This window comes from Rhizobium sp. Root1220 (genome assembly GCF_001426265.1).
In the GTDB taxonomy this organism is placed as follows: Bacteria; Pseudomonadota; Alphaproteobacteria; order Rhizobiales; family Rhizobiaceae; genus Rhizobium.
This window is the reverse complement of the sequence record NZ_LMDG01000012.1, coordinates 285,317-399,296: the sequence shown is the minus strand read 5'-3', so window position 1 is coordinate 399,296 and position 113,980 is coordinate 285,317. Positions and strand designations below refer to the sequence as shown.

At 59.9% G+C, this 113,980-nt stretch carries 106 protein-coding genes, 1 tRNA gene and 2 riboswitches (1 of these 109 only partly in view); of the genes, 54 read left to right on the top strand and 53 right to left on the bottom strand.

The window, feature by feature from the left end; all coding sequences use genetic code 11:
- Window positions 1-137: 137 nt before the first annotated feature.
- The 3 genes from ASC90_RS11240 to ASC90_RS11230 all read right to left on the bottom strand — a co-directional run bounded on the left by ASC90_RS11240 (window position 138) and on the right by ASC90_RS11230 (window position 3,259).
- On the bottom strand, window positions 138-1,217 hold the full coding sequence (locus ASC90_RS11240) for a TIGR01620 family protein (RefSeq protein ID WP_056539728.1): 1,080 nt from the start codon (window positions 1,215-1,217) through the stop codon (window positions 138-140).
- Complete coding sequence (locus tag ASC90_RS11235) at window positions 1,214-2,689, bottom strand: YcjX family protein (RefSeq protein WP_056539725.1); 1,476 nt, start codon at window positions 2,687-2,689, stop codon at window positions 1,214-1,216. The genes ASC90_RS11240 and ASC90_RS11235 overlap by 4 nt, the downstream gene beginning before the upstream one ends.
- A gap of 75 nt (window positions 2,690-2,764) precedes the next feature.
- Window positions 2,765-3,259, bottom strand: a complete 495-nt coding sequence (locus ASC90_RS11230) for a histidine phosphatase family protein (protein ID WP_056539722.1) — start codon at window positions 3,257-3,259, stop codon at window positions 2,765-2,767.
- 273 nt (window positions 3,260-3,532) lie between these two features.
- On the opposite strand from ASC90_RS11230, the gene dksA reads away from it, so the two are divergent.
- Complete coding sequence (dksA, locus tag ASC90_RS11225; RefSeq protein WP_056539714.1) at window positions 3,533-3,952, top strand: RNA polymerase-binding protein DksA; 420 nt, start codon at window positions 3,533-3,535, stop codon at window positions 3,950-3,952.
- Between the two features lie 68 nt (window positions 3,953-4,020).
- Here dksA and ASC90_RS11220 read toward each other — a convergent pair whose 3' ends face one another.
- Entirely contained in the window at window positions 4,021-4,989 is a 969-nt protein-coding gene (locus ASC90_RS11220) for a flagellar biosynthetic protein FliO (protein ID WP_056539709.1), read from the bottom strand.
- Window positions 4,990-5,274: 285 nt separating this feature from the next.
- Between ASC90_RS11220 and ASC90_RS11215 the strand changes: the two genes are divergently transcribed.
- On the top strand, window positions 5,275-7,875 hold the full coding sequence (locus ASC90_RS11215; RefSeq protein WP_056539708.1) for a PAS domain-containing sensor histidine kinase: 2,601 nt from the start codon (window positions 5,275-5,277) through the stop codon (window positions 7,873-7,875).
- A gap of 30 nt (window positions 7,876-7,905) precedes the next feature.
- On the opposite strand, the gene ASC90_RS11210 is transcribed toward ASC90_RS11215, so the two are convergent.
- Window positions 7,906-8,832, bottom strand: coding sequence for a pseudouridine-5'-phosphate glycosidase (locus ASC90_RS11210; RefSeq protein WP_056540255.1), 927 nt, complete (start codon window positions 8,830-8,832; stop codon window positions 7,906-7,908).
- Window positions 8,833-8,861: 29 nt separating this feature from the next.
- Window positions 8,862-9,806, bottom strand: a complete 945-nt coding sequence (locus ASC90_RS11205) for a carbohydrate kinase family protein (protein WP_056539707.1) — start codon at window positions 9,804-9,806, stop codon at window positions 8,862-8,864.
- Window positions 9,807-10,046: 240 nt separating this feature from the next.
- Here ASC90_RS11205 and recA point away from each other — a divergent pair, with 240 nt between their 5' ends.
- Both recA and alaS read left to right on the top strand, forming a co-directional pair.
- Window positions 10,047-11,123 (top strand): recombinase RecA, encoded by a 1,077-nt coding sequence (gene recA / locus ASC90_RS11200; RefSeq protein ID WP_056539706.1) that lies wholly within the window; start codon window positions 10,047-10,049, stop codon window positions 11,121-11,123.
- Window positions 11,124-11,279: 156 nt separating this feature from the next.
- Entirely contained in the window at window positions 11,280-13,940 is a 2,661-nt protein-coding gene (alaS, locus tag ASC90_RS11195; RefSeq protein ID WP_056539705.1) for an alanine--tRNA ligase, read from the top strand.
- 158 nt (window positions 13,941-14,098) lie between these two features.
- Here the strand turns inward: alaS and ASC90_RS11190 are convergent, their stop codons facing one another.
- From ASC90_RS11190 to ASC90_RS11180, 3 genes are all read right to left on the bottom strand, one after another.
- Window positions 14,099-14,725 carry a glutathione S-transferase family protein gene (locus ASC90_RS11190; RefSeq protein WP_056539703.1) on the bottom strand — a complete coding sequence of 209 codons (627 nt, stop codon included), beginning with the start codon at window positions 14,723-14,725 and terminating at the stop codon, window positions 14,099-14,101.
- A gap of 75 nt (window positions 14,726-14,800) precedes the next feature.
- Window positions 14,801-15,241 (bottom strand): GNAT family N-acetyltransferase, encoded by a 441-nt coding sequence (locus tag ASC90_RS11185; RefSeq protein WP_056540253.1) that lies wholly within the window; start codon window positions 15,239-15,241, stop codon window positions 14,801-14,803.
- A gap of 85 nt (window positions 15,242-15,326) precedes the next feature.
- Window positions 15,327-16,538 carry an NADP-dependent isocitrate dehydrogenase gene (locus tag ASC90_RS11180; RefSeq protein WP_056539701.1) on the bottom strand — a complete coding sequence of 404 codons (1,212 nt, stop codon included), beginning with the start codon at window positions 16,536-16,538 and terminating at the stop codon, window positions 15,327-15,329.
- Between the two features lie 188 nt (window positions 16,539-16,726).
- Between ASC90_RS11180 and ASC90_RS11175 the strand changes: the two genes are divergently transcribed.
- The 11 genes from ASC90_RS11175 to ASC90_RS11125 all read left to right on the top strand — a co-directional run bounded on the left by ASC90_RS11175 (window position 16,727) and on the right by ASC90_RS11125 (window position 29,171).
- Window positions 16,727-17,257 carry a hypothetical protein gene (locus tag ASC90_RS11175; protein ID WP_056539698.1) on the top strand — a complete coding sequence of 177 codons (531 nt, stop codon included), beginning with the start codon at window positions 16,727-16,729 and terminating at the stop codon, window positions 17,255-17,257.
- Between the two features lie 85 nt (window positions 17,258-17,342).
- Window positions 17,343-19,310, top strand: a complete 1,968-nt coding sequence (locus ASC90_RS11170) for an FUSC family protein (protein ID WP_056540251.1) — start codon at window positions 17,343-17,345, stop codon at window positions 19,308-19,310.
- A 59-nt stretch (window positions 19,311-19,369) separates the two neighbouring features.
- The gene (locus tag ASC90_RS11165; RefSeq protein WP_056539695.1) at window positions 19,370-20,200 is read left to right on the top strand and encodes an RNA methyltransferase; all 831 of its coding nucleotides are present in this window, start codon (window positions 19,370-19,372) and stop codon (window positions 20,198-20,200) included.
- The gene (gene murI / locus ASC90_RS11160) at window positions 20,181-20,984 is read left to right on the top strand and encodes a glutamate racemase (RefSeq protein WP_056539693.1); all 804 of its coding nucleotides are present in this window, start codon (window positions 20,181-20,183) and stop codon (window positions 20,982-20,984) included. The genes ASC90_RS11165 and murI overlap by 20 nt, the downstream gene beginning before the upstream one ends.
- Window positions 20,985-21,108: 124 nt before the next feature.
- On the top strand, window positions 21,109-22,284 hold the full coding sequence (locus tag ASC90_RS11155) for an MFS transporter (protein ID WP_056539691.1): 1,176 nt from the start codon (window positions 21,109-21,111) through the stop codon (window positions 22,282-22,284).
- Between the two features lie 100 nt (window positions 22,285-22,384).
- A complete protein-coding gene (locus ASC90_RS11150; RefSeq protein ID WP_056539688.1) occupies window positions 22,385-23,899 on the top strand; it encodes an ATP-binding protein in 1,515 nt (504 codons plus the stop codon).
- A gap of 144 nt (window positions 23,900-24,043) precedes the next feature.
- The gene (phoA, locus tag ASC90_RS11145) at window positions 24,044-25,501 is read left to right on the top strand and encodes an alkaline phosphatase (protein WP_056539685.1); all 1,458 of its coding nucleotides are present in this window, start codon (window positions 24,044-24,046) and stop codon (window positions 25,499-25,501) included.
- Window positions 25,502-25,757: 256 nt separating this feature from the next.
- Window positions 25,758-26,375: a 30S ribosomal protein S4 gene (gene rpsD, locus ASC90_RS11140; protein WP_056539683.1), complete on the top strand. Its 618-nt coding sequence runs from the start codon at window positions 25,758-25,760 to the stop codon at window positions 26,373-26,375.
- 70 nt (window positions 26,376-26,445) lie between these two features.
- A complete protein-coding gene (locus ASC90_RS11135; RefSeq protein ID WP_056539682.1) occupies window positions 26,446-27,375 on the top strand; it encodes a glutaminase in 930 nt (309 codons plus the stop codon).
- A gap of 58 nt (window positions 27,376-27,433) precedes the next feature.
- Window positions 27,434-28,318 carry a tRNA 2-thiocytidine(32) synthetase TtcA gene (ttcA, locus tag ASC90_RS11130; protein ID WP_056539680.1) on the top strand — a complete coding sequence of 295 codons (885 nt, stop codon included), beginning with the start codon at window positions 27,434-27,436 and terminating at the stop codon, window positions 28,316-28,318.
- 28 nt (window positions 28,319-28,346) lie between these two features.
- A complete protein-coding gene (locus tag ASC90_RS11125; protein ID WP_056539677.1) occupies window positions 28,347-29,171 on the top strand; it encodes an inositol monophosphatase family protein in 825 nt (274 codons plus the stop codon).
- A 33-nt stretch (window positions 29,172-29,204) separates the two neighbouring features.
- On the opposite strand, the gene ASC90_RS11120 is transcribed toward ASC90_RS11125, so the two are convergent.
- The 3 genes from ASC90_RS11120 to grxD all read right to left on the bottom strand — a co-directional run bounded on the left by ASC90_RS11120 (window position 29,205) and on the right by grxD (window position 32,199).
- Window positions 29,205-30,485 carry a multidrug effflux MFS transporter gene (locus ASC90_RS11120; RefSeq protein ID WP_056539673.1) on the bottom strand — a complete coding sequence of 427 codons (1,281 nt, stop codon included), beginning with the start codon at window positions 30,483-30,485 and terminating at the stop codon, window positions 29,205-29,207.
- Between the two features lie 36 nt (window positions 30,486-30,521).
- The gene (locus ASC90_RS11115; protein ID WP_056539666.1) at window positions 30,522-31,727 is read right to left on the bottom strand and encodes a multidrug effflux MFS transporter; all 1,206 of its coding nucleotides are present in this window, start codon (window positions 31,725-31,727) and stop codon (window positions 30,522-30,524) included.
- Between the two features lie 136 nt (window positions 31,728-31,863).
- Window positions 31,864-32,199, bottom strand: a complete 336-nt coding sequence (gene grxD, locus ASC90_RS11110; protein WP_056539662.1) for a Grx4 family monothiol glutaredoxin — start codon at window positions 32,197-32,199, stop codon at window positions 31,864-31,866.
- Between the two features lie 306 nt (window positions 32,200-32,505).
- Here grxD and ASC90_RS11105 point away from each other — a divergent pair, with 306 nt between their 5' ends.
- A complete protein-coding gene (locus tag ASC90_RS11105) occupies window positions 32,506-33,666 on the top strand; it encodes a hypothetical protein (protein WP_056539659.1) in 1,161 nt (386 codons plus the stop codon).
- A gap of 350 nt (window positions 33,667-34,016) precedes the next feature.
- On the opposite strand, the gene ASC90_RS11100 is transcribed toward ASC90_RS11105, so the two are convergent.
- The 3 genes from ASC90_RS11100 to ASC90_RS11090 all read right to left on the bottom strand — a co-directional run bounded on the left by ASC90_RS11100 (window position 34,017) and on the right by ASC90_RS11090 (window position 38,135).
- Window positions 34,017-34,250, bottom strand: coding sequence for a BolA family transcriptional regulator (locus ASC90_RS11100; protein ID WP_004676237.1), 234 nt, complete (start codon window positions 34,248-34,250; stop codon window positions 34,017-34,019).
- 20 nt (window positions 34,251-34,270) lie between these two features.
- The gene (purL, locus tag ASC90_RS11095) at window positions 34,271-36,505 is read right to left on the bottom strand and encodes a phosphoribosylformylglycinamidine synthase subunit PurL (protein WP_056539654.1); all 2,235 of its coding nucleotides are present in this window, start codon (window positions 36,503-36,505) and stop codon (window positions 34,271-34,273) included.
- A 211-nt stretch (window positions 36,506-36,716) separates the two neighbouring features.
- Entirely contained in the window at window positions 36,717-38,135 is a 1,419-nt protein-coding gene (locus ASC90_RS11090) for a PLP-dependent aminotransferase family protein (protein ID WP_056540248.1), read from the bottom strand.
- Window positions 38,136-38,215: 80 nt separating this feature from the next.
- Here ASC90_RS11090 and ASC90_RS11085 point away from each other — a divergent pair, with 80 nt between their 5' ends.
- Window positions 38,216-38,479, top strand: a complete 264-nt coding sequence (locus ASC90_RS11085; RefSeq protein WP_056539651.1) for a DUF1127 domain-containing protein — start codon at window positions 38,216-38,218, stop codon at window positions 38,477-38,479.
- Here the strand turns inward: ASC90_RS11085 and ASC90_RS11080 are convergent.
- The 6 genes from ASC90_RS11080 to ASC90_RS11055 all read right to left on the bottom strand — a co-directional run bounded on the left by ASC90_RS11080 (window position 38,476) and on the right by ASC90_RS11055 (window position 44,194).
- Window positions 38,476-38,874, bottom strand: a complete 399-nt coding sequence (locus ASC90_RS11080) for a hypothetical protein (RefSeq protein WP_056539649.1) — start codon at window positions 38,872-38,874, stop codon at window positions 38,476-38,478. The genes ASC90_RS11085 and ASC90_RS11080 overlap by 4 nt on opposite strands.
- Window positions 38,875-38,922: 48 nt before the next feature.
- Window positions 38,923-39,594 (bottom strand): phosphoribosylformylglycinamidine synthase subunit PurQ, encoded by a 672-nt coding sequence (gene purQ / locus ASC90_RS11075; RefSeq protein ID WP_056539646.1) that lies wholly within the window; start codon window positions 39,592-39,594, stop codon window positions 38,923-38,925.
- 62 nt (window positions 39,595-39,656) lie between these two features.
- The gene (gene purS, locus ASC90_RS11070) at window positions 39,657-39,899 is read right to left on the bottom strand and encodes a phosphoribosylformylglycinamidine synthase subunit PurS (protein ID WP_056539643.1); all 243 of its coding nucleotides are present in this window, start codon (window positions 39,897-39,899) and stop codon (window positions 39,657-39,659) included.
- Window positions 39,900-39,930: 31 nt separating this feature from the next.
- Window positions 39,931-40,695 (bottom strand): phosphoribosylaminoimidazolesuccinocarboxamide synthase, encoded by a 765-nt coding sequence (gene purC / locus ASC90_RS11065; RefSeq protein WP_056540235.1) that lies wholly within the window; start codon window positions 40,693-40,695, stop codon window positions 39,931-39,933.
- Window positions 40,696-40,907: 212 nt separating this feature from the next.
- Entirely contained in the window at window positions 40,908-43,202 is a 2,295-nt protein-coding gene (locus ASC90_RS11060; RefSeq protein ID WP_200950883.1) for a bifunctional diguanylate cyclase/phosphodiesterase, read from the bottom strand.
- Between the two features lie 440 nt (window positions 43,203-43,642).
- On the bottom strand, window positions 43,643-44,194 hold the full coding sequence (locus tag ASC90_RS11055; RefSeq protein ID WP_056540231.1) for an alpha/beta hydrolase: 552 nt from the start codon (window positions 44,192-44,194) through the stop codon (window positions 43,643-43,645).
- Window positions 44,195-44,353: 159 nt separating this feature from the next.
- Between ASC90_RS11055 and ASC90_RS11050 the strand changes: the two genes are divergently transcribed.
- Window positions 44,354-45,157, top strand: coding sequence for a DUF2189 domain-containing protein (locus ASC90_RS11050; protein ID WP_056539640.1), 804 nt, complete (start codon window positions 44,354-44,356; stop codon window positions 45,155-45,157).
- 84 nt (window positions 45,158-45,241) lie between these two features.
- Window positions 45,242-45,739, top strand: coding sequence for a low affinity iron permease family protein (locus ASC90_RS11045; RefSeq protein ID WP_056539639.1), 498 nt, complete (start codon window positions 45,242-45,244; stop codon window positions 45,737-45,739).
- Between the two features lie 9 nt (window positions 45,740-45,748).
- Here ASC90_RS11045 and purB read toward each other — a convergent pair whose 3' ends face one another.
- The 4 genes from purB to ASC90_RS11025 form a co-directional block, all read right to left on the bottom strand.
- A complete protein-coding gene (purB, locus tag ASC90_RS11040) occupies window positions 45,749-47,056 on the bottom strand; it encodes an adenylosuccinate lyase (RefSeq protein ID WP_056539633.1) in 1,308 nt (435 codons plus the stop codon).
- Between the two features lie 63 nt (window positions 47,057-47,119).
- Entirely contained in the window at window positions 47,120-47,611 is a 492-nt protein-coding gene (locus ASC90_RS11035; protein WP_056539625.1) for a hypothetical protein, read from the bottom strand.
- A 19-nt stretch (window positions 47,612-47,630) separates the two neighbouring features.
- On the bottom strand, window positions 47,631-48,308 hold the full coding sequence (rpe, locus tag ASC90_RS11030) for a ribulose-phosphate 3-epimerase (RefSeq protein WP_056539623.1): 678 nt from the start codon (window positions 48,306-48,308) through the stop codon (window positions 47,631-47,633).
- A 34-nt stretch (window positions 48,309-48,342) separates the two neighbouring features.
- Window positions 48,343-49,425: a branched-chain amino acid ABC transporter substrate-binding protein gene (locus ASC90_RS11025; protein ID WP_056539620.1), complete on the bottom strand. Its 1,083-nt coding sequence runs from the start codon at window positions 49,423-49,425 to the stop codon at window positions 48,343-48,345.
- A gap of 170 nt (window positions 49,426-49,595) precedes the next feature.
- On the opposite strand from ASC90_RS11025, the gene ASC90_RS11020 reads away from it, so the two are divergent.
- The 7 genes from ASC90_RS11020 to ASC90_RS10990 are packed head-to-tail and all read left to right on the top strand — an operon-like array spanning window position 49,596 to window position 55,288.
- Window positions 49,596-50,090, top strand: coding sequence for a flavin reductase (locus ASC90_RS11020; protein ID WP_056539617.1), 495 nt, complete (start codon window positions 49,596-49,598; stop codon window positions 50,088-50,090).
- 18 nt (window positions 50,091-50,108) lie between these two features.
- On the top strand, window positions 50,109-51,038 hold the full coding sequence (locus ASC90_RS11015) for a MoxR family ATPase (RefSeq protein WP_056539616.1): 930 nt from the start codon (window positions 50,109-50,111) through the stop codon (window positions 51,036-51,038).
- Between the two features lies 1 nt (window position 51,039).
- Window positions 51,040-52,302 (top strand): VWA domain-containing protein, encoded by a 1,263-nt coding sequence (locus tag ASC90_RS11010; protein ID WP_056539615.1) that lies wholly within the window; start codon window positions 51,040-51,042, stop codon window positions 52,300-52,302.
- Complete coding sequence (locus ASC90_RS11005; protein WP_056539614.1) at window positions 52,299-52,628, top strand: XdhC family protein; 330 nt, start codon at window positions 52,299-52,301, stop codon at window positions 52,626-52,628. The genes ASC90_RS11010 and ASC90_RS11005 overlap by 4 nt, the downstream gene beginning before the upstream one ends.
- A complete protein-coding gene (locus ASC90_RS11000; RefSeq protein ID WP_056539611.1) occupies window positions 52,628-53,335 on the top strand; it encodes an XdhC family protein in 708 nt (235 codons plus the stop codon). Before ASC90_RS11005 ends, ASC90_RS11000 begins: the two co-directional genes overlap by 1 nt.
- Window positions 53,332-54,966, top strand: coding sequence for a molybdopterin-binding/glycosyltransferase family 2 protein (locus tag ASC90_RS10995; RefSeq protein WP_056539606.1), 1,635 nt, complete (start codon window positions 53,332-53,334; stop codon window positions 54,964-54,966). The genes ASC90_RS11000 and ASC90_RS10995 overlap by 4 nt, the downstream gene beginning before the upstream one ends.
- Window positions 54,967-54,970: 4 nt before the next feature.
- Window positions 54,971-55,288, top strand: coding sequence for a TfoX/Sxy family protein (locus ASC90_RS10990; protein ID WP_056539601.1), 318 nt, complete (start codon window positions 54,971-54,973; stop codon window positions 55,286-55,288).
- A gap of 1 nt (window position 55,289) precedes the next feature.
- On the opposite strand, the gene ASC90_RS10985 is transcribed toward ASC90_RS10990, so the two are convergent.
- From ASC90_RS10985 to ASC90_RS10970, 4 genes are all read right to left on the bottom strand, one after another.
- Complete coding sequence (locus ASC90_RS10985; RefSeq protein WP_056539596.1) at window positions 55,290-55,712, bottom strand: NUDIX domain-containing protein; 423 nt, start codon at window positions 55,710-55,712, stop codon at window positions 55,290-55,292.
- 5 nt (window positions 55,713-55,717) lie between these two features.
- Window positions 55,718-57,217 carry a DEAD/DEAH box helicase gene (locus ASC90_RS10980; RefSeq protein ID WP_056539594.1) on the bottom strand — a complete coding sequence of 500 codons (1,500 nt, stop codon included), beginning with the start codon at window positions 57,215-57,217 and terminating at the stop codon, window positions 55,718-55,720.
- A gap of 157 nt (window positions 57,218-57,374) precedes the next feature.
- Complete coding sequence (locus tag ASC90_RS10975) at window positions 57,375-58,676, bottom strand: M23 family metallopeptidase (protein WP_056539590.1); 1,302 nt, start codon at window positions 58,674-58,676, stop codon at window positions 57,375-57,377.
- A gap of 158 nt (window positions 58,677-58,834) precedes the next feature.
- Window positions 58,835-59,308, bottom strand: coding sequence for a peroxiredoxin (locus ASC90_RS10970; RefSeq protein WP_056539587.1), 474 nt, complete (start codon window positions 59,306-59,308; stop codon window positions 58,835-58,837).
- 119 nt (window positions 59,309-59,427) lie between these two features.
- On the opposite strand from ASC90_RS10970, the gene ASC90_RS10965 reads away from it, so the two are divergent.
- Window positions 59,428-62,814 carry a DUF3971 domain-containing protein gene (locus ASC90_RS10965; protein ID WP_056539584.1) on the top strand — a complete coding sequence of 1,129 codons (3,387 nt, stop codon included), beginning with the start codon at window positions 59,428-59,430 and terminating at the stop codon, window positions 62,812-62,814.
- Between the two features lie 53 nt (window positions 62,815-62,867).
- Here the strand turns inward: ASC90_RS10965 and tyrS are convergent, their stop codons facing one another.
- On the bottom strand, window positions 62,868-64,124 hold the full coding sequence (gene tyrS, locus ASC90_RS10960) for a tyrosine--tRNA ligase (protein ID WP_056539580.1): 1,257 nt from the start codon (window positions 64,122-64,124) through the stop codon (window positions 62,868-62,870).
- Between the two features lie 115 nt (window positions 64,125-64,239).
- Between tyrS and ASC90_RS10955 the strand changes: the two genes are divergently transcribed.
- Window positions 64,240-65,361, top strand: coding sequence for an anhydro-N-acetylmuramic acid kinase (locus ASC90_RS10955; protein WP_056539578.1), 1,122 nt, complete (start codon window positions 64,240-64,242; stop codon window positions 65,359-65,361).
- Window positions 65,362-65,507: 146 nt separating this feature from the next.
- On the opposite strand, the gene ASC90_RS10950 is transcribed toward ASC90_RS10955, so the two are convergent.
- Window positions 65,508-66,185 carry an alpha/beta hydrolase gene (locus ASC90_RS10950; protein ID WP_056539575.1) on the bottom strand — a complete coding sequence of 226 codons (678 nt, stop codon included), beginning with the start codon at window positions 66,183-66,185 and terminating at the stop codon, window positions 65,508-65,510.
- Between the two features lie 203 nt (window positions 66,186-66,388).
- Here ASC90_RS10950 and ASC90_RS10945 point away from each other — a divergent pair, with 203 nt between their 5' ends.
- The 8 genes from ASC90_RS10945 to ASC90_RS10910 all read left to right on the top strand — a co-directional run bounded on the left by ASC90_RS10945 (window position 66,389) and on the right by ASC90_RS10910 (window position 74,155).
- Window positions 66,389-67,555: a cysteine desulfurase family protein gene (locus ASC90_RS10945; protein ID WP_056539572.1), complete on the top strand. Its 1,167-nt coding sequence runs from the start codon at window positions 66,389-66,391 to the stop codon at window positions 67,553-67,555.
- 139 nt (window positions 67,556-67,694) lie between these two features.
- A complete protein-coding gene (gene sufB / locus ASC90_RS10940) occupies window positions 67,695-69,164 on the top strand; it encodes a Fe-S cluster assembly protein SufB (RefSeq protein WP_056539569.1) in 1,470 nt (489 codons plus the stop codon).
- A gap of 65 nt (window positions 69,165-69,229) precedes the next feature.
- A complete protein-coding gene (gene sufC / locus ASC90_RS10935; RefSeq protein ID WP_056539565.1) occupies window positions 69,230-69,985 on the top strand; it encodes a Fe-S cluster assembly ATPase SufC in 756 nt (251 codons plus the stop codon).
- A 23-nt stretch (window positions 69,986-70,008) separates the two neighbouring features.
- Window positions 70,009-71,283, top strand: coding sequence for a Fe-S cluster assembly protein SufD (gene sufD, locus ASC90_RS10930; RefSeq protein ID WP_056539563.1), 1,275 nt, complete (start codon window positions 70,009-70,011; stop codon window positions 71,281-71,283).
- A 14-nt stretch (window positions 71,284-71,297) separates the two neighbouring features.
- Window positions 71,298-72,539, top strand: coding sequence for a cysteine desulfurase (locus ASC90_RS10925; protein ID WP_056539558.1), 1,242 nt, complete (start codon window positions 71,298-71,300; stop codon window positions 72,537-72,539).
- Between the two features lie 11 nt (window positions 72,540-72,550).
- Window positions 72,551-72,931: an SUF system Fe-S cluster assembly protein gene (locus tag ASC90_RS10920; protein WP_056539555.1), complete on the top strand. Its 381-nt coding sequence runs from the start codon at window positions 72,551-72,553 to the stop codon at window positions 72,929-72,931.
- 77 nt (window positions 72,932-73,008) lie between these two features.
- Window positions 73,009-73,401 (top strand): Fe-S cluster assembly scaffold SufA, encoded by a 393-nt coding sequence (sufA, locus tag ASC90_RS10915; RefSeq protein WP_056539551.1) that lies wholly within the window; start codon window positions 73,009-73,011, stop codon window positions 73,399-73,401.
- A 133-nt stretch (window positions 73,402-73,534) separates the two neighbouring features.
- A complete protein-coding gene (locus ASC90_RS10910) occupies window positions 73,535-74,155 on the top strand; it encodes a LysE family transporter (protein ID WP_056539548.1) in 621 nt (206 codons plus the stop codon).
- Between the two features lie 142 nt (window positions 74,156-74,297).
- Here ASC90_RS10910 and ASC90_RS10905 read toward each other — a convergent pair whose 3' ends face one another.
- From ASC90_RS10905 to ASC90_RS10880, 6 genes are all read right to left on the bottom strand, one after another.
- Window positions 74,298-75,044 (bottom strand): phosphoglycerate mutase family protein, encoded by a 747-nt coding sequence (locus tag ASC90_RS10905; protein ID WP_056540228.1) that lies wholly within the window; start codon window positions 75,042-75,044, stop codon window positions 74,298-74,300.
- Window positions 75,045-75,262: 218 nt separating this feature from the next.
- Entirely contained in the window at window positions 75,263-75,532 is a 270-nt protein-coding gene (locus ASC90_RS10900) for a DUF982 domain-containing protein (RefSeq protein ID WP_056539545.1), read from the bottom strand.
- A 252-nt stretch (window positions 75,533-75,784) separates the two neighbouring features.
- Window positions 75,785-78,649 carry an aminomethyl-transferring glycine dehydrogenase gene (gene gcvP / locus ASC90_RS10895; protein ID WP_056539542.1) on the bottom strand — a complete coding sequence of 955 codons (2,865 nt, stop codon included), beginning with the start codon at window positions 78,647-78,649 and terminating at the stop codon, window positions 75,785-75,787.
- Entirely contained in the window at window positions 78,649-79,011 is a 363-nt protein-coding gene (gene gcvH, locus ASC90_RS10890) for a glycine cleavage system protein GcvH (RefSeq protein WP_056539539.1), read from the bottom strand. The genes gcvP and gcvH overlap by 1 nt, the downstream gene beginning before the upstream one ends.
- Window positions 79,012-79,035: 24 nt before the next feature.
- Window positions 79,036-80,172 carry a glycine cleavage system aminomethyltransferase GcvT gene (gene gcvT / locus ASC90_RS10885; protein ID WP_056539536.1) on the bottom strand — a complete coding sequence of 379 codons (1,137 nt, stop codon included), beginning with the start codon at window positions 80,170-80,172 and terminating at the stop codon, window positions 79,036-79,038.
- 73 nt (window positions 80,173-80,245) lie between these two features.
- Window positions 80,246-80,326: riboswitch (glycine riboswitch) on the bottom strand.
- Between the two features lie 3 nt (window positions 80,327-80,329).
- Window positions 80,330-80,417: riboswitch (glycine riboswitch) on the bottom strand.
- 98 nt (window positions 80,418-80,515) lie between these two features.
- Entirely contained in the window at window positions 80,516-80,785 is a 270-nt protein-coding gene (locus ASC90_RS10880; protein WP_056539533.1) for a hypothetical protein, read from the bottom strand.
- Between the two features lie 122 nt (window positions 80,786-80,907).
- Between ASC90_RS10880 and crcB the strand changes: the two genes are divergently transcribed.
- From crcB to ASC90_RS10845, 7 genes are all read left to right on the top strand, one after another.
- Window positions 80,908-81,285 carry a fluoride efflux transporter CrcB gene (crcB, locus tag ASC90_RS10875; protein WP_056539532.1) on the top strand — a complete coding sequence of 126 codons (378 nt, stop codon included), beginning with the start codon at window positions 80,908-80,910 and terminating at the stop codon, window positions 81,283-81,285.
- Between the two features lie 89 nt (window positions 81,286-81,374).
- Window positions 81,375-82,370: an RluA family pseudouridine synthase gene (locus tag ASC90_RS10870; protein ID WP_056539529.1), complete on the top strand. Its 996-nt coding sequence runs from the start codon at window positions 81,375-81,377 to the stop codon at window positions 82,368-82,370.
- A complete protein-coding gene (locus tag ASC90_RS10865; RefSeq protein WP_056539527.1) occupies window positions 82,367-83,020 on the top strand; it encodes an HAD-IA family hydrolase in 654 nt (217 codons plus the stop codon). Before ASC90_RS10870 ends, ASC90_RS10865 begins: the two co-directional genes overlap by 4 nt.
- A 9-nt stretch (window positions 83,021-83,029) precedes the next feature.
- Window positions 83,030-83,815, top strand: a complete 786-nt coding sequence (locus ASC90_RS10860; RefSeq protein WP_056539524.1) for an ATP12 family chaperone protein — start codon at window positions 83,030-83,032, stop codon at window positions 83,813-83,815.
- A 70-nt stretch (window positions 83,816-83,885) separates the two neighbouring features.
- Window positions 83,886-84,344 carry a hypothetical protein gene (locus ASC90_RS10855; RefSeq protein ID WP_056540226.1) on the top strand — a complete coding sequence of 153 codons (459 nt, stop codon included), beginning with the start codon at window positions 83,886-83,888 and terminating at the stop codon, window positions 84,342-84,344.
- A 30-nt stretch (window positions 84,345-84,374) separates the two neighbouring features.
- Entirely contained in the window at window positions 84,375-85,907 is a 1,533-nt protein-coding gene (locus ASC90_RS10850) for an acyl-CoA carboxylase subunit beta (protein ID WP_056539521.1), read from the top strand.
- A gap of 126 nt (window positions 85,908-86,033) precedes the next feature.
- A complete protein-coding gene (locus tag ASC90_RS10845) occupies window positions 86,034-86,426 on the top strand; it encodes a DoxX family protein (protein WP_056539519.1) in 393 nt (130 codons plus the stop codon).
- An 82-nt stretch (window positions 86,427-86,508) separates the two neighbouring features.
- Here the strand turns inward: ASC90_RS10845 and fghA are convergent, their stop codons facing one another.
- The 8 genes from fghA to ASC90_RS10805 all read right to left on the bottom strand — a co-directional run bounded on the left by fghA (window position 86,509) and on the right by ASC90_RS10805 (window position 95,058).
- The gene (fghA, locus tag ASC90_RS10840; protein ID WP_056539516.1) at window positions 86,509-87,342 is read right to left on the bottom strand and encodes an S-formylglutathione hydrolase; all 834 of its coding nucleotides are present in this window, start codon (window positions 87,340-87,342) and stop codon (window positions 86,509-86,511) included.
- Window positions 87,339-87,806: a YaiI/YqxD family protein gene (locus tag ASC90_RS10835; RefSeq protein WP_056539513.1), complete on the bottom strand. Its 468-nt coding sequence runs from the start codon at window positions 87,804-87,806 to the stop codon at window positions 87,339-87,341. The genes fghA and ASC90_RS10835 overlap by 4 nt, the downstream gene beginning before the upstream one ends.
- Before the next feature lie 101 nt (window positions 87,807-87,907).
- Window positions 87,908-88,486 (bottom strand): S-(hydroxymethyl)glutathione synthase, encoded by a 579-nt coding sequence (gfa, locus tag ASC90_RS10830; RefSeq protein WP_056539510.1) that lies wholly within the window; start codon window positions 88,484-88,486, stop codon window positions 87,908-87,910.
- A 103-nt stretch (window positions 88,487-88,589) separates the two neighbouring features.
- A complete protein-coding gene (locus ASC90_RS10825; RefSeq protein WP_056539508.1) occupies window positions 88,590-89,717 on the bottom strand; it encodes an S-(hydroxymethyl)glutathione dehydrogenase/class III alcohol dehydrogenase in 1,128 nt (375 codons plus the stop codon).
- 139 nt (window positions 89,718-89,856) lie between these two features.
- Window positions 89,857-91,125 carry a hypothetical protein gene (locus tag ASC90_RS10820; protein WP_056539504.1) on the bottom strand — a complete coding sequence of 423 codons (1,269 nt, stop codon included), beginning with the start codon at window positions 91,123-91,125 and terminating at the stop codon, window positions 89,857-89,859.
- 100 nt (window positions 91,126-91,225) lie between these two features.
- Window positions 91,226-93,235, bottom strand: coding sequence for an acetyl/propionyl/methylcrotonyl-CoA carboxylase subunit alpha (locus tag ASC90_RS10815; RefSeq protein WP_056540223.1), 2,010 nt, complete (start codon window positions 93,233-93,235; stop codon window positions 91,226-91,228).
- 88 nt (window positions 93,236-93,323) lie between these two features.
- Entirely contained in the window at window positions 93,324-94,034 is a 711-nt protein-coding gene (locus ASC90_RS10810) for a hypothetical protein (protein WP_056539501.1), read from the bottom strand.
- Window positions 94,035-94,119: 85 nt separating this feature from the next.
- Window positions 94,120-95,058 carry a DMT family transporter gene (locus tag ASC90_RS10805; RefSeq protein WP_056539498.1) on the bottom strand — a complete coding sequence of 313 codons (939 nt, stop codon included), beginning with the start codon at window positions 95,056-95,058 and terminating at the stop codon, window positions 94,120-94,122.
- 289 nt (window positions 95,059-95,347) lie between these two features.
- On the opposite strand from ASC90_RS10805, the gene ASC90_RS10800 reads away from it, so the two are divergent.
- The 6 genes from ASC90_RS10800 to ASC90_RS10775 all read left to right on the top strand — a co-directional run bounded on the left by ASC90_RS10800 (window position 95,348) and on the right by ASC90_RS10775 (window position 102,893).
- Complete coding sequence (locus ASC90_RS10800) at window positions 95,348-97,177, top strand: sensor histidine kinase (protein WP_056539494.1); 1,830 nt, start codon at window positions 95,348-95,350, stop codon at window positions 97,175-97,177.
- Window positions 97,174-98,523, top strand: a complete 1,350-nt coding sequence (locus ASC90_RS10795; RefSeq protein ID WP_056539491.1) for a sigma-54 dependent transcriptional regulator — start codon at window positions 97,174-97,176, stop codon at window positions 98,521-98,523. The genes ASC90_RS10800 and ASC90_RS10795 overlap by 4 nt, the downstream gene beginning before the upstream one ends.
- A gap of 203 nt (window positions 98,524-98,726) precedes the next feature.
- On the top strand, window positions 98,727-99,710 hold the full coding sequence (locus ASC90_RS10790) for a tripartite tricarboxylate transporter substrate binding protein BugD (RefSeq protein ID WP_056539488.1): 984 nt from the start codon (window positions 98,727-98,729) through the stop codon (window positions 99,708-99,710).
- Window positions 99,711-99,892: 182 nt separating this feature from the next.
- Window positions 99,893-100,354 (top strand): tripartite tricarboxylate transporter TctB family protein, encoded by a 462-nt coding sequence (locus ASC90_RS10785; RefSeq protein WP_056539484.1) that lies wholly within the window; start codon window positions 99,893-99,895, stop codon window positions 100,352-100,354.
- 9 nt (window positions 100,355-100,363) lie between these two features.
- On the top strand, window positions 100,364-101,869 hold the full coding sequence (locus ASC90_RS10780; protein ID WP_056539482.1) for a tripartite tricarboxylate transporter permease: 1,506 nt from the start codon (window positions 100,364-100,366) through the stop codon (window positions 101,867-101,869).
- A 34-nt stretch (window positions 101,870-101,903) separates the two neighbouring features.
- Window positions 101,904-102,893 carry a tripartite tricarboxylate transporter substrate binding protein gene (locus tag ASC90_RS10775; protein ID WP_056539478.1) on the top strand — a complete coding sequence of 330 codons (990 nt, stop codon included), beginning with the start codon at window positions 101,904-101,906 and terminating at the stop codon, window positions 102,891-102,893.
- 243 nt (window positions 102,894-103,136) lie between these two features.
- Here ASC90_RS10775 and ASC90_RS10770 read toward each other — a convergent pair.
- Window positions 103,137-103,221 (bottom strand) — tRNA-Leu (locus ASC90_RS10770).
- Window positions 103,222-103,404: 183 nt separating this feature from the next.
- Here ASC90_RS10770 and lipB point away from each other — a divergent pair.
- Window positions 103,405-104,118 (top strand): lipoyl(octanoyl) transferase LipB, encoded by a 714-nt coding sequence (gene lipB, locus ASC90_RS10765; protein WP_056539475.1) that lies wholly within the window; start codon window positions 103,405-103,407, stop codon window positions 104,116-104,118.
- A gap of 61 nt (window positions 104,119-104,179) precedes the next feature.
- Here lipB and ASC90_RS10760 read toward each other — a convergent pair whose 3' ends face one another.
- Together ASC90_RS10760 and ASC90_RS10755 are read right to left on the bottom strand one after the other, a co-directional pair.
- The gene (locus tag ASC90_RS10760) at window positions 104,180-104,551 is read right to left on the bottom strand and encodes a hypothetical protein (RefSeq protein ID WP_056539470.1); all 372 of its coding nucleotides are present in this window, start codon (window positions 104,549-104,551) and stop codon (window positions 104,180-104,182) included.
- 330 nt (window positions 104,552-104,881) lie between these two features.
- Entirely contained in the window at window positions 104,882-105,376 is a 495-nt protein-coding gene (locus ASC90_RS10755; protein WP_056539467.1) for a peptide deformylase, read from the bottom strand.
- Window positions 105,377-105,545: 169 nt separating this feature from the next.
- Here ASC90_RS10755 and mgtE point away from each other — a divergent pair, with 169 nt between their 5' ends.
- Together mgtE and ASC90_RS10745 are read left to right on the top strand one after the other, a co-directional pair.
- Window positions 105,546-106,958: a magnesium transporter gene (gene mgtE / locus ASC90_RS10750; protein ID WP_056539464.1), complete on the top strand. Its 1,413-nt coding sequence runs from the start codon at window positions 105,546-105,548 to the stop codon at window positions 106,956-106,958.
- A 76-nt stretch (window positions 106,959-107,034) separates the two neighbouring features.
- Entirely contained in the window at window positions 107,035-107,427 is a 393-nt protein-coding gene (locus ASC90_RS10745; RefSeq protein WP_056539463.1) for a MerR family DNA-binding transcriptional regulator, read from the top strand.
- Window position 107,428: 1 nt separating this feature from the next.
- Here the strand turns inward: ASC90_RS10745 and ASC90_RS10740 are convergent, their stop codons facing one another.
- Window positions 107,429-108,418 carry a heparan-alpha-glucosaminide N-acetyltransferase gene (locus tag ASC90_RS10740; protein WP_056539460.1) on the bottom strand — a complete coding sequence of 330 codons (990 nt, stop codon included), beginning with the start codon at window positions 108,416-108,418 and terminating at the stop codon, window positions 107,429-107,431.
- Complete coding sequence (locus ASC90_RS10735) at window positions 108,419-109,183, bottom strand: DUF599 domain-containing protein (RefSeq protein WP_056540220.1); 765 nt, start codon at window positions 109,181-109,183, stop codon at window positions 108,419-108,421.
- Window positions 109,184-109,371: 188 nt separating this feature from the next.
- Here ASC90_RS10735 and ASC90_RS10730 point away from each other — a divergent pair, with 188 nt between their 5' ends.
- Both ASC90_RS10730 and ASC90_RS10725 read left to right on the top strand, forming a co-directional pair.
- The gene (locus tag ASC90_RS10730; protein WP_056539457.1) at window positions 109,372-110,778 is read left to right on the top strand and encodes an L-serine ammonia-lyase; all 1,407 of its coding nucleotides are present in this window, start codon (window positions 109,372-109,374) and stop codon (window positions 110,776-110,778) included.
- Window positions 110,779-110,892: 114 nt separating this feature from the next.
- Complete coding sequence (locus ASC90_RS10725; RefSeq protein WP_056540218.1) at window positions 110,893-111,330, top strand: DUF1489 family protein; 438 nt, start codon at window positions 110,893-110,895, stop codon at window positions 111,328-111,330.
- Here the strand turns inward: ASC90_RS10725 and ASC90_RS10720 are convergent, their stop codons facing one another.
- The 3 genes from ASC90_RS10720 to ASC90_RS10710 all read right to left on the bottom strand — a co-directional run.
- The gene (locus ASC90_RS10720; protein WP_056539454.1) at window positions 111,331-111,609 is read right to left on the bottom strand and encodes a hypothetical protein; all 279 of its coding nucleotides are present in this window, start codon (window positions 111,607-111,609) and stop codon (window positions 111,331-111,333) included.
- 113 nt (window positions 111,610-111,722) lie between these two features.
- Complete coding sequence (locus ASC90_RS10715) at window positions 111,723-113,186, bottom strand: serine hydrolase (protein WP_200950874.1); 1,464 nt, start codon at window positions 113,184-113,186, stop codon at window positions 111,723-111,725.
- A 137-nt stretch (window positions 113,187-113,323) separates the two neighbouring features.
- Window positions 113,324-113,980: the 3' portion of a hypothetical protein gene (locus tag ASC90_RS10710; RefSeq protein WP_056539452.1), read on the bottom strand. 93 nt of this gene lie beyond the right edge of the window; 657 of the gene's 750 nt are visible here — the last part of the coding sequence; its start codon lies off the right edge, out of view; its stop codon occupies window positions 113,324-113,326.

Genomic DNA, 113,980 nt, shown 5'->3' with positions numbered 1-113,980 from the left:
TGGCCCGGCTTAATCGGCCGCAATTCGGGGGAAGGAGATCGGTCGCGACCTCGGGCAATCGAGCCTAGTCCCTTGAATTCGCGTCAAGTATTTTCGTTTTGTTGCGAGGCTGGTCTTGGCTTTGAAATCGCTCCAAGTCAGGCGTTCTTGTCGCGCTGCGTCATCGACGGTGTCAGGTCGCCGATGAAATCACCGATTCCCGGGCGCTTCAGCGCGCGGAATGCGAGCGGGCGGCAAAGGTCCATCGCTGCGATTCCTATCCGCGCGGTCATCAGGCCGTTGATAACGCCTTCGCCGAGCCTGGCCGAAAGCTTCGAAGCCAGACCATGGCCAAGAACCTGCTGGACAACGCTATCGCCAACCGCGATCGAGCCGGTAACGGCGAGGTGGGCAAGAACGTCGCGCATGAGGCGCATCATCCCGAGCGTGCCAGGTCGACCGCCATAGAGGTCCGCCATCGCGCGGATAAGGCGGGCAGATTCATAGAGCACATAGAGCAGATCCACGATTGCCCGCGGGCTGACAGCTGTGACGATGGAGACCCGCTTCGAAGCGTTGACGATCAGGCCACGTGCCTGCCGATCGAGCGGCCCTAACAACTCGCGTTCGGCGAGTGCAACGAGGTGCGGCGCGTCGATGATATCGTTCTCGGCGGCCTTGAGCGTCGCGCGGCCCTTGGCCGTATCCGGTTTAGCCGAGAGCAGCGTTTCGAGGTGCTTGACGAGCGCGCGGGCTTTCGCTGGCCTGGTCTCCAGAATGGCCGCCTCCGCTTCGGCCTTGATAGTCTGCACGGCCGCAAGTCGCATCATGCCAGCCGTTTCCCGCACGGCGATTGCGATCACCGCGAGAACTCCGATCGCCAGCGCCGCAAGGGCGGAATAACCCAGCCAGTCCGCCCGGGAGAAGAGATTGCGTATGAGGCTGTCGGTCCAGAGGCCGAACGCCAGCGAGAAGAGTACACCGAATGCGCCGAACGCAATTTTTGCGAAGGATGTGCCACGTTTTCGCGGAATGGCGACCGGAATTGACGGAATGTCCTTCTCCGGATTGATAAACGGATCATCCTCGTCGGCAGTCAGGACAATGTCATTGCCGAAGCTGCCGGGCTTGCGCGGCGATTTGCTGTCCGTGCCGGTCTGTGGTGCTTCATCCTCGTAGGCAAAGGCGACGGGAGCGCGGCGTGAGGACGGCGGATCTTCAGAGGGAGGCTTGATCATGCGAGACGGTCTCCGAACAGGAACTGCATGGCGCGGTCGAGCCGGATATGGGGTACGGATAGCTTGATGCCGCCACCGGTTTCTTCAAGCTGTGGCGGGCGGAAGCGCACCACGCTCACATCCGGCAGCGAGACTTCGTGACTGCCCGACTCGATGCTTTCGAAGAGCGTTTCGGGGTCCAGCGGCAGGTCGCCCGGGAATACCGCTGTCTTCCTGATGCCATCAAACCGCTCGCCGGCAATGGTTTCGCCCTCCATCGGTGTGCCGACGATAACGGGCAACTCCTGGCCATCGCGCTTGACCGTCGCCTCCCGCGTCGCACGCACGGAAGCCAGCGCCATCACGTCAATGCCCGCGCCGGCCATGCCGATCCGCTGTATGGCACGGTCGACGAGACGGCGCGTGAGCGTGTCGAGCCGATCGTGACTTTCGTGATGCAGATGGTCGGCCTTGGTGGCCGCCACAAGGACGCGATCGATCCGCCGACCGAGAAGGGAAGACAGCAGCGAGTTCGTTCCCGGCCGGAAGCAGGCCAGCACGTCGGTCAGCGCGCGCTCGAGATCCTGCACGGCTTCCGGGCCGCGATTGATGGCCTGCAGTGCGTCGACTAGGACGATTTGCCGGTCGATGCGGGAGAAATGTTCGCGGAAGAACGGCTTCACGACGACGGACTTGTAGGCCTCATAGCGGCGCTCCATCATCGCCCAGAGCGAGCCTTTGTGCGATCTGCCTTCGAGCGACAGGGAAAGAGGCGCGAAGGTCAGGGCAGGCGAGCCTTCAAGATCTCCGGGGAGCAGAAAGCGACCGGGCGGCAGGGTCGACAGCGACCGATCATCGGCCTTGCACGCCTTCAGGTATTCGGCAAAGGCGGTGGCAAGTTCGCGAGCGCGCATTTCGTCGGCAGGAGCCTCAACGTCAATGGAGTTGGTGAGAGATAACCACTGCCGGGAAAGTTCCGCGCGAATGCCGGTTCGGGCAAGCGCGAGCGTCTCTTCGCTGAAGGTGCGGAAATCCTTGCCGAGAAGCGGCAGGTCGAGCAGCCATTCGCCCGGATAGTCAACAATGTCGATCGACAGCCGTCCGGGCGAGAATAAGCGGTTCCAGCCGCTGGCGCTCTGGTAGTCGAGGGTAATGCGCAACTCGGAAATGGCGCGCGTCGATTCAGGCCATATGCGATGCTTCACAAGGTCGCGAATATGATCCTCGTACTGGAAGCGTGGCACGGCATCGTCGGGCTGCTGTTCCAGCCGCACAGCGGAAACGCGGCCTGACTGCATGGGTTCGAATAAGGGCAAGCGGCCGCCGTGCAACAGATTGTGCACCAGCGATGAGATAAACACCGTCTTGCCCGAACGGGACAGGCCGGTGACGCCCAGCCGTATCGTCGGGTTGACGAGGCCGGAAGCCCTATCCGCAAGATTGTCCAGGGCGATGCGCGCGTCATCGGTAAGGGATGTCAAACTGGGCGGCAAGGCAAGATTCCGGTTGGGTTATGAGAGCCATATAGGAACCGGGAGGCGAGGCGAAAAGACTTTCCGCAAAAGAGCTTAGTCGATCAAGAAATCGACGAGCCGCCAGCCCCTTGCAGGGCCGTCAAAATCGATGATCGCAAGGCCGGCGGTCGGGAAGCCGTTCGGCAGTGCGCGTGAGACTGCCTCATGCCCGATAAGCGCTTCCAGGGTCTGTTCCATGGTCGGATTATGGCCAACAAGCATGACCGAACCGACATCCTGCGAATCGATGATTTCAAGGTAGGTGTCGGGTGACGCGTTGTAGAGTTCGTCAACGAAGCGCATATCGACGGTCTCGCCCATGGCGCGACGAACGGCGTTTGCGGTGTCGCGGCAGCGCACCGCGGTCGAGCTCAGCACCAGATCAGGCCGGTAGCCCTTGTCCGCTGCGCTGTCGGCGATGATTTCTGCATCGTCGTAGCCCTTCTGATTCAAGGGGCGGTCAAAGTCTCGCTGTCCGGGGCCGGCCCAGGCGGCGTCCGCGTGCCGCAGGAGATAGATCCGGGAAGGCGGAGGCGAGATTGCGGCCATCGAAAAATCCGTGATCGAAAGGACCTTTCAGTAACGGGTGGGTAGGCCCGGCGTCAACCGTGACGACCGACAATGCCCTCAAATCCGACACCCACGGCCTGCCCCGTAACATGGGCGCAATACGCCATGAATCGAATAGTGATTAGAAACTAGTCTGTTAGCTCAAAAATATGACAGATTTAAAAAACTGTTTACCTAGCGTATTTGGCTTGAATCTCCTGTGGTGCTCGCGATATACAGCCGCCAGATGAGATGTTCTTCAGGAGAATCGCGTTGAGTGAGAAGATCGATCTTAGCAACTATGTACCCTCGGAAGAGGAAGACTTCATGAACGGCAACCAGCGGGCCTACTTCAGGTCCAAGCTGGTCGCCTGGCGGAACGACATCCTCAGAGAGGCGCGCGAGACCCTCGAGCATCTTGCTGAGGAAAGCGCAAACCATCCGGACCTCGCAGACAGGGCATCGTCCGAGACCGACCGCGCGATCGAACTGCGTGCACGTGACCGCCAGAGAAAGTTGATTTCCAAGATCGACGCAGCACTGCAACGTATCGAGGACGGCACTTACGGTTATTGCGAAGAAACAGGCGAACCGATCGGTCTGAAGCGTCTCGACGCCCGACCGATTGCAACGCTCTCGATCGAAGCGCAGGAACGACATGAGCGCCGGGAGAAGGTTTACCGAGACGAATAGGCTCGGTAGTATCGGAAAATTTCGAGGCACCGCGGCGATCGCGGTGCCTTTTTTGTTGGCGCTCCGGATTACTTGTCGCGGTTGACGCTCATCTCGCCGAAAATTCGAGCGACTTCGTTTTGGAGCGCTGCGTCTGCACCGGTTATGGGCGCCATTTCCGGATCTCGACGTGGCGGGTTGCCAGGCGTCGGAACCGGACGTGGCGCGGCGGGGTTTGGTGCCGGAACAACCCGATGCGCGGCCAGCGTGCTTGTCATTTCCTCTTCGAGTATGCGCTGAAAATCGCTCGGATGAGAGGCCGGCACAGCTGGCTGGGCAGCGATTTCGGCGGGTGCCGGCGCGATGGGTGGCACCATCGGCGGTGTTCGAGAGGCGGCCATCTGCGGTTCGACGCGCGGTTGCAGGACACGCTGGCGAGCTGATTCCAGAATATCGGCCGCCATCATTGGTTCGACGGACGCGGGTGTCGTTTGTGGCTGCGGGCGCGGCTCGACGGCGGGGGCAGGGCGGTTTGCCCGCTCGCGCTCCGGCATGACCGGCGCGGGCGCGACCGATGGTTCGGGCCGTACCTCGATGGTTGCTGGTTCGGGCGTGTAAATTTCCACCGGAGCAGGGCTGCGCGCCATCAAGACTGCCTTGGGGGCCGGTTCCGGGGTGGGCTCGGTCTCTGCGACCATCACCGTTGCTTCGCTGACCGGGACCACCGGTTCGCTTGCTGATGTGTGGGCTGTTTCTGGAGCGGTTTCATTCACTTGGGAGATGCGGCTCTCGATCACGATATCGGTCGGTCCGCCGATCATGATCAGGTGCTCGACATCGTCCCGTCGCACGAGTACCAGCCGTCTGCGGGCATCTACCGCGGCCGCATCAAGCACCTGAAGGCGCGGCTGGCGATTGCGTCCGCCGCGAACGAACGGCGAGGGTGCGCGGTTGCGCATGAGCCAGAATGCGATGACGAGAAGCAGCAGTCCAATGCCGACGCCACCCGCGGCAATAAGAAAGCGGCTGCCATAGGCTCCCATGATGTCTTGTAACATATTCAAGCACTCCTTCGCGGTCTTGGAACCACATGACGACTTTTCCGCTTCGTAAACAAGGGTCGATAGCCTTGTCCAGTCAAGCAAACCCGAAGTGGAACTAGCGCCTCATCCCCGGCAGTTCGTTTTGCGGACGAAACTGGCGCTGTTCCTTGTGAATTCAATCACTCTTCTTCGCGACCAGTGTTTTTGCCGGGGCAGCAAGTTGCTAAGAAGGAAAAGGTGCCTGATTCCTGCTTTGTCTCTCTGTACGAGTGAAGGCTGGCGGGCCATGCGAGGAAATACATGACAAAACCGCGTGAGGCCGACGACTACAGCGAACCTCTGGTGGACCGCGGGGGGCGCACAGGGACGGCTTTGCGGATCATTCTGCTGGCGTTGGTTCTGATCGGCGCCGCGGCCGCCTTTGTCGTTTTCAAGAGATCGCTCGACAACGAGATGGTTCTTGGCGTTCTCGGCGTTCTTGCCATGGTCGGGATATTCTTTCTGGTTTCGTCGGTGATCGGCTTCATCGAGGTCATGCCGCAGCGGCAATCCGACAGCCTGGCGCGCGCCTTCCTGAATAACCATCCGGATGGGTCGTTGATCACCGACGAGAAGGGCCGGATTGTCTATGCCAACGCTGCCTACGGCGCGCTGACCGGCGCGAGAAAGTCAACGGAGGTCCAGACACTGGAGGCGCTTCTTTCGCGCTACCGAGAATCGAACGAAGCGCTGTATCGTATCTCGAACGGACTTCGTGAAGGCCGGGAAGGCCGGGAGGAATTCCGGCTGCTGCGGGCGCTAGGCCCATCGCAGAACGGTTCCGGCGCGCATTGGTATCGCCTGAAGGCACGTATACTGCAAAGTGAAGTGAGTGGTGGGAAGCCATTGCGGATCTGGCAGATTACCGACATCACCTCGGAACGCGATGATCAGGAGCGATTTTTCAAGGAATTGCAGAATGCAATCGATTACCTGGATCACGCCCCCGCAGGTTTCTTTTCCGCCGGTCGCAAAGGCGAGATATTTTACCTCAACGCAACGCTGGCGGAATGGCTGGGCCTCGATCTCACAAAATTCATTCCGGGCTCGGTCAACATCGGAGATCTGGTCGCGGGCGAGGGGCTGGCGCTGATCCAATCCGTTCAAGCCGATCCGGGCTTGAAAAAGACGGTGACGCTGGACCTCGACCTGAAGAAATCGAATGGGCAGAGCCTGCCGGTCCAGATCGTTCACAGCGTCACGTCCATGCGCGACGGCGCCCCGGGTGAGAGCCGCACAATCGTGATCACCCGCCAGAAGGGTGGCGAAAGCGATCAGTCTGCCTCGGTCGCGGCCATGCGGTTCACCCGATTTTTCAACAACACGCCGATGGCGATCGCCTCCGTGGATGGCGACGGACGCATACTGCGCACGAATGCACCATTCCTGAAGCTCTTCTCTGGCATCGTCTCCCGTGACGATGTGGAGAATGGCGCTCTTCTCGAAATCATCGTGCAAGACAGCGACAAGACGCGGCTGCAGCAGGCGCTGGTGGCCGCCAAGGATCGACAAGGCGATATCCCGCCGATCGATTCCCGCACGCCGAACGATGAGGCGCGGCATTTCCGATTCTACGTCAATGCCGTGATCGACCAGAGCGACGAGGCTCCGGAAGAAGCCGCAATCGTCTATGCCGTCGAGGTGACTGAGCAGAAGGCACTCGAGGCCCAGATGGCCCAGACCCAAAAGATGAATGCTGTCGGCACGCTTGCCGGTGGCATTGCCCATGACTTTAACAACGTCCTGACGGCAATTCTGCTGTCGTCCGACCATCTGTTGCTGCAGGCGCGACCGGCAGATCCCGGCTTTGCGGACCTGATGGAAATCAAGCGCAACGCCAATCGCGCCGCCGTGCTGGTCCGACAACTGCTGGCCTTCTCGCGCAAGCAGACGATGCGGCCAAGCGTACTCAATCTAACGGATGTTGTCGGCGACCTCAGAATGCTGGTGGACCGGCTGCTTTCCGGCACCAATGTAAAGCTGGACGTCGAATATGGCCGGGACCTGTGGCCGGTGAAGACGGACCTGTCGCAGTTCGAGCAGGTCCTGATCAATCTTTGCGTCAACGCTCGCGATGCGATGCCACAGGGCGGAAAACTGACGGTCCGCACCAAGAATGCCACGGCCGCCGACGTTGCGGCGTTCAACTATTCCTACATGCCGCATGAAGACATGGTTCTTATCGAGGTTTCGGACAACGGTACCGGTATAGCGCCAGAGATCATGGACAAGATCTTCGAGCCGTTCTTCACGACGAAGGAAGTCGGCAAGGGCACCGGTCTCGGTCTCGCCATGGTCTATGGCATCGTCAAGCAGTCGGGCGGCTATATCCAGCCGGAATCAGAGCTGGGCAAGGGCACGACCTTCCGTGTCTTCCTACCGCGCCACATTATCGAGCCAGCGATCGCGGCGGAGGCCGAAGCGGTGACGCCCGCAACCGACGTGCGCGCGACACCGGCGCCCGCTACCGCGGAGCAGCCCGAAGACCTGACCGGATCGGCCGTCATTCTGCTGGTGGAAGACGAAGAGGCGGTGCGTCGCGGCGGCAAGCGAATGCTTGAGACGCGCGGCTATACTGTGCATGAAGCCGGTTCGGGCGTCGAAGCGCTCGAGATCATGGCGGAACTTGACGGCAAGGTTGATATCGTCGTTTCGGACGTTGTCATGCCGGAAATGGATGGACCGTCGTTGTTGCGTGAATTGCGCAAGACATATCCGGACCTGAAGTTCATCTTCGTGTCGGGCTATGCGGAGGATGCCTTTGCCCGCAACCTGCCGCCGGAATCGAAATTCGGGTTCCTGCCGAAGCCGTTTTCGCTGAAGCAGCTCGCCGTCGTCGTCAAGGAGACGCTGGACAGCTGAGGGAGGCGCGGCAACGCCTCCCCGGATTGATCACTCGCCAAGGGCGACCGCGATTTCGGCCGCCAGGCGGGCGTTGTTTTCGACAAGTGCGATATTGGTTTTGAGGCTCTGTCCGTCGGTCAGGTCGAAGATGGTGCTGAGGAGGTACGGCGTCACCTCCTTGCCACTGATTTCGTCGCGCTCGGCGCTGTCGAGCGCACGCTCGATGTAGATCTCCATTTCCTCGCGCGGAATTTCGTCCGCCTCCGGCACGGGGTTGGCAACGAGCATGCCGCCGTCGATGCCGAGTTGCTCGCGAACCGTCTGGAAATTGGCGATTGCGGCCGGGCTGTTCAGCGTCAACGGGCTGCGCAATCCAGAGGCACGCGACCAGAAGGCAGGAAATTCCTCGCTTTCATAGGTGACCACCGGGACGCCCGCCGTTTCCAGTACTTCGAGCGTTTTCGGAATGTCCAGGATCGCCTTGGCACCGGCGCAGACGACGATGACACAGGTACGCCCCAGCTCCTCGAGGTCAGCGGAAATGTCGAAGCTATCTTCGGCGCCGCGATGGACGCCGCCGATACCACCGGTGGCAAAGACCTTGATGCCGGCGCCGGCGGCGGCGATCATCGTCGCCGCAACCGTGGTGGCGCCATGGCGGCGCTCGGCGATCGCGAAGGCGAGATCGGCCCGCGAAACCTTCAGCACGTCCTTCGCCTGCGCCAATTGCTCCAGCTCTGCGGCTTCGAGCCCGACATGCAGCGTGCCGTGGATAACTGCGATGGTCGCAGGAACCGCGCCTTGGTCACGGATGATCGACTCGACGCTGCGCGCCATTTCGATGTTGCCGGGGTAGGGCATGCCATGGGTGATGATCGTCGATTCAAGGGCCACGATCGGCGCACCGCGCTGCTTGGCACTCGCAACTTCCTTCGAATAGGCGATCGGCAGGAGGGGGGAGAATGGCTTCGTCATCGTCTTTTCCACTTCGTCGGTATTGCGGTTCAATGCACAATTCTCGTCTGCGGAACAAGGGCCAGCGCTTGTTGGAGCATATCGGCGGACAGGTTCTCGTTGACCGCGTGAGGCGACTGAACGGTCAGGGCGGCTGCGGCAGCACCTTCGCGCACGGCGTCTTCAAGCCGTAGTCCTCTCATCACCGCGGAGATGACGCCAGCTGCCAGCGAGTCGCCCGCACCGGTAACGTCGGCGACGTCCTCGACGCCCGCGGGTTGTAGCGCCACCACCCGGCCGCCGGCAAAGCCAATCAGCTCGCGTTGTCCACGCGTCACGACGCCGCCTCGGACGCCGATGTCACCTAGGAGTGATGGCCAATGCGACGGATCATTGGGGCGCTCGCCGGTCAGCGCCGCCGCCTCGGCTTCGTTCAGGAACAGATAGTCAATTCCCGCGACACAGGGCCTCAACTTGACCGCCTTGGCCGGCGAGATGGCAATCGCTCCGACCGGCTTTTCCAGTGCCTTGGCGCGCGAGACGATGGAGGCAAGCGTTTCTTCCGGCAGGTTGGCGTCGAAAAGAATGAAATCAGTTGCCGCGAATGCGTCGCGCACGGCACGTATCGACAGCCGCCGCGGCACGAACATGCGATAGAGATCCATATCCGCCAGGGCGATCACCAGATTGCCGTCACGCTCGATGATCGCCGTATAGCTTGGCGTCTTGCGATCCAGGAAGACAAAGGGGCGGTAATTGACGCCGGCAAAATCGGCTGCCTCACTGACCATTTCACCGGTGGGATCGCCACCGCGGGGTGAAATCATGGTCACGTCGAACCCGAGGCGCGCGAGGTTGCGTGCTGCGTTGAAGCCGCCGCCGCCGGGTTCTTCGAACCACGCTCCGGGATTACTGGCGCCGACTGCGGTGGTACCGGAGATGCGACCACGGCGATCAATGTGAGCGCCGCCGAGAACCAGGATCTTCTGGCTCATCTCAGCGCTCCACCGCTGTGGATGACACGAATCGCCGCGCTGAAACGGCGGGCTGGTCGCCAACCAACTTCGGCATAAGCCGTTGCTTTCCGCCGATAAAACAAATGTAGAACACAGGCAGGTTTACCTTTTTCTTTCAATTATTTGAGCGACACTTGCGCAATGAGAACAAATCCGGTACAAAATCCACATCGGCGGCGACATTGCTTGAGCGGCTTCAATAACCTAAAGGTGGATCGAATGTCACAGAATACATTGCGGCTCGTAGAGGACAAATCGGTGGACAAAAGCAAGGCACTTGAAGCGGCACTCTCACAGATAGAGCGGTCGTTCGGCAAGGGCTCTATCATGAAGCTGGGCTCGAACGAGAGCGTGGTCGAGATCGAGACGGTTTCGACGGGCTCGCTCGGGCTCGATATCGCGCTTGGTATCGGCGGACTTCCCAAGGGCCGCATCGTCGAGATTTACGGACCGGAAAGCTCGGGCAAGACGACGCTGGCGCTGCAGACCATCGCAGAAGCCCAGAAGAAGGGCGGCATCTGCGCTTTCGTCGATGCCGAACACGCGCTTGATCCGGTCTATGCCCGCAAGCTGGGCGTCGATCTGCACAATCTTCTGATCTCCCAGCCTGATACTGGTGAGCAGGCGCTCGAAATCACCGATACGCTGGTCCGATCCGGTGCGGTTGACGTGCTTGTGGTGGACTCGGTTGCTGCATTGACGCCGCGTGCTGAAATCGAAGGCGAAATGGGCGACAGCCTGCCTGGTCTTCAGGCACGATTGATGAGCCAGGCGCTTCGCAAACTGACGGCTTCGATCTCGAAATCGAAGACCATGGTGATCTTCATCAACCAGATCCGCATGAAGATCGGCGTCATGTTCGGCTCCCCCGAAACGACGACGGGTGGTAACGCGCTGAAGTTCTATGCATCGGTTCGCCTCGACATTCGCCGTATCGGTGCGGTCAAGGAACGAGAAGAGGTGATCGGCAACCAGACGCGCGTCAAGGTCGTCAAGAACAAGATGGCCCCTCCGTTCAAGCAGGTCGAATTCGACATCATGTATGGCGAAGGCGTCTCGAAGACCGGCGAACTGGTCGACCTCGGCGTCAAGGCCGGGATCGTCGAGAAGTCGGGTGCCTGGTTCTCCTACAACAGCCAGCGGCTCGGGCAGGGTCGCGAGAACGCCAAGATCTTCTTGCGCGACAATCCCGAGGTGATGCGCGAGATCGAGACGTCGATCCGCCAGAATGCCGGCCTGCTCGCCGAGAAGCTGCAGAATGGCGGTCCTGATGCCAATGATGCGGACGGCGAATAAGCCTTCAACTGTCGCTGAATAGTTCAGAACCGGCTGCATTCCTTGACCAGAATGCGGCCGGTTTTGTTTGTCTGCTGGACAGTGGTTAACGCGGGCGATAAAAGCCACTGAATTTTCAAGATTTGACCTGCCTTGGGCAGCACTGAAGGGCATAGCATGAGCGGTGTGAACGAAATCCGGTCGACCTTCCTCGACTACTTCAAGAAGAACGGCCACGAGATCGTTTCGTCCAGCCCGCTCGTGCCGCGCAATGACCCAACGCTGATGTTTACCAATGCCGGCATGGTGCAGTTCAAGAACGTGTTCACCGGTCTGGAGCAGCGTCCCTACAAAACAGCATCGACGGCGCAAAAGTGCGTGCGCGCCGGTGGCAAGCATAACGACCTCGACAATGTCGGCTACACCGCCCGTCACCATACCTTCTTCGAAATGCTAGGTAATTTCTCCTTTGGTGATTATTTCAAGGAGCAGGCGATCGAGCATGCCTGGACCCTGATCACCAAGGAGTTCGGCATCGATGCCAAGCGCCTGCTGGTCACCGTCTATCACACGGATGACGAAGCCTTCGGTCTCTGGAAGAAGATCGCCGGCCTGACCGACGACAGGATCATCCGCATCCCGACCAGCGACAACTTCTGGGCGATGGGCGATACCGGTCCCTGCGGTCCCTGTTCCGAGATATTCTACGATCACGGCGATCACATATGGGGCGGACCTCCCGGCTCGCCTGAGGAAGATGGCGACCGTTTCATCGAGATCTGGAACCTCGTCTTCATGCAGTACGAGCAGATCACCAAGGAAGAGCGTGTCGACCTGCCGCGGCCGTCGATCGATACCGGCATGGGTCTCGAGCGTGTGGCCGCGCTGCTGCAGGGCCAGCATGACAACTACGACATCGACCTGTTCCGGGCGCTGATTGCGGCGTCCGAAGAAGCCACCGGCGTCAAGGCCGAAGGCGAGCAGCGTGCCAGCCACCGGGTCATCGCCGACCATCTGCGTTCGTCGGCCTTCCTAATTGCCGACGGCGTACTGCCGTCCGCCGAAGGTCGCGGTTACGTTCTGCGCCGCATCATGCGCCGCGCCATGCGCCACGCCGAGTTGCTCGGCGCCCGTGAGCCGCTAATGTGGAAGCTGCTGCCGGCGCTGATCCAGCAGATGGGCCGTGCCTATCCGGAACTGGTGCGGGCCGAGGCGCTGATCACCGAGACGCTGAAGCTCGAGGAAACCAAGTTCCGCACGACGCTGAAGCGCGGCCTGTCGTTGCTGTCGGATGCGACGACGACGTTGGGCAAGGGCGACATGCTCGACGGCGAGACCGCCTTCAAGCTCTACGACACCTATGGCTTCCCGCTCGACCTGACGCAGGACGCCCTGCGCGCCCGCGAAATCAATGTCGATCTCAGTGGCTTCACCGATGCAATGGAACGGCAGAAGGCCGAGGCCCGTTCGCATTGGGCCGGCTCCGGCGACAAGGCGACCGAAACCATCTGGTTCGAGCTGCGCGACAAGCATGGTGCGACGGAATTCCTCGGCTACGACACCGAAACCGCCGAAGGCGTGGTACAGGCGATTGTCAAGGACGGCGCATCGGTTGAAAGCGCTGCCAGCGGAGACAAGGTCCAGATCGTCGTCACCCAGACGCCGTTCTATGGCGAATCCGGTGGCCAGATGGGCGATGCCGGGATCGTTTCGTCGGACAGTGGCAAGGTCGAGGTCACAGACACGCAGAAGCGTGGCGAAGGACTGTTCGTGCATATCGGCACCGTCGTCGAGGGCACGATCAAGGCTGGCGACGCCGTGGCGATGACCGTCGATCACGCCCGCCGCTCGCATATCCGCGCCAACCACTCGGCAACGCATCTTCTGCATGAAGCGCTGCGCGAGGTGCTGGGCCACCATGTCGCCCAGAAGGGCTCGCTGGTGACGCCGGATCGCCTGCGCTTCGACGTTTCGCACCCGAAGCCGATGTCGGCGGAAGAACTCAAGGTGGTCGAGGATATGGCCAACGAGATCATCCTGCAGAACTCGCCGGTGACAACACGTCTGATGAGCGTCGACGACGCCCGCGCCGAAGGCGCCATGGCGCTGTTCGGTGAGAAGTATGGCGATGAAGTGCGTGTCGTGGCCATGGGCCAGGGCCTGCACGGTGCCAAGACTGGTAAGCCGTATTCGATCGAACTCTGCGGTGGCACACACGTGTCTGCGACCGGTGACATTGGCCTGGTGCGTATTCTCGGCGACAGCGCCGTCAGCTCCGGCGTGCGCCGCATCGAGGCGGTGACCGGCGAGGCGGCGCGTGCCTATCTCGCCGAGCAGGACGAGCGGGTGAAGGCTCTGGCCGGCGCGCTGAAGGTGCAGCCGGGAGAAGTGCTGTCGCGCGTCGAAGCGCTGATGGACGACCGCCGCAAGCTGGAAAAAGAGCTGGCCGATGCCAAGCGCAAGCTTGCCATGGGCGGCGGGCAGGGCGGCTCTGAAGATGCTGTTCGCGAGGTCGGCGGCGTCAAGTTCCTCGGCAAGGCGATTTCGGGCGTCGATCCGAAGGACCTGAAGGGTCTTGCCGATGACGGCAAGGCCAGCCTCGGTTCGGGCGTCGTGGCATTGATCGGTGTGTCCGATGACGGCAAGGCGAGCGCGGTGGTTGCCGTGACGCCGGATCTGATCGGTCGTTTCAGCGCCGTAGATCTGGTGCGGGTTGCGTCTGCCGCTCTCGGTGGCAAGGGCGGCGGCGGTCGCCCTGATATGGCGCAGGCCGGTGGCCCGGATGGCTCGAAGGCGGACGATGCGATCGAGGCTGTCGCCGTCGCCATGGCGAGCTGAGTAGCCGATCAAGCGGGAAGTCGGCGCTGGTCTCCGGCTTTCTCTTTACAGGTTGGCAAATTCAGTCGGATTTTTCAGAGGGGCTTTGGCCTCGTGCAACGGATCGTATTTGCATGAGGTGCCGACTGCCCTTGCCCTGGTCTGGCCTGACTGGCCGCTTATGCAGCCTGCATGGCCTTGCCGGCCTCGTCGTCGAGTTCGTTCGCCCTCCTGTAAGCGTCGCGCTGGCTGATGCGGTCGTGATAGTCGACGAAGGCCTGGCGCTTTTCGATGCTGCCGAAGCCGAGGCCCCAGCCGATATGCGCGCCGACATAGACGTCCGCGGCCGTGAAGCGGTCGCCCGCAATATAGGGAGCGCGCGACACCGCCTTTTCGAGGGTGCCCATGACGTCGCCGAAGCTTCCGCAGCCGGCCATGCGCAGGCGATCCCTCGGGATCTCGAAACCCAGCGCCTTGAGCGTGACGCTTGCCTCCAGTGGCCCGGCGGCAAAGAACATCCAGCGGTAATAGTCGCCGCGCTCGCTCGGCGTCGGGGCAAGTCCAGATTCCGGAAACGTTTCGGCGAGATAGGCACAGATCGCGGCACATTCGGTGACAATCGTGTCGCGATGTCGGATTGCCGGAACCTTGCCCATCGGATTGACCGACAGGTAATCCGGCTCCTTCATGGTTTCGCCGAAGGTCAGGAGTTCGGTGCGGTATGGCACGCCGGTTTCCTCGAGCATCCAGCGGGCTATGCGGCCACGCGACATGGGGTTTGTATAAAATACCAGGTCTTCCGCCATCATCTCCTCCCGTGATTTCAGGGAGAAGTAGAGCGGGAACGTTACTCGGCCAGAGTGTATGTCGGCGGCACCAGCCTATAGAGGCTTGCGGTATTGAATGAAGCCGGAGCGTGAGGCGATCCTATCGTAGAGTTTTCGCGCAGTGGCGTTGGTCTCGTGCGTCATCCAGTAAAGACGCCCAGCACCATTCTCGCGGGCAAGATCGGCGACCGCTTCGATCAAAGCAGCACCGGTTCCCAGCCCGCGCTGGCTGTCGTCGACGTAGAGATCCTGCAGATAGCACGTCCATTTCGCCAACCACGTGGAGCGATGGAAGATGGCGTGAACAATTCCGACCAGGTGGCCGGTGTCATCGAATGCGCCGAGCGCGTGCATGTCTTCGGTCGGCTCGTTAAAGCGGCTCCATGTGAGATCCGTGGTCTCCGGCGGAATGACGGTCTCGTAGAAGCGCTGATAGCCCTGCCAGAGCGGTTCCCAGGCGGCACGGTCGGACGGCTGCAGCGGGCGGATCGTCATCATTGTTCTTGCTCCCCTTATGGTGTCCCCAGAAACGAAAACGGCGGGGAAATCCCCGCCGTATGGTTCGCATATATGAGACGACTTATGCCATCGCCTTCTGCAGGTTCTCGTCGATCTTGTCGAGGAAAGCAGTGGTCGACAGCCAAGGCTGGTCGGGGCCGATCAGCAGCGCCAGATCCTTGGTCATGAAGCCGGCTTCAACCGTATCGACGCAGACCTTTTCGAGGGTAGTTGCGAAGTTCGCCAGTTCGGTGTTGTCGTCCAGCTTTGCGCGGTGCGCGAGGCCGCGCGTCCAGGCAAAGATCGAAGCGATCGAGTTCGTAGAGGTTTCCTGGCCCTTCTGGTGCTGGCGGTAGTGGCGGGTAACCGTACCGTGAGCCGCTTCGGCTTCGACCGTGCGGCCGTCCGGCGACAGCAGGACCGAGGTCATCAGGCCGAGCGAGCCAAAGCCTTGGGCAACGGTGTCGGACTGGACGTCGCCGTCGTAGTTCTTGCAGGCCCAGACGTAGCCACCGGACCACTTCAACGCCGAGGCGACCATGTCGTCGATCAGGCGATGTTCGTAGGTGATGCCGACTTCGGCGAACTTTTCCTTGAACTCGGTCTGGTAGATCTCTTCGAAGATATCCTTGAAGCGGCCGTCATAGGCCTTGAGGATGGTGTTCTTGGTCGAGAGGTAGACCGGCCACTTGCGCATCAGGCCGTACATCATAGAGGCGCGAGCGAATTCGCGGATCGATTCGTCGAGGTTGTACATGGCCATGGCAACGCCGGCGCCGGGGGCGTCGAAGACGTCCTTCTCGATCACCTGGCCGTCTTCGCCGACGAACTTGATCGACAGCTTGCCCTTGCCCGGGAATTTGAAATCGGTTGCCTTGTACTGGTCGCCGAAAGCATGACGGCCGACAACGATCGGCTTGGTCCAGCCGGGAACCAGACGCGGAACGTTCTGGCAGATGATCGGCTCGCGGAAGATGACGCCGCCGAGGATGTTGCGGATCGTGCCGTTCGGGCTCTTCCACATCTGCTTCAGGTTGAATTCCTTGACACGGTCTTCATCGGGCGTGATCGTCGCGCACTTGATACCGACGCCGTGCTTCTTGATGGCGTGGGCGGCGTCGATCGTTACCTGATCGTTGGTGGCGTCGCGGTTTTCGACGGAGAGGTCGAAGTAATCGATATCGAGGTCGAGATACGGATGGATCAGCTTATCCTTGATGAGCTGCCAGATGATGCGTGTCATTTCATCGCCGTCGAGATCGGCGACGGGGTTGGCGACCTTGATCTTCTTCATGTATCTGCCTCGTGAAGCTTTGGAGGGACGGGCGTCCCGCGTGGGTGACATCAAATCCCGTGCGCTATAGCATTGTGTGCCGGGAGTGCAAAGTCGGAAGCAGGGCAGAACGGTCTGTTTTTGCGGGCATTGCCAAGCGAACGAAAATGGCTAGTCTCCGCCCAAAACCATGGCCCCGGACATTGATCATGAGAAATATTTCGTTCGTTTTTCCGTTTTTGCTTGGCTTGACCGTTTCAGCATTTGCCGCCGATACGACAGCGCCGGTCAAGGAAATCATGGATGCCACGATCAAGAACTGGTCGGGCACGGACGCCGATTGGGTCGACATTTTCGACGAGAGCAGGCTTGCGCGGATCTACAGCACGGACTTCGTCACGAAGTATCGGGCAGCGGTGCAAAATCCCGCTGCCGACGAGGATGGAATCTCGCCTTTCGACTATGATGTCATCGTCAACGGTCAGGACGCCTGCCCGCTGGAGGACCTTACTTACACTCCGAAGCCTGGCGCCGACGGCGTGACCGAGGTTGTCGTGACGTTCAAGAAGTCGACCTGCATGGACGACGGTTCGGACAAGCAGGCGGTATCAACAGTGCGCTTCGAGGTGATCGATGAGGGCGGTAAGCCGGTCATCGATGACTTCTTAACCGAAGGCGATCCGGGCCAGCCGCCGAACTCGCTCAAGACCACCATGGTGCAGATCGCCAAGGGCGAGTGAAGCCGGCGTTTGATTTTGAGGCGGGTGACGGTATCTGAGCGGGAAGGGTAGAACGCATTTACTCTGCTTGAGAGGCCAGAACGGCTTGTTTTTCGGTTTTGATTTCCGAGATTGGCTGCTCGCGAACGATCCGGCGCTATCACGCCTGCGGGTCGCTTCGCGCGTGACATTGACGATCGCGTTGTCGTTTGTAGTGCTGGTCGCAATCGACCACTTCCTGGTTCCGCTTCCTGCGGTCTCCTACGGGCTCGGAATTGTGCTATCGATCGAAAGCGGCGTTGCCGTGCGTGACAAAGGCGGCGCGCAGCAGTTGGTGACGCGCCTGCTTGGTTGTGCAGCAAGCATTGTCGTCGTCGGCATCGCGGCCGGTCTCGAGGCACACCGCTTTGCTTCCGATTGTGCCTTCCTTCTGATCATCTTTCTGGCCGCCTCGGCGCGCATTTTCGGCCCGAGAGGCCATGCGATCGGAATGTTCGCCTTCATATCGTACTTCATGGGGGCGTACTTTCGGCCACCGTTAGCCGAGCTTCCGCTTGTCGCGATCGGTCCCGTTGTTTCAGCACTGATCGGGCAGGCGGCACGTTCCCTGGTGCTTGCCGACGACTGGCGGCGAGACCTGCTTCGGTCTCTCGAGAGCGTGCGCGGACGCATCAATCAGATACTCTTCAAGATCGCGACGCTGGCAGTCGAAGGGCGGGTCTCGGAACGTGACCGGCAGGAGTTGAACCGGCTGGAAGAGCGTATGAAAGAGGTCGTGCTGATGGCGGAAAGCTTTATTCCACGTCCGTCTGATGGCGTGCTGGATGCCGCAACCGAGCCCGCGGGTGAGCTGGTGGTCCGCCTATTCGATGCACATCTTGCCGCCGACAGCGCTATCATGCTCAGTTCCCAGACGCTGCCGTCATTCGGGCTGGTTCATGCGATCATCGAGGGAGAGATGATTTCGACGCCGGCATTGAACAGTGATGAACCACTGGCGGAATCGTCGCTGGCACTTATCCGTCTCGGGCAAGCCCGGGGTTTGCTTGCAGCCTCGATAACGCAGGGTTACGCGACAGGTTTCGCCGAGCTTGCCGCCGTCACCGAAACGTCGGGCCTGGTGAAAAAGTTAGATTTTTCCCTGGGAAATCCTTTGGTCCGTGCGGCTCTGCAAATCACGCTTGCGTCGGCAATTGCGATGGCGCTCGGGCTGGCGCTTTCCCGCGAGCGGTGGTTCTGGGCGGTGCTCGCCTCGTTTCTGGTGTTCACCAATACGAACTCGCGCGGCGACACGGCAATGAAGGCGCTGCAGCGCTCGGTTGGCACGCTATTCGGTATCGCAATCGGGCTTGGACTGGCGACTGTCCTCAACGGTCACATGGTCGTGGCGACAGCGCTAACCACTTTAGCCATCTTCCTGGCTTTCTATTTCCTGCAGACGTCCTACGCGACGATGACATTCTTTGTGTCGATCAGCCTGTGTCTGGTCTACGGCCTGATCGGGTCGTTGACCATCGGCGTGCTGCTGCTGCGTGTAGAGGAAACTGCGCTGGGTGCCGCCGTCGGGACCTTTGTCGCCTTTGTGGTCTTTCCAGCCCGCACGCGTGGCGCGCTTGACGCGGTACTTGGCAAATGGTTTGGAGCACTTGAGGAACTGTTGACCGCAGTCTCGGCAGGCGCGCCGACCTACAAATTGATTGCGCTGTCGCAGAAGCTGGATGAGGCGTATCGCAATCTTGCTGCGTCAGCACGCCCGCTGGGCTCTGCATGGTCTGTTGTCACCAGGCCGGGACACATCCGCCAGACGCTTGCGATCTTTCTTGCTGCAACCTACTGGGCGCGGCTGGTAGCGAAGAACCACGATGCTTCGGTTGCGGATGACGATACGCAGCGTCTCGTCGCAGCAGACCTTGTTCAGGTCGCGTCGTTGTCGAAGCGGAAGTCGGATTGCTTCTCTGTTGATCGTAATGGCGTTGGTGTGCCACAGCGGCACCTGTCGCTGTCCGGGCCCGGTTCGCGACTTGGCCTGGAAATGATTGGCGCGACGCTCGGCCGGCTTTACCCGGATGCTTAAGTCTTGCCGTTTCGGCCAGCGTTGGCTATTCCCGCGCATAGCAAAAGGATCGAGACTTCATGGCAGGCACGAACAGCGAGCGCTTACTTCTGACCGAAGGTCCCGTTATCATTCTGGTCGAGCCGCAAATGGGCGAGAACATCGGGATGGTGGCACGCGCCATGGCCAATTTCGGTCTTTCGGAACTCAGGCTCGTTAATCCCCGCGACGGATGGCCGAACGAGAAGGCACAGGCGGCGGCTTCCAAGGCTGACCACGTCATCGAGGGCACAAAGGTTTTTGAGACGCTGGAGCAGGCTGTTGCCGACCTCAACTTCGTCTACGCGACGACGGCGCGTGAACGCGACGGCTTCAAACCGGTGCGTTCTCCCGTGGTTGCCGCAGAGACGTTGCGCTCCAGGTTCAGGGCGGGTGAAGGCACCGGCATTCTGTTTGGCCGGGAACGCTGGGGACTGACCAACGAGGAAGTGGCGATTGCCGACGAGATCGTAACCTTTCCAGTCAATCCAGCCTTTGCATCGCTGAACATCGCGCAAGCGGTGCTACTGATGTCCTACGAGTGGATGAAATCCGGAATGGAGGATACCGGTGAGGTACCCTTCCAGGCGATGTCCCAGACGCAGTCGACCAAGGAGCAGTTCCTCGGTCTCCGCGACCAACTGGAAGAGGCGCTCGACGCGCGCAATTATTTCCATCCGCCCGCGAAAAAGCCCAAAATGATCGACAATCTCCGGGCCGTACTTTCGCGCCGCGCCTTCACCGAGCAGGAAATCAGCGTGTTGCGCGGCGTGATATCCTCCCTCGACCGTTTCTCGCGACAGTATCCGCGCGGTAGCCGGGCTCCCGCAGACACCAAGGAACAGCCGAAAGATGATAGCGCCGGCGAATGAGCTGAAACCCGTCCTGGTCTTCGATTCCGGCATTGGCGGGCTTACCGTGTTGCGTGAGGCTCGGGTCCTGATGCCGGAGCGGGGCTTCGTTTACATCGCAGACGACGCCGGCTTTCCCTATGGCGGCTGGGAGGAACAAGCGCTCAGGGAGCGGGTGATCGGCCTGTTTGCCAAGCTGCTCCGGGAGCATGATCCGGAGGTCTGTATCATCGCATGCAATACCGCGTTTACGCTCGTTGGCGCGGATCTGCGCGCGGCCTTTCCACAGATGACGTTCGTCGGCACGGTGCCTGCCATCAAGCCGGCTGCGGAACGCACGCGGTCGGGGCTGGTGTCGGTGCTGGCCACGCCCGGGACAGTCAAGCGCGCCTATACACGCGACCTGATCCAGTCCTTCGCGCAGCAATGCCATGTCCGTCTGGTCGGCTCGGAGAATTTGGCGCGGATGGCGGAATCCTATATCAGGGGTGATGTCGTCTCCGACGAGGCGGTGCTTGCCGAGATCGAACAATGCTTCGTGGAGAAAGACGGTCGCAAGACCGACATCGTCGTGCTCGCCTGTACGCATTATCCCTTCATGGCCAATATCTTCCGACGTCTTGCGCCGTGGCCGGTGGACTGGCTCGACCCGGCGGAAGCCATCGCCCGGCGGGCGCGTACTCTCGTTCCCGAGATCGCGGATGCGGTTCATCCCGACAGTTTTGATTTTGCCGTCTTCACCTCCGGCAATCCGGATTTCCCGACAAGAAGGCTCATGCAGGGGTTCGGTCTTACGACCCGCTAGGTTTGGACTGAAGTTGGTATCATTTTCAGGCGCGCAAGCTTTCATTCCGGTGGCCGATCGCGCAAGCTGGCAGACGGGGAATCGCTGACGGGTTTGGCTTCTTCAATGGTGCAGGGGAAGATCGATGCCGTTTCAAAGACTTGTGATGCTGATTTTCTTTTTGCAGCCGATCGCCTTCGGCAGCTGGTTACCGCGCATCCCGGATATTCAGTCGAGGCTCGGGATGGGCCCCGCCGATCTCGCCATTGCGTTGTTGGGGTTGCCTGTCGGGACCTTGGCGGCTCTCCCCTTTGCCGGTCGGCTGGTGTCGCGGATCGGTGGTCGCGCAACCATCATATACGGGTTCGTTGTTTTTCTGGCTGTGGTGTCGCTGCCGGCCTTCACCGATAGCATCGCAATGCTGTTCGTCAGCTTGCTGGTCGTGGGGCTGGCCTTGTCGACGCTCGAACTCGGCCTGAACGTCGAGGCCGATCGGGCCGAGAAGACGACAGGACTGGTGATCATGAGCCGTTGTCACGGGTTCTGGAGTCTGGGCATCATGGTGGGAAGCTTGCTGGGTGTCGGTGCGGCTGCGCTGCATCTGCCGGCCAATTGGTCGATCGCGGTGACGGCGCTGCTGGTGCTGCCGCTGGCGCTGGCGACAAGCGTCCGCCTGCCGCGTGGCGATAGCGTGGCCAGCGCGACATCCCACGCGCCGACTGCACCATTCAAACTGCCGAGCGCTGCCCTTCTTGGCATTTGCGCCTTTACCTTTGGCATCACGATGACCGAAGGCGCGATTGCCGACTGGTCGGCGGTCTATCTCAAGGACGTGCTTCTTGCGAGCGGCGCCACCACCGGGCTTGGCTATTCGGTCTTTGCTTGCCTCGTGGCGACCGGACGGTTCGGCGGAGACTACATGAAAAGCCGGTTCGGAGCTGTTGCCATTGCGCGCGGCTGCGGTTGCGCATCGCTAGCCGGGTTGCTGATCGTACTCTTGGCACCGAACACCGCCGTTGCGCTTTTCGGCTTCGCAGCCATAGGTATCGGCGTTTCGGTCGGCTTCCCACTCGCCGTGACGGCATCGGCAAGCCTGACGGACCGGCCAGCGGCGGCGAGCGTTGCCATTCTCACGTTCATAGCGCTGGGAGGGTTCCTTGTCGGGCCACCACTGATTGGCTTCGTGGGCGAGGTGTGGGGGTTGCGCATCGGATTGGCAATTCTGCTCGTTCCCCTGACCGCCAGCCTGCTGTTTACGAGAATGCTGACGCCAAGGATTCTGGAAGACCGGGCCGAGCCGGATGCGGAAAAGGCAGCCTGATCCGGCTGCGCGCGATTGGCTGTGGGTTTCGTCGGTGAAGCCGAGCATCGCTTGGCGAATCTGCTAGAGAGTGGCGTTGCTTTTGTAAGGGGAATTGGACTTGCAGGTTGGTATCGATATGGGAATGGCGTCCGGGGGCAATCCGGCCACGCTCGATATCGAGGAGCTTCTGGCCACACGCCTTCTGGTTCAGGGCAATTCCGGCTCCGGAAAATCGCATCTGCTTCGTCGCCTGCTGGAGCAATCAGCGCAGTGGGTGCAGCAGGTCATCATTGATCCGGAAGGCGACTTCGTTACGCTCAGCGATAAGTTCGGCCATGTCGTGGTCGATGGCGAGCGGACGGAAGCCGAGCTTTCCGGCATTGCCAACCGTATCCGCCAGCACCGCGTTTCGTGCGTTCTGACGCTTGAAGGGCTTGACGTCGAGCAACAGATGCGCGCCGCGGCCGCCTTTCTCAACGGCATGTTCGATGCCGATCGCGAATACTGGTATCCGGTTCTCGTCGTGGTCGATGAGGCGCAGATGTTTGCGCCATCCGTCGGCGGCGATGTTTCGGAGGACGCACGCAAGATGTCGCTCGGTGCGATGACGAACCTGATGTGCCGCGGCCGCAAGCGCGGTCTGGCGGGCGTGATAGCAACGCAGCGCCTTGCCAAGCTTGCCAAGAACGTCGCGGCCGAAGCCTCTAACTTTCTGATGGGCCGCACTTTCCTCGACATCGACATGGCGCGTGCCGCCGATCTTCTCGGCATGGACCGCCGCCAGGCCGAAATGTTCCGCGATCTGAAGCGTGGTAATTTCGTCGCCCTCGGCCCGGCATTGTCGCGTCGCCCGCTGCCCATCCAGATCGGCATGGTCGAGACGTCGGCGCGCTCTTCGAGCCCGAAGCTGATGCCGCTGCCGGATTCGCCCCAGGATGTCGAGGATCTGATCTTTACGCCGGATCCAGAAGAGTTCCAGCGGCCGCTGATGCGCCGAGCAGCACCGGCGCCACGGCCGACGACGGATATTCTGGCCGAGCTTTCACGCTCGACGCCGGCCGCCGCTCCGCAGCCCACCGAAACGCGGCCCAGCCAGCCGGAAATGTCTCCCGAGGACCGCGAAGCGCGTCTTGCGGCCGTGCTTGGCGAAATCCTCGACGACCCGGGCTCCGGTTTCCGTACCGACTCGGTGCTCTATCAGGAGTTTCTCGTCCGGTTGCGCATGCGCCGCGTGTCGGGATCGCCGATGTCGCTGCCGGAGTTTCGACGCAGAGTGGCCATTTCCCGTTCCGGCGTCGATGCGGCGACGGCCGAGACCGATGCCTGGGCGACTGCTCTGTCGCTTTCGAACGGTGTTACGGACGATTTGCAGGGCGTGTTCCTGATGCTCGCAAAGGCAGCGGTCTGCGGCGAGCCGTGCCCGTCCGACGCCCGGATCGCCCGTGCCTACGGAACGCATTCGGCCCGTCGTGCCAGGCGCCTCCTTGGTTATTTCGAGGAGCATGGGACCGTCGTCGTGCACACAGATTTCTCGGGCAAGCGCGTCGTCGCTTTCCCCGACATGAACTGCCAGACGGCGCCAGGCGACGCCAATGCGCCTGACATTGACGATCTCAGGTCCGCGGCAGAATAGTTCTCGTCGTTCCCTTTCTGGCAGAAGCGCTCATCTTCTCCCAGGGGGCTTAGGCGTCCTGCTTTGTCACACGCATTTCATCGCGGCGGAGGATAAAAACGCGCGGCCGTGGGGGGCCGTATGCGTTAATAAGGGAGATTCGTCATGCGGAAGAGAATTCATCGCAATGTGTCACAGGCCCTCGCTGCCGCTTTGCTCGCGACTGTCGCGATTCAGCCGGGCTATGCCGAGGATGCGAGCGGCAAGCTTCTCGATCGCGGTGCAAGCGCCGACCTCAGCGTGCCCGGCGGGGCTCGTCGGCTCTCCGGGGATATCACGGCAGCCTACCGTGCGGCGATCGTCGATGGCCGGCCGAAGAACGTGATTCTGCTCATCGGCGACGGCATGGGCGATTCGGAAATCACCATCGCGCGGAACTATGCTGTCGGCGCCGGGCAATATTTTCCCGGCATTGATGCCCTGCCGGTGACCGGCCAGTACACACACTACTCGCTGGACAAGAAGACGGGCAAGCCGACCTACGTGACCGATTCGGCGGCATCAGGCACAGCCTGGGCAACGGGCGTGAAGAGCTACAACGGCGCGATCGGCGTCGATATCCACGAGGCCGCGCATGAGACATTGCTCGAGAAGGCAAAGGCAGCTGGTCTTGGCACCGGCAACGTTTCGACTGCCGAACTTCAGGATGCGACGCCGGCGGTACAGATCGCACATGTCACGCAGCGCAAGTGTTATGGCCCGGAGGCTACCTCCGAGAAGTGCGCTAGCAACGCGCTTGAAAACGGCGGCAAGGGATCCATCACCGAGCAGCTGCTGAATGCACGCGCTGACGTGACGCTCGGTGGCGGCGCCAAGAGTTTCGGCGAAACCGCGAAGGCCGGCGAATGGAAGGACAAGACCCTGCACCAGCAGGCCGAAGAGCGTGGCTACAAGCTCGTCTCCAACCTCGACGAATTGCAGGCCGTGAAGCAGGCTAACAACGACGCGCCGGTGCTCGGTCTCTTCGCGGATGGCAACATGCCGGTCCGCTGGGAGGGCCCGAAGGCGAGCCACTACGGCAACATCGAGAAGGAACCTGTCGTCTGCAAGCCGAACGAGAAGCGTACGGCCGCTACACCGACTCTGGCGCAGATGACGTCCAAGGCGATCGAACTGCTGCGCACCAATGAAAAGGGCTTCTTCCTTCAGGTTGAAGGCGCATCGATCGACAAGCAGGACCACGCAGCCAACCCGTGCGGGCAGATCGGCGAGACGGTCGATCTCGACGAAGCCGTGCAGGAAGCGCTCAAGTTCGCACAGGAAGCCGGTGATACACTTGTCATCGTTACGGCAGACCACGCCCATGCCAGCCAGATCGTCGACGCGGACACCAAGGCACCGGGCCTGACGGAAGCGTTGATGACCAAGGATGGCGCGGTCATGGCCGTCAGCTACGGCAACTCGGATGACGAGAACGACCAGGGCCACACAGGCGCCCAGCTGCGTATCGCCGCCTACGGCCCGCGTGCTGCCAATGTCAGCGGTCTTACGGACCAGACGGATCTTTTCTATACGATCAGCGACGCGCTCGGTCTGAAGATCGAAACGGTCGGCATGAAGTAGGGTCGTGCGGACTCGAAAATCGAGCGGCTTTGATCGGTTGGCGCGGAATGTGTTTGACATTCCAGCGGCTTCCTCCTAAAGACCGCGCCAGCACGGGGCAGCAATGTCCCGTGTTTCATTTGACATGTCCCGTGGATCTTTCCAGTTCGCGAAACCGGAAAATCCTGTCGGGCCTCCCAAAAAGGGGCCAAAGGAGGGCGTGTTTCCTTCGAGCTGTTTGGTAACAAACAGCCGTAACATTCTGAAAGGAAATACGATGAGCAAGCGCGAATCGTCCAAGTACAAAATTGACCGCCGTATGGGCGAAAACATCTGGGGTCGTCCTAAGTCCCCGGTGAACCGTCGCGAATACGGCCCGGGCCAGCACGGCCAGCGTCGCAAGGGCAAGCTTTCGGACTTCGGTGTGCAGCTGCGCGCCAAGCAGAAGCTGAAGGGTTACTACGGTGACCTGCGCGAGAAGCAGTTCCGCGCGATCTTCGCTGAAGCCGACCGCCGCAAGGGCGACACTTCGGAAAACCTCATCGGTCTTCTGGAATCCCGCCTGGACGCGATCGTCTACCGCGCCAAGTTCGTTCCGACCGTTTTCGCTGCACGCCAGTTCGTAAACCACGGCCACGTGACTGTGAACGGCGTCCGCGTCAACATCGGTTCTTACCGTTGCAAGGCCGGCGACGTCATCGAAGTGCGTCAGAAGTCCAAGCAGCTCGTTTCGGTTCTTGAATCGGTTGGCCTGGCTGAACGCGACGTTCCCGAGTACATCGAAGTCGACCACAACAAGATGGTTGCTACTTTCGCTCGTGTACCGGCTCTCGCTGACGTGCCTTATGCCGTCATCATGGAACCGCATCTGGTGGTCGAATTCTATTCGCGTTAATCGCGAGGCGTTTTCGCATACGGAAAGGCCGCCTCTCGGGGCGGCTTTTTTGTTATCTGGAGAGATGATAATGACGGATTTGCAGGCAGTCCTCGACGGCATCTACGCGGAGCTCGCGCCGAGGATCGGCGAGGGCAAGGTGGCGGATTACATACCGGAGCTTGCCAAGGTCGATCCAAAGCAGTTCGGGTTGACGGTCACGACGGTCGACGGCGGAGTCTACAGTGTCGGCGATACGGCCGTACCGTTCTCCATCCAGAGCATATCCAAGGTTTTCATGCTGACGCTGGCGCTGGGCAAGGTCGGCGAGCAATTATGGAAGCGGGTCGGGCGTGAGCCTTCCGGGTCTGCCTTCAATTCGATCGTGCAGCTCGAACAGGAAGCCGGTATCCCGCGCAACCCCTTCATCAACGCCGGCGCGATCGCCGTCAGCGACGTCGTCATGTCGGGGCACGCGCCACGCGAAGCGATTGGAGAGTTGCTGCGGTTCGTGCGCTATCTCGCGGACGACGATTCCGTCACGATCGACGGCAAGGTCGCAAAGTCCGAAACTCGGACGGGTTTTCGCAACTTCGCGCTTGCGAATTTCATGAGGTCCTACGGCAACCTCGACCATCCGGTCGAGCATGTGCTCGGCGTGTACTTCCACCAATGTGCGCTGTCGATGACATGCCAACAGCTTGCAAAAGCAGGATTGTTTCTGGCGGCGCGGGGCAGCAATCCGGTGGCGGGCTTGTCGGTCGTTTCGCCGAAGCGGGCGCGGCGCATAAACGCGCTGATGCTCACTTGCGGTCACTACGATGGATCCGGCGACTTTGCCTATCACGTCGGTCTTCCTGGGAAGAGCGGTGTCGGCGGCGGGATTTTTGCCGTTGCGCCCGGGATTGCGTCAATGGCGGTCTGGTCGCCTGGGCTGAACAAGGTTGGAAACTCGCAACTCGGCGCCGTCGCACTGGAGATGCTGGCAGCGCGCACGGGATGGTCGGTTTTCGGCGATTGATGCTGTGTTGCGCTGCGCCTTTCTGCTAGAGCAGATCAGACTCTGATTGGACAAAAAAATGAACATCGCAGCGAACATTGCCGATGAACTGGAGACGGTGGAAACCGAGGGTGGCATCGCGCATGCGCTTTTTGCGGATGCGCCAGGCTCCGTCTCGTTCAACAAGTTGCGGAAGCGCCTGCTGCGCCAGATGAGGCAGGCGTTCGATGATTTCGGCATGCTCAACGGCCAGAAGCGCTGGCTGATCGGCGTCTCGGGCGGCAAGGATTCCTACGGGCTGCTGGCGCTGCTGCTGGACCTGCAGTGGCGCGGCTTGCTGCCCGTAGAGCTGATCGCCTGCAATCTCGATCAGGGGCAGCCAAACTTTCCGAAGCATATTCTGCCAGAATACCTCACGCGGATCGGCGTAAAGCACCGTATCGAGTATCGAGACACCTATTCGATCGTGAAGGAGAAGGTGCCTGCGGGCGGAACATACTGCTCGCTCTGTTCGCGCCTGCGTCGGGGCAATCTCTATCGGATCGCCCGGGAAGAGGGTTGTGACGCACTGGTGCTCGGCCATCACCGCGAGGATATTCTCGAAACCTTCTTTATGAACTTCTTCCATGGCGGGCGTCTTGCCTCAATGCCGGCGAAGCTCCTGAATGACGAAGGCAATCTCATGGTCCTTCGGCCGCTCGCCTATTGCGCCGAAGACGATATGGCGAAATTCGCGGCTGCCATGCAATTCCCGATCATTCCCTGTGATCTTTGCGGATCCCAGGATGGGCTGCAGCGCAATGCGATGAAGGACATGCTTGCCGACATCGAGCGGCGCATGCCGGGGCGCAAGGATACGATGCTGCGCGCCCTGTCGCACGTGAACCCTTCCCACCTGCTCGATCCCAAGCTTTTCAATTTCGCAGGCCTGATGGCCGGTAAGGCTACGCCGAGAAGTGAGTAACCGGCGCTAGGCGCAAAAAGGACATGCCATGGCTTCCAAGATAGATGTAACGACGCTTGCCGATCTGCTGCGGCGCGCGGCGAAGGCGGAGATACTGCCACGATTCCGGCGGCTCGGCAGTAACGACGTGCGTGCCAAGAGCGAGGCGACCGATCTGGTGACGGAGGCGGACCTGCAGGCCGAGCGTATGATCAAGGCCGAGGTGGCTGCGCTGTGGCCAGAGGCATTGTTCATTGGCGAAGAGTCCGTTGCGGACGATTCCGCACTTCTCGGGCGGCTTGCAGGCAGCGAGCTTGCGATCGTTGTTGATCCTGTCGACGGCACGTTCAACTTCGCATCTGGTATTCCTGCCTTCGGCGTCATGGCGTCGGTCGTGGCCAATGGCGAGACGGTTGCCGGTATCATCTACGATCCGATGGGCGACGACTGGGTTCTGGCCGAAAAGGGCGGCGGCGCGTGGCTCAGACGCCCGGACGGCGAAGCGGAGCGGCTTTCGGTGGCCAAGCCGGTCGTGCTCGACCAGATGGTCGGCATGGCCTCGACCGGTTTCCTGCCGAGGGGAAAACGCGATGAGGTGCTCGCCAATCTCGCCAAGGTGCGATTCCTCGCAAACTATCGCTGTGCGGCCCACGAATATCGCGCCTTCGCGGGTGGGCATGTTCACTACCTGATGTACAACAAGCTGATGCCATGGGATCATCTTGCTGGCACGCTGATCTCGCAGGAGGCGGGCGCCCATGCTGCGCGGTTCGATGGCTCCCCTTATCTTCCGCATCACGTCGACGGCGGGCTGCTGATCGCGCCCGACAGGGAAAGCTGGGACCTCCTGCGGCGCGAGGTGTTTACCGTCTAAATATGAAAAGGCCCGGCATGCCGGGCCTTTTCATCAGAAGTGTCCGCCGCCCGGATCCAGTTTCGGATCGTCGCCGGGATGCGTGAAAAGTTTGCCCCCTTCGGCCCAGAGCGTTGACACGATGCTGATTGCGCCAAACAGGGCGAAGCCGCCGAACAGAGGCTGAACGGTGCCGTTGAAAAGCTGACCGACCGTGCCGCCAAGAATGGCGCCGAAGGTGGTCGAAACGAAACCGGTGACCGAGGTCGCGGTGCCGGCGAGGTTGCCCATCGGCTCAAGGCTGATGGCGGTAAAGTTGGTGGCGATGACCGCAAACATCATCAGCAGGATCGTGAACAGCGCGTAGGCAAAGGCGAAATCGGGTTTTCCGCCCAGTGCCTTGAAATAGCCGATGGCCGAAATGATCGTGAAGAGGATCATTGCAACATGCGAGATGCGACGCATGCCGAACTTTCGCACGAAGAAACCGTTGGCGAAGTTGGCGATGGCAATGCCGCCGGCAGTGGCGGCGAACGCGATCGGCAACCAATCGCCTAGTCCGTAGACTTCGCCGAAGACCTGCTGCACTGAGATGACATAGGCGCTGATGACGGCCGTGAACATCGTAAGCCCGATCATATAGCCGCAGGTGATCTTGTTGGTGAGAACCGTCTTGAAACCGTCCACCACATTGCCCACGGAAAGCGGTATGCGCTCTTCCTGGGGCAACGATTCCTTGAGCCGCATCAGCCCCCAGACGAAAAGGATCGCACCGACGATGCCGAGAAGGATGAAGATCCAGTGCCAGTTGGCGTAGGCGATAATGAGCTGTCCAACGGACGGGGCGACGATTGGCACGATCATGAACACGATCATGACGTAGGACATGACGCGGGCCATCTCACGTCCGCCGAAGCAGTCGCGAACGATCGCCATGGTTGTGATGCGCACGGCGGCGCCACCAAGGCCCTGAACGAAGCGCATGATCAGCAGCATCTCGAAGCTGCCTGTTGCTGCCGCAGCAAACATCGCGAGCACGTAGACCGCGAGACCGCCGAGCAGGATGTTTCGTCGACCGAAGGTGTCCGACAGGCTGCCGAAGATGATCTGTGATACGCCGAAGCCAAGGAAGAAGACGCCGATGACCAGCTGGGCGTCATTGGCATTCGCGACACCTAGTGAATGGCCTATGGCGGGCAAGGCAGGCAGCATGCTGTCGATCGCCATCGCCACGCTCGCCGTCATGATAGCGATGGTGATGACAAACTCGACGAAGCCCATGCCGATGCGGCGGGACCCCTGATTCTCGGTGTGCGGCTTATGAGGCGGCGTCATTATGCGTATCCTGAAAAGTGAAGTCGTTTCAAAGAATCAGACAGCCGGGTTGTGCGGCTGAAAGAGGCGGCCTTTCTCGGCTATCAACACGAATACGAGGCCGATGATCGATACAGTGAAATAACCTGCGACCATCGGGAGTGCGGTTCCGTTGAATGCCTGGCCGATGCCGGCACCGATCAACGCCCCGCCAACTGTGCTCATGAAGCCGAGCACGGACGATGCCGTTCCGGCCACATGGCCCAGTGGCTCCATTGCCAGGGAGTTGAAGTTCGAGCCGATCCAGCCGAACTGAAACATCGCAAGGCCGAAGAAGCCTATGAAGAAGGGGAAGGGCATGGGGTGCGGACCGATCAGAAGAACGAACAGCCAGATCGTGTTGATTGTGATGAAACCGAGCAATGCTCCATGTGATAGACGCCGCATTCCGAGCTTGCCGACCAGGCGCGAGTTGAGGAAGGACGACATCGACATGAAGATCGCGACGCCCGCGAAGGCGACAGGAAAATAGGCGCCAAGGTCGTAGATCCCGACATAGATCTGCTGCGCTGAATTGATGAAACCGAACAGTGAGCCGAAGATGAAGGTGGTGGCGATCGTGTAGCAGAGCGCGATGCGGTTGGTCAGGACGAGCTTGAAGGCGCCGAGAACCGAGCGGGCGGTGAAGGGGCGGATGTTTGCCGGGTTCAAGGTCTCGGGAAGACGCACATAGGCCCAGCCGGAGATCAAAGCTGCCATCACCGCGATGAACACGAAGATCAGGTGCCAGCTGCCGAAAAACATGATGATCTGGCCGCTGCCAGGAGCGATGACTGGAACGATCATGAATACCATCATGATCAATGACATGACTTCCGCCATCTGCCTGCCGCCGTAGATGTCACGCACGATCGAGATCGTGATAACCCGGGTGGCGGCCGAACCAATGCCCTGGACGAAGCGAAGCGCCAGCAACCCGGCGAACGACGGCACCAGTGCAATACCGAGTGCGGAACAGATATAAATTCCGAGGCCAATGAGGAGCGGTGTACGGCGGCCGAAGCGATCTGAAAGCGGACCGTAGAACAACTGTGCGAGGCCGAACCCAAGCAGATAGGATGAGACAACAAACTGTCGGTGGTTTTCGCTTTCGACACCCAGGCTCGCTCCGATCTGTTGAAGTGCCGGAAGCATGATGTCGATGGCCAAGGAATTGATCGCCATCAGGAAGGCAGCAAGCGCGATGAATTCACCTTTGCCCATGGGCCTTCGGCCCGCGTGCACGGTTTGTGATGAATCTGCCACAATGAAATTCCCAAAAACAGGCCAAGGCGCTGTTCAGCACAGCGCCTCGGACAAAAATACAGGTTTGGAAACCGGGCGGACGCCCGGTGACCGATCAGGCGGCGCCGCGAACGGTAATGCCGTTTTCCTGGAAGTGCTGCTGCAATTCACCCGCCTGGAACATTTCCCGGACGATGTCGCAGCCACCGATGAATTCGCCCTTGACGTAGAGCTGTGGGATCGTCGGCCAGTTCGAGTAGTCCTTGATGCCCTGGCGGATTTCCGAATCGGCGAGCACATTGATGCCCTTGTAGTCGACACCGATGTGATCGAGAATCTGGACGATCTGGCCGGAGAAACCACATTGTGGAAACTGCGGTGTGCCCTTCATGAAGAGGACGACGTCGTTCGTCTTGATCTCGTTGTCGATGAATTCGTTGATACCGCTCATTGGACACCTAATCCTTTCAACAGGCAGGTTAAAGGCCCGCCGTTTCAATCGTTAAGCTTAGATAGCATGTGATAGGCGGATTTCCAGCAGGCGGAACCAAAAAAAGACCGCCTAGTGGTGCTTCAAAAAAAGATTGTTGCACTAACGATACGTCGGCAGGCTGCATGCGTCGGCATGTTTCATCGCATCCGAGCGAAACCGGTGAAATCCGTCGAGCAACGGGCGCACGCTACCGGGATTTAGCCACAATTTTCTCCGAAGCAGCCTGCCAGGCTTTTGCCGCCTTGGGCGGCCGAGAAAGAAAATATGCAAGCCAATTCAAAAAGGGTGGTGCTTCACTTCCCTGGGTTCGAACCGCTTGATGGCGCTGCCCACAGGGCGCGCTATGCGCGATCAGCAAAGCAAAGCGCTGCTGTCTGGAATTTCGACGTCTCGGTAGGCGATGCGGCGGAAGGGTCTTATCCGCTGTCCTTCGCTGTGGCGGCGAGTGGCGATGGCTGGGACATGCGCAGTCGGTTCCACATGTTCGATCATGACGTGCTGCTTCGGCGTCTTCGATCGAAAAGCGTATCCGGCCAGATCATCGCGGGCTTTCTCAGCGCAGCCCGTATCATCGCCGATGGCGGCATGCTGGGCTACTTCCGTTATGCATGGCGGTTCGGGCTCTTCTTCCTTTTCCCGTTCCTGATGATGATGCTCGGCTTTTCACTGAGTGCCACCATTGCCGTCATTCCGCTCGACTTGGAACTTGCGCCGCTGCATTTGTTGTGGAGCCTTGCGCTGGCGCTGGGGTTCTTCGTTTTTGCCTTCCTGCCTGCTGCCGAGCGGTTCTACACGCTGCACCTTTTCGCCGACTGGGAGATGGCCGTCGCGATGGGCAGGATGGATCGTGCGGACTTCAACGAGTGGCTCGATGAGTGTGCAGCGGCAGCCCGGACCGCGCTTGGGGAGGCGGCGGACGAGTACGTGATCTCGTCCCACAGTATGGGGTCGAATGTTGCCGCGCACGTCATCGGCATGCTGCTGGAAAGGGACCCTGGCATATTCGACGGCAAGCGCGTGATCTTTGCGACCCTCGGCTCGGCTATCCTCCAGTGCGCGCTGCTGCGACCGGCGCACCAGCTGCGCTCGCGGGTGGGGCTGATCGCCCGGTGCCCGAACATCGAGTGGCGGGACATACACTGCCTGACGGATGCAATCCATTTCTACAAGGTGCGCGTCGTGGAGGCTTGCGGACATCCCGACGCGCCGCAGCCGGAGATAGTCTTTATCCGGGTCAAGCAGATGCTGACATCCGAGCACTACAAGAAGATCAAGAAGGACTTGCTGCGCGTTCACCGGCAGTACGTTCTCGGTCCTGATATCAGGGCGCCGTTCGACTTCACGTTGCTGACGGCGGGGCCATTGCGGCGTGTACCGGCAGACTGCTACCGACCGGAAATCGAGAAAACAATGGAATTATCGTGATCGCCTGGCGATTGATGCGATAAGCCGTCCTCGAAACCGTCGTGGTCCGTGACAACTGCATCAAAGCATTCAATGAAGGCCTAGGACCACGACCGCGGTGCGCTATATCAGCCATTGCCGCCGATCCTCTTCATCTAGATGCGCACGCGGCCTACGGTTCAGCGAGGCTTACCATGTCAAGCGAATGGCCAATGTATCTGATGCAATGCATTGTGGTCTTCGGACTGGTCGGCGCATTCTTTATCGCGCACCACGGTGACTGACGGCATGGGTTGGTGGGCATGTGCGGCCCAAAGTGCGCCGCCATTAAAGGAAGGCCCGGCTTTGACCGGGCATTCCTATTCGTGGGCTTAATCTGGCGCTGAGGTTTGAAGCGCCAGAGCATGTAGCACGCCGCCCATGTTTCCTTTCAGCGCCTCGTAGACCATCTGGTGTTGCTGAACGCGGCTCTTGCCGCGAAACGCTTCTGCGACAACCTCGGCCGCGTAGTGATCGCCATCGCCCGCAAGATCGCGGATGGTCACCTTGGCGCCGGGAATGCCAGCCTTGATCATGTCTTCGATGTCACCGGGTTTCATAGCCATGATCGATTACTCCTTGCGCATTATTCCGTGGCAGCGAGTGTGCCGCGGCCTTCCATATAGTCAGGGAACCATGATTCATGCGCGTCGCGCAATTGCTGAATCGGCAGCGAGAGCAGATCGTCGACGATCAGATTCTCGCCTTCGACGGTTCCGAGACGACGGAAGGGCACGCCGGCACCTTCCGCATTCGCACAGACGAAGTTGGCGACGTCAGCCGGTACAGTGATCACGTAGCGGGCCTGATCCTCGCCGAAGAGCAGAGCATGCGGTGCGCCCTTGCCTTCGTTGAGACTGATCTTGAGACCCTTGCCCGATGCCATCACCATTTCGGCAAGTGCAAGCGCGAGACCGCCCGAGGAAATGTCGTGGCAAGCCGTTGCCTGCCCGTTGCGGATCACCGAACGAACGAAGTCGCCATTGCGGCGTTCGGCGAAGAGATCGACTTCCGGCGCGGGGCCATCGATGCTGTCCAGCACGTCGCGCAGGTAGATCGATGAGCCGAGATGGCTGCCGTCGGTTCCGATCATGATTGCCTTGTCACCGTTGGCGGCGCTGCCGATACGGGCCATCTTGTTCCAGTCCGGCAAAAGGCCTACGCCGGCGATCGTCGGAGTCGGCAGGATAGCGACGCCGTTTGTCTCGTTGTAGAGCGATACATTGCCCGAGACGATCGGGAAATCGAGGGCGCGGCATGCTTCACCGATGCCCTTCACAGCGAGGACGAACTGACCCATGATTTCGGGCTTTTCGGGATTGCCGAAATTGAGATTGTCGGTAGCGGCAAGCGGCTCGGCCCCGGTTGCAGTGATGTTGCGCCAGCACTCGGCCACGGCCTGCTTGCCGCCTTCAAACGGGTCGGCCTCGACATAGCGCGGCGTCACGTCGGATGAGAAGGCGAGGGCCTTCGTCGGATGGTTTTCGACGCGAACCACACCGGCGTCGCCGCCGGGAAGTTGAAGCGAGTTGCCCTGGATCAACGTGTCATACTGCTCGTAGACCCAGCGGCGGCTTGACTGGTTGGGTGAGGCGACGAGCTGAAGGAGTGTCTTGCCGTAGTCTGCGGGAGCAGCGACGAGATTGGCCGGGAGAGGCGCGCGCTTGTCCGCGTCGCGCCATGGGCGATCGTATTCCGGAGCCTGGTCGCCGAGGTCCTTGATCGGAAGGTTCGCTACCTCGTCACCCTGATGAACCACGCGGAAGCGCAGGTCGTCTGTGGTCTTGCCGACGATCGCGAAATCGAGGCCCCACTTCACGAAGATCGCCTTGGCGACTGCTTCCTTTTCGGGTTCGAGAACCATGAGCATGCGCTCCTGGCTTTCGGACAGCATCATCTCGTAAGCCGTCATCTGCTCTTCGCGAACAGGAACGGTGTCCAGATCGAGCAGGATTCCGAGGTCCCCCTTGGCGCCCATCTCAACAGCGGAGCAAGTGAGGCCGGCCGCACCCATGTCCTGAATGGCGATAACGGCGCCAGTCTTCATGAGCTCAAGGCAGGCCTCGAGCAGGCACTTCTCGGTGAAAGGGTCGCCAACCTGCACCGTTGGGCGCTTCTCTTCAATGGATTCGTCGAACTCCGCCGATGCCATTGTCGCGCCGCCGACACCGTCACGGCCGGTCTTTGCGCCGAGGTAGACGACAGGAAGGCCGACGCCCTTGGCTTCGGAAAGGAAGATCGCATTCGACTTCGCAAGGCCGGCAGCGAAGGCGTTCACCAGGATGTTGCCGTTATAGCGGGCATCGAATTCGACCTCGCCGCCGACTGTCGGCACGCCGAAGGAGTTGCCGTAGCCGCCGACGCCGGAGACGACGCCCGACACAAGGTGCCGGGTCTTCGGATGATCTGGATCGCCGAAGCGCAATGCGTTCATCGCAGCAATCGGCCGCGCACCCATGGTGAATACGTCACGCAGAATGCCGCCAACGCCGGTTGCCGCACCCTGATAGGGCTCGATGTAGGACGGGTGGTTGTGGCTTTCCATCTTGAAGACAACGCAGTCGCCATCGTCGATATCCACCACACCGGCATTCTCACCGGGCCCCTGGATGACGCGTGGGCCCTTGGTGGGTAGCGTGCGCAACCACTTCTTCGACGACTTGTAGGAGCAGTGCTCGTTCCACATCGCGGAGAAGATGCCGAGTTCGGTGAAGCTTGGCTCGCGGCCGATCAGATCCAGTATCCGCTGGTATTCGTCCGGCTTCAGACCGTGGGCGGCGATCAGTTCGGGGGTGATCGGGCGGGTATTGGAAATGGTCATGAGCTCTGCGAAGTCCCTGCCGTTGCGCGATTTCGCAGTCTTTAGCCTAAGTGAATGAAACGCGCGACAGGAAAATGCCCGCTGTTAACAGAGAGCGGGAAACGCCCGCATGCAACCTCAACCCTGGCCCGCACCATCGCGTCCTCGGGGCCATCGCACAGGTCGGGACGGGAGCATGCGGAACCAAGGCAATGAAACTTCGGTCGTTGATCTATATCTCTCCATCGTATCCGGCGCCGCCGCTTTCGAGCAGGCGTCGCAAGATCATCAAACCAGCAGCCAGATCTTCACTGTTCTTCGGAGATGAGAAGCCGACGCGCACTCGGTGATACACCTTATCGCTGCGCGCGGCCCTGAACTCATCTTCGTCGTCGATCAATACACCATCCCTGTACGCGGCGTTCTTGAATGTTCCGGAGAGCCACGGATCTGGTAGCTTTAGCCAGAGAAAAGGAACATGCGGATGCGAGGTAAAGTCGAAGCCCTGGAATTGCTGGCGGGCGAGGCGCTCCCGCACTGATAATTCCTCGACACTGGCGCGACGTATCGCATGAGCCTCGCCACTTTCGACCAGACGGGCGCAGGCTTCCGCAAGAATGAAAGGCAGGCCGCCGGTGATCATCTTGTGCGTCACCTTTATACGCTGGGCGAAATGCGGCGGGCAAGCAACCCAACCGCCACGCACGCCGGCTGCAACGGCCTTGGAAAGGCCACTGATCAGGAATGTTCGGTCGGGCGCCAGTGATGCGAGGAGGGGGGTCTCGTCGCCGGTCATGCCGCCGTAGAGATCATCCTCGATCAGCCAAACACCGTGCCGCTTTGCGATTTCGGCAATCCTTGCGCGACGTTCTAGAGGCATTGTCGCCAGCGTCGGATTGTGCGCAGTCGGCATCAGGAAGGCAAGTTTTGGATGTTGCTGGAGACAGAGCCTCTCGAAGTCGTCGGGAAGTACGCCATCGTCGTCGGAATCGACCGTGATTGTACGGCGGCCGAGGATGCGGGCGCTGCGGCTAACCTGGGTATAGCTCAGGTTTTCGAAGACGATCTTGTCGCCGGGTGAAGAAACGGCGGCGATTACGGAGATGGCTGCCGCATGTGCGCCGAGCGTCGGAACAATGTTCTCTGTTTTCGGCATCCAATCGTTTCGGGCGAGCCACTGACGGCCGGCCTCGTACCAGTTCTGCGGAAACACGCGCGAGTAGGACGAGATCTCGGAAAGTTTCTGCTCGCCGATCTCGGCGAGCACACGACCAATGATCTTGCCCTGTCCCAGATCAGGAGCGGCTGTGGTGTCAAAGCGAATCTTGTTTGCAGGAGCATCGATGGCGCGGGTGCCGCCGAGGGCAACCGTGAGAGGATCCGGCTGGTTGTTCAACGTCGCCGCCACCCGGTCCAGCACATAAGTGCCGCGCCCAACTTCCCCAGCCACGAGCCCCCGCTCATGAACCAGCGCGTAGGCGCGCCCGATTGTGCCGATTGTCACACCGATGTCGTAGGCGAGATTGCGCTGCGGGGGTAACTTACTCCCCGCGGCTAGCGCGCCACTCGCAATCGCTGTCTCGATGCTGTCTGCGAGACGCAGGTAAACCGGACCAGAGCCGCGTGAAAGATCAGGGAGCCAATTTGTCATCATGACAATTCACTATATTGTCACCGTCTCTCCGTCAAGCTTATTGGAATAATCGATACAATGATCGACTGGAGAGAAGAATGTCTGCCGTTCCCGATTTTGAAAGGCCGATTGCATTACTGGTGACGGAGGTGCAATCAGTGCATTTTCATTCGAATATTGCTACTCGCACCGTCCGGAAAAAGGGCTTCCTTTCAGCTGTGTTGCAACGCATGGCATCCCGGCGCGAGAAGCGCGCAAGCCGGAGCGTTCTCAGGCATTTGACGGATGCAGAACTGGCGGATATCGGCGTTACACGGGCTGAAGCGCGCGAGGAGGTAAGCAAGTCATTCTTTTGGGATTAGCCGCAGGCCTTGTTTCCGGATGCCCAGCGGGTAACGTCCTTGGCGATCCGTGGCGCGACGGGCAAACCCATCATCGGGCCGAAGGCATCGAGCTTGGAGGGGTTGCCCTCGGCCTGGACGACTAGAAGAGGGCGGCTTTCCGGGCTACCCTTATGCACGATGAGAATGCGTGGGCGACCGGAGAAGGAGTTTAGCTCGGGCGCCAGCTTGTAGGCAGTGAATGCCGCATCCCCCGATTTGAACCAGCAGGAGTTGGCGCCCAAGGCCACACGTTCCATCGTCGAAAGTGCGCTGCGGTCCGCAACGCTTGCGGGCGCCTTTGACTGGCAGGAGGCGACCAGTGCGGCAGTCGCAGCGATGGCGAGAACATGCGTGGTGGCGAGGCGAGGGCGCATCAATCTTGCTCCAATGGACCGGATGAATGGCCTCTTAAGCGCTTAAGGTTAAGCAGCTATTACATCGAGAGCCGAAGCAAACAGACCCCGACCGTCCGAGCCGCCATGTGCTGCTTCGATGAGGTTTTCGGGATGCGGCATCAGTCCGAGAACATTGCCTTTTTCGTTGATAACGGCAGCAATGTCGTTGATCGACCCATTCGGGTTTGTCCCTTCCGCGTAACGGAAAACGACCTGGCCGTTTCCCTCGACCTTTGCCAGCGTTTCAGCGTCGGCAAAATAGTTGCCGTCGTGATGCGCAACGGGGCAACGGATTACCTGGCCCTTGGCATAGGCGCGCGTGAAGTCGGTTTCGGCGTTTGCCACTTCCAGCTTGATCTCCCGGCAAACGAACTTCAGCGAGGCGTTTCGCATCAGGGCGCCGGGCAGGAGGCCGGCCTCGACGAGGATCTGGAAGCCGTTGCAGACGCCGAGGACTTTGACACCCTTGCTGGCCTTCTCAATGATTGCCTGCATGACCGGCATCCGCGCTGCGATCGCGCCGCACCGCAGGTAGTCGCCGTATGAGAAGCCACCCGGGATGACGATCAGATCGACATCGGGGATATCGGTCTCCGTCTGCCAGATCGTCACCGGCGCGTGACCGGAGACCTTGGTGAGGGCTGCGATCATATCGCGATCGCGGTTGAGACCGGGGAGTTGAACGACGGCGGACTTCATGGGTGCGGTTCAAACCTTGCTTGTACGATTGCCAGTTCTCGAAGCGTCGAGACGCTCGGCAATCAGTCGAGGGAAATGCTGTAGTTCTCGATAACGGTATTGGCGAGAAGCTTCTCGCACATAGCCTTGAGGTCACTTTCGGCCTTGGCCCTGTCGGCACCCTCTAGTTCGACATCAAAAACCTTGCCCTGGCGGACATGGCCGACGCCGTCGAACGAAAGGGCGGCAAGCGCACCTTCGATTGCCTTGCCCTGCGGATCGAGAACGCCGTTCTTCAGCGTGACGGTTACACGAGCCTTAATCACTTTTTCTTCCCTGTCTTCTTGACCAGATGTTTTACTTCACGAGCACGGGGCCGGTGCCGCGTACCGGTTCGTTCTCATTGATGATTCCGAGACGGCGGGCGACCTCGGAATAGGCTTCGAGGAGGCCGCCAAGGTCGCGCCGGAAGCGATCCTTGTCCATCTTCTCTTGGGTGTCGATGTCCCAGAGACGGCAGGAGTCGGGTGAAATCTCGTCCGCCAGGATGATGCGCATCATGTCGCCCTCGTAAAGGCGGCCGCATTCGATCTTGAAGTCGACAAGTTGGATGCCGACACCGAGGAAGAGGCCGGTCATGAAATCGTTGACGCGAATGGCAAGCGCCATGATGTCGTCGAGTTCGGCCGGGTTCGCCCAGCCAAAGGCCGTGATGTGCTCTTCTGAAACCATCGGGTCATCGAGGGCGTCGGACTTGTAATAGAACTCGATGATCGAGCGCGGCAACACCACGCCTTCCTCGATGCCGAGGCGCTTGGACAGCGAGCCGGCGGCGACGTTGCGCACGACGATTTCGAGCGGGATCATTTCGACTTCGCGGATCAACTGCTCGCGCATGTTGAGCCGACGGATGAAATGCGTCGGAATGCCGATCTTGTTCAGATGATTGAAGATGAATTCGCAGATGCGGTTGTTCAGGACACCCTTGCCATCGATGACTTCATGCTTCTTCTTGTTGAAGGCGGTGGCGTCATCCTTGAAGAACTGGATCAGAGTGCCTGGCTCTGGGCCTTCATACAGAATCTTGGCCTTGCCCTCGTAGATACGGCGGCGACGGTTCATTGCAATTATTCTCTTGTCGTTGGCGCTCTTGGGATAGCGCGAGTGCATCGATCTCGTGGCGTCCCCTTAAAGGAAAAGCGAGGGTTTCACAATCCGCCTGTCACTCCTTCCCCGGAATCCGGTCCGCCGGAGTGCCGCTGAGAGAATCGAAAGTTCTGAGAACAGCTTACAGGTTTTTTCATGGCAACGAAATGAGGGTGCCAGTAGGCACTTTATTGCGGCCCTTGCCCAGAGCGGGAGTTCTTGACGGATCGAAGCAGCTCGGCCTGGACACCACGTGCCCCATTTTCCACGCCACGCCACGATGCTGCGCGGACAAAGGCAGGGATCTGCGATGCAGGCATCGGCCGGGCAAGGGCATAGCCCTGAAGCATGTCGCAGCCGAGATCGGCGAGGATGCGTACGTGCTCCATCGTTTCAACGCCCTCGGCCGTCACGAGGATGCTGAGAGATCTGCCGATGTCGATGATCGAGCGAACCAGCTTCCTCTGTTCGGCGGAACTTGGCAGCATCCGGATCAGTTCGCGGTCGATTTTCAGCGTCTTGGGGCTCAGCTTCAGCAGACTGACGATGGAAGCGTGTCCGGTTCCGAAATCGTCAATCTCTATATCGACGCCAAGCCTGCGCAATTGCTTCAGATTGGCGATTACCGCATCGTCGCAATCGTCGAGCGAAATAGATTCCAGCAACTCGAATGAGATCGTTCCTGGCTCGATCTTCAACGCGCGAAGCTTCTTTCCCAGATTGGGGTCGTCAAGGCGCCTCGAGGAGACGTTAACCGCGACCTTCGGGATGACAATGCCTTCCTTGGCCCATTGCTTGCGGTCGATCAGCGCCTGCTCCAGAATAAGACCGTCAATGGTGGATACGACGTCGAGGTCCTCGGCGATTTTCAGGAAACGGTCTGGCGCCAGCATCCCATGCTCTCGGTGCTGCCATCTCGCCAGCGTTTCGACGCCGGTGACATCGAGTGTGCGTGCGTCGAACTGAGGCTGATAGAAGGGAACGAATTCCTGACGCTCCAGTCCGAGAAGGATATCGTCGGCAAGCCGCTTGCTGGCGATGATACGGCGTCGTGCGTCGGTCGAGAAAAACTCATGTCGGTTGCGTCCGCCGCTCTTGGCACGATAGAGCGCAATATCGGCGTTGAGCAACAGCTGTTTCGCATCAAGGGCCGGACCGCTTTCGGTTGCGATGCCAATGCTCGCGCCGAAACGACAGTCGTGGTTTTCGTAGCGGATAGGTTTGCAGAGCTCGCGGATAACACGTTCGGCGAGATTCGAGATTTTCTTCGGCGTGACGTCGAGCGTGCACAGGACGACAAACTCGTCGCCCCCAATGCGCGCGACGAAATCCTTCGCTCGAACATTCTGCCGCAATACCTCAGCCGCGTGCTTCAGCATCGCGTCGCCCGCCCGGTGACCGAGTGTATCGTTGATCTGCTTGAAGCGATCGAGGTCGATGTGGAGGATTGCGAGCGTCAGACCGTTTTCCCGGCATTCTGTCGACCGCTCGTCGAGCATCCTGTCGAGATACCTGCGGTTTGGGAGACCGGTAAGATAATCATGTAGCGCGAGGTGCTCGATGCTTTCCTTTGCTGTTTCAAGCTCCTGGTTCCGGGCTTCGGCGAGCTCCTTGGCACGCTGCAGCTCGGAATTGAGGCGGACCTCGTCGGTGACGTCCCAGTTCGCACCGATCAGTTTGCGGCGACCGTCGCTATCGAAGTAGAACGCTGCCTTGGCTCGAATGACGCGTTGAGCGCCGTCCCCGCGGATGATGCGGAACTCATGCTGGAAATCCGTATTGGTCTCGATGCTGGCAGCAAGCGTCGCTTCGACACGTGCCCGGTCGTCCGGATGCAACGCCTCTGTCCATGCATCGCCGGCGCTGGTCCGCGACATGCCGTCGATGCCGTAGATTGTCATCAGACGCTCGTCCCAGTCGACATCGCCGTTATCGATATCGGCCTCAAACACTCCAATGTCAGAAATATCCAGCGCCAGATCAAGCCGCCTCGAAAGGTGCGCGAGGCGCTCCTCGGCCTCCTTGCGCGCAGTAATGTCGGTGTCGGTGCCTACCAGGCGCGCCGGCGCGCCATTTTCATCCCATTCGACGCACGCGCCGCGGCATTCGATCCAGACCCAGTGGCCGTTTTTGTGGCGCTCGCGATACTCGAATATCTGATAGTTCCGATCGCCGGCATTCTGGCGCTCGATTGCCGTTACGACAAAATCGCGGTCGTCGGGGTGGATCAGCGCGATCCACGCTTCGTAGTCGCCGTCCGCCTCGTCGTGCGGAGCCATCCCGCGGATAGCTTTCCAGGTTTCAGAGTAGTATCGGGTGCCAAGGCGGAGATTGTGATCCCAAACCCCGAGGCCGGATCCGACGAGAGCATAGTTCCAGCGGCTCTCGCGCTCGGAAAGACTGCTGGCGGACTTGTCGGCAACTTCGTCGCCGTGCGCCGCGTCAGCTTCATCAATTGCATTGTCCCGTCGGATCGGATTCATCTGCTTCAAGCTGCGCACTCGCCTTTCCAATATGGATATAGTTTGCGGCTATTGCATTAAATTGCTCTTAATGTCGAATATAAGATGTTCAAGCATTTTCAATTAGATGATGGTCGACGCCCAAATGTATTGCGATGCGATGGCCTCCGTGAAAGGGGCAAGCTGCAGTGGGCGATGCAATGGATAAAGCGAAAAACGAAATCCCGTCACATGCTCAACCGCTGACTGTGGAAAAAGTTCCGTGGTCAAACGAGAAAGCCCGGTGCTAGGGCGAGCACCGGGCCTTGGGGCGAACCGACACCCAGGGCGGGCGCCGGTTGTGCGCGCAACGTGTTAGGGCGTGCGTTGCATCCCTAGAACTTGGCAGAAAGCAAAAAGTTCCACGAAGTCTGTAACAATTGTCGACTTTAGAATTCCCAAGCAGCCCGGAGTTCGCCCCGTTATTTAAGACGGCTCAAGAATTGCGCAAAAACCATCGTGCCCTCCGGCCAGGGACCGTGACCTGACTCGGCATTGATATGTCCGGATTCTCCCGCATCAATCAGCAACGATCCCCAGCTTGCAGCGATATCGTCTGCATGCTCGTACGTGCCGAAGGGGTCGTTGCGGCTGGCAACCGTTACCGTTGGAAATGGGAGCGGATCACGCGGATAGGGGCCAAACGTCATGAGATGCTTCGGGCGGATACCGGGATTGGCGACATCCGGAGGCGCGACGAGAAAGGCGCCGGCAATCTTGTTGCGAAAATGCGGTATCGCATGAATCACAGACGGGATTCCGAGCGAATGCGCAACGAGCACGACGGGCCGGGAGGAGGCATTTACCTCTTCGGCGATGCGGCCGGCCCAGTCGTCGCGAACGGGCTTTGCCCATTCAGCCTGCTCCACACGGCGTGCAGTGCTGAGTTTGGTTTCCCAGCGGCTCTGCCAGTGGTCAGGGCCCGAGTTGGTGTAACCCGGTATGATAAGGATATCGGCGTCTGAGGCTTTCATGATGTCGCCGATGTGAGAAAGCTTGAGCGCGATGTCAAGGGAGCGCGGGACAACAGCTCCCATATTTGTTATCTTTGTCGGTGCCGGTTGCGTTTCGTGTCGGCCTTGCTGCCGAAAACCTCGTTACCGCCGGCGATCTTGGCCGAGGAGGAGAAAGCCATGACGGCATTCCATGTTATGTCAGGTGCGAACGAAACTTATGCACGTCCGGTCGTCAACAAGATCAGCACAGCGGATGTCTACGACGCTCTGCGACTTGGTCTGGAAGACTTTCGGGAGAAGCCGTCCCACTATGTATTTCTGTGCCTGATGTATCCGATAGCAGGCGTCTTCCTCGCGCTGGCGACATCCAGTGCCAATCTTTTGCCAATGATCTTCCCATTGATCTCGGGTTTTGCCTTGATGGGTCCTATCGCGGCTATCGGGCTCTATGAGATCAGTCGTCGCCGTGAGGCCGGGCTTGATACGTCTTGGACACACGCGCTCGAAGTGACGAAATCGCCGGCGTTTCCGTCGATCGTGACCGGCGGGCTGCTGCTTTTCGGGTTCTTCGTTGTCTGGCTTGTTGCCGCACAGACGCTCTACGCCAATGTGTTCGGCGACGTGTTCCCACGGTCTGTTTCGGTCTTCACCTCGCAGATATTGGGGACCGCGGAAGGCATGCAGTTGATTGCCTGGGGGCATGTACTCGGCCTTGGCTTCGCAGTTGTCGTGCTAGCGACCACAGTCGTCACGTTCCCACTCCTGCTGGACCGCGACGTGGGGCTCGTTTCGGCCATGGAGACGTCAGTCCGTGCAACAGTGGCCAACCCGGTGCCGGTTTTCTTCTGGGGCGTTATTGTCGCGGCCGCGCTGATCATAGGCACGATCCCGATCTTCGTCGGGCTCGCTCTGGTGATACCGATCCTCGGTCATTCAACCTGGCACCTTTACCGCAAGCTCGTGGCGCCGCCGGTCGTTTGACAGACCAGTGGCGGACCGAAGTGGCGCGCGGGAACCCGGGAACCTCCTTCAGAGTTTGTTTGCAGTCGCTGAGGGAGGAATTTTATGGCTACCGCACAGCATATCTTTGCGCACTTCGCCACCAAGATATCGGGGTGGGCCGGTAAGCCCGTAACCTTCGTCGTTGCGCTCTTGTCAGTCGTTGTCTGGGCCGGGCTTGGGCCTGTATTCGACTACTCCGAAACTTGGCAACTCGTCATCAATACGGGCACAACAATCGTTACTTTCTTGATGGTTTTCGTGCTACAGAATGCCCAGACGCGGGATACGCGTGCAATCCAGGCAAAGCTTGACGAGATCATTCTGACGAGCCACGCGGAAAACCGTTTCATTGGCATTGAGAACCTTGATGAGGAGGATCTCAAACATCTCGACCGGCTGGTTGCAAAAGCAGCACAAGGACGGCAGGCGGGTGGTCGTCAAGCAAGCAACAATGCCGACAAGCAAACGGTGCGCGCGGCAGAGGCGGGAAAGAAACAGGCGGTTTCGAAGGGCAAGCAGAAGCGAAAAACGGCGCCACAGAGGGCGCCGTCCGGAAAGTGATTCCAGCGCTTAGGCTTTGCCGAACACCCGCTTGAAAATCGTGTCGACATGCTTCGTGTGATAGCCGAGGTCGAATTTCTCGCGGATATCTTCCTCTGAAAGCGCGGCACGGACTTCGGCGTCGGCGAGCAACTCTTCCTGGAAATCCTTGCCCTGTTCCCAGACCTTCATCGCATTGCGCTGAACTAGCCGATACGCATCCTCGCGAGACACACCGGCTTGAGTCAAAGCGAGCAGCACGCGTTGCGAATGAACGAGACCGCGAAACTTGTCGAGGTTCTTCGTCATATTCTCGGGGTAGACGAGCAACTTGTCGACCACGCTCGCTAACCGGGCAAGGGCGAAATCGAGCGTGACCGTCGCATCTGGCCCGATCATCCGCTCGACCGAGGAGTGTGAAATGTCCCGCTCGTGCCACAGTGCAACGTTTTCCATCGCAGGCATGGCGTAGGAACGGACCATGCGCGCAAGGCCGGTAAGGTTTTCCGTCAGGACGGGGTTGCGCTTGTGGGGCATCGCTGACGAGCCCTTCTGACCCGGAGAGAAATACTCCTCGGCTTCCAGGACTTCGGTGCGCTGCAGGTGTCGGACTTCGACGGAAAGGCGCTCGATGGACGATGCGATGACACCGAGGGTGGCGAAGTACATGGCATGGCGGTCGCGCGGGATGACCTGCGTCGAAACTGGTTCGGCTTTCAGACCCAACGCTGCTGCAACGTGCTCTTCGACACGCGGGTCGATGTTGGCGAAAGTGCCGACGGCGCCGGAGATGGCACAGGTGGCGACCTCTTCTCGTGCAGCGACGAGACGCTGGCGGCAGCGTTCGAACTCCGCATAGGCAAGCGCCAGCTTGACGCCGAAGGTCGTCGGCTCGGCATGGATGCCATGCGACCGACCGATCGTGACGGTGTCCTTGTGCTCGAAGGCGCGACGCTTGAGGGCTTCCAGCAACTTGTCCATGTCGGCAAGCAGGATATCGGTGGCGCGCACCAGCTGCACGTTGAAGCAGGTGTCGAGAACATCCGAGGAGGTCATGCCCTGGTGTACGAACCGTGCATCCGGACCAACGATCTCGGCGAGATGCGTCAGGAAGGCGATGACGTCATGCTTGGTGACGGCCTCGATCTCGTCGATGCGTGCGACGTCGAACGTTGCCGCGCCGCCCTTTTCCCAGATTGTCTTTGCCGCGGATTTCGGAATGACGCCCAGTTCAGCAAGTGCATCGCAGGCGTAGGCCTCGATCTCGAACCAGATGCGAAACTTTGTTTCGGGCGACCAGATGGCGACCATTTCGGGCCGGGAGTAGCGCGGGATCATGGCTTCCTGCTTTCGTTCATAAAAGGAATGCTGGCGCCCCTGTAGCAAAGACGGGCGGCAATCTCAACGGATGCGTTTCGCAAGCGCAAAACTGGTGCCGAGAAGGCAGATCAGGCCAAAAGGGAGAAACAACGGCAAGCCCAGCACTGAAAACTGGTAGACGGCGGAGGCTCCCGTGAACCCGAGCTGGAAAAACCAGGTCAAAGTGCCGAAGGGCGCATGCCATTGGGCATAAAACACACGATAGTCCATGGCAAAGAGAAACGCCGTCATCAGGATCGTGCCGCCGGCGAGCGTGACGAAGAAGGCGGCAAAGCGCGTCTCGGCGGAGCGACGATGCGCAAAGAACCGGCCGACGGGTAACATGAACAGCCATGCCAGCGAGCCGCCGGCGAAATACAGGGTCGCCAGATCGCGGGCGTGACTGGTTTCGATCCCGTTGCGGAGATAGAGGGTCGCCATTGCGGAAACGAGCATCTGGGCGCCCCAAAACACACCGCCGGCAAAAAGCCCAGCGAGAGTCGGTCGTGCCGCCCTGAGCCGTTCGGAGATCACAGGCAGGCCGCTTTCGCCATTACTTCGAGTTGCCCTCGGCCGCCGTGCGCAAGGCGCTGATAGCGGCGCGGTAGGCATCGACCGACCCACCCTTGAAGATCGCCGAGCCGGCGACCAGGACATTGCCACCGGCTTTGCCGATCACAGGCGCGGTCTCGACGGTGACGCCGCCATCGACTTCAAGATCGATCGGCCTGTCGCCGATCAGTGATCTTGCGGCGGCAATTTTGTCCGCCATGGCGGGGATGAATTTTTGCCCGCCGAAGCCAGGGTTCACAGACATGACGAGAATCAGGTCGACGTCGTCTAGCACGTTTTCGAGTGCCGATAGCGGTGTGGCCGGATTGAGGGTCACGCCGACCTTCTTGCCCAGGTTTCGTACTGTCTGCAGTGAACGGTGCAAATGAGGTCCGGCTTCGGCATGGATCGTGATCCGGTCGCAACCGGCCTTGGCGAAAGCCTCCAGATAGGGATCAGCCGGCGCGATCATAAGGTGGCAGTCGAAGGTGGCATCGGTGTAGGAGCGGAGCGACTTGATGACATCGGCACCAAACGAAATATTCGGAACGAAGTGCCCATCCATGACATCAAGATGAATCCAGTCGGCGCCAGCGGCGATCACGTCGCGCACCTCCTGGCCAAGCTTGGCAAAATCTGCGGCGAGGACGGATGGCGCGATGCGGATGGGCATGTTCATTGAGGTCACTCCGTAGAAGTCATTGCGGCAAGTTCTATTCGCTCGAATCGCTTGGTGGAACGAACGCACCGGCATGCCATTTCAGAAGGCGGTAAGGATTTTCAGCCAGTTCGTGCCCGGCATTGAACGCAATCCTGCCCACTACCGTGTCGAAGGCAGTACCACCAATATGTTGGGCAATCGGTCGGTCATCCGCCGCTGCATCCTGTATTGCCTTGCTGGCAATCTGGACGGCGGCATAGGCGGGTAGGACATAGCCTTCAGCCTCGGTACCAGCGGCGCGTAACGCGTCGACGGCAGCAGCGGCTTCGGGACGAGTCGAATAGTCCGGCAGGGCAACGGCAAGAGTGCCGTCTGCAAGTGGTAGTGGCTGGTCCGCAGCGCGCATAGCGTCGCCACCCAGTATATCGAGCTGAATTTTCTCTGCGGCTGCGTCGCGAGCGATGACGGCGACGTCGCTGCGGTCCCCGCCAACGAAGACTCTGGTGGCGCCGGCCTTTTTCAGGCGGCGAACTAGGGCGATCTGCTGGTCCTGGCCGGGCCGGTAGGTGTCGGTGAAAACTGGCTTCAGGCCCTTTTCCTCAAGCGCGTTGCGGACCGCTTCGGTCAGTTCGCGCCCGTGGATGGTGCCGTCCTCGATCAAGGCGATCGGTTGGGCAGCCCACTGGTGAAGGATCACGTCGATCACCTTTTCAGCCTCTGCCCCATCGGCTGGTGCCATGCGATACAGCGGCCAACCGTTCTTCAGCGCGTCCTCCATGAGAATTCGCGATCGAACCGAGACGGTGATCGCGGGAATGTTCGCATCCTTCAGCTTGGGGAGCGCGCCCTCCAACGTTTCACTACAGAGAAAACCGACCGCGACCTGCACCTTGGCATTGATGAGCGCATCAGCGATCGCCGCGCCGCTGTTTTCCTCGCATGTCTCGGGGACGGCGACCACGGTATTGCCGTCCTGCTGGATCTTTGCAGTTGCACCGGCGAAGACCTGCGCGCCCAGCGTCGCCAGGTTTCCGGTCTGCGGGGCGACAACACCGATCGTCAAGCCTGCCGCATGGCCTTCTCCGGCCGCCAGCAGCAGCATCGGAACAAGTATCAGGCCACGCATTGTATTCATGAAGGCTGCAGTCCGCTGTCGTTGGTTCTGCTCTTGTATCTCTCCGGCACGGATCGTCAAAGAAAAACGCACGAAGCCTTGGCTTTTCGCCGGCGCGTGTAGAAAAGGTAACCGATCGCCTTCATATTATAGAAAACGACGGACCCGGCGATGCCGGATGGAGAATACCCTTGTTGAACAAGCAACCGATCGATCCGCGCCTCTATCGCGATGCGATGAGCCGCTTTGGCGGCCACGTGCAGTTAATTACGACGGCAATCGGCGAACAGCGCCGCGGAGTGACGATAACTGCGGCGTGTTCCGTATCGGACAGCCCCGCGACCATTCTCGTATGTCTCAACAACAGCAATCCCAAGAACGAGATTTTTTTTCGAAGCGGTATCTTTGCGCTGAATACGCTTGGCGCCCATCATCAGGGTCTTGCCGACGCTTTCTCGGGGCGGACCTTGGTCAACGACGAAGAGCGATTCGCGACGGGCAGATTCGACAAGCTGGTGACTGGCTCGCCTGTCCTGTGGGATGCGCTTGCCTCCTTCGATTGCCGGGTGACTGAAATCAAGGAAATGTCGACCCACCACATCATCTTCGGTGAGGTGGTCGCGGTACGTTTCAACGAGGCAAGGCCCGCGCTTCTCTATATGAACCGCGACTATCACACGCTATAACTCCTAAAGGGAGGAGATATGCCGGATCAATTCCATCCGCCGCTGCCAGCGTCGATCGAGGAGACGATCGACATGCTTGGGAAACAGGACTATCTGGCCGGGCGTGCGTTGGGCACGGTGCTTTTTCTCGCTCTGAAGATGAAGCGTCCGCTCTTCCTGGAAGGCGAGGCAGGCGTGGGCAAGACGGAGATCGCCAAGGTGCTTTCCAAGGCACTCGGGCGGCCGCTGATCCGCCTTCAATGCTACGAGGGGCTGGACGTCGCGTCGGCGGTCTATGAGTGGAACTATCCGGCGCAGATGCTGGAGATACGCCTCGCCGAAGCATCGGGGTTGACCGACCGCGACAGGATCGAGGCGGATATTTTCTCCGAGCGGTACCTAGTCCGCAGGCCGGTGTTGCAGGCGCTGTCATCGGAAGATGGAAGAGCGCCGGTGTTCCTGATTGATGAACTGGACCGCACCGATGAGGCATTCGAGGCGTTTTTGCTTGAGGTGCTATCGGATTTCCAGGTTACAATCCCGGAACTCGGTACCATCAAGGCGTCTGAGCCGCCGATCGTGATCATCACGACGAACCGCACGCGCGAGGTTCATGATGCCTTGAAGCGGCGCTGCCTTTATCACTGGGTGGACTACCCGGGGGCCGAGCAAGAGCTCGAAATTATCCGCCGCAAGGTACCCGGCTGCAACGTGGCGCTCTCCAATCAGATCGTCGCCTATGTGCAGAAACTGCGCACACTCGATTTGTTCAAGAACCCTGGCGTCGCCGAGACCATCGATTGGGCAACTGCCCTTACCGAATTGGACCGGCTGGCTCTCGACCCGGAGACGATCTCCGACACTATCGGAGCATTGCTTAAATATCAGGACGACATTGCCCGGATTCAGAGCAGCGAGGGCACGAAGGTCCTAGAGGACCTCAAGAGCGAAATGAGGGCGGTGGGCTAGGATGCAGGCGGGCGGCGGGCGAGATGGAATTGTCGTGCCGCCTCCATCGGCGGGCGACGGGCGATTCGCCGACAACATCGTATTTTTTGGACGAGCCCTGCGAAAGGCAGGACTGAAGATCGGACCGGCCGCCATTGCCGACGCAATCCAGGCGGTCGACGCAATCGGCATGGGGTCGCGCGATGAGTTCCACGCCGCACTCTTTGCGGTCTTCGTCAAACGCCACGAGGACAAGGCTGTTTTCGACGAAGCCTTTCGTCTTTTCTGGCGCTCGCGCAATCTCGTCGAGAAGATGATCGCAATGATGTCACCGCGCGCGCCGGATACGCGTGAGCGGGAAAAGGCGAAGCCTGGCGAAAGTCGGGCCAGCGACGCTTTGCTTGGCGAACGCAATGACCGCAGGCCACCGCGCGACGAACCCGATATCGAGATCGATGCCCGCTTTACTATGTCGGGCAGCGAGATTTTCAGGCGGATGGATTTCGCGCAGATGTCGGCGTTGGAAATCGCAGCTGCCAAGAAAGCGCTCTCCAGGCTGAAACTGCCGATGGACAGGGTCCGAACCCGGCGGTTCAGAGCCTCGCATGTCCATGCGCGTGTCGATCCCCGTGCCACGATGCGCGGCGCGCTGCGCAATGGAGGCTCGCTCATATTGCCGCGGTATCGCGAAATCCGGCAGATTCAGCCGCCACTGGTGGTGCTGGCGGACATATCTGGCTCGATGAGCCAGTATACGCGTATATTCCTTCATTTTCTCCACGTGCTGACGGAAAAGAGACGCCGCGTTCACACGTTCCTGTTCGGCACCCGGTTGACCAACGTCACGCGGCAGATGCGCCACAAGGATCCAGACGAGGCCATCGACGACTGCGTGGGCGCGGTAAGAGATTGGTCCGGAGGCACGCGCATCGGTGAAACCCTGAAGGAATTCAATCGCCTCTGGGCCCGTCGCGTGCTGGGGCAGGGCGCCGTTGTGCTTTTGATCACCGACGGTCTGGAACGAGAAGGCACGGAGTTGCTTACCGAGGGAATGGACCGCCTGCATCGTTCATGCCGCCGCCTTATCTGGCTCAATCCCCTGTTGCGCTTCGACGGCTTCGAGCCGCGCGCGCGTGGCGTGCGCGCGATGCTCCCGCACGTTGACGAATTCCGGCCGGTCCACAATCTATCATCGCTCAGCGACCTCGCGGCGGCGCTTGGTATCGCGCAGTCCGGGATGCACGATCCGCGCCGCTATCTTGAAAAATTGAGAGGCAGCACATGAGAAGGACGTCATTGGGACTCGATCCGCTGATGACGGCGGAGGAGTGGAAGGGCGAGGGACGGGATGTCGCCATAGCCACGGTTGTCGAGACCTGGGGTTCAGCGCCGCGACAGCCAGGAAGCCACCTGGTGATCGACGGCGACGGAAATTTCGAAGGTTCCGTATCAGGTGGGTGCGTAGAAGGCGCGGTGATCGCCGAGGCGCTGGATGTGATCGCGGATGGTCAGGCGAAGATGCTCGAATTCGGCGTTGCAGATGAAACCGCCTGGCGGGTCGGATTGTCCTGCGGCGGAAGAATCAGGATCTATGTCGAGAGGCTCAGGTAATGGACGCAGGAAATCTTGCGCGTCTGAATGACGCTCGCCGGGCGCGCAAGGCGGTAGCTCTGATTACGAACCTCGATAGTGGCCGTGATCTGGTCGTTATCGAGGGCGAGGTCGTAAGTGCTCCTCTCCGCGATGCTGTCGAGGCGGCGTTTCGTTCGGGAAAATCCGTTGGTGTCGACGTCGACGGCGGGCGATATTTCGTCAATGTTCACCTGCCGCCCGCCAATATTGTGATCATCGGTGCAGTTCACATCAGCCAGGCTCTTGCCCGGATGGCGGCGCTTGCCGGTTTCGACGTCCGGATCATCGATCCGAGAACCGCCTTTGCGACGCCCGAGCGTTTCGCGGGGATCGATCTTGTCGCGGATTGGCCGGCCGATATCCTGGAGGATCATCCTCTGGATGCCTACACCGCAGTTGTGGCGGTCAGCCATGACCCGAAAATCGACGACTTCCCGATCGCAGAAGCGCTGCGGACGGGTTGCTTCTACGTCGGTGCGCTCGGCAGTCGGAAGACACAGGCAGCACGCCTTGAGCGGCTCCGTGGCCTCGGATTCGACGAGGTGTCGCTCGCCCGGATCAGCGGCCCGATAGGGCTCGACATAGGTGCCGCCAGCCCGGCGGAAATCGCCGTTGCCGTCCTTGCGGAGATCATCCAGACACTGCGGTTTCGCGACGTCACGTCACCCAAAGGTGATACAGGATGAGGTTCGGCGAATTTAGCGTTGATGAGGCCGAGGGCGTTGTACTTGCGCACTCCGTCAGATTTGCCGGCGGCAGCTTCGCCAAGGGGCATGTGCTGCGACCGGAGGACGTCGTCAGCCTACGCGCTTCTGGAATTGACCGTGTCATCGCCGCCCGTATGGATGCCGGTGACGTCGGGGAAAACGAGGCCGCCGATCAGCTTGCCCGCTCTGTTGCCCCTGACCACCTGCGTTTTTCCGGCGCTACGACTGGTCGGGTCAATGTCTATTCGACCGTCGATGGCCTGTTCGTTGCCAATCGGGCCGCCGTCGACCGGGTGAACAGGGTTGATCCTGCCATAACTCTCGCCTGCCTCGGAGATCATGTCCCGGTCAGGAAGGACGACATGGTAGCAACTTTCAAGATCGTTCCGCTTGCCGTTGCCGGGCACAAGCTACAGGTCGCCTGTCGTGAATTGCGTGAGGCATCCGCTTTCGAGGTCAAGCCGTTCATGGCTCGATCGGTGTCGCTGATCGCAACCGAGCTGCCATCTCTCAGGGGAACCGTGATGGACAAGACCGCGCGCGTCCTCGCCCAGCGGCTCCTACCATCCGGGAGCCGGCTCGAACGCGAGAAACGCGTTGCGCATCGGGTCGAGGCGGTTGCCGAAGCGATCGGCCAAGCGATTGAAACATCGGACGAGAAACCGAAGCTCATCGTTGTATTTGGCGCGTCGGCGGTGATCGATGCGGATGACGTTATTCCGGACGCGATCCGCCGTGCCGGTGGCAAGGTCATACAGGTGGGCATGCCCGTCGATCCCGGCAATCTGCTCGTCCTCGGCCAGATTGGAGATGTTCCCGTAGTGGGCGCTCCCGGTTGCGCGCGCAGCCCGAAGGAAAATGGGTTCGATTGGGTACTGGATCGGATCCTGGCGGGCGAGTCGCCGAGCGCACTCGATATCAGCGGGATGGGTGTCGGAGGCCTGCTGATGGAAATTCAAACGCGGCCCCGCCTTCGCGAAGCGCAGGAAGCTCCAACCGGAGCTGTCGTCGTGGCAGCAGTGATCCTGGCAGCCGGAAAGTCCAGCCGCATGGGCGAGGGCGGGCCTCACAAGCTTCTGGCGGAGTTCGATGGCATTCCCCTCGTTCAAAGATCCGCGATGACGGCACTTGGCAGCGACGTCAGGTCCGTCAGCATTGTCACGGGTTTTCGGCGTGCCGAGATCGAGGCGGCCCTCGCGGGGCTCCACGTGAGGATCGTTTACAATCCGGACTATGCCTCGGGCATGGCATCTTCGCTCGTGGCCGGTTGCTCGTCGGACGAGGCGTGGCAGGCGGACGGTATTTTGATTATGCTGGCCGATATGCCCGGTGTCACCAGCGCCGATCTCGATTTGCTGATCGCGGCGTTCCACCGGTCAAATGGACGATCGATCATCCGTGCGATGTCACGTGGCAGCCGGGGCAACCCGGTCATCCTGCCTCGTTCACTCCACGATGCGGTGCTAAGGCTTCAAGGCGACGTAGGCGCTCGCCACATCATAGAGACGTCAGGCATTGCGGTGGTCGATGTCGATATCGGGGAGGGCGCGCATCTGGATGTCGATACGCCGGAAGCGGTGATCGCCGCCGGCGGAATTCTAAGAGGTTAAATGCATGGATGCGGCGGCAATCGAAGAAATGTTTCAAGGACTAGGTCCGGTAACCATCAAGCGCATGTTTGGAGGCAAAGGCATCTATCACATGGGTAGTATCGTCGCGCTCGAAGTGCGCGGAGAAATGCTATTGAAGGCGGACGAGCAAAACGCGCCAGAGTTTGCAGCTGCGGGCGCTACGCAGTGGGCCTATGAGGGAAAGAAGGGCAATCCGGTCAAGATGCCCTATTGGTCAATTCCCGAGGATGCCTATGACGATCCCGATGTGATGGCGAAGTGGGTTCGCCTTGCTTATCAGGCCTCACTGAGAGCTGGATAGCCTAACGGAAATCCTCGGTACTCAGGCGCTCGATCGCGGCGACAGCAAAGGCGGATAGTGGCTGTGGAAGCGCGTCGCGGCAGAACCATCCAAAATCGGAAAGCTTTTCGGGCTCCGTCAACTGCGGCTCCCCCTCAAATTCGGCGGCGATGTAGAGAAGCGAGATCCAGTGTTGATTATCGGCCCCGGTGATGAGTTCGGCCGGGCCGATCAATTCGATCCGACCGATCTCGAGGCCGGTCTCTTCCGTCGCCTCGCGGCGGGCGGCTTCTTCGGCCGGCTCCATATGATCGACCTTGCCGCCGACGATGCTCCAGTAGCCGGCTTCGGGGGCGCGCATGCGTTTGTAGAGCAGGATCTTGCGGTCACGCAAAATCACCAGGCCTACGCCGAGGCCCGGAAAGTCAATGCCTGGCGTACCCATGGCGATTAGATCTTGGCGTTTGCCGTGATCAGCATGAAAGCAGGAATTTCGTCGCCGAAGCCAACCGGCGTCGGGCCGTCGTCGTGATCGCGGTAGCGGCGGCGATCGCGATTGTCGTCGTTCGCCGGATAGGGTCGCGAATTGCGCGCGTTGTTATGCGGCTTCTGCTCTGCTTTGCGCTCTTGCTTCACGCTTTCGACCCTTGCTGGTGCTGGTGGTGCCACGACGGTCTCGACGACATTATCTTCGACGGCGATAGCAGATTTATGACTTCCGCGACCTCGACCGCGTCCCCGGTCCTTGTCGCGCTCGCGACCGCCAGTCTTGCGGCGGGACCGATCATCATCACGGCCCGGCTCTGGCGGGGGCAAGGCAGAAAGATCGCCATTCTGCCATTCAACTTTTTCGCCGATCAATTTCTCGATTGCGTCGGCATGTTTCTGATCGTGACGGGTGACGATGGTGAAAGCAGCGCCCGAGCGGCCTGCGCGGCCGGTACGGCCAATGCGGTGGACGTAGTCCTCAGCGTGAATAGGCACGTCGAAATTGAAGACGTGGCTGACATCAGGAATGTCAAGGCCGCGGGCGGCGACGTCGGAGGCTACCAGAAGCTGGAGATTACCGTCTCGGAAGCTCTGAAGCATCGTCGTGCGCGAACGCTGATCCATGTCGCCGTGGAGGGCGCCGACGGAAAAGCCGTGGCGTTCCAGCGAGCGGAAGAGGTCCGCGACGTCCTTCTTGCGATTGCAGAAGATGATCGCGTTCTTCAGTTCTTCCTGGGCACGAACGAGATCGCGCAGGACAGCGCGCTTCTCATAGTCCTTGCCATGGGAGGCAACGAAACGCTGCGTAATGTTCGCCGCGGCAGAAGCCGGTTTGGCAACTTCGATGCGCTCCGGGTTCTGAAGGAAGCGATCGGCCAGCTTCTGGATTTCCGGCGGCATCGTTGCCGAGAAGAACAGGGTCTGACGGGTGAACGGGATCATCTTGGCGATGCGTTCGATATCGGGGATGAAGCCCATGTCGAGCATGCGGTCGGCCTCGTCGATGACGAGAATTTCGACGCCGCTCATCAGCAGCTTGCCGCGTTCGAAATGATCGAGCAGGCGGCCAGGCGTGCAGATGAGAACGTCGGCACCGCGCTCAAGCTTGCGATCCTGATCTTCGAACGACACGCCACCAATCAGCAGGGCAACGTTCAGGCGGTGATTCTTACCGTACTTTTCGAAATTTTCAGCAACCTGGGCTGCGAGTTCACGTGTCGGCTCGAGGATCAGTGTGCGGGGCATGCGCGCGCGGGCACGGCCCTTTTCCAGAAGGGAGAGCATCGGCAGCACGAAGGAAGCCGTCTTTCCAGTTCCCGTCTGCGCAATACCACAGATGTCACGGCGTTCCAGCGCAAACGGAATGGCGCCAGCCTGGATAGGGGTTGGCACCGTGTAGCCCGCGTCGGTGACAGCGGAAAGCACTTTTTGGCTCAGGCCAAGATCAGCAAATGTCGTCAAAGGGAAAACTGTTTCCGTTCCGGTTCGGCCGCACTCTGGTTGAGTCGGCGTGATTGCATGCCGCAATGCAGCGCGACATAAGCCGAAACGTCCGCCAAGTCAAGGAATACGGCCTCTACCGCTGACTCAGAGGTAAAAGCTTGGTTAGGGGGAATGGTTACTTCATATAGCTGGCAAGCTTCAAGCCCGCATTCATGAAATAAATGGGATCCACAGCACGTCCATTCTGGCGTACTTCGTAGTGCAGATGCGTACCCGTTGAGCGTCCCGTGCTGCCGGCAAGGCCGATGGTGTCATCCCGATCGACCGTATCCCCGGCTTTGACCAGAATTTCGGACATATGGCCGTAGCGAGTGGAGATGCCATTTCCATGATCGATCTCCACCATGTTGCCGTATCCTCCCGTCCAGCCTGCGGTCGTTACCTTGCCAGGGGCGGTCGGGCGCACCTTTTCGCCGGGTGCGAAGCGAAAATCGATGCCGGAATGGAGTGCGAGACGACCAAGGAAAGGGTCGCGACGGTTGCCAAAAGAGCTGGTGACTTCCTTGCCCAGCGCGGGATTCTGGAACGGAAGCGATTCTGCAGTGCTCCGCACGGTCTCCAATCGGGTGAGAGCGCCGTCGAGTTGCACCAGCGAACCGTCGAAATCGTCGGCGCCTTCGGGCTCGATGTAGGGTCCGCCAACCGCGCTGTCGTCTTTCGGCGCGGCACCCTCGGCCGGAATGGGGATGCTGAAACGCGAAAGGACCCTGCCGATCGCATCTGCGGTTCCCTCTGCGTCGGTCGTCAATTGTGCAACACGACTACGTTGAGTCTGTTCGACGTCCTTCAGCGACAACGTCACTCTCGAGAAAACGCGGTCGGCGTGGTCGCCCACCGTCTCGGGGGCAGGGGCGTACGCAAGCGCCGCCTCGTCCAACGTCCCTCCTGCCTGGCCTTCGTCCGTGGCCAATTGTGCTTGGACGGTCTGCACAGCACCGGACAGCGAAGCGCGCTTGTCCTTGACGTCGGGGGCATAAGCTTGCCCAGGCAACCGTTCCGTTGCACTCAAGCCGGAGCTTTCGGCGCGATCCAGCAGGGAGCCAAGTTTGCCATGGCGCGAGGTCAGCGCCATCTGCTGCTCCATCAGCTTGTCGACCTTATCCTCGACTACCTGTTGATCGAGCAACTGCCGCGAGGTGAGGCGATCGACCTGGGCGCGCAACGCTGCGATCCGGTCTTCATAGTCGTGCTGCATTCTCGCCTGGCGCGCCATTGTGGCGCCGATCAGATCATCGCGCAGGACAAGGTACGAGGTGGCAAGGAGGTAACCGATTGCGAACACGCCAAGAAAGCAGAAGCCGAGCGCTGCCATCCAGGGCCTTACCATAAGGTGACGAACTCTGTCGCCACTTGCAAGGATAAGGATATGCTCCTGTTTTCGCTTGCCGAATACGAGGCTTTGCTGTGCATGCGTCACGGAGAATCTCCCAATTGATGGCCGTGCCTCAATCACCGCAATTACACACAGTTATGGTTAAGAAAGCCTTAGATCGCCAAGGCGACAATCTGTGGGCCAAACGCCGTCAAAGACGTCAGGGTCACGAACTGCATCGATCAGCCCACAATGTCCCCAGGTTATCGGTAAAGGTTCTGTACAGCGGCCAGCACCGTTTCCGCGTGGCCCGGCACTTTCACCTTCTGCCATATGGTGCCGATGGTGCCGTCCGGTCGAATGAGGAAGGTGGTACGCTCCACTCCCATGAAGTTTCGACCGTACATGCTTTTCTGCTTCCAGACACCGTAAGCCTCGAGTGTGGTTTTTTGCTCATCCGACGCAAGGACAACCGAAAGGCTATGTTTCTTGATGAACCTGTCGTGGCATTTGACGGAATCGGGTGACATGCCGACAACGGTCGCGCCGACCTTTTCGAACTCGTCGGCCAACGTTGTGAACCCGAGCGACTCGGCTGTGCAACCAGTCGTATCGTCCTTCGGATAGAAGAAGAGGACGAGCGGCTTGCCATGAAATTCGGCGAGCGAGACACGACCGCCACCGTCGCGGGGAAGATCAAAGTCTGGCGCGGTTGTGCCAATGCCAATATCCGCCATGGAGAAACCTTTCTTTTGCCGGCTTTATGGATAACACGTGATTTGCCAGATATATATTGGATGAAGTGTCGTCCAGCCAGTCTGGTCCAGACCACAAATTAGGGAGTTAGGCGAGGCGCATGTCGGCGATCCGCGGCGAGAAGATCAGGTTCCGCAAGAAAGATATCGTCGCACTGCATGAGCTTCCTTCCGCGCAGGCCGAAGATCCTATCATCGTGCATTGCCCGCCAACGCGGTCGCGCATGCGAAGGACCGCGAATGTCACCGGCGGTTGCGTGACGGCGTTTCTTCTCATTCTGGCCGCGATCATATTCATTGTCGAAAGCGGTATGTTTGATGCGCCCCTTTCAAGGCAGGCACAAGCAGCCCTGAACTCGGCGATCGGGCCGCGCTATCACGCCGAGGTCGGCTCGACCGTCATCCGCTTTACTTCGGGCCTGCGCCTCGCTCTCGAAGCCCGCAACGTCAACATGATTGACGAAAAGAGCGGCCAGCATCTTTCGACGACGGGTGCGATGCGGATGGCGCTCGATCCGCTGCAATTGTTCCGCGGCCGCATAGTAATCGCGCAGATCGAGGCCGCCGACATCGCGCTCAATACTGCATTGTTGCCATCCGGCGAGCCGCTGAAGCTTGACGACCTTCGCGTCGATGCGGTGCCGGCTGCCATGGAAGCGGCGTTTGGCCAACTCGACATGATCCGAGGTTTCGTCGAGCGCGGGGGAACGCAATCGGTCAAGCTCTCAGGCATAGATATCAAGCTCGCAGACACAGCAAATGGTCCGCTGTCGATCATGGTAGACAGCCTGGTTTTCTCTCGCACTCCCCAAGGTGCACTGCACCTCGACGGCGAGGTCGCGATCAACGGCAAGCCGGCGACGCTCACCGTCGCGATGGAGGGTATCGATGGTAGAACATCGAATCTGATCGGCCAGGTGACGAATGTCGATCTTGGACCACTCACTCTGAAACGCAATACGCTCGGGCAGATACGGCAGGGGATCAACGGTCTCGGCAATCTGACGGTTTCAGCCCTGCGATCAACGGAAAGCACACCAGCGGCGCTGTCGGCGGCGATTGATCTGCAATCCGGACAATTCTACATGGACGGCGACGAGCAGGATCTCGGCGGCGGCCAGATCAATCTTGCCTATGACTTCGGCAAGCAAACCCTCGAAATCGCCAGGTCGCAGCTTCAGTTCGGGCCGACATCGGTGCCGTTCAACGGCGCAGTGATCGATCTCGACAAGATCGATTCGACGGCAGGCAAGGGATTCGGGATCGATATGCTTGTCAGCGGCGGCGTCGCTGCTCCGAGCGGATCGGGCGAAAAGCCTCTTGCCTTCGATATTCAGGCGACTGGCCGCTATCTCGTTGCAGGACGTGAGTTGCAATTCGCGAACATGCGGGTGTCGAGTCCAGCCGGTGGCCTCTATGGATCACTACACGTGCGCTTCGGAGACGTTTCGCCAGAGATCAGTTTCGCCGGACAGTCCGAGCAGTTGCAGACCACGGCGGTCAAACAGCTCTGGCCCTTCTGGATGTCGTCCAAAGCCCGCGAATGGGTTCTGCGCAATCTCTTCGGAGGAACAGTCAGCAACGCGTCGATTTCCGTCTTCATTCCCTCCGGGCGTCTCGACGATGCGGTTGGCAAGGGCTTGAAGCTTGACGAGAACCAGATCCGGATTGCGTTTGATATCGCCGGCACACGGATGAACGTCACCGGTGACGTTCCGCCGATCCGCGACACCAATGCGCATTTCGATCTGAAGGGTCCCCGGGCGACAGTTTCGATCACGAGCGGGACTTCATTCTTCCCGTCTGGGCGTTCGGTGACCGTCGGCGAGGGGACGTTCGTCTTGCCGTCAACTTACGACAAGCCGCTGATGGCCGAACTCGACCTTCCCATTTCAGGAAATGCAGACGCTGTCGGCGAGCTCCTGACCTACAAGCCGATACAGGTGCTGCAACGGGCCGGTTTCGTTCCGGAAGATTTCACGGGCAAAGTATCGGCACGCGTGCAGGCGCGTATCGGACTCATTCGTTCGCAAAATCCACCTCCGCCGGAATGGAAAGCCACGCTGCAATTGCAAGGCGTCGATGTGGCCAAGCCGATTTCGGGACGGAAGATCAGCGATATTGACGGTGTACTGACGGCTGACCCGAAGCAGGTCAGTCTGGACGCAAAGGGGCAGATAGACGGCATCCCGGCTGGCATCAAGCTTGTCGAGCCTACCGATAAATCGTCCGACGTCCAGCCGCAGCAGGAAATCACCGCCACTCTCAGCAATGATCAACGGGAAAAGCTTCTGCCGGGGCTCTCGGGCATAATTGATGGCAGCGTCGGCGTCGAACTCAACCGCCTCGACGCCGACAGGCAGTCTGTATCGATAGATCTAGGAAAGGCGCGGCTGGATCTGCCCTGGATCGGTTGGTCCAAGGGAAGCGGTATCGATGCCAATGCCACGTTCGAGGTGTCGGGACCGGCAGACAATACGCAGGTCAAGAATTTCGTGCTCAAGGGCGACGGGTTCGGTGCAAACGGAGCGCTTGCCGTCAGCAAGGGAAATCTTGTGAGAGCGGATTTCGACAGCGTCAAGCTGTCGTCGCTCGACGATTTCGCTGTTTCGTTGAAGCGCGGCAAGGGCGGAATGGATGTTTCGATATCCGGAAGCAGCGCCGATGTCCGTCCGATCATTGCGGGGTTGAAATCCGGCGGCGGCCAGGGCGACACCGGCAATGGCGGTGTTTCTATTCGTGCCAAGCTGGACCGCATCATCGGCTTCAACGACGAGAAGCTGAGGAACGTCGAGCTGCTTTATTCAATGCAGGGCGATCGACTCCAGACGTTGAACTTTTCGGGCGTCACCGACAGCGGCGAGGCCGTGGTCGGTCAGACGAAGGACGGCGGTGTCATCAGTATAACCAGCGGCGATGCTGGTGCGGCTTCGCGTTTTGCCGACCTTTACCAACACATGAAAGGCGGGTTGCTGAACATGGCGATCCGGCTCGGCGTCGGCGGCAACTGGGACGGTTCGATCGATATCCGGCGATTTTACCTGGTCGATGAGCAACGCTTGCGCTCAATCGTCTCGACGCCGGTGGGCCAGGAGCAGCGAAGCCTGAATTCAGCCGTGAAGCGGAATATCGATACCACGGCGCAGCGGTTCGAGCGAGGTTTTGCCCGTATCGTGTCGCAGAACGGCGTGGTCAGCGTCGAAAACGGCGTGGTTCGGGGTGACCAGGTCGGCGCCGTGTTCCAGGGCGTCGTGCGCGACAAGCGCGGCAATATGGACATGACGGGGACGTTCATGCCCGCCTATGGCCTCAATCGCCTGTTTGCGGAACTGCCTGTCATTGGATTCTTCCTGGGCAACGGCACGGACCGGGGCCTGATCGGCATCACCTTTAAACTCACAGGGAAGCTGGAATCGCCAAACCTGGTGATTAACCCGCTCTCGATCATAGCACCCGGCGTCTTCCGCAATATATTCGAATTCCAGTAGTCGTAGAAAGGCCTGCACGAAGGCCGGCCTTTCATATCACCGGTGTTCGACCGCTAGGCGGCGCGACGGATGAGGATATGCTTCTTCTTGCCGAGCGACAGCTTGATGACGCCGTCAGCCGTGACTTCGCCGCTGCCGATCAGCCTGCGCTCGTCGCTGACTGCCTGGTCGTTGATGCGTACAGCGCCACCCTGAACGTGACGGCGCGCTTCGCCATTCGATGTGGCGAGGCCAGCGCGGACAATCAGCGAGAGCAGGCCTATGCCCGCATCAAGCTCGGAGGCCGGCACGTCGACCGACGGCAGGTTCTCGGCGACGCCACCTTCCTCGAAGGTTTTGCGCGCCGTTTCGGCGGCCTGCTCGGCGGCGTCACGGCCATGCAGGATCGCCGTCACCTCGGTTGCAAGAATCTTTTTGACTTCGTTGATCTCGGATCCTGCCAGCGCAGACAGGCGAGCAATCTCGCCCATTGGCAGCGTCGTGTAGAGCTTCAGGAAGCGCGATACGTCCGCGTCTTCGGTGTTACGCCAGTACTGCCAGAAATCATAGGCCGACAGCATGTCGGCGTTCAACCAGATTGCACCGGTCGCCGACTTGCCCATCTTGGCGCCGGACGACGTCGTGAGCAGGGGCGAGGTGAGGGCGTAAAGCTGTTGCGTCCCCATGCGGTGACCGAGGTCGATCCCATTGACGATATTGCCCCACTGATCCGAGCCACCCATCTGAAGGCGGCAGTCGTAGCGCTTTGCAAGCTCCACAAAGTCATAGGCCTGTAGGATCATGTAGTTGAATTCGAGGAAGGACAGCGATTGTTCGCGATCGAGCCGGGTCTTGACGCTATCGAAAGCCAACATGCGGTTGACCGAAAAATGACGGCCGACGTCGCGCAAGAATTCGAGGTAGTTGAGCGACCGCAGCCACTCGGCGTTGTTGATCATCAACGCGTCCTTCGGCCCTTCGCCGTAGGTCAGGTAGTTCGAGAAGACACGCTTGATCGAGGCGATGTTGCCCTCGATCGTGTCGACGGTCATCAACTGGCGCGCCTCTTCCTTGAAGGACGGATCTCCCACCATCCCGGTGCCGCCGCCCATCAGCGAGATGGCGCGGTGGCCGGTTGCCTGCATCCAGTGCAGCATCATGATCTGGATCAACGAACCTGCATGCAGGCTCGGTGCCGTGGGGTCGAAGCCGATATAGGCCGTCACGGTTTCCTTGGCGAACAGAGCGTCGAGCCCGGATTCATCGGAGATCTGATGAATGAAGCCACGTTCTTTCAGCGTGCGGAGGAAATCGGATTTGAACTCGGACATGACCTTTTGCTCTCGGATCAGGAATTTCGGAATGGCTATTGTTGAAGCGTCGCGGCGCGTTTAGCACTGTTTTGGCGATCAGTCACCAGTTGGTGGAATCTTCCGGCGAGGGTCAATGGGGAACATACGGACAGCGATCGGCCTAATGAGCGGAACGTCGATGGACGGGATCGATGTGGCGTTGTTGCGTACAGATGGCGAGGCGATCGTCGAGCGTGGGCCGTTCCTCGGGGTCGCCTATGATCCTGATTTCCGCGACCGATTGAAGCTGGCGCTCGAGCAGGCGAAAGCGGTTAAGCAACGGGACGAACGGCCGGGCGCTCTGGCCTCCATCGAACGCGAGCTCACGTTGCGTCATGTATCTGCCGTAACGAAATTTCTTGCGACGAATCAAATCGATGCGGCGGAGATTGACATCATCGGCTTTCATGGACAAACGGTCCTGCACAGGCCAGATCAGGCGCTCACCGTGCAGATCGGCGATGGCGTTTTGTTGGCGCGCGAGACCGGTATTGCCGTCGCCTACGACCTGCGGGCAAATGACATGGTTCATGGTGGCCAGGGCGCGCCGCTGGTTCCAGTCTATCACGCCGCGCTGGCACGCAATCTCCGGGATGCCCGACTACCAGTCTGCTTTGTCAATATCGGCGGCATTTCCAATCTCACTTTTATCGGCGCCGACGGACTCATAGTCGGCTACGACAGCGGGCCGGGCAACACGCTGATCGACCAGTGGGTCGAAACGCATGCGGGCGTGCCATTCGATCAGGGCGGCATGATCGCTTCCGAAGGCAGGGTCATCGGGGATCTCGCGGATCGTTACCTCGAAAGCCCATTCTTCACGGCGGAAAAGCGCCGTTCGCTCGACCGCAACGATTTCCCACCACTGTCCGGGACCGATGCGGAGCTCTCGGACGGTGCGAGGACACTCGCTTATGTGGCGGCTGCCTCAATCATCAAATCCGCTGGCCACCTGCCGGCGACGCCGACGCTTTATGTGATCTGTGGCGGTGGGCGCCTTAACCGGGTAATGATGCACGAACTGCGGGCTCTCGCCCGGCGCCAGAATGGCGATGTGATCTCTGCCGAGGAGGCGGGATTTGATGGTGATGCAATGGAAGCCGAAGCCTGGGCCTATCTTGCCGTCCGATCGCTGGACGGATTGCCTCTGACGTTTCCGGGCACGACGAGCGTAAGCAAGCCGGTCAGCGGCGGAGTCATTGTAAGGACCGCGTAGAGGGGGCGTTTCCTTGCGCGAACGTGCCTGCCCAGCTCACGCATCCAAAGGCTACCCTCGTGAAGTGCCCTAACGAAAATCGGCATGCGATGCCGCATGCCGATGATCATTGACTGAACGTTCGAAATGACCGGGGTACGCGCCGCTTAGCGGATCCGCTTCGCCGCCGGCTCAGGCACGAGTTCGCCGTTCAGGCGGCGATCGAGGTAATCCTCGCATTCGCCCATCAGCGTTTCCACCTGGCCGTTGAAGAAGTGGTTGGCGCCCGACACCGTGCGGTGCGTGATCAGGATGCCTTTTTGGGTCTTCAGCTTCTCGACCAGTCCGTTTACGTCCTTTTCAGGTGCCACCTTGTCGGCGTCGCCGTTGATGATCAGGCCGGAAGACGGGCACGGGGCGAGGAAGGAGAAGTCGTAGGTGTTCGGCTGCGGCGCGATCGACATGAAGCCTTCAATCTCGGGGCGGCGCATCAGCAGCTGCATGCCGATCCATGAGCCGAAGGAGTAGCCGGCGACCCAACAGGTCTTCGAATCGGGATGCAGGCTCTGCACCCAATCGAGCGCGGAGGCGGCATCTGAAAGCTCGCCGGCGCCGTGGTCGAATTCGCCCTGGCTTCGACCGATTCCGCGGAAATTGAAGCGCAATGTCGTGAACCCGCGCTTCTGGAACATGTAGAAGAGCTGGTAGACGATCTGGTTGTTCATCGTGCCACCGAACTGGGGGTGCGGGTGCAGAATGAGGGCAATCGGCGCGCTCTTTTCCTTGGAGGGCTGGTAGCGGCCTTCAAGGCGGCCTGCGGGGCCGTTGAAAATGACTTCGGGCATCGGTACTCCGGCGTTTATTTCTTAACGTTCACACTGCGCAGACTTGACGAACGTTGTCAGCTTTTCTAAAACGCAGTTTAGAACAATTCGAAACTTGCATGGCGATCCACGCATTGTGGATGTGTCATAAGGCAAGCGCGGCGGAAATTTCAAGGAAAATGAGCCGAGCCGCCACGCAAGGATCCAGCGCAGGACGAAAGAGCATGGCGCAGGCACGCCTTTATCTCGATTGGAACGCGACATCGCCGTTGCACCCAGCAGCGCGAGAGGCGGTTCTGCGCGCCATGGATCTGTTCGGCAATCCCAACTCCGTGCATGGCGAGGGGCGGGTGGTGCGTGCCGCCATTGAAGGTGCACGCCGGCAGGTCGCTGCATTGACGGGTGCCGACCCTGCGCACGTCATCTTCACAAGCGGCGCCACGGAAGCTGCCAACATGGTGCTGACGCCGGAATTTCGTATGGGCCGGACGCCGATGGCGGTCAGTCATCTCTATTATTCCGCGATCGAGCATCCGGCCGTCCGGGAAGGCGGGCGATACCCGAAGGACAATACGAGTGAGATTGCGGTCACGGCATCGGGGATCTTGGACCTTGGTTCCCTGCGGACACTGCTGGCGGGGCACGACAAATCCACCGGTTTGCCCATGGTCGCGGTGATGCTCGTCAATAACGAGACGGGCATCGTCCAGCCGATCGATGAGGTTTCAAAGATCGTACAGGCGCATGGCGGCCTGCTCGTTGTCGATGCAGTTCAGGCTGCCGGAAGGCTGAAGCTCGACATCAACGCGCTGGGTGCCGACTTCATTATTCTCTCTTCTCACAAGATTGGCGGCCCGAAGGGGGCTGGAGCCCTGGTGTCTCGCGGCGAGGTTCTGATGCCGCGGCCGTTGATCCACGGTGGCGGTCAGGAGAAGGGTCACCGCTCGGGGACAGAGAACTCGCTGGCTGTGATCGGCTTTGGCGCGGCGGCACGGGCGGCCGTCGCGGAGTACGATGACAGGAACCGGACGGTGTCGCTTTTGCGCGATCGGCTCGAAGCAGGAATGCGCGCCGCGGCGCCCGATATCGTGATCTACGGTGTGGACGGATCCCGGGTGCCGAACACCACGTTTTTCACCCTTCCGGGGCTCAAGGCCGAGACCGGCCAGATCGCCTTTGATCTGGAGGGTGTTGCGCTTTCCGCAGGCTCTGCCTGTTCATCGGGCAAGGTTGGAGAAAGCCATGTACTGACTGCCATGGGCCATGACCCGAGACTGGGGGCACTGCGTATTTCGCTTGGCTTTTCGACCACCGACGACGACATCGACGCGGCAATCGCCGCGTTCACGAAAATAGCCGCCCGACGCAAGCCGGCCGGCGAGGCGGCCTGACCGTTTCATAAATTTGCGGAAACGCAAATTTCCGCTTGCCATTCGGGCTGAAAAGTCCCCTTTGGCCACCTACATACGGGGCAAACGATACTGCCCGACAAGCTGCCGGACCTTTTCTCCGGCGAGATTGGAGAACGACATGCCCGCCGTCCAGGAAACGGTCGATCGCGTCCGCGAGATTGACGTCGATCAGTACAAATATGGTTTCGAGACCATCATCGAAATGGACAAGGCACCCAAGGGCCTTTCCGAAGACATCATCCGGTTTATTTCCTCCAAGAAGCAGGAACCGGAATGGATGCTCGAATGGCGTCTCGATGCCTACAAGCGCTGGCTGACGCTGGAAGAGCCAACCTGGGCACGCGTCGACTATCCGAAGATCGATTTCAACGACATCTACTACTACGCCGCACCAAAGAGCACGCCAGGTCCGAAGTCGCTCAGCGAAGTCGACCCGGAGATACTCAAGGTCTATGAAAAGCTCGGCATTCCGCTTATGGAGCAGGAAATCCTTGCCGGGGTCGAAAAGCCGAGGATCGCTGTCGATGCCGTCTTCGACAGTGTCTCCGTTGTCACGACCTTCAAGGAAGAGCTGAAGAAGGCTGGCGTGATCTTCATGTCGATTTCGGAGGCGATCCGCGAACATCCCGATCTCGTGAAGAAATATCTCGGTTCGGTCGTGCCGACGAGCGACAACTACTATGCGACGCTGAATTCGGCCGTCTTCACCGACGGTTCGTTTGTGTTCATTCCGAAGGGCGTTCGCTGCCCGATGGAGCTATCCACCTACTTCCGTATCAACGAGAAGGGCACCGGCCAGTTTGAGCGCACGCTGATCATCGCGGAAGAGGGCGCATACGTCTCTTACCTCGAAGGCTGCACCGCACCGCAACGCGACGAAAATCAGCTGCATGCTGCAGTCGTCGAACTCGTTGCCCTCGATGACGCCGAGATCAAGTATTCGACGGTCCAGAACTGGTATCCGGGCGATGCACAAGGCAAGGGCGGCATCTACAACTTCGTCACCAAGCGCGGCGATTGCCGTGGCGACCGGTCGAAGATCTCGTGGACGCAGGTCGAAACCGGCTCGGCAATAACCTGGAAATATCCGTCCTGCATCCTACGCGGCGACGACAGCCGCGGCGAGTTCTACTCGATCGCCGTGTCGAATGGTCATCAGCAGATCGACAGTGGCACCAAGATGATCCATCTCGGCAAGAACACGTCGAGCCGCATCGTCTCCAAGGGCATCGCCGCCGGCGTGTCGCAGAACACCTATCGCGGCCAGGTTTCGGCCCACCGCAAGGCGTCGAACGCACGCAACTTCACGCAGTGCGATTCGTTGCTGATCGGCGACAAGTGCGGCGCGCATACGGTGCCTTACATCGAAGCCAAGAATTCGACGGCGCAGTTCGAACATGAAGCGACGACGTCGAAAATCTCAGAAGACCAGCTGTTCTACTGCCTGCAGCGCGGCATCCCGACCGAAGCGGCGATCGCCCTGATCGTCAACGGCTTCGTCAAGGAGGTCCTGCAGGAGCTGCCGATGGAATTTGCAGTCGAAGCTCAGAAGCTGATCAGCATCTCGCTCGAGGGTAGCGTCGGCTAACGCCAGTACAGACACATGAGTGCGCCCACGCGCCTCGCTTCAAACGTTTTCTATGGGATATTACCATGCTTGAGATCAAGAACCTGCACGCCCGCATCGCCGAAGACGGCACCGAGATCATTCGTGGTCTGAACCTGACCGTGAAAGCCGGCGAAGTAGCTGCCATTATGGGGCCGAACGGCTCCGGCAAGTCGACGCTGTCCTACATCCTTTCAGGACGGACGGACTATGAAGTTACAGAAGGCGACATCCTTTACAATGGCGAGAGCATTCTCGAGCTCGACGCGGCGGAGCGCGCTTCCAAGGGTATCTTCCTTGCCTTCCAGTACCCTGTCGAAATCCCGGGCGTTGCCACCATGCAGTTCCTCAAGGTTGCGATGAACGAGCAGCGCAAGGCGCGAGGCGACGAAGAGCTGAAGACGCCTGACTTCATGCGCCTCGTCAAGGAAGCTGCGGCGAAGCTGCAGATCAACACCGAGATGCTGAAGCGTCCGCTCAACGTCGGCTTTTCGGGCGGCGAGAAGAAGCGAGCGGAGATCCTTCAGATGGCACTGCTGCAGCCGCAGCTCTGCGTTCTCGACGAAACGGACAGCGGCCTCGACATCGACGCATTGAAGATCGTTGCCGACGGTGTCAATGCTCTGCGTTCGCCGGATCGCGCGGTGGTCGTCATCACACACTACCAGCGGCTGCTCGACTACATCGTCCCGGATACCGTCCACGTCCTGTACAAGGGCCAGGTCATCAAGTCGGGCGACAAGACGCTGGCGCATGAACTGGAAGCCAATGGCTACGCCGACATCATCGGAGCGGCAGCCTGAGCTAGGCGGAAAGGACTGGTCGCATGAACATGCAGACGACGAACCGCCAGACCGCTGCGGAAGCAGCGCTCATCGAGGCGTTCAACAATCAGATCGGCGAACTGCCGGGCGACGGCAAGGTCATCGCCATCCGTGACCGGCTGTTGGATGACCTGAAGCGAGAGGGCCTGCCGACCCGACGCATCGAGGCGTGGCACTACACTGATCTCAAGACACTGTTGCGCGCCGTTCCGGCTCAGGCCGGCGATGCCGGCTCGGAGGCTCGCGATCCGCTGGTCGAAGAAGCGACTGTCTTGTCGGTGATCCAGGGGCTACCGGATCTCAAGGCCAGGACCGGGGATCTTGGCGTGTCCAGCTATTCAGACAGGTTGTCGGACGGATCTGCGGCTGCCGACCTGGGTGCGCTCGACAAGGATGATACCGTTGGACGGATCAACGGCAGCTTCGTGCGCGACGGATATGTGATTGATGTGCCGGCTGGAACAGAGCTGGAAGAGCCGCTGGAAATCCAGTTCGTTCACGCCGGTGGCCAGACGCATACGCGGCTTCCCGTGACCTTCGGTGCCGGTGTCAAAGCGATGGTCATCGAGCGTCACCTCTCGGTGACCGCGGATGCTGCGCTGGTATCGCATGTCAGTGACCTGAAAGTTGGAGAGGGCTGCGAACTCACCTGGATCATCGTCCAGCAGCAGGGTAACGACGATACGCATCTTGGTCAGATCCGCGTCGATCTCGGCGCTGATGCGAAGCTGAAGCTGTTTGTCGTCAATGCGGGCGGCAAGCTGGTTCGCCAGGAACTGCACATAGCCGTGACGGGCGAGGGTGCCGATCTGACGCTGCGCGGCATCAATCTTCTCGGTGCTGAAACACATACGGACGTGACGATGGTGCTTGGCCACAACGTGCCGCACACCGGCTCGACCGAGGTTATCCGCAACGTTGTGTTCGATCGTGCCAAGGGCGTCTTCCAGGGCATGATCCGGGTCGCGCCGGATGCGCAGAAGACCGACGCGAAAATGGCTTGCAACACGCTGCTCATGTCGGACGATGCAGAGTTTTCGGTGAAGCCGGAACTCGAGATCTTCGCCGACGATGTTCAGTGTGGTCACGGAGCAACGGTTGCCGATATCGATCACAATCATCTCTATTACCTGATGGCGCGCGGCATTCCTGAGAACAAGGCGCGCGCCATGCTGGTCAACGCCTTCGTGGCCGAGATCGTCGAGGAACTGGACAACGAGGCCGTGGTCGAGGCGCTGGAAGGCGTCATTTCGACCTGGCTTGAGAAGCACGCCTGATCGGATAGAGAACCATGGATACGATCGTACCGGCCACTCCTTATGACGTTGAAGCCATTCGCAAGGATTTCCCGATCCTGGCGAAGCAGGTCTACGGCAAGCCGCTGGTCTATCTCGATAACGGCGCTTCCGCTCAGAAGCCACAAGTAGTGATCGACGCGATCAGCCATGCCTATTCCAACGAATATGCCAACGTGCATCGTGGCCTGCATTTCCTGTCGAACGCCGCCACCGAGGCTTATGAGGCAGCACGCGAAAAAGTTCGCCGCTTCCTGAATGCGCCTTCGGTTGACGACATCGTCTTCACCAAATCCTCCACCGAGGCGATCAACACGGTCGCCTATGGCTGGGGCATGCCCAATATCGGCGAGGGCGACGAGATCGTCTTGTCGATCATGGAGCATCACTCCAACATCGTGCCCTGGCATTTCATCCGCGAGCGGCAAGGCGCAAAGCTCATCTGGGTACCGGTCGACGACGAGGGCGCCTTCCATATCGAGGATTTCGAAAAGAGCCTGACCGAGCGAACCAAGCTGGTGGCGATCACCCATATGTCGAACGCGCTCGGCACCGTGGTGCCGGTCAAGGAGATCTGCCGCATCGCGCATGAACGCGGCATTCCGGTTCTGGTGGACGGGTCGCAGGGCGCCGTTCACCTGCCTGTCGACGTGCAGGACATCGATTGCGACTGGTATGTCATGACCGGTCACAAGCTCTATGGGCCGTCGGGCATCGGCGTGCTTTACGGCAAGAAGGACCGGCTGCGCGAGATGCGTCCGTTTCAGGGCGGCGGTGAAATGATCTTCGAGGTGACGGAAGAGGCCGTGACCTACAATGATCCGCCACATCGCTTCGAGGCAGGCACCCCACCGATCGTGCAGGCAATCGGGCTTGGCTATGCGCTGGACTACATGGAAAAGGTCGGTCGCGAGGCGATTGCCCGTCATGAGACAGATCTCGCAAGCTACGCAGCCGAACGTTTGCGCGAGGTGAATTCGCTACGCGTGTTCGGTACGGCGCCAGGCAAGGGAGGCATCTTCTCGTTCGAGTTGGCTGGACTGCATGCGCACGACGTTTCGATGGTGATTGACCGTCAGGGCGTTGCTGTGCGCGCCGGCACGCATTGCGCCATGCCGCTCTTGAAACGCTTCGGCGTCACATCCACATGCCGTGCATCCTTCGGCATGTACAATACCCGTGCCGAGGTCGATGCCCTGGCCGATGCGCTGGATTATGCGCGGAAGTTTTTTGCTTAAGGAGTGTCCGTATGAGCCTGGATGATAGCGAACAGAAGATCGACGTGCGCGAAGGCATCGTGCACTCCAGCATTCCGGCTGATGAACTGGCTCGCCTCAGCGACGACGTCATTATGGCGTTGAAGACGGTCTATGACCCTGAAATTCCTGCCGATATCTTCGAGCTCGGGTTGATCTACAAGATCGACATCGAAGACGATCGCATGGTGAAGATCATGATGACGCTGACGGCGCCCGGTTGCCCTGTCGCCGGCGAGATGCCGGGCTGGGTGGAAAATGCTGTCGGTTCGGTCGAGGGTGTGTCGGGCGTCGAGGTCGGGATGACCTTTGATCCGCCATGGACCCCCGAGCGGATGTCGGAAGAGGCTCAGGTTGCGGTCGGCTGGTATTGAAGCTTTAAGCCGCCCGCTTTACATTAAGGACTAGAAGCACCGGATCTTGACCCCGGTTGTGGAAGGAGATTTAGCCGATGGGCTTTGCCGTGATGAGCATGACCGATACCGCCGCAGCGCGCGTGAAGGCAATCGTCGAGAATTCGGGATCTGATGCCCTAGGCATTCGGGTCGGGATCAAGAAGGGCGGCTGCGCTGGGATGGAATATACCATCGACCTCGTAACCGAGCCGAATGCCAAGGACGACCAGATAGAGCGCGACGGTGCCCGTGTGTGGATCGAGCCGTCAGCGGTTCTCTATCTTCTCGGCACCGAGATGGGGTTTGAGCAGACGACATTGCGGTCCGGTTTCACCTTCACCAATCCGAACCAGACGTCGGCTTGCGGCTGCGGTGAATCCGTCGAACTGAAACCCGCTGACCTTGCGGCGCTTGCTGCACGCGGCGATGCCGTGGCGCCAGCGCACTGATTGTCACATTCCTCGGAATATCCGTAAAGGCCGCCATGTCGAGCGGCCTTTTCTGTTGTGCATGGTTCGCAAGCGCCGCTACGGAGCACGCAGGAATTCACGGAACGCCCGAGTAAAAGGAATCAAGCGCATAATGCTACTGCTGTTCGTGAAAGGCGCTCTGCTGGGTGTCATCATCACCGCGCCGCTCGGACCGATCGGAATGCTGTGTATCAATCGCACGTTGGACCGGGGCTTCCTTGCTGGCTTTTCCTGCGGGCTGGGCACAGCATTCGGGGACGCCAGCTATGCATTGGTGGCGGTTACCGGCATTGCCGTATTCGAGGAAGCGATGTCGGCGGCGGAACTGCCTCTGGCTCTTGGCGGCGGATTGCTGCTGCTCTGGTTAGGCCACCGCGGGCTGACGCACGACCCGGTGGAAGCGGCCGACATAGGTGCGCCGGGCCTTTTTGGAACCAGCGTCGCCACCTTTTTGCTGACGATCTCGAACCCGGCGACGATCCTGTCGTTTGGGGCGCTGTTTGCGGGATTTGGGTTGCTGGACGAAACCCGCCGCTTCAGTTCTGCGGCTATCGTCGGTGGCGTTTTTTCGGGGTCGCTTGCGTGGTGGTTCTTCTTGAGCGGCGCGGTAAGCATGGCGCGAGAGCGGTTGTCGGGCGATTTCACGTCCAAAGTCATGCGCGGAACGAGCTACCTGCTTATCGTCTTCGGCTTCGTCGCCCTTGGGGCCGGGGTCTATTCATTGCTGAAGTAGAATGCGCGATCCTCGGTTTCCGGCGGCAAAACTCAGTTGCGCCTGATACCTGGGAGGCCGCCAAAGATCGGCACCGGCCATATGCGAGAGATTTGGGTCGATGCAGACCTAGTTAGTCGAATTCGATAAAGCGCGCGCGTGTCTATTCGCGCGCTGGGGTCATCGTCACCACAGCGTCATATGCGTCGCGCAGTCCGTCTTTCTGCCCTTCCTGCCGATCGGCAGCCTGATGCAGCAGCTTTGACGCGTATCCCATCGCGTGGCTCCCCTCTATCAGGATGACGTCGGCGTTCCCCGGATTGTGTGAGCGCTCGAACCAATCGACAGATCGCTGCAGAAAACTCATTTCGAACGCTCTGTTTGTCACACCGTGGCCGACGATTGCGACGTTGCCAGTGCCATTTCGGGCGTCATGCATAACCGTCTGCAGGAACAGGCGAACACGCTGAGCCACGTCTGCCCGGCTCTCGCCATCCGGCGGACGGGCGTAGAATTTACCGCTGCTGTTACGCAGTCTGGCCCATTTTTCGAATTCATCTGGAAACTTCTGTCTTTGCTCTGCGTGGTCGTAGATCTCGCTGAAGAGCCCGAAATCCTGCTCCCGCAGCAAATAGTCCTCGCGGACATTTCCGATGAAGCCGGCTGGCAGGGATGCGAGCAGTGCATCCTTGGTTTGTCGAGTCCGCAGAAATGGAGAGTACCAGACGTCCAGCGTCTGGGATTCGTCGTCCGGCAACGACTTTAGATAGGATGCGATGACACGACCGGCCTCCAGCGCCTGCCGGTAGCCCCATTGTGTCAGCGGAACGTTGTGATCACCGAACTGGCGGTAGGCCTGTTCGCTGACGTTGCCCAGCGATTCGCCGTGGCGAAAGAGAAAGATACGCATCGGCCATCCCGCAATCTCGGATATGGAATTGGAATCGCCCCGCATCATGAACGTCCCGGCCGCCCCGAGCAACGTTGCTGCTCTGCGTGGCGGGGGATTGCGAGCACATTTCTCTCGACATCAATCCGAGCTGCTCTGATCTCGCGTCGGTGCAGGAAAAGGAAGCGGTGTCCAAAGATCATGGCGGGATAGGCATAGTACTGGACGATGCAGACCAATCACGGCTGAATGTCGATACCCGCCTCGATCGCCGCCTCGACGAAGGCCCGTCGCGCGTCCTCGTTGGTGCGCTTGCCCTTGATGACGTCGGCACAGACCAGCAGCGCCGTGTCGAGCGCGGGACCATCTTCGGTCGGCCAGTCCTCGATCATCGCCCAGGAGGCGGCCTGCGTGGTTGATATGGTCACGTATTGGCCTGGCTCTTCCAGTGCTAAGAGCACCGGCTTCGACCACGGTATCTGGGTGAGATCGCTGTCGGTTTTTGCCATCGTGCGAGTGACCTGTGTTCTTCTCAGAGGTTGTTCCTTATAGAGGCTGCTCTCCAGGTCACAAGGGGAAGATTTCGCTTTCCAGCCACCGCCGTATGAGGGCCGATGACGTGCATCATCAGAAGCGGTGGTCGATTAGGGTCACCTGTGGCGGCGATGGAGTGGAAACCCTGCAATTCACTCATTGGTTGTGGCAAGGTTCTCTCGAAAGAAACGCCCGGGCGAGGGCCGGGCGTTTCGGGTTAAGGCTACTTATTCGGCCGCTTCGGCGTAGTCTTCAAGCGGCGGGCACGTGCAGAGCAGGTTGCGGTCACCGTAGACATTGTCGACGCGGTTGACCGGCGACCAGTACTTGTCGACGCGGAAGGCGCCGGGCGGGAAGCAGGCCTGTTCGCGAGAATAGGGGCGATCCCATTCGCCGACCAGGTCTTCGACCGTGTGCGGAGCGTTCTTCAGCGCGTTGTTCAGCTTGTCGGAACGCCCTTCCTCGATGTCGCGGGCTTCCTGGCGGATCGCCAGCATGGCTTCGCAGAAGCGGTCGAGTTCGGCCTTGGTTTCCGATTCCGTCGGCTCGATCATCAGCGTGCCGGCAACCGGCCAGCTCATGGTCGGGGCGTGGAAGCCGCAGTCGATCAGGCGCTTGGCCACGTCGTCGACGGTGACGCCGCAGCTGTCGACCAGCGGGCGGGTGTCGATGATACACTCGTGCGCCACACGGCCGGCCTCCGACTTGTAGAGCACGTCGTAGGCGCCCTTCAGCCGGGCTGCGATGTAGTTGGCGTTGAGGATCGCCACTTTCGTTGCCTGTGTCAGGCCTTCGCCGCCCATCATCAAGCAGTAGCTCCAGGAGATCGGCAGGATCGAGGCCGAGCCGAATGCTGCCGCCGAGACGGCACCTGAACGGCCGTCGCTTTCCGGGTGACCGGGAAGGAACGGCGCCAGATGCGCCTTGACGCCGATCGGTCCCATGCCCGGACCGCCGCCGCCATGAGGGATGCAGAAGGTCTTGTGAAGGTTGAGGTGGGAGACGTCAGAGCCAATGTCACCGGGGCGGGACAAGCCGACCATGGCGTTCATGTTGGCACCGTCGAGGTAGACCTGGCCACCCTTGGCATGAACGAGATCGCAGATCTCCTTCACCGTTTCCTCAAACACGCCGTGCGTCGAGGGGTAGGTGATCATGCAGCAGGACAGATTGTCCTTGTGCTGCTCGGCCTTGGCGCGGAAGTCGTCTAGGTCGATGTCGCCGTTGTCGCGCACCTTGACCACGACCACCTTCATGCCGACCATCTGGGCCGAGGCCGGGTTGGTGCCATGGGCAGATGTCGGGATCAGGCAGACGTCGCGGTGACCATTGCCGTTGGCGATGTGGTAGTTGCGGATCGTCAGCAGGCCGGCATATTCGCCCTGCGCGCCGGAGTTCGGCTGCATCGAGAAGGCATCGTAGCCGGTGACGGCGCAGAGCTTCTCGATCAGGTCGTCGATCATCTCGCGATATCCGAGCGCCTGGTCTGCGGGCACGAAGGGATGGATATCCGAAAACTCGGGCCAGGTGATCGGCAGCATTTCGGCCGTGGCGTTGAGTTTCATCGTGCAGGAACCGAGCGGGATCATCGAGCGGTCGAGCGCCAGGTCCCGGTCGGAGAGACGCCTGATGTAGCGGGTCATCTCGCTTTCGGCGCGGTTCATATGGAAGATCGGGTGCGTCAGATACTCGCTAGTGCGGGCCAATCCCTTCGGCAGGCGATAGCTCGGCTCGAACTCGGCCACGGCGAAGTTGCCACCGAAGGCGCGCCAGACGGCTTCCAGCGTGGCCGGGCGGGTGCGCTCGTCAAGGCTCATGCCGATCTTGGTGGCGCCGACCTTGCGCAGATTGACGCCTTCGGCAACCGCTGAGCGCATGATGACGGCCTGCATGTGGCCGACATCGACAGTAATGGTGTCGAAGAAGGTTTCGGGCTCGATGGTGTATCCGAGCTTTTCCAGCCCCTTGGCCATCAGCACAGCCTTCTGGTGGACCTGCTGGGCGATCGCCTTGATGCCCTTGGGGCCGTGGAAGACGGCGTACATCGAGGCCATGACGGCCAGCAATACCTGCGCAGTGCAGATGTTCGACGTCGCCTTTTCGCGGCGGATATGCTGTTCACGGGTCTGCAGCGACAGACGGTAGGCGCGGTTGCCGCGGGCATCGACGGAGACGCCGACGAGGCGGCCGGGCATGGAGCGCTTGTGGGCGTCCTTGACCGACATGTAGGCGGCGTGCGGGCCGCCGTAGCCGACCGGAACGCCGAAGCGCTGCGAATTGCCGATGGCGATATCGGCGCCCATTTCGCCCGGGGACTTCAGGAGCGTCAGCGCCAGAATGTCGGCGGCGACGATCGCGATGGCGCCGGTCTGGTGCAGGCGAGAGATCAGGCCGGTGAAATCATGGACGTGGCCATGGGTGCCCGGATACTGGAAGATGGCGCCGAAGACGTCGACCGGGTCGAGATCGGTGAACGGGTTACCGATGACGACGCTCCAGCCGAGCGGCTCGGCGCGGGTCTTGATCAGCTCTATCGTCTGCGGATGGCAGGCGGCGTCGACGAAGAAGGCCTTGGCCTTCGACTTGGAGACGCGCTCGGCCATGGCCATGCCTTCGGCAGCAGCGGTCGCTTCATCGAGCAGCGAGGCGTTGGCGACGTCGAGACCGGTAAGGTCGCAGATCATCGTCTGGTAGTTCAGCAGCGCCTCGAGGCGCCCTTGCGAAATTTCCGGCTGGTAAGGCGTGTAGGCCGTGTACCAGGCGGGGTTTTCGAGGATGTTGCGCTGGATGACTGGCGGCGTGATGGTGCCGTAGTAGCCCTGGCCGATCAGCGAAACGAGAACCTTGTTCTTGTTGGCGGTTTCGCGCAGCTTGTCGAGCGCCTCGCGCTCCGTCATCGGCGCGCCCCAGACGAGCGGCGCCTTCTGGCGGATGGACGGCGGCACGGTGGCGTCGATCAGGTTGTCGAGCGTGTTGTAGCCAACGACCTTCAGCATATCCGTCATTTCGGTCGGTGAAGGGCCGATGTGACGACGGTTGGCAAAGTCGTAGGGCTGGTAGTCAGTGAACTGGAATTCGGTGGGCGTCGTCATTACGCGGTGAGCTCCTTGTAGGCCGCCTCGTCGAGCAAGCCGTCGGCATCGGCGGCGTTGGCAAGCTTCAGCTTGAAGAACCAGCCCGCACCTTGAGGATCGGAATTGACCAGAGCCGGATCGGCGACGATGGCCGGATTGACCTCGGTGATTTCGCCATCGAGCGGGCAGTATACGTCGGACGCTGCCTTGACGGATTCGACGGTGGCTGCGTTGTCGTTCTTGGAGAAGGTTGCGCCGACTTCAGGCAGTTCGACGAAGACGAGATCGCCGAGCTGATCGACGGCGTAGTTGGTGATGCCGACGGTCGCAATGCCGGATTCGATCAGCAGCCATTCGTGTTCTTCGGTAAATTTCAGCATGGAATGATCCTCTCGGGAAAAAGTTTAGCGTTTGTAGGTCGGCGTGATGAAGGGCAGGGCGCTGACGGTGATCGGCAGATACTTGCCGCGCACTTCAGCATAGATTTCGGTTCCTGCGTTTGCGTAGGAGACCGGGACATATCCCATCGCGACAGGACCTTCGACGCTCGGGCCGAAGCCGCCTGACGTGACTTCGCCTATTTCGGTCTTGCCATCGGCGTCGCCATAGAGCCTGGCATGGCCGCGCACCGGCGCCTTGCCTTCCGGCTTCAGGCCGACGCGGCGGCGCTTGGCGCCGTTGTCGAGTTCGGACAGGATACGGGTCGAGCCTGGAAAGCCGCCGGCGCGTGCGCCGCCGGTCTTGCGGGCCTTCTGCATGCCCCATTCAAGCGCTGCTTCGACAGGCGTCGTCGTCGTGTCGATATCGTTGCCATAGAGGCAGAGGCCGGCTTCCAGGCGCAGGCTGTCGCGCGCGCCGAGGCCGACGGGTTCGACATCGGGATGCTCAAGCAGCCGTTTGGCGATGTCTTCCGCCATATCGACAGGCACCGAGATTTCGTAACCGTCCTCGCCGCTATAGCCGGAGCGCGACACGAGACAGGAAACGTCGTGCAGGCGGCAGTGGCGCACGTCCATGAATTTCATGGCGGCGACATCGGCCCAGAGTTCGGCCAGCACATCCACCGAGCGCGGCCCCTGCAGGGCAATCAGCGCGCGGTCGAGAAGGGTGATGTCGCAGCGGTCGCCGATATGCTTTTGCATATGCGCGAGATCGGCTTCCTTGCAGGCGGCGTTGACGACGACGAAGAGGTGGTCGTCAAGGTGGGCAATCATCAGGTCGTCGAGAATGGCGCCGTTGTCATCGGTGAAGAAACCGTAGCGCTGACGGCCTTCGGCGAGACCGAGAATATCGACGGGAACGAGGCTTTCGAGCGCAAGGGCTGCGTCTTCGTACTTGCCCGACTTCGCCTTCACAATGACCTGGCCCATGTGGGATACATCGAAAAGGCCGGCGGCGGCGCGGGTCTGCAAGTGTTCCTTCATGACGCCGGCCGGATATTGCACCGGCATGTCGTATCCGGCGAACGGCACCATACGGGCGCCAAGCGACAGATGCAGCTGATGCAGCGGGGTTTTCTTCAGGGCAGCAGTATCGTCCAACGACGCCTCCGGGGTTTGCGCGTGGATTCCATGCGCGGGCTCAAATGTTCAGGCGCGGCTGCACCTTGTCGTTCGAGCCCCCTCTGTCCCTTTGCCTGAGATTGTTATCCCTTCGGCCCGCGTTTCAAGAACGCATCTCTCCAGAGTTCCGTCTGCCCCTTGCTGGTCCTTTGGCCTGAGAGTTTCCGGGGCGGTTGCTCCTTCGGCACCGGTCGCGACGGACCGGCTTCTCCCAACAAGGTCGAGCGCAATTATCTGGCGATGATGGGTGTTGGCAAGGGGGAATGTCGCCGGCGAGCATATTTTTGTCGCGGCGCCGGCGCTGGCGGTCGGCGCAGCACAATCAGGACTCGCTGTAGAGCTCCAGGGCCTGCTGCAGGCCTGCCTGCGGCTGCTTCTGCCCCATTGTCATGAGGTCGAGCGCGACTTCGGTCGATTGAATGATACTGGCGGGCTCATCGATGTCGGTGCCGCTGTCGACCTTGGTCTTTCGGTCTGCTGCCCGGCGCGCTTCCTTCGCCGCAGTGCTGGCGGACACGCGCGGAGGTATGCGAAGCGTTTCGAACGCTGCGGCCGCTGTACTCGCGGATATCGTGCCTACCAGAACCGTCATCGCCAGAGTGTATCGCAAGCCGGTTCGCGCTTGGCTAAGAAAACCGGTGGCATTTTAACCGACTGCGAAACCTATCTCTCCGGATGATTGGACTCGGCAATGAATTGATATAAATCCGCGCAATGACCCAAGCTCTCCTCGTCGCCATCGGCGGCGCAATCGGTTCCGTCCTGAGGTATTATGTCGGCCAGTGGGCGCTGCGCCTGGCCGGACCGGCATTTCCATGGGGCACGCTGACGGTGAACGTGGTCGGTTGTTTTGTGATCGGAGTGTTTTCCGAAATGATCGCGCGCAGATTCGACGGGTCGCCAGAACTGCGGATGTTGCTGATGACAGGATTCCTCGGGGGGCTCACAACTTTCTCAACCTTCTCGCTCGATTCCATATCGCTCTTCGAACAGGGGGCGACGGCTGAAGGTGCCATTTACATGATCGCCAGCGTCGGGCTCTCGATGGCCGCGGTCTTTGCGGGTCTTTCGATCATGCGTGCACTGGTTTGAGATTACGGTTTCCGTTTTCCGGAAAAATGCTCTAATGCCACCGGCAAAGGCCGCGTTTGGCGCGCGCAACATTTTCCGAGAGAGTAAGAATGGCTGGGATTGAACATATAACGGTGGAACCGGACGAGGCCGGCATGCGGCTCGATCGCTGGTTCAAGATCCATTACCCCGGCCTTGGTTTTGGCCCGCTTCAGAAGCTTATGCGTTCGGGTCAGGTGCGCGTCGATGGCGGCCGGGTAAAGACCGATGCGCGGGTGCAAGCCGGACAGGTGGTGCGCGTGCCGCCAATCGATGTCGATGCCAAGTCGAAGAACACTCCGATCGCCAGCCACGACCTGAAACATGGCGGCGACTATGAGCTGTTGCAGCGCATGGTGCTGCATGAAGACGACAAGGTGATTGTGCTCAACAAGCCGGCCGGCCTCGCCGTGCAGGGCGGCTCCGGCGTCACCCGCAACATCGACAAGATGCTCGAGGTGTGGACCAGCCCGAAGGGCGAAAAGCCGCGGCTGGTGCACCGCCTCGACCGAGACACCTCCGGCGTTCTCGTGATCGCCCGTACCCGCGGTGCGGCGCAGAAGCTGACGGCGGCGTTTCGTGAGCGCGACACCAAGAAGACCTACTGGGCGTTGGTGAAGGGCGTGCCGCGCAAGCACGAGGACAAGATCTCCAGCTGGCTGGTCAAGGAGCAGACCCCCGACGGCGACCGGATGCGGGTGGCAAGGCACGGCGAAGAGGGTGCCGATCACGCTATATCCTATTACCGGGTGCGCGAGACCGCGGCGCAGAACCTCGCTTGGCTTGAGATGGAGCCCTATACCGGCCGTACCCACCAGCTGCGCGTCCATGCGCTGCATATGGGCCATCCGATCATCGGCGACCCCAAATATTTCGATGACGACCACAATTGGGATTTCCCCGGCGGCATTCAGAAGCGGCTGCATCTGCATGCGCGCAAGATCGATGTCCCGCATCCGAATGGCGGGCGCCTGCGCGTCACCGCACCTTTGCCGCCGCATATGGTACAGACCTGGAACCTGCTCGGCCTCGATCTGGCCACCGCCGACCGGGAAGACTACGAATGAAACTGGCGCTGTTCGATTGCGACGGCACGCTGGTCGATAGCGCAGCCTTGATTCATGCGGTGATGGCGCGGACGTTCGTGGATTTCGGCCATGCCCGGCCTGAGCTGTCGCAGACCAAGTCGATCATCGGCCTGACGCTCGATATCGCCATTGCCCGCATGCAGGGCAAGCCGCATGTCGATGACGAGGCGGTGGCGATGACTGCACATTACAAGGCGATTTATCCTGGTGTGCGCGAAGAGGTCGGCGTTGACGTGCCTTTGTTTCCGGGCATCGAGCCGTTGATCGAGGCGCTAGCAAGCCAAGACGAGATTCTGATTGGAGCGGTCACCGGGAAATCCCGGCGCGGCCTCGTCCATATCCTGGAAGCGCACGGTCTTGCGCCGCATTTCATCGTTTCGCGCACGGCCGACGATTGTCCATCGAAGCCGCACCCGGCGATGGTGACGGAGTGCTGCAGCGAGACCAAGATGAATCCGGCCGATACCATCGTCATCGGTGATGCCATATACGACATGCAGATGGCGAAGGCGGCCGGTGCGACGGCCGTGGGCGTTTCATGGGGTTACGCTAGCATCAACGATCTTCTTGCTGCGGGCGCCGACGACATAGCCTATCATCCAACTGACATCTTGCGGCATTTTTCCTGAGGTAACGTCATGCGCGATCTGTTGAACGACCTTTCAGAAGGGCTCAGCCATCCCGACCCGGTCCGACGGGCGCAAATCCAGATGAAGAAGCCGCTGCCGAAGCGCTTCTACAAGTCCGTATCAATTGGTGAACTCGATGAGGGCTTCTCGATCGAACTGGACGGAAAGGCGGTGCGCACGCCGGCCCGTCGACACCTGACAGTCGCTACGAAGCCGTTGGCCGAGTTGGTGGCCCGAGAATGGGAAGCGCAAACAACTCTTATCGACCCTTCCACGATGCCCATCACACGACTGGTCAACACGGCTCTCGACGGCGTCGCGACGGACAGGCAAGCTGTCTTCGAAGACATCCTACGCTTCTCGGCGAGCGATCTCCTTTGCTATCGCGCCGACGGACCGGGAGCGCTAGTACAGCGACAGATCGACCTTTGGGATCCCGTGCTGGAGTGGGCGGCAAACGAGCTTGGGGCACGGTTCATCCTGGTCGAGGGCGTCATGCATCGCGACCAACCACTGGAAGCTGTTGCCGCGTTTTCCGCGGCTTTGCGCAAGCACGACGGAGCGACAGCGCTTGCTGCCCTCCACACCATCACGACACTGACAGGCTCGGCACTGCTCGCGCTCGCATTCGCGGAGGACTTCCTGCCAATGAAGAAGGTTTGGGCGCTTGCGCATCTCGACGAAGATTGGACGATCGAGCATTGGGGAACCGACGACGAGGCCGAGCAGAGACGGGCGCATCGGTTTGACGACTTCAAAGCGGCCGCGGATGTTTTTTTGGCCCTAAAGGGCTGAAGCGTCTTGCCTTCATCGCCGTAATCGCGAAAAACTCCGACTCTCTAGGGGGCGGATGCGGATTTTCGGAATGAATTGGCTCAAATCGTGCGTTTTTCGAATTGTGCTCATCTGCGCAGCCCTAGCGTCGTGCGCGGGGTTTTTCAGCAAAGAGGAGCCGAAGCCGATCTATGATGTGCGCAGCGCCGTCGTGCTCAGCAGCAACAGTATACCGGCAGCTATTCTCTCGGGCGTTGGCGACCGGGTCAATGCCGCGATCAACGCGACGGTCCGTACCGACGTTTACCCTCGTGTGGTCCTGACGATCCGCATCGGCTATATTGCCAAGGGGCAGGGTTATGACAAGAGCCGCAACGTCGCCAAGATCACCGTCGACGCGGCGTCGGTGGAGGACGGATCGGTGATTGCTGTCAGTTCCTTCGAAGTGAACAGTTTTTCCAGCAGTCCAGCCGCCGCCGACGAGATCCTTGCCGAGGATATCGCCGCCCGCATTCGTTCCGTTTTCTCGCTGAGCGCAGGACGCGCGTAACCGGCCGCGCCTACGCGGCGAGGAGTAACCATGAAGGAAATTCTGGAAGAACTCGAGCGTCGCAGGAGTGTTGCAAGGCTCGGCGGCGGGCAGGCGCGGATCGATGCCCAGCACAAGCGCGGCAAGCTGACCGCCCGCGAACGCATCGACCTGTTCCTCGACGAGGACTCGTTTGAGGAGTTCGACATGTTCGTCGAGCATCGATCGACGGATTTCGGCATGGACACGAGCCGGGTCGCCGGCGACGGCGTCGTGACCGGCTGGGGAACGGTGAACGGCCGGACTGTCTTTGTCTTTGCCAAGGACTTCACGGTTTTCGGCGGGTCGCTTTCCGAAGCACATGCCGAGAAAATCATGAAGGTTCAGGACATGGCGCTGAAGAACCGCGCGCCGATCGTCGGCATCTATGACGCCGGCGGCGCGCGGATCCAGGAAGGGGTCGCGGCACTCGGAGGCTATGCGGAGGTATTCCAGCGCAACGTGCTCGCCTCGGGCGTAATTCCTCAGATCTCTGTCATCATGGGTCCATGCGCCGGTGGCGATGTCTATTCGCCTGCGATGACCGACTTCATCTTTATGGTTCGCGATACGTCCTACATGTTCGTGACGGGACCCGATGTGGTGAAGACGGTGACAAATGAGACTGTGACAGCGGAAGAACTCGGCGGTGCATCGGTACACACGACGAAGTCGTCGATCGCCGACGGCGCCTATGACAACGATGTCGAGGCGCTATTGCAGGTCCGGCGGCTGATCGACCTTCTGCCGCAATCGAATACCTCGCCGGTGCCGGAAATCGAGTGTTACCAGTCGGTGACAGAGACGGATGCCTCCCTCGATACCCTCGTTCCGGCAAATGCCAACAAGCCCTACGACATCAAGGAACTGATCCTGAAGACGGTGGACGAGGGGGATTTCTTCGAGATACAGGCCAGCTTTGCAAAGAACATCGTCTGTGGCTTCGGGCGAATCGAGGGGTCTACGGTCGGTCTTGTCGCCAATCAGCCGATGGTTCTGGCGGGTGTGTTGGATAGCGATGCCTCCCGCAAGGCGGCCCGTTTCGTCCGCTTTTGCGATTGCTTCAGCATTCCGATCGTCACTTTTGTGGACGTGCCTGGCTTTCTTCCGGGGACTGCGCAGGAGTATGGCGGGCTCATCAAGCATGGGGCCAAGCTGCTCTTTGCCTATGCCGAGGCGACGGTACCGAAACTGACGGTCATTACGCGCAAGGCGTTCGGGGGAGCCTACGACGTCATGGCGTCAAAGCATCTACGCGGTGACCTGAACTATGCCTGGCCGACGGCGCAGATCGCCGTGATGGGCGCCAAGGGCGCTGTCGAGATCATCTTTCGCAAGGATATTGCCGATCCCTCGAAGATCGCGGCGCACACGAAGATGTACGAGGACCGGTTCCTGTCTCCCTTCGTCGCTGCCGAACGTGGATACGTCGATGAGGTAATCATGCCGCACTCAACCCGCAGAAGACTTGCGCGGGGCCTGAAGATGCTGCGCAACAAGAATCTGGCCAATCCCTGGAAGAAACATGACAACATTCCATTATAGTTCGACAAAGATGGGGAAAGCGAAGCAAATTCAACAGGAAGTGATCGTTTGTCAGCGATCCGTGTCTTCATTCCTCTTGGCGAAGCAGCTAACGCTCGGCTGTCTTTACTCAAAAGGAGAGTTTTTATGTCGAGTTTGGAACGATTGAGCGCCTATCAACCCTATGCGCTTGCCGCTCTACGCATCATCACAGCCCTGTTGTTCATCGAGCATGGAACCATGAAGCTTTTTGCTTTCCCGGCCGCGCAGATGGAAGGCTCACTACCACCGTTGATGCTCGCTGCGGCGCTGCTTGAGGTTATCGGTGGCCTTCTCATTCTGATCGGGCTGTTCACGCGGCCGGTCGCATTCATCCTGTCTGGACAGATGGCTTTCGCCTACTTTATGGCTCATTCGCCGAAGAGCTTCTTTCCGGCGCTGAACGGCGGTGATGGTGCGGTCCTGTTCTGCTTCATCTTCCTGTTCATCTTCGTGGCCGGAGCCGGCGCACTTTCGATCGATCAACGCAAGACGGCGTAAGAATGACAAAGGCTGTGGCCAATCATGCGGCCACAGCACCAACTTGCGTTCGGGCGTCAGCGTGTCGCGGTTTTGCTCGGCTTCAGGCAAGCCTGGCAGCATGCCATCTCAGGTGGTCGTCCATGAATGTCGAAATGAAATAGTAAGAGTGGTCGTAGCGTTCGTGCGTGCGAAGCGTCAGTTTGATCCCGGTATCCTTGATGGCTTCCTCGAAAAGCCACGGGCGCAAGCCACTCTCCAGAAACCCATCGGCCTTGCCTTGGTCGATCAGAAATTCGGGGAAGCGAGCGCCGTCACTCACCAAGGCACAAGCATCATAGCTTCGCCAAGCGGAACGATCGGCGCCGAGGTATTTTTTCAAAGCCGGCGCTGACCAATCGGCCGTCGAGGGCTCGACGATCGGGGCAAAGGCGGAGCAACTCCGGAAGCGATCCGGGTTTTTGAGCGCGATGGTCATGGCACCGTGGCCGCCCATGGAATGGCCGAAGATACCTTGACGGCTCATATCCATGCGAAACTGCTGGTTGATGTATTTCGGAAGCTCTTCGGTGATGTAGCTGTACATCCGGTAGTTCTCGGACCAGGGCTCCTCTGTTGCATCGAGGTAGAAGCCAGCACCCTTACCCATCTGCCAGTTGGTCAGTTCGTCGGGAACGTCGTTGCCCCGCGGGCTGGTATCAGGGCAGACGATGATCAGGCCGAGTTCGGCGGCCAGTCGCCGGTACTCGCCCTTCTCCATGACGTTGGCATGTGTGCAGGTCAGACCGGAGAGATACCACACAACAGGGCAGGGCTCCTTGATGGCTTGCGGCGGAACGAAGACCGCGAAGGTCATCTCGCATTTGCAGGTCTCGGATTCATGCGTGAAAACGCCCTGCATGCCGCCGAAGGCGGTCGTCTGGGAAATGATGTTCATCCTTGGTCTTTCGTGCTTGGTGCAACAGCCTTGGCGCGGCGGCAGAGGCGATCGAACGTTTCGAGGAACCGTGACCGATCCTTGGGACTGAAAGCTGCGTTATAGCCCTTGCTTTCGCCTGTTTCCCTGAGATGCGCGCCGAGATCGCGCATGGCGCTGGCCATGCCGATATTGGCGTCGTCGAAGACGCGACCTGTGGGGCCGCTGACCAACGCACCGGTCGCCACGCAGCGGACCGCCAGTGGCACATCCGCGGTGACGACCACGTCGCCCTTACCCGAGTGCTCCGCGATCCAGTTGTCGGCGGCGTCGAAGCCGCTGGAGACAATGACGTTGTGCACCATCGGATCGCGCGAAGGGCGCAGGCCGGAATTGGCAACGAAGGTCACTTCAATGCCATGGCGCTCGGCAACCTTGAGGATTTCCGGCTTGACGGGGCAGGCGTCTGCATCGACATAGATCATGAATTTCAATCTGTTCTGGCGGAAAGGCTACGCGACTTGGCAGACGCGTAGCGATCGTTTGAAACGCGTTCATAGTCTGATCGGGGCTGCCTGTTCAAGCCTTAGGCTTCCTTGAGCGTGCCCGCCTTTTTCGCCACCCATGTGGCGATGACGTCCATAAGCGTCGGGTTAAGGCAATCGTAAGGCGTGAGGCCGAGTTCGTTGAGGCGTCCGCGCACGCCGGCCATGGCGGACGGTGGCGTGCCGGACTCGATGATCGACGAGACGAACGCCGCGAACGTCGGTTCCGCCCATCCGCCCTCCTGAAAGCGTTCCGGATGGATGAAATCAAGGCCCTTGAAGGCATGATCGCGCTCGACTGGCCCGTACATGTGTACGCCGCATTTGGTGCAGGCGTGGCGCTGAATGAGCGCTTCCGGATCGACAACCTTCAGTTTGTCGCCGTTCTCCACCACGGTGACGTTCTCGTGCGGGGTGACAGCGACGACGGAAAAGACCGCGCCATTCGGCTTCCAGCACTTGCTGCAGCCGCAAGCGTGATTGTGGGCGACGTTTCCTTTGATCGCTACCTTTACCGGACGGTCGGCGCACGCACACACGAGCGTGCCGCCGTTGAAACCAGCCTGGCCCTTCTTCACCCCTCCGTCGAGAGCAGGGTGTATCGCTACGTGACTTGGCATGTTCAGCTCCTCCTCCTTAGCTGCCCACGGCTCCCAAATCAGGATCAATTTGCGAAAAAGTCGTAGGCCATTTCAAAGCCGCGCCGCATTCGTGATCGCTCTCCTAATAGACTACCACGCCGCGGATGCTTTCGCCTGAATGCATCAGCTCGAAGCCCCTGTTGATGTCTTCGAGCGGCATCGTGTGGGTGATCATCGGATCGATCTGGATCTTGCCGTCCATGTACCAGTCGACGATCTTCGGCACATCCGTCCGGCCGCGTGCGCCGCCAAAGGCGGTGCCCATCCAGTTGCGGCCCGTGACAAGCTGGAAGGGACGGGTGGAGATTTCCTGTCCGGCACCGGCAACGCCGATGATAACAGACTTGCCCCAGCCGCGGTGCGAGGACTCCAGCGCCTGACGCATGACCTTGGTGTTGCCGGTGCAATCGAACGTGTAGTCCGCGCCGCCGATCAAATCGCCGTTGCGCTTGGTCAGGTTGACGAGATACGGCACGATGTCGTCGCCGACGTCCTTCGGATTGACGAAGTGGGTCATGCCGAACTTCTCGCCCCATTCCTTGCGGTCACTGTTGATATCGACGCCGATGATCATGTCCGCACCGGCAAGGCGCAGGCCCTGCAGGACGTTCAAGCCGATGCCGCCGAGGCCGAAAACGATGGCGGTCGAGCCGATCTCCACCTTGGCAGTGTTGATGACAGCGCCGATGCCCGTGGTCACGCCGCAGCCGATATAGCAGATCTTGTCGAACGGTGCGTCCGGATTGACTTTGGCGAGGGCGATCTCCGGCAGGACGGTGAAATTGGCGAAGGTCGAGCATCCCATGTAGTGATGGATCTTGTCCTTGCCGATCGAGAAGCGCGAGGTGCCATCGGGCATCAGGCCTTGGCCCTGGGTCGCGCGGATCGAGGTGCAGAGGTTTGTCTTGCGCGACAGGCAGGAATAGCACTCGCGGCATTCCGGCGTGTAGAGCGGAATGACGTGGTCGCCCTTCTTCACCGAGGTAACACCCGGACCGACATCGACCACGATGCCGGCACCTTCGTGGCCGAGAATGGCAGGGAACAGACCTTCCGGGTCAGCGCCGGAGAGGGTGAAGTCGTCCGTGTGGCAGATGCCGGTCGCCTTCACCTCGACCAGAACCTCGCCGGCCTTGGGGCCGTCGAGCTGCACGGTCATGATTTCAAGCGGCTTTCCAGCCTGTACAGCAACGGCGGCGCGAACGTCCATTTTCGGAGTCTCCATGCGGATTTGATTTGATAACGCGACCTTTGCACGCAGCCTGTAGAAGGCTCAAGGGAAAATCGAACTCCACGCGGCAATTTCCGCGGGCCCCTCGCAGGTTGCGCCTCTTGCTGTAGCGTTTGCGTCAGAAGAGCTTTTCGGTTGCGAAAATAATGGCATAGCCGTGCATGGCGACGGCGGCGTAGAGGCCGAAGGCCACCAGCATGCGCTCGCCGTCCTTCATTTCCTCCAGTTGCTGGCGCGGCTTAACCGACCCCGCGCTGATGAGGCTCACAAGGGTGAAAACCAGCAGACCTGCTGTCAGGACATTCGCCGGGAGACCGATCTCGAACCCGATTCCGAGAATGCAGGAGGTTACGACGAAGCTCGCGGCTATCTGCGATATCCGCGTGCGAAAAATCTGTCGCAAGACCTGCCCACCGTCGAAGCGGTGCATCGGCAGCAGGTTGAGCAGGTTGAACGCCCCCAGGATCAGCATGAAGATCAGAATGGGCGGCGCCGAGCTTGACGGGAGCACACCGTGATCGGCGAGTTGATGCGCAACGCCCAGGATCGGAACCAGGAATGCCGACATACCGGCGCCCATGAGGGCGCATGTCGCGACCTCGAACAATGATCTGTAGGGTCTCCCGCCGATTGCGATGCCCCCCAACAGCGGCACGAAGATCATCCTGACCGAAGCATGACCGAACATGCGGTAGGCGGCCATATGACCCAACTCGTGAAACGCGACGACAAGCGTAAGGAACGTCGAGATCATCAAGCCCTGGATTGTCAGCCCCAGGAACGGCCAAAGCAGCAGCGTGGAGAGGACGGCGAGCCCAATCTGCACCAGCGGATGCTCGAAGTAGCCCTGCGGATGCGACTCACCGGTCCTCACCCAGCCATCCAAGGCGCGCATCTCGCGGCGCAGCACAAAATATCGGAAGATCAGGAATGCGAGCCCGCGATAGCGGTCCGTCTGTGTGATCTCGAGAGAAGCACCATCCGGGGTTGGTCGAACGATGCGCCGCTCCCGGAAGTCCTTCCAGAACGTAGGGTCCAGCGTGCTGTCATCGATAATCCGCGACTGAAATGCATGAGCATCTCCGACAACGGCGGCTACGGGCTCGGTGGCAAGCAGGCGGCGCAACGGCGCGCCATTCTTGTCGAGATGTTTGTAGGTCTGCTCTACGACGTCCTCTCGGTTCGCAAGTGGCCGGCTGCTGATAACCGTGTGATGCCACGCCGCCGCAGCGCCCACCGGGTTCATCGCGCTCCACAGGACTCCAGGGGAACATCGGAAGGTTCGAGTCAGGCTGATCGTCCTGCTTCCCAAGGGAATGCGCATCAACAGCCAAAGCAGGCCGATATTGATGAAAAGCAGGAGGGTTGCCGATTGCAGCGCTGTCATTCGCCTACTCCGCCAGGCATCCTGCCGGACGGGCTGATGATAGACGGGCAGATGTTAACAAAAAGAAACCGTGACATGACCGCGGCGACCGAGCAGCGGGTCAGGCGAATTCCATTATAACGGCGTCGACGGCAAGGCTTTCGCCCGGTTTGGCGTTTATCCTGCTGACTGTCAGGTCGCGTTCGGCGCGCAGAACATTTTCCATCTTCATCGCCTCGACGACTGCCAACGTCTCGCCGGCCTTGACTTCCTGGCCCTCTGTGACGGCTATGGCGACGACGAGGCCGGGCATCGGGCAGAGCAGAAAATTCGACGTATCCGGCGGCAGCTTCACCGGCATCAGCTTGTCGAGCGCGGCGTGTCGCGGCGTGAAAACCTTGGCTTTGACGGAAAGACCCTGCCAGTCCACGCGAATGCCGTTGAGGATCGGGCGGATTTGTGCCGTCACGGATTGGCCTCCAACCTTGCCTCTCCAGACGGCGTCGCCAGGTCTCCAGTCGGTGACAATGTTCGATATCTTCCCTGCGATCGCAATATCCATGTCAAACGGGATGGTGACGAGCCCGTCGACCAGCTGCGCCTCCACATAGACATCGCCGAGCCTTACCGTCCACTGTTCGCGCGGCGCGTCCGATGGCGCGCGCAACCGGTCACCGAAGCGTTCCCGCCGGCTGGATTCGACCAGAGACGTGGACAGTGCGATGGCAGCGAGAACCGCGTGCTGGTCCGCGTCTGGCTGCACTGGGGCAAACCCGTCCGGGTATTCCTCTGCAATAAATCCCGTCGACAGCCGCCCCTCGCGCCAGCGCGGATGCTTCATCAGTGCGGAAAGGAAGGGGATATTGTGTTCGATGCCATCGACCACGAAGCCATCGAGTGCCTGGCCCATGGCATCGATGGCCTCCGCGCGTGTCGGCGCCCAGGTGCAGAGTTTGGCGATCATCGGATCGTAGTACATGGATATCTCGGCGCCCTCGAAGACCCCGGTATCGTTGCGGATGACGGTGTTGCCCGAATTCCCTTCCGGCACTGGTCGGTAGCGCGTGAGGCGACCGATCGAGGGCAGGAAATTGCGGTAGGGGTCCTCTGCATAGAGCCGGCTCTCGATCGCCCAGCCGTTCAGCCTTATGTCACGCTGTGCAAACGGAAGCTTCTTGCCGGCTGCGACGCGGATCATCTGCTCCACGAGATCGATCCCGGTCACAAGCTCGGTGACGGGATGCTCGACCTGGAGGCGGGTGTTCATTTCCAGGAAATAGAAATTCCGCTCGCGATCGACGATGAACTCCACGGTGCCGGCGCTTTGGTATTCGACTGCCCTGGCGAGTGCCACGGATTGCTCCCCCATCGCAGCGCGCGTCGCCTCGTCGAGAAAGGGTGAGGGTGCCTCCTCGGCGACTTTCTGATTGCGACGCTGGATCGAGCACTCACGCTCGCCGAGGTAGACGACATTGCCATGCGCGTCGGCGAGGACCTGGATTTCGATGTGGCGCGGCTCCACTATATACTTCTCGATGAAGACACGATCGTCGCCGAACGAACTCCTGGCTTCGGAGCGCGCCCGATCGAAGCCGTCGCGGACTTCCGCCTCACTCCAGGCAATGCGCATGCCCTTGCCGCCGCCGCCGGCGGATGCCTTGATCATGACCGGATATCCGATCTCCGCGGCAATCGCTTCCGCGTGGGCGGCATCCTCAATGACGCCGAGGTGGCCGGGCACGGTGGAGACGTTGGCGGCGTTGGCGAACTTCTTCGATTCGATCTTGTCACCCATCGCCCTGATCGCCTTGGATTTCGGACCGATGAAGACGATGCCCTCCTTCTCCAGTGCCTCGCAAAAGGTGGCGCGTTCAGAAAGGAAACCGTAACCCGGGTGAACGGCTTCTGCGCCGGTCTGCTTGCAGGCGGCGATGATCTTTTCCGCCACGAGATAGCTTTCGACGGCGGCAGCGGGGCCGATATGCACGGCCTCGTCGGCCATTTCCACATGCAGGGCATCCCGATCCGCATCGGAATAGACTGCGACTGTTGCGATTCCCATGCGGCGTGCGGTCTTGATGACGCGGCAAGCGATCTCGCCGCGATTTGCGATCAGGATTTTCTTGAACATCGAGACTCCACCCATGACATGCGCTCCGGAGTTTTACGCACAAACACCGGAGCGCACAATCAGCCGAAAGAATATCGACGAGGCCCTATCAGGCGACCGCGGACTCGCAGTTGGAGGACGGGTCGTCGACGATCCTCAGCCAGCGGCTGCGGCGCGGCGTCTCTGCATAGTCGATCAGGCGGAGCCCAGCCAGTATATCGGCCCAGCGCGGGTGGTTTGCAGTCGGCAGCGTTTCTTCGCCAATACGCATGAGCACCCCCCAGGTCAGCGGCGGTGTATTGACGACACCGGCATCGCAGAGACCCCGCAGCACGCGCATCACATAATCGATATCCTGGCGCGTGATGCCCTTGCGGTCCACAGCCCGGGAATGGTTGTAGCCGCCGACCTTTTCGGAAAGGGCTAGTCGCAGCTGATCGAGCGCGAAGGCGCGCAGTTCGTCGGGCACGCAGGCGGAAATTTCCATGACGTGGAGCACGAGCTCGAGCTCCAGCACAGAGTTGACGACGCCATCGGTCGACACCATGCGCATCAGCCAGGCGGCATTGATCTCGTCAAGAGATCCCTGCGGATAGGTGTAATTGACGACAAAGCCGGCGAGTTGCTCTACGAAAAAAGAGTCCCATTCCGGGCATTTCTCTGGGCAGGAATTGTTTAGCGCGAGCATGACGATCACGTCGTCCGAGGTCCTTATCCCTTCCGGAAAGGTATGCTTGCGCAGCAGGCCGATGTCATCGACGGCCAGCCGATGCTTACCGGCGATGACACATGCCGGAAAAGCGAGGCGGAATTCGCTCATCTTTTATCTCCAGACCTCATCATGAGGCCTGGGGCCCTTCTACCGCCAGCACATTGCGGATCCGTCAAGAAGCGGAGTTAACAGTCTACTCCATCGGCTGGAGCATTTTTATCGATCGCGACTGCAGGCGCTCGCGCCAGATGATGAAAAGGCCGGATCCAACAATAATGAGGATGCCAACCCATTTCGACGGGTTCGGAAAATCGCCGAAGAGGGCATAGCCGAGGATCGTGGCCGAGATTATTTCGAAGTACTGGAACGGAGCCAGCAACGAGAGCGGCGCCAGCCGGAATGCCCTGACCACAATCATGTGCACGTAGCCGGACAGCGAACCGAGGATCAACAGCAAGACGAGCCCCAGCGTCGAAGATGGCAGCGACACCGCGAAATCACCGGCACCGACGCCATTGCCGACGGCGAGCGCCGCCGCCATGAAAATCGTTCCGCCGATACCTGCGATCGTCTGCATCGTCAGTGGCGAATCGGCGGTGCCGATCGCGCGATTCAGGAAGAGATAGAGCGAGAAGAGAAAGGCGCAGAATACCGGGAGCAGAGCTTTCAGGCCGAATACCTCGTAGCTCGGCTGGATGACGATCATCGCTCCGCCAAAGCCGACGACGATCGCCGCCCACCGTCTCCACCCGACCTTCTCTCCGAGAAAGACGGCAGACAGTCCGGCAAGCATGAACGGCTCGACAAAATAGATCGCGAACACGTCGGCTAGCGGCATGTATTTGACGGCAACGAAGAAAAGCAGACTGGCCGCGCCGTGAAGCGCGCCCCTTAGCAAGTTCATCCATGGTCTTTCGGCCGCAAGAGCCTTCAGGCCAAAGATTGCGAAAAGGATCGGCAGGGTGCAGACGAGCTGAAAGAAGAAGCGGTAAAACGTTATCTGGCCCGGCGACATCCCTTCGAAGGTAGCCATGTATTTTGCGATCGCATCCATTGCCGGCAACACGACCATGGCGCCTGACATGAGGGCCATACCCTGAAGCGGATTTTGATGTTCGGGAGAATCGGCCATGGATGGAGAAGTTCGCCTTTTGGTTCAATGGCCTATAGCGAAGTCAAAACCTGTCGTCCATGTGTTCCTCGAAGCTTGCCTACTGCGCGGCGGTACGGGTACACCGCATTGGTGCTCAGCGCTAATCCAGGCGGGCTGGCACTGGCATCGGTGACGATGAGTGCGCGGCCTCCCGCATGGATAGCCACGGTTGACCGCTTATCTTCTCTTGGAACGGGACGGTTTGCTCACTACAGTTCCTGAGCGGGAGCGAAAGCGACGGCGGCGAGGGAGGTGAGGAGCTCGTTTCGTGAAACAGCATTTTGGACTTTTTGCAGCGATCTTCTTTTTGCCGCTGGTTCTCTACCTTTTGGTCGTTCGCGGAGGCGAATTGGTGACCCGGCAATATATGGATGAGGCGTCATTGCAAGCGGGCTCGGCGCTTCGACTTGCGGCGTCCGCTTTGCGGGGACATCTCAGTCGCTACGAACCGTTGCCGGCATTGATCGCCGATCACGACGACATCAAGGAACTGGTCGGCGATCCGGAAAGCAGACCGTTGCGTGCCACCGCAAATGCATACTTGAAAGAGATCAACGGTCTGCTGGAGTCCTCGGATATCTACGTGATGACGATGGATGGTGATACGATCGCTGCGAGCAACCATGATGGCGAGACGAGTTTCGTCGGGCAGAATTTCAGCTACCGGCCCTATTTCCAGGAGGCCGCGAATGGTCGCCAGTCGCGCTTCTATGCTCTCGGCACGACTTCCTTCAAGCGCGGATACTATTTCGCTTCGCCAATCCGGGTCGATGAGCAGATCCGCGGAGTGATCGTCTTCAAGGTGGATATCGACTCGATAGAAACCTCCTGGCAGGGAGGCGAATACAAGATTTTCGTTTCCGACCCGGAAGGCATCGTCTTCATGACCGGCAGCCCGGAATGGCTCTATTCCGGCATACTTCCGCTAACACCGGACCGCTTGGAGCGGACCCAGGCATCGCGTCGTTATGCCGAAGCTATGCTAAAGCCCATGCCGATCCGCGAAACCAATTCGTCCGGTCATCGTCTGAGCACCTTGGAAGATGGGAGCGGGGTCCGGGAGTACCTGACGCTTTCCGAATACATGCCTGAGGCGGATTGGACCGTAACCGTCCTTCTGGATACAGGCTCCGTCCGCACGCAGGCACGCACGATGATGATCGCCGTGCTCCTGTTTTTCTGCCTAGCGGGTCTGGCGATTGCAATCGTCCTTCAGCGACGGGCCCGCACGGCGGAGCGCCTGCGGTTGGAGGAGCAGGCACGAAACGATTTGGAGCACCGTGTCGCGGAGCGCACGGCTGATCTTGCACGGGTCAACCAGCGCATAGAACAGGAGATAGCAGAACGACGACTGACGGAGAAGAAGCTGCGCAGGACCCAGGGCGATCTCATTCAGGCGGGCAAACTAGCCGGCCTCGGCCAGATGTCTGCTGCTCTTTCGCATGAATTGAACCAGCCGCTGGCTGCAGCCAAGACCTATGCGGACAGCGCAGCGATGCTGATCGACAGAGACCGTGTCGAGGAGGCGAGAGACAACGTGCGCCGTATTTCGGCGCTGATCGACCGCATGGGCGCGATCAGCCGTCACCTGCGCAATTTTGCCCGCAAGCCGAATGAAAAGCTCGGCGCGGTTCCGCTTGCCACCGTCATGGCCGATACGCTCGAGATCGTTGCTGCACGAGTAAAGTCGGCGGACGCCACGCTGTTGGTCGATCTCGGAGAAGCCCCGGCTGTGGTTCAAGGCGGCTCGGTTCGACTGCAACAGGTACTCGTCAACATCATCACGAACGCAGCCGACGCTGTGGAAGGGCTGGGCGACCGCCGTATCCACATCGAAGCGCGACCCGACGGAGGCAAGGTGGCGTTGACGGTCCGCGATCACGGGCCAGGCGTGCCGCCCGCGATTGTCGAACGCATTTTCGATCCCTTCTTCACCACCAAAGGCGTGGGCCGCGGCCTCGGGCTTGGACTTTCGATTTCCTACAATATAGTCAAGGACTTCGGTGGGGACCTTTCGGTTTCCAACCTGCCGGATGGAGGGGCCGAATTCCGCATCATGCTCGATGCAGCACCTGCAGTCAGCGAGGCAGCCGAATGAACGGCAACCGCGTTCTCCTGGTCGACGACGAAGAAGAAATGCGCCGATCCTCCGCACAGGCCTTGGAATTGTTCGGACTGGAAGTCGACACCTTCGCCAACGCGGAATCGCTGCTGGAGCGCGTCGGTTTCAGGTTCGCCGGCGTCGTCGTCAGCGATATCAGAATGCCCGGCATGGATGGTATGACGCTGCTTCAGCGCATCCGCGAAATGGATCCCGAAATACCTGTGATCCTTCTGACGGGACATGCAGACGTTCAGCTTGCGGTGACGGCCATGCGGGCCGGCGTTTACGATTTCATCGAAAAGCCCTTTGCGGCCCAGCAATTGGCCACCATCATCAGGCGTGCGCTAGATCGGCGTAGCCTTGTGCTCGAAAACAGGCGGCTTCGGGCGGTGGCCGGCAAGCGTGACGATATCGAAGCGCGGCTGCCCGGACGCACGCAGGCGATGGTGGATCTGCGTTACCGGTTGCGGGCGATTGGCGCCACCGATGCCGATACGCTCATCATCGGAGACACGGGAGTCGGCAAGGAGGTCGTGGCGCGCGCCTTGCACGATATCAGCGCACGGGCTGACAAGTCCTTCATCGCTATCAACTGCGCTGCTCTGCCGCAAAACCTTATAGAGAGCGAACTTTTCGGTCATGAAGCTGGGGCATTTCCGGGAGCGCTGCGTCCCCGCTTCGGCAAATTTGAGCACGGGCGTGGGGGAACCATTTTGCTCGACGAGATCGGTTCCATGCCTTGTGACCTCCAGGCCAAGTTCCTCAGGGTCCTGCAGGAACGCGTGATTACCCGTCTCGGCTCGAACGAACCTGTACCGCTTGACGTGCGCTTCATAGCGACAAGCAAGGTGAACCTTGAGTCTGAAGTTGTCGCCGGGCGTTTCCGTGCCGACCTCCTGTACAGGCTGAACGTCGCGACGCTTAACGTTCCGTCCCTGTTTCAACGGCAAGCGGATGTTCCGCTGCTCTTCCTTCAACTCGTCCGAGAGGCGGCAGCTCGCTACGGGCGCGATGATGTCGCTGTGCTTCCAGAGACAGTGACGGAGATTGCTGCACGTAATTGGCCGGGCAATGTACGCGAGCTGCGTAACGCCGCCGACCGGCTGGTGCTCGGCCTCGATCCGCAAACGGAAGGGGCGGCTCATACAAGCCATCGTCTAACCGACAAAGTCGCCGTCTATGAGCGTGGCGTGATCGCTAGCGCCCTCGCTGCACATGGCGGCAGCTTGCGTCCGGTCTATGAAATGCTCGGGATTTCGCGGAAGACTCTTTACGAGAAGATGCAAAAATATGGTCTCGACAAGAATATCCGCTCGAGCGACGAGCTCCACGACCCGTGACTTGCGATCCGATGGGTGGAAAACCACACACCTCTAGATCGATTTGTTCCCGTTGCTACCCATGGTGCGCCGCACACGTTCACAATAGTGATCGAATGGACCCCTAGGCGGTTGCAGGCCGGAACGCGAGCCCCCCCTGTTACGCGTAACCACGACCGCCGCGGAGGGAGCCGCGGCGGCGGGAACATACCTGGGAGGTTACAATGAAAATCTTCAATACCGTGCTCGCAGTGACGACGATTGCCAGCGCTTGCCTTTTTTCCGCGACGGCAGGCGCCCAAACCTATCCAGATCGAACGATCACCATGGTCATCCCGTTTTCGGCCGGCGGACCAACCGATACCGTTGCGCGACTCGTCGCCGAATCCATGTCGAAGGATCTCGGCCAGCAGATCGTTGTGGAGAATGTTGGAGGTGCTGGAGGCACGCTTGGCGCGGGCCGGGTGGCACAGGCGCATCCCGACGGATACTCGATCCTGCTGCACCATATAGGCATGGCGACAAGTGCCTCACTCTACCGCAAGCTCGCCTACGATACGCTCAACGACTTCGAATATGTCGGCCTCGTCACCGACGTACCTATGACCATTGTCGCCCGGAAGGACCTTGAGCCGACCGATCTCAAGGGTCTTGTTGATTACATCAAGGCCAACAAGGACACTGTGACAGTGGCAAATGCGGGTATCGGTGCCGCATCGCATCTGTGCGGAATGATGCTCATGAGTGCCATCGACACTCAGCTTACGACCGTTCCATACAAGGGCACCGGCCCGGCCATGACAGATTTGCTCGGCGGGCAGGTCGACATCATGTGCGACCAGACCACCAACACCACCAAGCAGATCCAGGCAGGTACGATCAAGGCTTACGCGACCACTTCGCCGGAACGCTTGAAGGTGCTACCGGAAGTTCCGACAGCTGCAGAGGCCGGTCTTGATGGCTTCCAGGTGGGAATCTGGCACGCCATCTACGCACCCAAGGGTACACCTGCTGCGGTCACGGAGCGTCTGTCGAAATCGCTGCAAGTGGCCCTCAAGGACCCCAACGTCGTCGCCCGTTTCGCCGAACTCGGCACGGTTCCTTCGCCGGATAGCGACGCCACTCCCGCAGCACTCAAGGCCAAGCTCGAAAGCGAGATCGTGCGTTGGAAGCCGGTGATCGAGGCCGCAGGCCAGTACGCGGACTGATGGCAGGCGAGTGGGGTTGCCCGGCTTTTCAGGCGGGCGGCATCGCCAGCCTTCGCGGCATTCGACAACCAATTCCCGAACCGCGTCCACGACGAGTCGCCGGACCGCCGCCGCGGCGAAGGCGGCCCCAGCTCACCACACCGATGTCATTCACGAGCGGCTTGGCCGCACAAGGGGGAGATATGAAATCGCTACAGTTCGATAGCACCAACGCGCTTTGCGGAGCGGTATTCGTCGCGCTCGGCGGATTCTTTGTCTACCAGTCGCTCACCCTTGAACTCGGCACTGCGCTACGGATGGGGCCTGGCTACTTTCCGCTGGTGCTTGCCATCATCCTGATGGTCCTTGGCGCGATCGTGCTGGTTCAATCGATGCGTCTCGAAGGCGAGCCGATTGGGCCGATCGCCGTCCGCGGCATGGCTTTCATCTTGCCCGCGCCGGTTTTCTTCGGCCTAACGGTTCGTGGGCTAGGATTTATCCCGTCTCTGTTCCTTGCAGCGTTGATCGCGGCCTTCGCCTCGACACGTATGAAGGCACCGATGGCGGTGGTGCTCGCGGCCGCAATCACACTCTTTTCGGTGATCGTCTTCAGCTACGCGCTTGGGCTTCCGTTCACGCGTTTTGGCCCCTGGGTCCGGTTCTAGGAGACGCCAATGGATCTCTTTAGCAATCTCGCATTAGGCTTCTCGACGGCGGCTTCGCCGGAGAACCTGTTTTTCTGTCTGGTCGGAGTGTTGCTTGGTACGCTGATCGGCGTATTGCCTGGTATCGGCGCAACAGCGACGATCGCGATGCTGCTGCCTATTACCTTCCAGCTCGAGCCCGTCTCGTCCCTGATCATGCTGGCCGGCATCTACTACGGCGCACAGTACGGTGGCTCGACAACGGCAATCCTCATCAACATGCCAGGCGAATCGTCCTCGGCCGTGACCGCAATCGATGGTTATCAAATGGCACGCAAGGGGCGGGCCGGGGCTGCTCTATCAATTGCAGCGCTCGGCTCCTTCTTTGCCGGCACCGTTTCAACCTTTCTGGTGGCGATATTCGCGATTCCGCTGACTGCGATTGCGCTCAAGTTTGGTGCGGCCGAGTATTTCTCGCTGATGATCGTCGGTCTCGTCTCTTCCGTCGCTTTGGCACATGGCTCCATAGTCAAGGCGCTTGCGATGGTGGCTCTCGGCCTTTTGCTGGGCCTTGTCGGTACCGATATCTATACCGGCACCCCGCGCTTCACACTTGGCATCCGCGAATATTCGGACGGGCTGAACTTTGTCGCGGTCGCGGTCGGCGTCTTCGGTGTAGCGGAGATACTGCGCAACCTCGAGGGCGAGAAAACCCGTACCGTGCTGATGGCCAAGGTCAGCGGCCTTTGGCCCACGCGCGACGATTTCAAAAGCATGGTTGCGCCCGTGCTTCGCGGCACGGCTATCGGCTCGGCTCTCGGCATCCTGCCTGGTGGTGGGGCAATCCTCGCAGCCTTTGCCTCCTACACAGTCGAAAAGCGCATTTCAAACCGGCCGCAAGACTTCGGACACGGCGCGATTGCCGGCGTCGCCGGACCGGAATCGGCCAACAATGCAGGCGCACAGACCTCGTTTATACCGCTTCTGACGCTTGGCATCCCCGCCAATCCGGTAATGGCTCTCATGGTCGGCGCGATGATCATACAAGGAATTGTGCCAGGCCCGAACGTGGCCGCCGAGCAACCGGCTCTCTTCTGGGGCATCATCGCTTCAATGTGGATCGGCAATCTGATGCTGGTCGTGCTGAACCTGCCGCTGATCGGGTTGTGGGTGAAACTGCTTACCATTCCCTACTACGTCCTGTTCCCGATCATCATGGCGTTCTGCTCGATCGGCGTCTACAGCGTGAACTCCAACGTCTACGACCTCTATGCCGTCGCCTTCTTCGGATTTGTCGGATACGCGTTGGTCAAGATGCGGTGCGAGCCGGCTCCGCTGTTGCTCGGCTTCGTTCTCGGGCCGCTTCTCGAGGAAAACCTGCGCCGAGCCATGATACTTTCGCGCGGCGATCCGACGACCTTCATCACACGTCCGATCAGCGCGACCCTGCTTTTGCTCGCGCTTGCCGTACTCGTCGTCGTCTTCCTGCCGTCAGTGAAGAAGAAGCGCGAGGAAGTCTTCCAGGAGGAGGATTGATTTTCGTCACTGAGAAACATGGAGGAGGTAGGAAATGACAAAACCGAACCTGACACGTCGCGCGGCACTTGCCGCCGTGCTTTCCTTGGTTGCAATGGCCGCCGCCGGATCGCCTTCACGGGCTACGAATTTTCCTGAACGGCAGATCACGATGGTGGTGCCTTTCGCGGCGGGCGGCTCCACCGATGTTGTCGCCCGCATCATCGCCCAGAAGATGTCGGATAACCTCGGCCAGCAGGTGATCGTGCAGAACGTCGCGGGTGCTGGCGGCAATCTGGGAGCGGATAACGTCGCTCGAGCAGATCGCGACGGTTACACGATTTTGATGGGAACGGTTGCGACCCATGCGCTCAACCCGCTGATCCTGAAGTCTACGCCATACGATGCCGAAAAGGATTTTGCGCCGATATCGCTTCTGGTCGTCGTGCCGAATGTTCTCGTTGTCAATCCCGAACTTCCGGTAAAGACCGTTGCCGACGTCGTTGCCTTGCTCAAAGCCGAGCCCGGCAAGTACAGCTATGCCTCCTCGGGGAACGGCACGCCGCTGCATCTTTCCGGCGAACTCTTCAAATCGATGGCGGGGGTCGAGATGGAGCATATTCCTTACAAGGGCTCTGGCCCGGCGCTCAACGATGTTATCGGTAATCAGGTGCCGATCATGTTCGACAACCTGCCTTCTTCCTCCGGCCACATGAAGAGTGGCACCCTACGGGCACTTGCCGTGACGACTAAAGAGAGGGCGCCATCGTTCCCAGACGTCCCGACAATTGCCGAGACAGTTCCCGGATATGAGACCTATACTTGGAATGCCTTGTTTGCTCCGGCGGGAACGCCCGTCGATGTCGTTGCCCGGCTCAACGCTTCAGCCACAAAAGCGCTCGCTGATCCCGCTGTTGCCGAACGGATGACCGAGTTTAGCGCCACGATCGTCGGGTCAAGCCCCGAAGAGCTAGCGGCTCACGTGAAGGCAGAGATCACCAAGTGGACGCCGGTCGTTCGGAACGCAAACATTCAACTCGATTGATTCGATAATCCTGGGCTGGCCGTTGACGACATGTTGTTGGCAGCTCGGATAGTAGCGAGTGCCTCTTCTGGCTGGCACCAGTCGTCTAACATCGGGATGAGTTTGCCTGAAAAATCAGTTTCTCGGCGGCTTTCCCTGACATAGACGAGTGCCACTCCGCCGAGCGGCTTTCAAGATAGCAGATGCAGCGCCCTTGAAGTAGTTCCAAACAATGCGACTGAGGTTCGCAGTTTTGAACTTAAATGGTGCGGTCGAGAAGACTCGAACTTCCACGGGTTGCCCCACAGCGACCTCAACGCTGCGCGTCTACCAATTCCGCCACGACCGCATCGTGGTAGGTGCCGATTTGTGCCGGCGGGGCAGCATGTAGCAAAAGCATTTGGGGTACACAAGGGTGATATGACAGATTTTTTTAAAAGATCCCACAGCGTTTGAATTGGCTGCCAAACGGAGCCATATAGGCGGTCTCGGCCATTGTCCTGGAAGTTGGGATCGGCCGCTAGGAATAGCCATGCTACGCACAGATATAGAACTTTCCATGAGACCGGCTCAGGGCTCGCCACCCGTCCGCTGGCGCATCGCCGACGGTCTTGTGGCTTACGAAACGGCTGTGGAGACGATGGAGCTGGAGGCGGCAGCAATTGCGGACGGCGCCGATGAACTCGTCTGGCTGGTGGAGCATCCGCCGCTTTATACGGCTGGGACCAGCGCCGATGAAAAGGACCTTGTCCAGCCCAACCGCTTCCCAGTCTTCGCCACGGGGAGAGGCGGTGAATACACCTACCATGGGCCGGGCCAGCGCGTTGCATATGTGATGCTTGACCTGAAACGCCGGCGACAGGACGTGCGAGCGTTCGTGGCCGCACTTGAGGATGTGGTCATTCGCACGCTCGCCTCGATGAACGTCCGCGGTGAGCGGCGCGAAGATCGCGTCGGCGTTTGGGTGCAAAGGCCGGAGAAGCCACCGTTGCCGGACGGCACCATGGCTGAAGACAAGATCGCCGCGCTCGGCATCCGATTGAGGAAGTGGGTCACATTCCACGGGCTCTCACTGAATGTCGACCCCAATCTCGATCATTTCAGCGGTATCGTGCCCTGTGGAATCTCAGCCTATGGCGTGACCAGCCTTGTTGATCTCGGATTGCCGGTGATGATGGCCGAGGTCGATGTCCGGCTAAGGCAGTCTTTCGAGTCCGTCTTCGGTGCGACGATTGCCGAGCGTTGATACCCTCGGTTTATCAGCCTGAAAAGACTGGGGCCGGATCACCGGCCCCGAGGGGCACCCGCTATTTGTCTCCGACATCCCGGCATGCATCGGTGTGCGAAGCGCCGCCGTCACCGCCGCGGGTGCGGATCTTGGAGTTTGCCGGGCCAGCGGCATCACAGGCTGGCAGCGGCCTGATGCTAGCTGTCGTCATTTTGTCGACAGAAGAACTCATGTGGGTTGGAGCGAATCCGTCACTGTCGTTGGTGTAGTCGGACGAGTACTCCGGAGCCTTTCGGTTTGCATAGTGCAGCGGCTTATGCGGTGACATCTGGACAGGAGCGAAGCCGTCACTGTCATTGGAATAGTCGTTGGAATACTGCGTCTGGGCGGAAGCCGCCCCTGCCAGGCCGAGTGCAAAAACGGAAACGGCAGCAAGAAATCTCATGCGCATGCGGACACTCCTCAATCCTTCGTTGCAAATTGCAACATATCAAACCCTCGGCGAAAGCAAGTTCGCGCTTGAATTGCGGCAGGAATGTGGGTATTGCCATGCTCCTCAATCCACAAATGTTCAAATAAAATCACGGACTCGCGACCTGATGTGAATATCCGTGATGCAGCGCGATGCAATTAATCTCAAACGGAGACGAGATGACATACATGCAATCAATGCGTGCTTTATTGTGCGCGTCCTGGCATCGCCCATGCGACGTGAGCGCCGTCTAGCCGCTTGTTTTTGAGGGGATTGGCTCCCCGTGGGTTCGCCGGATGTGCGAAACGTTCAGCCACGCATCTTTTCCCACTTTTTGACGAGCCGGTCGCGTCTGAGCTTTGAAAGGCGTTGCAGCCAGAATATCCCGTCGAGTTGGTCAATCTCGTGCTGAATACAAACGGCTGAAAATCCGTCTGCCGTGTCTTCGTGGATCTCACCGGTCAGATCCTGATAGCGAACAAGAATTGAAGCAGGGCGCGCGACCTCATCGGTCACGCCGGGCATCGAAACGCTTCCCTCCACATGCCGGATTGTCTGATCCGACGACGACACGATCTGCGGGTTGACGTAGAATCGCGCACCCTCGTCGCGATCGAGTTCGATCACCACAAGGCGCTTGAGGATGCCGATATGAGCGGCGGTGATGCCCACGCCGGGTGCGGCACGCATCGTATCCAGCAGATCGGTGGCAAGTGCATTGAGGTCCGCACCGAAACTCTCGACGCGGTCGCAAGGTGTTCTTAGAGCGGCGTGGGGGAACTGCAAAATAGGGCGTACTGCCACGATCCGGGCTTCCTGATTTGGGTTGTATCGAAACTATCGGTGGGCGCGCGCATTGTCATCCCAGGGACGTGTTTGCTGCTGGACGGGCTTCAAGCTTTCGGCTAGCACAAAACGGTATTTCAGCGCTTAAAGTCGTTGAACTTTGAACCACATACGGGGGCGGCAAACGATGACGAACGACGCAGAAGAGCTCGTCAGCGCACGGCCCGCCGGCGACGATGCCGACATCTATGACGAGAACGGCAACGTTCGGAGCGATTTCCTCGCACTGGTGGGTGCTGCGGTCGCCGCCCGCGATACGATCTTTCTCCGCCAGCACGTCGTTCGCCTGCATGAATCGGAACTAGGCGACCTTCTCGAAGCCATACAGCCGGATCAGCGCCTGGCGCTCGTGCGACTGCTTGGCGACGAATTCGACATGACCGCCCTGACGGAAGTCGATGAGGCGATCCGGCGCGAGATCGTCGATCAGATGCCGAACGAGCAGATCGCGGCGGCGATCGGCGAACTTGATTCGGACGACGCGGTCTACATTCTCGAAGACCTCGACAAGGAGGATCGGGAAGAAATCCTCGCTCAGCTTCCGTTCACTGAGCGCGTGCGCCTGCGGCGAGCCCTCGATTACCCGGAAAGTTCGGCCGGGCGCCGCATGCAAACCGAATTCGTCGCCGTTCCGCCGTTCTGGACGATCGGGCAAACGATCGACTATATGCGCGACGAGGAGAACCTGCCTTATTCGTTTTCACAGATCTTCGTCATCGATCCGACGTTCAAGCTGCTCGGCGCTGTCGATCTCGACAAGTTGCTGCGTAGCAAGCGGCAAACCAAGATCGAAACCATCATGCGCGCGACGAACCATCCGATTCCCGCAGAGATGGACCAGGAAGAGGCTGCCCAGCTTTTCGAGCAGTACGACCTTCTCTCTGCAGCAGTCGTCGATGAGAACGAAAGGCTGGTGGGCGTGCTCACCATCGATGATGTCGTTGACGTCATCCACGAGGAGGCCGACGAGGATATCAAGCGCCTCGGCGGCGTCGGTGACGAAGAGCTATCCGACAACGTGGCATCAACCGTGCGCTCGCGCTTCCTGTGGCTTCTGATCAATCTTGGAACGGCACTGCTATCGGCAAGCGTGATCGGGCTGTTCGACGAATCGATCGAGAAGATGATTGCTCTGGCGGTGCTGATGCCGGTCGTCGCATCCATGGGAGGCAATGCCGGCACGCAGACAATGACAGTCACCGTGCGTGCTTTGGCGACCGGGGATCTCGACATCTACAACGCCGGGCGCATCATTCGAAGGGAAGCAGCCGTAGGCGTTGCCAACGGCACTGTTTTCTCGGTGATCATGGGGGCGATCGCGGCAACCTGGTTCCACGACTACCAACTCGGCTTCGTGATCGGTGCCGCGATGGTGATCAACCTGTTTGCCGCCGCGCTAGCCGGAATCCTGCTGCCTTTGCTGCTGCACAAGATGGGCGCCGACCCGGCGATCGCATCCTCGGTCTTCGTGACGACCGTGACAGATTGTACCGGCTTCTTTGCCTTTCTTGGCATCGCCACATGGTGGTTCGGAATTTAGCCGGCTGGTAACGACGCGCTTAAATTGACTATTACGTAAAAGTCAATATTATGTTTTCCTCAATAGTGGGGAGCCCATGCCTGTTAGCAAATACTATAGCATAACCGAGTTGACGCGAGAATTCGGAGTGTCGACGCGCACACTCAGGTTCTATGAAGACGAGGGTTTGATACAGCCTGAGCGGCGAGGACGTACGCGCCTTTTCCGGCCGGCAGATAGACGTCTCATACAAGAAATCCTCCGCGGGCGGCGTATCGGCTTCACCATCGCCGAGATCCGCGAAATCATTCAGGTCTACAAGGAGCCGCCGGGCGAACTCGGGCAGCTCAAGCTCCTCATGTCACGCGTCGACCAGAAGCGGGACGAACTGCGCCAGAAGCGCAAGGATATCGACGACACCCTCACGGAACTCGACAATATCGAAGAAGCCTGCCTTGGTCGCCTCGCAGAAATCGGCGTCGGCACCTAGCCTATTGCGGCCCGGCGCTGCACTCGCTTGCCAGTGCCAGTACCCTATCATCATCCACCTTGACCGCCCCGGACTGAAACGCGGTGAAGAGGTTCTGCGCCTGAAGCTTTTCGAGTGTGCACTGGCAGAAGTTGTGGCACAAGGCTTCGCCTTCCTGCATCGCGCAGGAGGCATTGCACTGCCTGAGATAGGTTTCGACCGGATCGGGCCTTGCAGGCGGCACGATGACCGACAGGCAGAAGGCAATTCCAAGCAGGATCGGTTGATGGATAAGGTAGAAGGCAAGGCTGTGGCGGCCGATTCTTGCCAGGAGACCGGAGCCGCCGGTCCCGTAGGCGGCAAGCGTCTGTGGGACGCTGGTCCTCATGGCGATCAAAGCCGTCGTCAGTCCAAACAGGAAAGGCAACGCCCACGGAAACAGTGGTACGAAGTCGTTTGACCGCGGCGCCCTTTCCGCAAGGCCGATCCAGGCAAGGTAGCGGGGATCAAAGATTGCCGAGCGCAGGAGGTTAGGTGCCAGCCAGGTATCGACGATCCAGGCCGCCATGAGCAGCGCTGTCGCAAGGATTGTCACGGACAGGGGCAGGCGCAGAAAAACCAATCCCAGCAGGCTGGCCACCGCAATGCAATGCAGGATGCCGAAGAATATCCATTCGCTGGGGAAAGCAAAGCGCGTCGCGAGCGAGATCAATGCGGCGGCAGCGGCGATCATCGCGAACCGCTTCCAGACGGATTGCCAGCGGATCTGCGGCTTGTTGGCCAAAACCAGACTGATGCCGACAATGAACAGGAACGTCGAGGCGATGGCACGCGCGTAGAGTTTGAGCCAACCGGTTTCAGCCGTTCCCGGGGCGAGAAAGCCCATGAATTCCATATCCCAGGTGAAATGGTACGTCGCCATTGCAAGCAGTGCTACACCGCGCGCCGTGTCGAGCAAGCCGATGCGAGGGAGCTTGGCGCTCGCCGCGGTTTCCGTCGCCGGAAGGGTCATTCACAGTTCCCCAGATGAATCGTTGCCGCCATCCGACGGTCTGTCGCGGGGAACAGGAGAAAGGTGGAGATTTGATGGCGGGTGGACGTCCATGATCGCCAGACGTGCTTCCGAAAAGAACTGTCGTCTCGTCAGAACGACGATGACAATCGTCGTCGTCAGCATGAAGACGTAGGGATTGATGAACCAGCCGAGATAGCCGATCGACAGGAAAATGGCACGCAGGCCTTCGTTGAAATGGCCGGCGGCTATGATGTTCATGCGGATGACACGCTCTGCGGCGCGTTCTGCGGCAATGATGTCTTGCTCGGTGTCGCGCATCATCGGGATCGCACCGAAGAGGATGGTGCAGTAGTTGAACAGCCGGTAGGACCAGCCGAACTTGAAGAACGCATAGCCGAACAGCACCGCCAGGCCACCGACTTTCATCTCGAAGGCGGCTTGTCCGCTGTGAAAGACAAAGGGCAGGTCGGCGAAGACCGCACCCACCTTCTCGGTCGCACCGAGTAGAGCAAAGCAGCTGCCGATCGCGAAGATGGATGTCGATGCGAAGAAGGCAGTACCATTCTGCAGACCGGCCATGATCTGAGTGTCGATCATCTTCAGATCGCGTCGCAAGGAGTTGTATATCCACTCGCGCCGGCGCTCGCGCATGGCGTGGGTAAGGCTGGTGCGCCCGAAGAAGCTTGAGCCTTGCAACAGGCGCGAATAGCCGAACCAAATCGCCGCAAAAAAAACCAGTGCAATGTAATCCGCTGTTGTCATCATTATATTGATTCAGGTCCCTTCGCTTGGAGGCCACTCTACAGATGCGAGCTTGTGCTGCAATGATTGGGAAGGTGGCGCGCTCCGTTTTTACTGATGTCGCACGCGTGAAATGCTATGTCGGTCCATCGCGAGGATCGCGGTGGCCGTTGGCGTAGCTTCGATCAGCAACTTTACAGGACGCAGTCATGTTCCTTTCCGTTTTCGACGTATTCAAAATTGGCGTCGGGCCTTCGAGTTCGCATACGATGGGACCGATGACAGCGGCAAACCGCTTTCTTGACCTGATTCTCTCGAACGAATGGCCGCGGCCGTCTTCCGGGGCCCAGGTCGCGTCGATCAAGGTCAGTTTGCATGGCTCGCTGGCGCATACCGGAATCGGCCATGGCACGGGCAGGGCGGTCATCCTCGGCCTGATGGGCCAACAGCCCGACAGCGTCGATCCCGACCAAATGGATGGATTTATCGACCAGGTCGAACGCACCGGTCGAATCACGCCGCCCGGCCATTCCGCCTACGCCTTTCAGCCGAAGAACGATCTCGTTTTCGACAAGAAGCAACCGCTTCCCGGCCATGCCAACGGCATGTCGTTTTCCGCCGCTGACAAGGACGGCCGAATGCTCATCAGGCGCGTCTACTATTCCGTTGGTGGCGGGTTTGTTGTTACCGACACCGAGCTCGAGCAAATGCGCGCGAAGAAGAAGACGCCATCCGATTCGCTGCGAGTGCCGTATCCATTCGCTTCGGCCAAGCAGATGCTCGACATGGCTGCACGCTCGGGTCTTTCCATCGCCCAGATGAAGCGTGCCAACGAGGAGAGCCAGCGCAGCCGTGAAGAGCTCGATGCAGGTCTTGACCTCATATGGGAGGCAATGCGGTCCTGCATTGAGCGAGGTCTCAAAGTCGATGGCATCATGCCAGGCGGGCTCAATGTCAGGCGGCGGGCGCGGTCGATCCACGATAAGCTGCAGGAAGAGTGGCGCAGCAATCGTATCAATCCGTTGCTCGCCAACGATTGGTTGAGCGTCTATGCCATGGCCGTGAATGAAGAGAATGCTGCCGGCGGACGTGTCGTCACTGCGCCGACGAACGGAGCTGCAGGCGTGATTCCGGCAACGATTCGCTACTACGAGCATTTTCATGACGACTGGGATCAGAACGGGATTCGCGACTACCTGCTGACCGCCGCAGCCATTGGCGGCATCATCAAGCACAATGCATCAATCTCAGGCGCGGAGGTTGGCTGTCAGGGCGAAGTCGGTTCCGCTGCCGCGATGGCAGCTGCCGGCCTTGCCGCGGTCATGGGCGGCACGCCGGAGCAGATCGAAAATGCCGCGGAAATCGCGCTGGAACACCACCTCGGCATGAGTTGCGATCCCGTTGCAGGCCTGGTGCAGGTTCCGTGCATCGAGCGCAATGCGCTCGGCGCCGTAAAGGCAGTCACGGCGGCATCGCTGGCGATCAAGGGCGACGGCAGACACTTCGTGCCGCTCGACGCCTGCATCGAGACGATGCGCCAGACCGGCAACGACATGAGCGAAAAATACAAGGAAACCTCGACTGGTGGCCTAGCCGTCAATGTCGTCGAATGTTGATGCTGTGGATGCTGTGGATGCTGTGGATGCTGTGGATGCTGTGGATGCTGTGGATGCTGTGGATGCAGCACTTGTTGCTTGACGCTGCCTGTCAAAAGGATTTCAACGGGCGGCATGGCATTGCATCTCATCAAACTATGCGTCGGTGCGGATTCGATCGACGACCTTCGTGAATGGGTGGCCGATCGCTCGCTGCGAGCCATCGCCGCCGGCCTCGAGCCTCATTCCGTACACACGACAAGAATGGTTCCCAAACGCGTCGAGGAACTGCTGGACGGCGGTTCGCTCTATTGGGTGATCAAGGGGCAGGTTCAGGCGCGCCAGAAGCTGTTGGATGTTCAAACCTTCACGGACGGAGAAGGCATTTCGCGCTGCCATCTGGTGCTCGGCCCGGAGGTTATCGAAACCTCGGTGCAGCCCAAGCGTCCGTTCCAGGGATGGCGTTATTATCCGCAGGATGACGCCCCACGCGATCTGCACAGTCTTGGGGCGGGCATCGCGGAAATGCCCGCGGATCTTCGCCGCGAGCTTTCCGAACTTGGTCTGCTTTGATCAGCGCAAGCGCATCGACACCGCAGCCCTGCCATCCGGGCAAGTGACATGCAGGTGAACATGAGCCTCCGGCTGTGAATATCGCCAGGCACGCGCGCCGTGGCTTAGCAGCAGATTGATCAGGTCCTTGGTTTTGGCAGACTTTGCCTTCGGCCTCTGCAGGCCGATTTCCGCCAGCCGCAAAGCCGCCTCGTGAAGCGGATGCAGCCCAAGCCGCGGATTTTTGCCGGTGATACGGCCCTCGGCCGGAAACTCCGGAACGTTCTCGTTGATCGCCATTCTCATCCCCGTACGCATTACAAATCGAGTCTCAGAACTGCAGCCGGGTCAAAACACACTGGCCCGGCTTTTAACGGACTGGCGCCAGCCAATGGCGAGCGACAGTCTTCCTGCTACTGGGCGGAAGCCCAGCACTTGACGCCGGCCCGCTTTAAAGCAGTGCAAGCGTTCACGGCAGCGCGCTGATCGTCGAAGCCGCCAAAGCGAGCGCGATAGCTTCCTGCATAGGCAATGGCGTAGGGCTTGGCAGAGCGTAGTGCCTTGCCACCCTTGTTCTGGACTCCGCCGAGGAGCTCCATTGCTGCTTCCCTGCTGGATGATACGCCGATCTGAACGACCCACCCGCTCGGCTGTTGCTCCTTGGTGGAGGCAGTCGTCAGCGCATCAACAGACGTGTCACCCTGCTCCGGGGGCACATAGGCGGGCGCCGGCGTCTGCACAACTGCTGAGGCCTGCTTGATTGGTTGTGTCCTGACCCTGGTCGGGGCTGGCATTTCCTGCTGCAGCAGCGGATTTTCGGATTTTGACGCAGTCGTATCCGCGTAGGCGACTTGGGCGGAAGCACCCTGATAACGGCTGTCCGGCGCCGGCGCGGTCCGAGGCAGGCTTACGTCCTTGGTGGTGGTTGCAACCTCGGTCGCCGCGACCGCTGCGGGGATGACCGGCTTTGGTGCGATCTTCGGGGCTTGGGCAACGAGATTCGATACGTCCCCACGGCCAGAAGCCTGCGGTAGGTAAGTCGCGATCAGCTTGCGCATCTGACTATCGCGGGCAGGGGTCGACGCCCCGCCGAGAACCACGCCGACGATCGACTTGCCCTCCACCTGAACGGAGCTCACAAGATTGAAGCCTGCAGCGCGGGTGTAGCCGGTCTTGATGCCGTCAACGCCCTTCACGGAACCGACGAGACGATTGTGGCTTCGGATGATGCGGTTGCCGAACTTGAAGCTCTGCGTTGAGAAATAGCCGTAATACTGCGGAAAATGCTGGCGAAGCGCAATGCCAAGGCGAGCCTGGTCGCGAGCCGTAGTCATCTGGGCGGTATTCGGCAGACCGTTGGCGTTGCGATAGGTCGTCCGCGTCATGCCGAGCGCGTGCGCCTTGGCGGTCATCATCTGCGCGAAACGATCTTCGCTGCCGCCCATGAGTTCACCGAGGGCGGTCGATGCGTCGTTCGCCGATAGCGTCACCAGACCGAGAATTGCCTGCTCGACCGAGATGACTCCACCTGGCCTTACGCCGAGCTTGGTCGGAGCCTGACCGGACGCGTGCGCGGAAAACGGAACCGCCGTATCAAGGTGAATACGCCCTTTTTCCAAGGCTTCGAAAGTCAGGTATAGCGTCATCATCTTGGTGAGCGATGCCGGATACTGCAGGCGGTCGGCGTTTTCGCTGTAGAGGACGTCCCCGGTCTCGGCGTCAACCACGATGCCGGCGTATTTCGGATTTGCAGCCTCAGCATCGGCGCTGATCGAGTCGACCATTACCATGCCGACCGCGATCGAAAGCGCCGTCATCGCCTTGACTAGAAAATTGCGAGACCGTGATGGAGATTCGGAGGAGACTGGCCTGGACACTATTCAACTCTTCGCTTGCATTTCAGATGTTCGAGGATCGCACGCCCTCCCGTACGATCGTTCTTCCTAGGAGATTAGCCAGCCCCGGTTACCAATCCGTTTATGATTAATCGTTTGTTCCCGCACTTCGGACTATTCTAGTCGCTTGTTGCAGAACGGCTCACGAGGCGCGCTTCCACAAAGTTGCGAATAGCGGCATCAATGTGGTCCCAATCGGCCAAATGCCGACTCGAGAACCGATAGAGCACACTTAAATCACTGCCGACTCTGATATCGCGCTGACAGTCGCTGCTGGTCGCCATCGCAGTGGCAGGCAGGGCACAACGCACGGCGTAGTCGGGGCCATCTGGGCGCGCTGCGGTCAGCAGAACTTCGCCCGAATACCCTGCGTCAACCCGCAGACGATGCAACATCAGCCCGTTGGAAAAGGGCTCAGCCTTGCCCTCGAGCAAATGCACATAGATCGGCCCAAGCCGGCCCGACATGTCGCGGGACATAGTGCTCTGCGTGATCTGAAGGAAAATGAGGCCGGCGGACTGAGAAACATCGTCGAATCGCTGCCGGTCCGCCTTGCTGTAGCCCTGCATCTCGGGCCAGGTGAGGTAGAGATCGGCGCGCTCGGAAATGCCTTCCCGCCGTTGGCTTGGAAAGCGGAGCGTGTTTTCCGACAGACGCAAAGTGTCGCGACCGATTGTGAGTAGAATTGGCGCCGTTCTGCCCGTGTTGCCAGCAAGCGTTAAGCGCGCACCAAACCAGCGACCGCCGAGGCTGATAGCAACGGTCAGCGCCGCGAG

Coding starts and splice junctions, on each gene's coding strand:
- ASC90_RS11205 (WP_056539707.1), bottom strand. CDS start 9,806: ATGAGCCAGAAGATCCTGGTTCTCGGCGGCGCTCACATTGATCGCCGT.
- ASC90_RS11090 (WP_056540248.1), bottom strand. CDS start 38,135: ATGACAAATTGGCTCCCTGATCTTTCACGCGGCTCTGGTCCGGTTTAC.
- ASC90_RS10725 (WP_056540218.1), top strand. CDS start 110,893: ATGGCATTGCATCTCATCAAACTATGCGTCGGTGCGGATTCGATCGAC.
- ASC90_RS11215 (WP_056539708.1), top strand. CDS start 5,275: ATGACAAAACCGCGTGAGGCCGACGACTACAGCGAACCTCTGGTGGAC.
- purL (WP_056539654.1), bottom strand. CDS start 36,505: ATGACCATTTCCAATACCCGCCCGATCACCCCCGAACTGATCGCCGCC.
- ASC90_RS10760 (WP_056539470.1), bottom strand. CDS start 104,551: ATGCGCATGAGATTTCTTGCTGCCGTTTCCGTTTTTGCACTCGGCCTG.
- recA (WP_056539706.1), top strand. CDS start 10,047: ATGTCACAGAATACATTGCGGCTCGTAGAGGACAAATCGGTGGACAAA.
- ASC90_RS11135 (WP_056539682.1), top strand. CDS start 26,446: ATGACGGATTTGCAGGCAGTCCTCGACGGCATCTACGCGGAGCTCGCG.
- ASC90_RS11050 (WP_056539640.1), top strand. CDS start 44,354: ATGACGGCATTCCATGTTATGTCAGGTGCGAACGAAACTTATGCACGT.
- ASC90_RS11100 (WP_004676237.1), bottom strand. CDS start 34,250: ATGGCTATGAAACCCGGTGACATCGAAGACATGATCAAGGCTGGCATT.
- ASC90_RS11190 (WP_056539703.1), bottom strand. CDS start 14,725: ATGGCGGAAGACCTGGTATTTTATACAAACCCCATGTCGCGTGGCCGC.
- sufB (WP_056539569.1), top strand. CDS start 67,695: ATGCCCGCCGTCCAGGAAACGGTCGATCGCGTCCGCGAGATTGACGTC.
- mgtE (WP_056539464.1), top strand. CDS start 105,546: ATGACGAACGACGCAGAAGAGCTCGTCAGCGCACGGCCCGCCGGCGAC.
- ASC90_RS10740 (WP_056539460.1), bottom strand. CDS start 108,418: ATGACCCTTCCGGCGACGGAAACCGCGGCGAGCGCCAAGCTCCCTCGC.
- ASC90_RS11105 (WP_056539659.1), top strand. CDS start 32,506: ATGCAAGCCAATTCAAAAAGGGTGGTGCTTCACTTCCCTGGGTTCGAA.
- ASC90_RS11230 (WP_056539722.1), bottom strand. CDS start 3,259: ATGGCCGCAATCTCGCCTCCGCCTTCCCGGATCTATCTCCTGCGGCAC.
- ASC90_RS10780 (WP_056539482.1), top strand. CDS start 100,364: ATGGATCTCTTTAGCAATCTCGCATTAGGCTTCTCGACGGCGGCTTCG.
- murI (WP_056539693.1), top strand. CDS start 20,181: ATGATAGCGCCGGCGAATGAGCTGAAACCCGTCCTGGTCTTCGATTCC.
- gcvP (WP_056539542.1), bottom strand. CDS start 78,649: ATGACGACGCCCACCGAATTCCAGTTCACTGACTACCAGCCCTACGAC.
- ASC90_RS10955 (WP_056539578.1), top strand. CDS start 64,240: ATGGGGAACATACGGACAGCGATCGGCCTAATGAGCGGAACGTCGATG.
- ASC90_RS10990 (WP_056539601.1), top strand. CDS start 54,971: ATGGATGCGGCGGCAATCGAAGAAATGTTTCAAGGACTAGGTCCGGTA.
- gcvH (WP_056539539.1), bottom strand. CDS start 79,011: ATGCTGAAATTTACCGAAGAACACGAATGGCTGCTGATCGAATCCGGC.
- ASC90_RS11125 (WP_056539677.1), top strand. CDS start 28,347: ATGGCTTCCAAGATAGATGTAACGACGCTTGCCGATCTGCTGCGGCGC.
- ASC90_RS10865 (WP_056539527.1), top strand. CDS start 82,367: ATGAAACTGGCGCTGTTCGATTGCGACGGCACGCTGGTCGATAGCGCA.
- ASC90_RS11155 (WP_056539691.1), top strand. CDS start 21,109: ATGCCGTTTCAAAGACTTGTGATGCTGATTTTCTTTTTGCAGCCGATC.
- ASC90_RS11240 (WP_056539728.1), bottom strand. CDS start 1,217: ATGATCAAGCCTCCCTCTGAAGATCCGCCGTCCTCACGCCGCGCTCCC.
- ASC90_RS10900 (WP_056539545.1), bottom strand. CDS start 75,532: ATGGCAAAAACCGACAGCGATCTCACCCAGATACCGTGGTCGAAGCCG.
- ASC90_RS10910 (WP_056539548.1), top strand. CDS start 73,535: ATGCTACTGCTGTTCGTGAAAGGCGCTCTGCTGGGTGTCATCATCACC.
- ASC90_RS10860 (WP_056539524.1), top strand. CDS start 83,030: ATGCGCGATCTGTTGAACGACCTTTCAGAAGGGCTCAGCCATCCCGAC.
- ASC90_RS10795 (WP_056539491.1), top strand. CDS start 97,174: ATGAACGGCAACCGCGTTCTCCTGGTCGACGACGAAGAAGAAATGCGC.
- rpsD (WP_056539683.1), top strand. CDS start 25,758: ATGAGCAAGCGCGAATCGTCCAAGTACAAAATTGACCGCCGTATGGGC.
- ASC90_RS10745 (WP_056539463.1), top strand. CDS start 107,035: ATGCCTGTTAGCAAATACTATAGCATAACCGAGTTGACGCGAGAATTC.
- ASC90_RS11185 (WP_056540253.1), bottom strand. CDS start 15,241: ATGACGATCCGCCCGCTGCAGCCGTCCGACCGTGCCGCCTGGGAACCG.
- ASC90_RS10735 (WP_056540220.1), bottom strand. CDS start 109,183: ATGACAACAGCGGATTACATTGCACTGGTTTTTTTTGCGGCGATTTGG.
- ASC90_RS10850 (WP_056539521.1), top strand. CDS start 84,375: ATGAAGGAAATTCTGGAAGAACTCGAGCGTCGCAGGAGTGTTGCAAGG.
- purC (WP_056540235.1), bottom strand. CDS start 40,695: ATGAACCGTCGCCGCCGTATCTACGAGGGCAAGGCCAAGATTCTGTAT.
- ASC90_RS11165 (WP_056539695.1), top strand. CDS start 19,370: ATGGCAGGCACGAACAGCGAGCGCTTACTTCTGACCGAAGGTCCCGTT.
- ASC90_RS11120 (WP_056539673.1), bottom strand. CDS start 30,485: ATGACGCCGCCTCATAAGCCGCACACCGAGAATCAGGGGTCCCGCCGC.
- ASC90_RS11015 (WP_056539616.1), top strand. CDS start 50,109: ATGCCGGATCAATTCCATCCGCCGCTGCCAGCGTCGATCGAGGAGACG.
- fghA (WP_056539516.1), bottom strand. CDS start 87,342: ATGAACATCATTTCCCAGACGACCGCCTTCGGCGGCATGCAGGGCGTT.
- ASC90_RS10820 (WP_056539504.1), bottom strand. CDS start 91,125: ATGACAGCGCTGCAATCGGCAACCCTCCTGCTTTTCATCAATATCGGC.
- alaS (WP_056539705.1), top strand. CDS start 11,280: ATGAGCGGTGTGAACGAAATCCGGTCGACCTTCCTCGACTACTTCAAG.
- purB (WP_056539633.1), bottom strand. CDS start 47,056: ATGATCCCGCGCTACTCCCGGCCCGAAATGGTCGCCATCTGGTCGCCC.
- ASC90_RS10785 (WP_056539484.1), top strand. CDS start 99,893: ATGAAATCGCTACAGTTCGATAGCACCAACGCGCTTTGCGGAGCGGTA.
- ASC90_RS11180 (WP_056539701.1), bottom strand. CDS start 16,538: ATGAAGAAGATCAAGGTCGCCAACCCCGTCGCCGATCTCGACGGCGAT.
- ASC90_RS10905 (WP_056540228.1), bottom strand. CDS start 75,044: ATGCGTATCTTTCTCTTTCGCCACGGCGAATCGCTGGGCAACGTCAGC.
- ASC90_RS10790 (WP_056539488.1), top strand. CDS start 98,727: ATGAAAATCTTCAATACCGTGCTCGCAGTGACGACGATTGCCAGCGCT.
- crcB (WP_056539532.1), top strand. CDS start 80,908: ATGACCCAAGCTCTCCTCGTCGCCATCGGCGGCGCAATCGGTTCCGTC.
- ASC90_RS10825 (WP_056539508.1), bottom strand. CDS start 89,717: ATGGACGTTCGCGCCGCCGTTGCTGTACAGGCTGGAAAGCCGCTTGAA.
- ASC90_RS11045 (WP_056539639.1), top strand. CDS start 45,242: ATGGCTACCGCACAGCATATCTTTGCGCACTTCGCCACCAAGATATCG.
- sufC (WP_056539565.1), top strand. CDS start 69,230: ATGCTTGAGATCAAGAACCTGCACGCCCGCATCGCCGAAGACGGCACC.
- ASC90_RS10855 (WP_056540226.1), top strand. CDS start 83,886: ATGAATTGGCTCAAATCGTGCGTTTTTCGAATTGTGCTCATCTGCGCA.
- ASC90_RS11220 (WP_056539709.1), bottom strand. CDS start 4,989: ATGTTACAAGACATCATGGGAGCCTATGGCAGCCGCTTTCTTATTGCC.
- ASC90_RS10995 (WP_056539606.1), top strand. CDS start 53,332: ATGAGGTTCGGCGAATTTAGCGTTGATGAGGCCGAGGGCGTTGTACTT.
- ASC90_RS11175 (WP_056539698.1), top strand. CDS start 16,727: ATGAGAAATATTTCGTTCGTTTTTCCGTTTTTGCTTGGCTTGACCGTT.
- ASC90_RS10720 (WP_056539454.1), bottom strand. CDS start 111,609: ATGGCGATCAACGAGAACGTTCCGGAGTTTCCGGCCGAGGGCCGTATC.
- ASC90_RS10945 (WP_056539572.1), top strand. CDS start 66,389: ATGGCGCAGGCACGCCTTTATCTCGATTGGAACGCGACATCGCCGTTG.
- ASC90_RS11000 (WP_056539611.1), top strand. CDS start 52,628: ATGGACGCAGGAAATCTTGCGCGTCTGAATGACGCTCGCCGGGCGCGC.
- ASC90_RS10950 (WP_056539575.1), bottom strand. CDS start 66,185: ATGCCCGAAGTCATTTTCAACGGCCCCGCAGGCCGCCTTGAAGGCCGC.
- ASC90_RS11005 (WP_056539614.1), top strand. CDS start 52,299: ATGAGAAGGACGTCATTGGGACTCGATCCGCTGATGACGGCGGAGGAG.
- grxD (WP_056539662.1), bottom strand. CDS start 32,199: ATGAGCGGTATCAACGAATTCATCGACAACGAGATCAAGACGAACGAC.
- ASC90_RS10870 (WP_056539529.1), top strand. CDS start 81,375: ATGGCTGGGATTGAACATATAACGGTGGAACCGGACGAGGCCGGCATG.
- ASC90_RS11085 (WP_056539651.1), top strand. CDS start 38,216: ATGTCTGCCGTTCCCGATTTTGAAAGGCCGATTGCATTACTGGTGACG.
- ASC90_RS10835 (WP_056539513.1), bottom strand. CDS start 87,806: ATGATCTATGTCGATGCAGACGCCTGCCCCGTCAAGCCGGAAATCCTC.
- ASC90_RS10805 (WP_056539498.1), bottom strand. CDS start 95,058: ATGGCCGATTCTCCCGAACATCAAAATCCGCTTCAGGGTATGGCCCTC.
- ASC90_RS11060 (WP_200950883.1), bottom strand. CDS start 43,202: ATGAATCCGATCCGACGGGACAATGCAATTGATGAAGCTGACGCGGCG.
- ASC90_RS11115 (WP_056539666.1), bottom strand. CDS start 31,727: ATGGGCAAAGGTGAATTCATCGCGCTTGCTGCCTTCCTGATGGCGATC.
- ASC90_RS11025 (WP_056539620.1), bottom strand. CDS start 49,425: ATGAATACAATGCGTGGCCTGATACTTGTTCCGATGCTGCTGCTGGCG.
- ASC90_RS11055 (WP_056540231.1), bottom strand. CDS start 44,194: ATGAAAGCCTCAGACGCCGATATCCTTATCATACCGGGTTACACCAAC.
- phoA (WP_056539685.1), top strand. CDS start 24,044: ATGCGGAAGAGAATTCATCGCAATGTGTCACAGGCCCTCGCTGCCGCT.
- purQ (WP_056539646.1), bottom strand. CDS start 39,594: ATGAAGTCCGCCGTCGTTCAACTCCCCGGTCTCAACCGCGATCGCGAT.
- ASC90_RS10730 (WP_056539457.1), top strand. CDS start 109,372: ATGTTCCTTTCCGTTTTCGACGTATTCAAAATTGGCGTCGGGCCTTCG.
- sufA (WP_056539551.1), top strand. CDS start 73,009: ATGGGCTTTGCCGTGATGAGCATGACCGATACCGCCGCAGCGCGCGTG.
- ASC90_RS10845 (WP_056539519.1), top strand. CDS start 86,034: ATGTCGAGTTTGGAACGATTGAGCGCCTATCAACCCTATGCGCTTGCC.
- ASC90_RS10985 (WP_056539596.1), bottom strand. CDS start 55,712: ATGGGTACGCCAGGCATTGACTTTCCGGGCCTCGGCGTAGGCCTGGTG.
- ASC90_RS10970 (WP_056539587.1), bottom strand. CDS start 59,308: ATGGCGGATATTGGCATTGGCACAACCGCGCCAGACTTTGATCTTCCC.
- ASC90_RS10810 (WP_056539501.1), bottom strand. CDS start 94,034: ATGAGCGAATTCCGCCTCGCTTTTCCGGCATGTGTCATCGCCGGTAAG.
- ASC90_RS11080 (WP_056539649.1), bottom strand. CDS start 38,874: ATGCGCCCTCGCCTCGCCACCACGCATGTTCTCGCCATCGCTGCGACT.
- ttcA (WP_056539680.1), top strand. CDS start 27,434: ATGAACATCGCAGCGAACATTGCCGATGAACTGGAGACGGTGGAAACC.
- ASC90_RS10815 (WP_056540223.1), bottom strand. CDS start 93,235: ATGTTCAAGAAAATCCTGATCGCAAATCGCGGCGAGATCGCTTGCCGC.
- lipB (WP_056539475.1), top strand. CDS start 103,405: ATGCTACGCACAGATATAGAACTTTCCATGAGACCGGCTCAGGGCTCG.
- ASC90_RS10880 (WP_056539533.1), bottom strand. CDS start 80,785: ATGACGGTTCTGGTAGGCACGATATCCGCGAGTACAGCGGCCGCAGCG.
- sufD (WP_056539563.1), top strand. CDS start 70,009: ATGAACATGCAGACGACGAACCGCCAGACCGCTGCGGAAGCAGCGCTC.
- gfa (WP_056539510.1), bottom strand. CDS start 88,486: ATGCCAAGTCACGTAGCGATACACCCTGCTCTCGACGGAGGGGTGAAG.
- ASC90_RS10925 (WP_056539558.1), top strand. CDS start 71,298: ATGGATACGATCGTACCGGCCACTCCTTATGACGTTGAAGCCATTCGC.
- tyrS (WP_056539580.1), bottom strand. CDS start 64,124: ATGTCCGAGTTCAAATCCGATTTCCTCCGCACGCTGAAAGAACGTGGC.
- rpe (WP_056539623.1), bottom strand. CDS start 48,308: ATGAACATGCCCATCCGCATCGCGCCATCCGTCCTCGCCGCAGATTTT.
- ASC90_RS11210 (WP_056540255.1), bottom strand. CDS start 8,832: ATGACGAAGCCATTCTCCCCCCTCCTGCCGATCGCCTATTCGAAGGAA.
- ASC90_RS10920 (WP_056539555.1), top strand. CDS start 72,551: ATGAGCCTGGATGATAGCGAACAGAAGATCGACGTGCGCGAAGGCATC.
- ASC90_RS10775 (WP_056539478.1), top strand. CDS start 101,904: ATGACAAAACCGAACCTGACACGTCGCGCGGCACTTGCCGCCGTGCTT.
- ASC90_RS11010 (WP_056539615.1), top strand. CDS start 51,040: ATGCAGGCGGGCGGCGGGCGAGATGGAATTGTCGTGCCGCCTCCATCG.
- ASC90_RS10965 (WP_056539584.1), top strand. CDS start 59,428: ATGTCGGCGATCCGCGGCGAGAAGATCAGGTTCCGCAAGAAAGATATC.